Origin of the sequence: Streptomyces sp. JJ66 (assembly GCF_019303495.1) — a bacterium.
Classification (GTDB): Bacteria; Actinomycetota; Actinomycetes; order Streptomycetales; family Streptomycetaceae; genus Streptomyces.
This window is the reverse complement of the sequence record NZ_JAEVFI010000003.1, coordinates 1-115,343: the sequence shown is the minus strand read 5'-3', so window position 1 is coordinate 115,343 and position 115,343 is coordinate 1. Positions and strand designations below refer to the sequence as shown.

General features: G+C 72.6%; 97 protein-coding genes, 4 pseudogenes and 1 riboswitch. Of the genes and pseudogenes, 81 read left to right on the top strand and 20 right to left on the bottom strand.

Features of this window, described 5'->3' with window-relative positions; all coding sequences use genetic code 11:
- Positions 1–73 precede the first annotated feature (73 nt).
- From JJV70_RS04035 to mutM, 4 genes are all read left to right on the top strand, one after another.
- A complete protein-coding gene (locus tag JJV70_RS04035) occupies positions 74–637 on the top strand; it encodes a DUF177 domain-containing protein (RefSeq protein ID WP_219046287.1) in 564 nt (187 codons plus the stop codon).
- A 2-nt stretch (positions 638–639) separates the two neighbouring features.
- Complete coding sequence (rpmF, locus tag JJV70_RS04030) at positions 640–813, top strand: 50S ribosomal protein L32 (protein WP_219046286.1); 174 nt, start codon at positions 640–642, stop codon at positions 811–813.
- A gap of 19 nt (positions 814–832) precedes the next feature.
- Positions 833–1,654, top strand: coding sequence for a ribonuclease III (gene rnc, locus JJV70_RS04025; protein WP_219046285.1), 822 nt, complete (start codon positions 833–835; stop codon positions 1,652–1,654).
- A 65-nt stretch (positions 1,655–1,719) separates the two neighbouring features.
- Positions 1,720–2,592, top strand: coding sequence for a bifunctional DNA-formamidopyrimidine glycosylase/DNA-(apurinic or apyrimidinic site) lyase (mutM, locus tag JJV70_RS04020; protein ID WP_219046284.1), 873 nt, complete (start codon positions 1,720–1,722; stop codon positions 2,590–2,592).
- A 96-nt stretch (positions 2,593–2,688) separates the two neighbouring features.
- Here mutM and JJV70_RS04015 read toward each other — a convergent pair whose 3' ends face one another.
- Complete coding sequence (locus tag JJV70_RS04015) at positions 2,689–3,666, bottom strand: CAP domain-containing protein (RefSeq protein ID WP_219046283.1); 978 nt, start codon at positions 3,664–3,666, stop codon at positions 2,689–2,691.
- A gap of 247 nt (positions 3,667–3,913) precedes the next feature.
- Between JJV70_RS04015 and JJV70_RS04010 the strand changes: the two genes are divergently transcribed.
- From JJV70_RS04010 to ftsY, 5 genes are all read left to right on the top strand, one after another.
- Positions 3,914–4,177: an acylphosphatase gene (locus tag JJV70_RS04010; RefSeq protein WP_257573345.1), complete on the top strand. Its 264-nt coding sequence runs from the start codon at positions 3,914–3,916 to the stop codon at positions 4,175–4,177.
- A gap of 328 nt (positions 4,178–4,505) precedes the next feature.
- Complete coding sequence (locus JJV70_RS04005) at positions 4,506–4,712, top strand: hypothetical protein (protein ID WP_219046281.1); 207 nt, start codon at positions 4,506–4,508, stop codon at positions 4,710–4,712.
- A gap of 346 nt (positions 4,713–5,058) precedes the next feature.
- Complete coding sequence (smc, locus tag JJV70_RS04000) at positions 5,059–8,619, top strand: chromosome segregation protein SMC (protein WP_219046280.1); 3,561 nt, start codon at positions 5,059–5,061, stop codon at positions 8,617–8,619.
- Between the two features lie 225 nt (positions 8,620–8,844).
- The gene (locus JJV70_RS03995) at positions 8,845–10,266 is read left to right on the top strand and encodes a sugar porter family MFS transporter (protein WP_308294669.1); all 1,422 of its coding nucleotides are present in this window, start codon (positions 8,845–8,847) and stop codon (positions 10,264–10,266) included.
- A 119-nt stretch (positions 10,267–10,385) separates the two neighbouring features.
- A complete protein-coding gene (gene ftsY / locus JJV70_RS03990) occupies positions 10,386–11,612 on the top strand; it encodes a signal recognition particle-docking protein FtsY (RefSeq protein ID WP_219046279.1) in 1,227 nt (408 codons plus the stop codon).
- A 241-nt stretch (positions 11,613–11,853) separates the two neighbouring features.
- Here ftsY and JJV70_RS03985 read toward each other — a convergent pair whose 3' ends face one another.
- On the bottom strand, positions 11,854–12,537 hold the full coding sequence (locus tag JJV70_RS03985) for a bifunctional DNA primase/polymerase (RefSeq protein WP_219046278.1): 684 nt from the start codon (positions 12,535–12,537) through the stop codon (positions 11,854–11,856).
- 311 nt (positions 12,538–12,848) lie between these two features.
- Between JJV70_RS03985 and JJV70_RS03980 the strand changes: the two genes are divergently transcribed.
- The 5 genes from JJV70_RS03980 (at position 12,849) to ffh (ending at position 20,516) form a co-directional block, all read left to right on the top strand.
- Positions 12,849–14,354 (top strand): hypothetical protein, encoded by a 1,506-nt coding sequence (locus tag JJV70_RS03980; RefSeq protein ID WP_219046277.1) that lies wholly within the window; start codon positions 12,849–12,851, stop codon positions 14,352–14,354.
- Positions 14,355–14,639: 285 nt separating this feature from the next.
- Entirely contained in the window at positions 14,640–15,926 is a 1,287-nt protein-coding gene (locus JJV70_RS03975) for an ammonium transporter (protein ID WP_219046276.1), read from the top strand.
- Positions 15,923–16,261 (top strand): P-II family nitrogen regulator, encoded by a 339-nt coding sequence (locus tag JJV70_RS03970; RefSeq protein ID WP_219046275.1) that lies wholly within the window; start codon positions 15,923–15,925, stop codon positions 16,259–16,261. Before JJV70_RS03975 ends, JJV70_RS03970 begins: the two co-directional genes overlap by 4 nt.
- A 104-nt stretch (positions 16,262–16,365) precedes the next feature.
- Entirely contained in the window at positions 16,366–18,813 is a 2,448-nt protein-coding gene (locus JJV70_RS03965; RefSeq protein WP_219046274.1) for a [protein-PII] uridylyltransferase, read from the top strand.
- A 131-nt stretch (positions 18,814–18,944) separates the two neighbouring features.
- Positions 18,945–20,516, top strand: a complete 1,572-nt coding sequence (gene ffh, locus JJV70_RS03960) for a signal recognition particle protein (RefSeq protein WP_219046273.1) — start codon at positions 18,945–18,947, stop codon at positions 20,514–20,516.
- A 146-nt stretch (positions 20,517–20,662) separates the two neighbouring features.
- Here ffh and JJV70_RS03955 read toward each other — a convergent pair whose 3' ends face one another.
- The gene (locus JJV70_RS03955; RefSeq protein WP_219046272.1) at positions 20,663–21,487 is read right to left on the bottom strand and encodes an SAM-dependent methyltransferase; all 825 of its coding nucleotides are present in this window, start codon (positions 21,485–21,487) and stop codon (positions 20,663–20,665) included.
- Between the two features lie 291 nt (positions 21,488–21,778).
- On the opposite strand from JJV70_RS03955, the gene proS reads away from it, so the two are divergent.
- The 17 genes and pseudogenes from proS to JJV70_RS03870 all read left to right on the top strand — a co-directional run bounded on the left by proS (position 21,779) and on the right by JJV70_RS03870 (position 36,476).
- Complete coding sequence (gene proS / locus JJV70_RS03950) at positions 21,779–23,194, top strand: proline--tRNA ligase (RefSeq protein WP_219046271.1); 1,416 nt, start codon at positions 21,779–21,781, stop codon at positions 23,192–23,194.
- A gap of 229 nt (positions 23,195–23,423) precedes the next feature.
- Positions 23,424–24,014, top strand: coding sequence for a hypothetical protein (locus tag JJV70_RS03945; protein ID WP_219046270.1), 591 nt, complete (start codon positions 23,424–23,426; stop codon positions 24,012–24,014).
- Between the two features lie 351 nt (positions 24,015–24,365).
- Complete coding sequence (rpsP, locus tag JJV70_RS03940) at positions 24,366–24,806, top strand: 30S ribosomal protein S16 (protein ID WP_219046269.1); 441 nt, start codon at positions 24,366–24,368, stop codon at positions 24,804–24,806.
- Positions 24,807–24,808: 2 nt separating this feature from the next.
- Entirely contained in the window at positions 24,809–25,048 is a 240-nt protein-coding gene (locus JJV70_RS03935; RefSeq protein ID WP_219046268.1) for an RNA-binding protein, read from the top strand.
- 132 nt (positions 25,049–25,180) lie between these two features.
- Positions 25,181–25,840, top strand: coding sequence for a ribosome maturation factor RimM (rimM, locus tag JJV70_RS03930; RefSeq protein WP_219046267.1), 660 nt, complete (start codon positions 25,181–25,183; stop codon positions 25,838–25,840).
- Positions 25,837–26,661 carry a tRNA (guanosine(37)-N1)-methyltransferase TrmD gene (trmD, locus tag JJV70_RS03925; protein WP_219046266.1) on the top strand — a complete coding sequence of 275 codons (825 nt, stop codon included), beginning with the start codon at positions 25,837–25,839 and terminating at the stop codon, positions 26,659–26,661. Before rimM ends, trmD begins: the two co-directional genes overlap by 4 nt.
- Before the next feature lie 129 nt (positions 26,662–26,790).
- On the top strand, positions 26,791–27,141 hold the full coding sequence (gene rplS, locus JJV70_RS03920; RefSeq protein WP_219046265.1) for a 50S ribosomal protein L19: 351 nt from the start codon (positions 26,791–26,793) through the stop codon (positions 27,139–27,141).
- A gap of 150 nt (positions 27,142–27,291) precedes the next feature.
- Positions 27,292–27,993 carry a signal peptidase I gene (gene lepB / locus JJV70_RS03915; protein ID WP_219046264.1) on the top strand — a complete coding sequence of 234 codons (702 nt, stop codon included), beginning with the start codon at positions 27,292–27,294 and terminating at the stop codon, positions 27,991–27,993.
- A pseudogene (gene lepB / locus JJV70_RS03910) lies at positions 27,986–28,693 on the top strand (signal peptidase I); the annotation flags it as partial. The gene lepB (JJV70_RS03915) and the pseudogene lepB (JJV70_RS03910), both read left to right, overlap by 8 nt.
- Before the next feature lie 283 nt (positions 28,694–28,976).
- Positions 28,977–29,954, top strand: coding sequence for a signal peptidase I (gene lepB / locus JJV70_RS03905; protein ID WP_308294673.1), 978 nt, complete (start codon positions 28,977–28,979; stop codon positions 29,952–29,954).
- A gap of 269 nt (positions 29,955–30,223) precedes the next feature.
- Positions 30,224–30,967, top strand: a complete 744-nt coding sequence (lepB, locus tag JJV70_RS03900; RefSeq protein WP_219046262.1) for a signal peptidase I — start codon at positions 30,224–30,226, stop codon at positions 30,965–30,967.
- Positions 30,968–31,006: 39 nt separating this feature from the next.
- Positions 31,007–31,330: a DUF2469 domain-containing protein gene (locus JJV70_RS03895; protein WP_219046261.1), complete on the top strand. Its 324-nt coding sequence runs from the start codon at positions 31,007–31,009 to the stop codon at positions 31,328–31,330.
- A gap of 144 nt (positions 31,331–31,474) precedes the next feature.
- Entirely contained in the window at positions 31,475–31,849 is a 375-nt protein-coding gene (locus JJV70_RS03890) for a YraN family protein (protein WP_219046260.1), read from the top strand.
- Between the two features lies 1 nt (position 31,850).
- Positions 31,851–33,470, top strand: coding sequence for a YifB family Mg chelatase-like AAA ATPase (locus JJV70_RS03885; protein WP_219046259.1), 1,620 nt, complete (start codon positions 31,851–31,853; stop codon positions 33,468–33,470).
- Entirely contained in the window at positions 33,467–34,717 is a 1,251-nt protein-coding gene (dprA, locus tag JJV70_RS03880; RefSeq protein ID WP_219046258.1) for a DNA-processing protein DprA, read from the top strand. The genes JJV70_RS03885 and dprA overlap by 4 nt, the downstream gene beginning before the upstream one ends.
- 283 nt (positions 34,718–35,000) lie before the next feature.
- Positions 35,001–35,843, top strand: coding sequence for an RNA polymerase sigma factor WhiG (gene whiG, locus JJV70_RS03875; RefSeq protein WP_219046257.1), 843 nt, complete (start codon positions 35,001–35,003; stop codon positions 35,841–35,843).
- A gap of 93 nt (positions 35,844–35,936) precedes the next feature.
- Positions 35,937–36,476 carry a TetR/AcrR family transcriptional regulator gene (locus tag JJV70_RS03870; protein WP_219046313.1) on the top strand — a complete coding sequence of 180 codons (540 nt, stop codon included), beginning with the start codon at positions 35,937–35,939 and terminating at the stop codon, positions 36,474–36,476.
- A 141-nt stretch (positions 36,477–36,617) separates the two neighbouring features.
- Here the strand turns inward: JJV70_RS03870 and JJV70_RS03865 are convergent, their stop codons facing one another.
- Entirely contained in the window at positions 36,618–37,256 is a 639-nt protein-coding gene (locus JJV70_RS03865; protein WP_257573319.1) for a murein hydrolase activator EnvC, read from the bottom strand.
- Between the two features lie 317 nt (positions 37,257–37,573).
- On the opposite strand from JJV70_RS03865, the gene rpsB reads away from it, so the two are divergent.
- The 9 genes from rpsB to JJV70_RS03820 all read left to right on the top strand — a co-directional run bounded on the left by rpsB (position 37,574) and on the right by JJV70_RS03820 (position 47,877).
- Positions 37,574–38,485 carry a 30S ribosomal protein S2 gene (gene rpsB, locus JJV70_RS03860; protein WP_219046256.1) on the top strand — a complete coding sequence of 304 codons (912 nt, stop codon included), beginning with the start codon at positions 37,574–37,576 and terminating at the stop codon, positions 38,483–38,485.
- Between the two features lie 166 nt (positions 38,486–38,651).
- Positions 38,652–39,488 (top strand): translation elongation factor Ts, encoded by an 837-nt coding sequence (gene tsf / locus JJV70_RS03855; RefSeq protein ID WP_219046255.1) that lies wholly within the window; start codon positions 38,652–38,654, stop codon positions 39,486–39,488.
- A gap of 182 nt (positions 39,489–39,670) precedes the next feature.
- The gene (pyrH, locus tag JJV70_RS03850; protein WP_219046254.1) at positions 39,671–40,420 is read left to right on the top strand and encodes a UMP kinase; all 750 of its coding nucleotides are present in this window, start codon (positions 39,671–39,673) and stop codon (positions 40,418–40,420) included.
- Between the two features lie 127 nt (positions 40,421–40,547).
- A complete protein-coding gene (gene frr, locus JJV70_RS03845) occupies positions 40,548–41,105 on the top strand; it encodes a ribosome recycling factor (protein ID WP_219046253.1) in 558 nt (185 codons plus the stop codon).
- A gap of 86 nt (positions 41,106–41,191) precedes the next feature.
- Positions 41,192–42,316 carry a phosphatidate cytidylyltransferase gene (locus JJV70_RS03840; protein WP_374227241.1) on the top strand — a complete coding sequence of 375 codons (1,125 nt, stop codon included), beginning with the start codon at positions 41,192–41,194 and terminating at the stop codon, positions 42,314–42,316.
- A 256-nt stretch (positions 42,317–42,572) separates the two neighbouring features.
- On the top strand, positions 42,573–43,679 hold the full coding sequence (gene rlmN / locus JJV70_RS03835) for a 23S rRNA (adenine(2503)-C(2))-methyltransferase RlmN (protein ID WP_219046251.1): 1,107 nt from the start codon (positions 42,573–42,575) through the stop codon (positions 43,677–43,679).
- Positions 43,680–43,816: 137 nt separating this feature from the next.
- Positions 43,817–43,935, top strand: a riboswitch (TPP riboswitch).
- A gap of 37 nt (positions 43,936–43,972) precedes the next feature.
- The gene (locus JJV70_RS03830; protein ID WP_219046250.1) at positions 43,973–45,064 is read left to right on the top strand and encodes a thiamine ABC transporter substrate binding subunit; all 1,092 of its coding nucleotides are present in this window, start codon (positions 43,973–43,975) and stop codon (positions 45,062–45,064) included.
- Between the two features lie 158 nt (positions 45,065–45,222).
- A complete protein-coding gene (locus tag JJV70_RS03825; RefSeq protein WP_219046249.1) occupies positions 45,223–46,836 on the top strand; it encodes an iron ABC transporter permease in 1,614 nt (537 codons plus the stop codon).
- Positions 46,837–47,877: an ABC transporter ATP-binding protein gene (locus tag JJV70_RS03820; protein ID WP_219046248.1), complete on the top strand. Its 1,041-nt coding sequence runs from the start codon at positions 46,837–46,839 to the stop codon at positions 47,875–47,877.
- A 46-nt stretch (positions 47,878–47,923) separates the two neighbouring features.
- On the opposite strand, the gene JJV70_RS03815 is transcribed toward JJV70_RS03820, so the two are convergent.
- Positions 47,924–49,087 carry a hypothetical protein gene (locus JJV70_RS03815; RefSeq protein ID WP_219046247.1) on the bottom strand — a complete coding sequence of 388 codons (1,164 nt, stop codon included), beginning with the start codon at positions 49,085–49,087 and terminating at the stop codon, positions 47,924–47,926.
- Entirely contained in the window at positions 49,069–49,908 is an 840-nt protein-coding gene (locus JJV70_RS03810; RefSeq protein WP_219046246.1) for an ABC transporter ATP-binding protein, read from the bottom strand. The genes JJV70_RS03815 and JJV70_RS03810 overlap by 19 nt, the downstream gene beginning before the upstream one ends.
- Before the next feature lie 143 nt (positions 49,909–50,051).
- Between JJV70_RS03810 and JJV70_RS03805 the strand changes: the two genes are divergently transcribed.
- A complete protein-coding gene (locus JJV70_RS03805; RefSeq protein ID WP_219046245.1) occupies positions 50,052–51,485 on the top strand; it encodes a gamma-aminobutyraldehyde dehydrogenase in 1,434 nt (477 codons plus the stop codon).
- Positions 51,486–51,622: 137 nt separating this feature from the next.
- Here JJV70_RS03805 and JJV70_RS03800 read toward each other — a convergent pair whose 3' ends face one another.
- Positions 51,623–52,699 (bottom strand): adenosine deaminase, encoded by a 1,077-nt coding sequence (locus JJV70_RS03800; protein WP_257573318.1) that lies wholly within the window; start codon positions 52,697–52,699, stop codon positions 51,623–51,625.
- Positions 52,700–52,811: 112 nt separating this feature from the next.
- Between JJV70_RS03800 and JJV70_RS03795 the strand changes: the two genes are divergently transcribed.
- On the top strand, positions 52,812–53,636 hold the full coding sequence (locus JJV70_RS03795) for a DUF4190 domain-containing protein (RefSeq protein WP_219046243.1): 825 nt from the start codon (positions 52,812–52,814) through the stop codon (positions 53,634–53,636).
- A 411-nt stretch (positions 53,637–54,047) separates the two neighbouring features.
- On the opposite strand, the gene gabT is transcribed toward JJV70_RS03795, so the two are convergent.
- On the bottom strand, positions 54,048–55,418 hold the full coding sequence (gene gabT, locus JJV70_RS03790; protein ID WP_219046242.1) for a 4-aminobutyrate--2-oxoglutarate transaminase: 1,371 nt from the start codon (positions 55,416–55,418) through the stop codon (positions 54,048–54,050).
- A gap of 300 nt (positions 55,419–55,718) precedes the next feature.
- Here gabT and JJV70_RS03785 point away from each other — a divergent pair, with 300 nt between their 5' ends.
- The 4 genes from JJV70_RS03785 (at position 55,719) to JJV70_RS03770 (ending at position 64,184) form a co-directional block, all read left to right on the top strand.
- Positions 55,719–58,358, top strand: coding sequence for an ATP/GTP-binding protein (locus JJV70_RS03785; RefSeq protein ID WP_257573317.1), 2,640 nt, complete (start codon positions 55,719–55,721; stop codon positions 58,356–58,358).
- 121 nt (positions 58,359–58,479) lie between these two features.
- Positions 58,480–60,096: a PucR family transcriptional regulator gene (locus JJV70_RS03780; protein WP_219046241.1), complete on the top strand. Its 1,617-nt coding sequence runs from the start codon at positions 58,480–58,482 to the stop codon at positions 60,094–60,096.
- Positions 60,097–60,505: 409 nt separating this feature from the next.
- The gene (locus JJV70_RS03775; RefSeq protein ID WP_219046240.1) at positions 60,506–61,960 is read left to right on the top strand and encodes an aldehyde dehydrogenase family protein; all 1,455 of its coding nucleotides are present in this window, start codon (positions 60,506–60,508) and stop codon (positions 61,958–61,960) included.
- Positions 61,961–62,252: 292 nt separating this feature from the next.
- Positions 62,253–64,184: an acyl-CoA dehydrogenase family protein gene (locus JJV70_RS03770; RefSeq protein WP_219046239.1), complete on the top strand. Its 1,932-nt coding sequence runs from the start codon at positions 62,253–62,255 to the stop codon at positions 64,182–64,184.
- 17 nt (positions 64,185–64,201) lie between these two features.
- Here JJV70_RS03770 and JJV70_RS03765 read toward each other — a convergent pair whose 3' ends face one another.
- Positions 64,202–64,393: a DUF397 domain-containing protein gene (locus JJV70_RS03765; RefSeq protein ID WP_219046238.1), complete on the bottom strand. Its 192-nt coding sequence runs from the start codon at positions 64,391–64,393 to the stop codon at positions 64,202–64,204.
- A gap of 26 nt (positions 64,394–64,419) precedes the next feature.
- A complete protein-coding gene (locus JJV70_RS03760; protein ID WP_257573316.1) occupies positions 64,420–65,274 on the bottom strand; it encodes a helix-turn-helix transcriptional regulator in 855 nt (284 codons plus the stop codon).
- A 195-nt stretch (positions 65,275–65,469) separates the two neighbouring features.
- On the opposite strand from JJV70_RS03760, the gene JJV70_RS03755 reads away from it, so the two are divergent.
- Positions 65,470–65,679 carry a hypothetical protein gene (locus JJV70_RS03755; protein WP_219046236.1) on the top strand — a complete coding sequence of 70 codons (210 nt, stop codon included), beginning with the start codon at positions 65,470–65,472 and terminating at the stop codon, positions 65,677–65,679.
- A gap of 565 nt (positions 65,680–66,244) precedes the next feature.
- On the opposite strand, the gene JJV70_RS03750 is transcribed toward JJV70_RS03755, so the two are convergent.
- Positions 66,245–66,448 (bottom strand): cold-shock protein, encoded by a 204-nt coding sequence (locus tag JJV70_RS03750; RefSeq protein WP_219046235.1) that lies wholly within the window; start codon positions 66,446–66,448, stop codon positions 66,245–66,247.
- A gap of 299 nt (positions 66,449–66,747) precedes the next feature.
- Between JJV70_RS03750 and dxr the strand changes: the two genes are divergently transcribed.
- The 6 genes from dxr to JJV70_RS03720 all read left to right on the top strand — a co-directional run bounded on the left by dxr (position 66,748) and on the right by JJV70_RS03720 (position 73,087).
- Positions 66,748–68,010: a 1-deoxy-D-xylulose-5-phosphate reductoisomerase gene (dxr, locus tag JJV70_RS03745; protein ID WP_219046234.1), complete on the top strand. Its 1,263-nt coding sequence runs from the start codon at positions 66,748–66,750 to the stop codon at positions 68,008–68,010.
- Positions 68,007–69,311: an RIP metalloprotease gene (locus JJV70_RS03740; protein ID WP_219046233.1), complete on the top strand. Its 1,305-nt coding sequence runs from the start codon at positions 68,007–68,009 to the stop codon at positions 69,309–69,311. Before dxr ends, JJV70_RS03740 begins: the two co-directional genes overlap by 4 nt.
- Before the next feature lie 167 nt (positions 69,312–69,478).
- Complete coding sequence (ispG, locus tag JJV70_RS03735; RefSeq protein ID WP_219046232.1) at positions 69,479–70,633, top strand: flavodoxin-dependent (E)-4-hydroxy-3-methylbut-2-enyl-diphosphate synthase; 1,155 nt, start codon at positions 69,479–69,481, stop codon at positions 70,631–70,633.
- Between the two features lie 210 nt (positions 70,634–70,843).
- Positions 70,844–71,689 carry a GNAT family N-acetyltransferase gene (locus JJV70_RS03730; RefSeq protein WP_219046231.1) on the top strand — a complete coding sequence of 282 codons (846 nt, stop codon included), beginning with the start codon at positions 70,844–70,846 and terminating at the stop codon, positions 71,687–71,689.
- 178 nt (positions 71,690–71,867) lie between these two features.
- Positions 71,868–72,503, top strand: coding sequence for a TetR family transcriptional regulator (locus JJV70_RS23140; protein WP_219046230.1), 636 nt, complete (start codon positions 71,868–71,870; stop codon positions 72,501–72,503).
- Between the two features lie 32 nt (positions 72,504–72,535).
- Positions 72,536–73,087 carry a GNAT family N-acetyltransferase gene (locus tag JJV70_RS03720; RefSeq protein WP_219046229.1) on the top strand — a complete coding sequence of 184 codons (552 nt, stop codon included), beginning with the start codon at positions 72,536–72,538 and terminating at the stop codon, positions 73,085–73,087.
- A 13-nt stretch (positions 73,088–73,100) separates the two neighbouring features.
- On the opposite strand, the gene JJV70_RS03715 is transcribed toward JJV70_RS03720, so the two are convergent.
- From JJV70_RS03715 to JJV70_RS03705, 3 genes are all read right to left on the bottom strand, one after another.
- Positions 73,101–74,057: an aminoglycoside phosphotransferase family protein gene (locus JJV70_RS03715; protein WP_219046228.1), complete on the bottom strand. Its 957-nt coding sequence runs from the start codon at positions 74,055–74,057 to the stop codon at positions 73,101–73,103.
- 101 nt (positions 74,058–74,158) lie between these two features.
- Entirely contained in the window at positions 74,159–74,683 is a 525-nt protein-coding gene (locus tag JJV70_RS03710) for a ferritin-like domain-containing protein (RefSeq protein ID WP_219046310.1), read from the bottom strand.
- A 67-nt stretch (positions 74,684–74,750) separates the two neighbouring features.
- Entirely contained in the window at positions 74,751–75,236 is a 486-nt protein-coding gene (locus JJV70_RS03705) for a hypothetical protein (RefSeq protein WP_308294668.1), read from the bottom strand.
- Positions 75,237–75,534: 298 nt separating this feature from the next.
- On the opposite strand from JJV70_RS03705, the gene rimP reads away from it, so the two are divergent.
- The 8 genes from rimP (at position 75,535) to JJV70_RS03665 (ending at position 83,953) form a co-directional block, all read left to right on the top strand.
- Entirely contained in the window at positions 75,535–76,068 is a 534-nt protein-coding gene (gene rimP, locus JJV70_RS03700) for a ribosome maturation factor RimP (protein WP_219046226.1), read from the top strand.
- Between the two features lie 2 nt (positions 76,069–76,070).
- Positions 76,071–77,084 carry a transcription termination factor NusA gene (gene nusA / locus JJV70_RS03695; protein ID WP_219046225.1) on the top strand — a complete coding sequence of 338 codons (1,014 nt, stop codon included), beginning with the start codon at positions 76,071–76,073 and terminating at the stop codon, positions 77,082–77,084.
- 151 nt (positions 77,085–77,235) lie between these two features.
- A complete protein-coding gene (locus JJV70_RS03690; RefSeq protein WP_219046224.1) occupies positions 77,236–77,523 on the top strand; it encodes a YlxR family protein in 288 nt (95 codons plus the stop codon).
- A gap of 161 nt (positions 77,524–77,684) precedes the next feature.
- On the top strand, positions 77,685–80,708 hold the full coding sequence (gene infB, locus JJV70_RS03685; protein ID WP_219046223.1) for a translation initiation factor IF-2: 3,024 nt from the start codon (positions 77,685–77,687) through the stop codon (positions 80,706–80,708).
- A gap of 273 nt (positions 80,709–80,981) precedes the next feature.
- Positions 80,982–81,278: a DUF503 domain-containing protein gene (locus JJV70_RS03680; RefSeq protein ID WP_219046222.1), complete on the top strand. Its 297-nt coding sequence runs from the start codon at positions 80,982–80,984 to the stop codon at positions 81,276–81,278.
- Positions 81,279–81,363: 85 nt separating this feature from the next.
- Positions 81,364–81,867, top strand: coding sequence for a 30S ribosome-binding factor RbfA (gene rbfA / locus JJV70_RS03675; RefSeq protein WP_219046221.1), 504 nt, complete (start codon positions 81,364–81,366; stop codon positions 81,865–81,867).
- 2 nt (positions 81,868–81,869) lie between these two features.
- On the top strand, positions 81,870–82,802 hold the full coding sequence (truB, locus tag JJV70_RS03670; protein WP_308294667.1) for a tRNA pseudouridine(55) synthase TruB: 933 nt from the start codon (positions 81,870–81,872) through the stop codon (positions 82,800–82,802).
- 197 nt (positions 82,803–82,999) lie between these two features.
- Positions 83,000–83,953, top strand: coding sequence for a bifunctional riboflavin kinase/FAD synthetase (locus JJV70_RS03665; protein ID WP_219046220.1), 954 nt, complete (start codon positions 83,000–83,002; stop codon positions 83,951–83,953).
- 125 nt (positions 83,954–84,078) lie between these two features.
- On the opposite strand, the gene JJV70_RS23135 is transcribed toward JJV70_RS03665, so the two are convergent.
- Entirely contained in the window at positions 84,079–86,880 is a 2,802-nt protein-coding gene (locus tag JJV70_RS23135) for an SCO5717 family growth-regulating ATPase (RefSeq protein WP_219046219.1), read from the bottom strand.
- A 224-nt stretch (positions 86,881–87,104) separates the two neighbouring features.
- On the opposite strand from JJV70_RS23135, the gene JJV70_RS03655 reads away from it, so the two are divergent.
- A complete protein-coding gene (locus JJV70_RS03655) occupies positions 87,105–87,791 on the top strand; it encodes a hypothetical protein (RefSeq protein WP_219046218.1) in 687 nt (228 codons plus the stop codon).
- Positions 87,792–87,906: 115 nt separating this feature from the next.
- On the opposite strand, the gene JJV70_RS03650 is transcribed toward JJV70_RS03655, so the two are convergent.
- A complete protein-coding gene (locus JJV70_RS03650) occupies positions 87,907–88,608 on the bottom strand; it encodes a hypothetical protein (RefSeq protein WP_219046217.1) in 702 nt (233 codons plus the stop codon).
- Positions 88,605–89,819, bottom strand: a complete 1,215-nt coding sequence (gene eccE, locus JJV70_RS03645) for a type VII secretion protein EccE (RefSeq protein ID WP_308294666.1) — start codon at positions 89,817–89,819, stop codon at positions 88,605–88,607. Before eccE ends, JJV70_RS03650 begins: the two co-directional genes overlap by 4 nt.
- A 393-nt stretch (positions 89,820–90,212) precedes the next feature.
- Here eccE and eccB point away from each other — a divergent pair, with 393 nt between their 5' ends.
- From eccB to JJV70_RS03605, 8 genes are all read left to right on the top strand, one after another.
- Positions 90,213–91,724, top strand: coding sequence for a type VII secretion protein EccB (gene eccB, locus JJV70_RS03640; protein WP_219046215.1), 1,512 nt, complete (start codon positions 90,213–90,215; stop codon positions 91,722–91,724).
- Positions 91,724–93,016, top strand: coding sequence for a type VII secretion-associated serine protease mycosin (gene mycP / locus JJV70_RS03635; RefSeq protein ID WP_219046214.1), 1,293 nt, complete (start codon positions 91,724–91,726; stop codon positions 93,014–93,016). The genes eccB and mycP overlap by 1 nt, the downstream gene beginning before the upstream one ends.
- A gap of 44 nt (positions 93,017–93,060) precedes the next feature.
- The gene (locus JJV70_RS03630; protein WP_219046213.1) at positions 93,061–93,294 is read left to right on the top strand and encodes a DUF397 domain-containing protein; all 234 of its coding nucleotides are present in this window, start codon (positions 93,061–93,063) and stop codon (positions 93,292–93,294) included.
- Between the two features lie 114 nt (positions 93,295–93,408).
- Positions 93,409–93,843 (top strand): hypothetical protein, encoded by a 435-nt coding sequence (locus tag JJV70_RS03625; protein ID WP_219046212.1) that lies wholly within the window; start codon positions 93,409–93,411, stop codon positions 93,841–93,843.
- Positions 93,844–93,864: 21 nt separating this feature from the next.
- Positions 93,865–95,487 (top strand): hypothetical protein, encoded by a 1,623-nt coding sequence (locus tag JJV70_RS03620; protein ID WP_219046211.1) that lies wholly within the window; start codon positions 93,865–93,867, stop codon positions 95,485–95,487.
- A 202-nt stretch (positions 95,488–95,689) separates the two neighbouring features.
- The gene (locus JJV70_RS03615; protein WP_257573325.1) at positions 95,690–96,802 is read left to right on the top strand and encodes a S8 family serine peptidase; all 1,113 of its coding nucleotides are present in this window, start codon (positions 95,690–95,692) and stop codon (positions 96,800–96,802) included.
- A 78-nt stretch (positions 96,803–96,880) separates the two neighbouring features.
- Entirely contained in the window at positions 96,881–97,210 is a 330-nt protein-coding gene (locus tag JJV70_RS03610; protein ID WP_219046209.1) for a WXG100 family type VII secretion target, read from the top strand.
- Positions 97,211–97,248: 38 nt separating this feature from the next.
- Positions 97,249–97,539, top strand: coding sequence for a WXG100 family type VII secretion target (locus JJV70_RS03605; RefSeq protein ID WP_219046208.1), 291 nt, complete (start codon positions 97,249–97,251; stop codon positions 97,537–97,539).
- A gap of 222 nt (positions 97,540–97,761) precedes the next feature.
- Here the strand turns inward: JJV70_RS03605 and eccCa are convergent, their stop codons facing one another.
- Positions 97,762–101,733 (bottom strand): type VII secretion protein EccCa, encoded by a 3,972-nt coding sequence (gene eccCa / locus JJV70_RS03600; protein ID WP_219046207.1) that lies wholly within the window; start codon positions 101,731–101,733, stop codon positions 97,762–97,764.
- A 192-nt stretch (positions 101,734–101,925) separates the two neighbouring features.
- On the opposite strand from eccCa, the gene eccD reads away from it, so the two are divergent.
- The 6 genes from eccD (at position 101,926) to JJV70_RS03570 (ending at position 109,138) form a co-directional block, all read left to right on the top strand.
- On the top strand, positions 101,926–103,401 hold the full coding sequence (gene eccD, locus JJV70_RS03595) for a type VII secretion integral membrane protein EccD (protein WP_219046206.1): 1,476 nt from the start codon (positions 101,926–101,928) through the stop codon (positions 103,399–103,401).
- Between the two features lie 240 nt (positions 103,402–103,641).
- The gene (rpsO, locus tag JJV70_RS03590) at positions 103,642–103,935 is read left to right on the top strand and encodes a 30S ribosomal protein S15 (RefSeq protein ID WP_219046205.1); all 294 of its coding nucleotides are present in this window, start codon (positions 103,642–103,644) and stop codon (positions 103,933–103,935) included.
- A 287-nt stretch (positions 103,936–104,222) separates the two neighbouring features.
- On the top strand, positions 104,223–106,451 hold the full coding sequence (locus JJV70_RS03585) for a polyribonucleotide nucleotidyltransferase (RefSeq protein ID WP_219046204.1): 2,229 nt from the start codon (positions 104,223–104,225) through the stop codon (positions 106,449–106,451).
- Positions 106,448–107,830 (top strand): pitrilysin family protein, encoded by a 1,383-nt coding sequence (locus tag JJV70_RS03580; RefSeq protein WP_219046203.1) that lies wholly within the window; start codon positions 106,448–106,450, stop codon positions 107,828–107,830. Before JJV70_RS03585 ends, JJV70_RS03580 begins: the two co-directional genes overlap by 4 nt.
- A 37-nt stretch (positions 107,831–107,867) precedes the next feature.
- Complete coding sequence (gene dapB, locus JJV70_RS03575; RefSeq protein ID WP_219046202.1) at positions 107,868–108,623, top strand: 4-hydroxy-tetrahydrodipicolinate reductase; 756 nt, start codon at positions 107,868–107,870, stop codon at positions 108,621–108,623.
- 38 nt (positions 108,624–108,661) lie between these two features.
- The gene (locus JJV70_RS03570) at positions 108,662–109,138 is read left to right on the top strand and encodes a hypothetical protein (RefSeq protein WP_219046201.1); all 477 of its coding nucleotides are present in this window, start codon (positions 108,662–108,664) and stop codon (positions 109,136–109,138) included.
- A 146-nt stretch (positions 109,139–109,284) separates the two neighbouring features.
- Here JJV70_RS03570 and JJV70_RS03565 read toward each other — a convergent pair whose 3' ends face one another.
- A complete protein-coding gene (locus JJV70_RS03565) occupies positions 109,285–109,869 on the bottom strand; it encodes a hypothetical protein (protein WP_219046200.1) in 585 nt (194 codons plus the stop codon).
- A gap of 172 nt (positions 109,870–110,041) precedes the next feature.
- Positions 110,042–110,278 carry a hypothetical protein gene (locus tag JJV70_RS03560; RefSeq protein WP_219046199.1) on the bottom strand — a complete coding sequence of 79 codons (237 nt, stop codon included), beginning with the start codon at positions 110,276–110,278 and terminating at the stop codon, positions 110,042–110,044.
- Between the two features lie 273 nt (positions 110,279–110,551).
- On the opposite strand from JJV70_RS03560, the pseudogene JJV70_RS22425 reads away from it, so the two are divergent.
- The 5 genes and pseudogenes from JJV70_RS22425 to JJV70_RS03545 form a co-directional block, all read left to right on the top strand.
- Positions 110,552–110,794 (top strand): annotated as a pseudogene (locus JJV70_RS22425) (FAD-dependent thymidylate synthase); the annotation flags it as partial.
- Positions 110,795–110,890: 96 nt separating this feature from the next.
- Positions 110,891–111,700 (top strand): annotated as a pseudogene (locus JJV70_RS23130) (HNH endonuclease); the annotation flags it as partial.
- Between the two features lie 3 nt (positions 111,701–111,703).
- A pseudogene (thyX, locus tag JJV70_RS23125) lies at positions 111,704–112,153 on the top strand (FAD-dependent thymidylate synthase); the annotation flags it as partial.
- Between the two features lie 157 nt (positions 112,154–112,310).
- Positions 112,311–113,210: a 4-hydroxy-tetrahydrodipicolinate synthase gene (gene dapA / locus JJV70_RS03550; RefSeq protein WP_219046198.1), complete on the top strand. Its 900-nt coding sequence runs from the start codon at positions 112,311–112,313 to the stop codon at positions 113,208–113,210.
- Between the two features lie 101 nt (positions 113,211–113,311).
- On the top strand, positions 113,312–114,997 hold the full coding sequence (locus JJV70_RS03545) for a ribonuclease J (protein ID WP_219046197.1): 1,686 nt from the start codon (positions 113,312–113,314) through the stop codon (positions 114,995–114,997).
- Positions 114,998–115,343 lie beyond the last annotated feature (346 nt).

Here is a 115,343-nt window from a genome sequence, read left to right as displayed (position 1 = left end):
CCTGAACGCCGCCCTCGACCCCCGCGCCCCGCTCGTGTTCGACACACGTGAGCTGGGCCGGCGTCCGGGTGCCATGAAGCGGCTCTCCCGCACGCTGGAGGCGCCGAAGGATCTCGGCACCGAGGTCATCGGCGTACCGGAGGGCGCGTCGCTGGACGTGGACCTCCGCATGGAGGCGGTCATGGAGGGCGTGCTCGTTACCGGGGACGCCCGTGCGCCGCTGGCGGGGGAGTGCGTAAGGTGTCTGGAGCCGCTGGAGCAGGAATGCGAGGCGGACTTCCAGGAGCTGTTCTCCTACCCCGACGCCGACGACCGGAGCCGTTTCACGGACACCGGTGACGACGCCGAGGACGAGGACGACACGCTTAGCCTTGAGGGAGACCTGTTCGACCTCGAACCCGTGCTGCGGGACGCGGTGGTGCTCTCACTGCCGATGCAGCCCGTGTGCCGGGAGGACTGCCCGGGGCTCTGCCCCCGGTGCGGGTTCCGGCTCGCGGACGATCCCGGCCACCAGCACGACGAGGCCGCCGACATCCGGTGGGCGGCCCTGGAGGGACTCGCCGAGGGCATCCGCCACGGCGGGAAGGACAACGTGAACGGCACCGCTCCCGGTGCCGACGAGAAGCAGGAGAAGTAGCCGTGGCCGTTCCCAAGCGGAAGATGTCGCGCAGCAACACGCGTCACCGCCGGTCGCAGTGGAAGGCTGCGGTCCCGGCCCTGGTGCAGTGCGAGCGCTGCCAGGAGCCGAGGCAGCAGCACATCGCGTGCCCGAGCTGCGGCACCTACAACAAGCGTCAGGTCCTCGAGGTCTGATCGGCGGGTGACAGGCTCCATGTCAGACGCCAGTACGCCCAAGCGGGCCACGGCGGGTCTGGTGGATGCGGCCTCGTCCCACACGCTGCTGGAAGGGCGGCTCGGCTATCAGCTTGAGTCCGCCCTTCTGACGCGTGCGCTGACGCACCGCAGCTTCGCGTACGAGAACGGCGGGCTGCCGACGAACGAGCGCCTGGAGTTCCTGGGCGACTCGGTTCTGGGCCTCGTCGTGACGGACACGCTCTACCGCTCGCACCCGGAGCTGCCCGAGGGCCAGCTCGCCAAGCTGCGGGCGGCCGTCGTCAACTCCCGGGCGCTGGCCGAGGTCGCGCGCGGTCTGGAACTGGGCTCCTTCGTCCGGCTCGGCCGTGGCGAGGAGGGTACCGGCGGCCGGGACAAGGCGTCGATCCTCGCGGACACGCTGGAAGCGGTGATCGGCGCCGTCTACCTGGACCAGGGCCTGGCCGCGGCCGAAGAACTGGTGCACCGGCTGTTCGACCCGCTGATCGAGAAGTCGGCGGGGCTGGGCGCGGGCCTGGACTGGAAGACCAGCCTCCAGGAGCTGACCGCGGCCGAGGGGCTTGGCGTCCCCGAGTACGTGGTCACCGAGTCCGGTCCGGACCACGAGAAGACCTTCACGGCTGCCGCCCGCGTCGGTGGTGTCGCGTACGGCACCGGCACCGGCCGCAGCAAGAAGGAAGCGGAGCAGCAGGCCGCCGAGACGGCCTGGCGCGAGATCCGCGCGTCGGCGGAGGCGGGTTCCGCGGCGCCGCGGCCCGAGCCAGGGCCAGGTGAGGCCGAGGCCGCCCCGGTGCGGGAGAGCGCGGACCGCAGCGTGTAGCGCGCCGCCGGGCAGGGGTGGTTACCTGCCCGGCCGGAGCGGGGAGAAAACCGGGAGGGTCGGCGGTGCCCGAGCTGCCTGAGGTGGAAGTCGTCCGGCGCGGGCTGGACCGCTGGGTCAGTGGGCGGACGGTCGAGGCCGCCACCGTGCTGCACCCGCGCGCGGTGCGCCGTCACCCGGCCGGTGCCGCCGACTTCGCCGCCCGCCTCGTCGGTCACCGCTTCGGTGCCGTCCAGCGGCGCGGCAAGTACCTGTGGCTGCCGCTGGCCGCCGGGGAGGGGGACGAGCCCGGGTTCGCCGTCCTCGCCCACCTGGGCATGAGCGGCCAGCTGCTGGTGCAGCCCGCCACCGCGCCGCACGAACGGCACCTGCGGGTGCGGGTCACGTTCGCGGACGCGGACGCGGGCGAGCTGCGCTACGTTGACCAGCGCACCTTCGGCGGGCTCTCGGTACACCCGGTCACCCCCGACGGCCTGCCCGACGTCATCGCGCACATCGCCCGGGACCCGCTCGACCCGCTGTTCGACGACGACGCCTTCCACACCGCGCTGCGGGGCAAGCGCACCACGCTCAAGCGGGCGCTCCTGGACCAGTCGCTGATCAGCGGTGTCGGCAACATCTACGCGGATGAGGCGCTGTGGCGCGCCCGACTGCACTACGACCGGCCGAGCGCGACGCTGACCCGGCCGCGCACACACGAGCTGCTGGGCCACATCCGCGACGTGATGACGGCCGCCCTCGCGGTGGGGGGCACCAGCTTCGACAGCCTCTACGTGAACGTCAACGGCGAGTCCGGCTACTTCGACCGCTCGCTGGACGCCTACGGGCGCGAGGACGAACCCTGCCGCCGCTGCGGCACCCCGATGCGCCGCCGGGCGTGGATGAACCGCTCCAGCTACTTCTGCCCGCGCTGCCAGCGCCCGCCCCGGCCGCGCTGAGCAGCGCCCTCCCGGACGGCCCTGGGCAGTGTGGCGCGGGGCCGGGGCCGGGGCGGCGTGCGGCCGGGCGGTGCCCGGCCCCGCGCCACACCGCCGTCAGTAGCCGAACGCCTGCGTCCACCACGGGCCGCCGCTGGCGACGTGCGCGCCCACGCCGAGGGTGGTGAAGTCGCAGTTCAGGATGTTCGCGCGGTGGCCGGGGCTGTTCATCCAGGACTCCATGACGGCCTCCGCACTCGCCTGGCCGCGGGCGATGTTCTCGCCGCCCATGTGGTCCACGCCCGCCTCCCGGGCCCGGTCAAAGGGGCTGCGGCCCTCGGGGTCGGTGTGCGAGAAGTAGCCGCGCGCGGCCATGTCCCGGCTGTGGCTGCCCGCGAGCCGCGCGAGGTCCGCGTCCGCGCGCACGGCCTGGCAGCCCGCCTTCGCCCGTTCCTGGTTGACCAGAGCGAGGACCTGCGCCTCGACCTGGGAGTGGGCGCCGCTGTCGCCCGGCGTGCCGGGAGCCTTGCTGGTCGGGGGTGCCGGGGTCGTCGGCTTAGGCGCGGGCCGGGTGGGCTCGGTCGTGCGGGTGGGCGGCGCGGAGGTCTTGGGCGCGGTCTCGCCGTTCTTGCCGCCGGACTCCGCATCCGCGTCGCCGCCGCGCTCCGTCTCCTGGCCGTCCGGGGTTTTCGACGCCTCCGGTGACTTCTTCGCGCCGGGCTCGTCGGACGGGGACGGGGACGGCTTCGCGCTCGGCGTGGTGCGCTGCTCGTCGCGGCTCGCGGCGGCCTCGTCGCGGTCGTCGGCCCCCGTTCCGGCGCCCTGGAAGGGCGTGGCGGTGCCGTCACCGGCCCGGACGGAGGTGGCCGGGTCGTCGTCACCGCCGATGAGGCCGAAGCCGTCCCCGGCGCCGGGGACGAACCCGGAACCCACGGCCACCGTGCCGACGGCCGCTGCCGCCGATATGCCCAGCAGGCCGGTCTTCACCGGGGTACGGCGGCGCTTGCGGTGCGAGACCCGGGCCCGCTCGGCCGTGGGGGACAGCGCGGGGTCGTGCGCGGCGGGAGCGGCGTGTGCGCGTCGGTGGCGGCCCATGTCTCGCTGTCCTCACGTGATCGACGATCGGCGCGGCTCACTCGTTCGAGTGGCGCTTGTTCCGGGGGAATCTACGCCATGGCGCCCGGGGCGGAAGTGCCCCGGCGGGAATTGGGCGGATAGCGTGCGCCACATGAGCACAGAGAGCAACAATGCGACCGACGGTAACCGCGAGACGGGTGGGGCGGCGTCCTCGGAGCCCTCGGCCGCCCGCACTCCCCCTGACCCGGGGGAGGGGGAGGTGCGGATGACGGCGTGGGTGCGCGGCCGGGTACAGGGCGTCGGTTTCCGCTGGTACACCCGGGCGAACGCGCTGCGCATCGGAGGGCTGACCGGTTTCGCGACCAACCTGGGCGACGGCCGGGTCCAGGTCGTCGCCGAGGGGCCGCGCGGCCACTGTGCCGCCCTGCTGGACTGGCTGCGCGGCGAGGACACACCGGGGCAGGTCACCGGCGTCACGGAGATCTGGGACACTGCGCGCGGCGGCTATCCCGGCTTCGAGATCCGGTAACCACCGGGCCCCGGGTGGCCCTCCGGGAACTGGTTGCCAAACGGCGCCTGACGTGCAAGGCTGCGCAGCGAGTGATCCACAGGGGTCCGCGGGATCCGTGGGCCTGTTCCGGCGCACCTCACGCCGTCCGAGCCGGGACACTCGCGCATACGGCGTGTGATCGTGTTGACCGCCGTCACTTTTGGTGAGACGCTTGAAGCCCCGCGCACCTTGGCTGTCTGGCCCTGAAAACCTGTGCAGAGCGGCCGTTCGCGGGTGCTCACATCACATTTTCCCTCACGACCCACCACCGCTGCGGTCGGTCACTCAGTGTGGAGGACCATCCATCATGGCAAAGGCGCTTCTCGGTTACGTCGGCGGCTCCGACCCCCGAGTCCTCGCCGAGATGCGACGGCTTCAGCAGCGCGTTCAGGATCTGGAGTCCGAACTCGTCCGGATGCAGGCCGAGAACGACGCACTGTCCGCCGCCGCTCGTCACGGCGACTCGCTGCTTGACAGCATCGACGTAACCAAGGGCGAGCCCGCTCTCACCTGACCCGTACCCGGGCGGGTGTGCGCGTGGCGCTCACCGAGCGAAGAACCGCGAGGGACGCTTCGGCGTCCCTTCGTCATGTGGAGGCGTCAGGTGAGCGCCTCGTGTGGGATCTGCGGCTGTCCGTCCGGCCCTTCCGCCGTATCCGCCGCCCGCCGCAGAGCCCGGCTGCCCTCTTTGACGGTCCGTGCCATCCTCCCCGGGACCCGGAACGCTTCCGGGACCCGCCGATCGTTCGCTGACTGTCACCGAGTGCGGCGCCTGCTCACTCTGCGCGCTCCCCCTTACCGAGTGATGTGCCCTTCACCTTCAGCGGCGAAACCGTGGCTGCCCGGTAAAGTCACCCGCCGTGCACCTCAAGAGCCTCACCCTGCGCGGATTCAAGTCGTTCGCGTCCGCCACCACGCTGCGCTTCGAGCCCGGCATCACGTGTGTGGTGGGCCCGAACGGCTCCGGGAAGTCCAACGTGGTGGACGCGCTGTCGTGGGTGATGGGGGAGCAGGGCGCGAAGTCACTGCGCGGCGGCAAGATGGAGGACGTCATCTTCGCCGGCACCGCGGGCCCAAGCGGGCGTCCCGCGCTCGGCCGCGCCGAGGTCTCCCTCACGATCGACAACGCCGACGGTGCCTTGCCGATCGAGTACGCCGAGGTCACCATCACGCGGACCATGTTCCGCAACGGCGGCAGCGAGTACCAGATCAACGGCGACACCTGCCGCCTGCTGGACATCCAGGAGCTGCTCTCGGACTCCGGCATCGGCCGCGAGATGCACGTCATCGTCGGGCAGGGCCAGCTCGACGGGGTCCTGCACGCCGACCCCACCGGGCGGCGCGCCTTCATCGAGGAGGCCGCCGGCGTCCTCAAACACCGCAAGCGCAAGGAGAAGGCGCTGCGGAAACTGGACGCGATGCAGGCCAACCTCGCCCGCGTCCAGGACCTCACCGACGAGCTGCGCCGCCAGCTCAAGCCGCTGGGCCGCCAGGCCGCCGCCGCCCGCCGGGCCGCCGTCATCCAGGCCGACCTGCGCGACGCCCGGCTGCGCCTGCTCGCCGACGACCTGGTCACCCTGCACGACGCGCTGCGGGCCGAGATCGCCGACGAGGCGGCCCTGAAGGAGCGCAAGGACGCCGCCGAGGCCGCCCTGCGCGAGGCCCAGCAGCGCGAGGCGCGGCTGGAGGAGCAGGTGCGGCAGCTGACGCCGCGTCTGCACCAGGCCCAGCAGACCTGGTACGAACTCTCCCAGCTGGCCGAGCGGGTGCGCGGCACGATCAGCCTGGCCGACGCCCGGGTCACCAGCGCCCGCGCCGCGCCCCCGGAGGAGCGCCGGGGCCGCGAACCGGAGGACCTGGAGCGCGAGGCCGCCCGCATCCGTGAGCAGGAGGCCGAACTGGAGGCCGCGCTGGAGGCCGCCAGCCGGGCCCTGGAGGACACCGCGGGCCATCGCGCCGAGCTGGAGCGCCGTCTCGCCGACGAGGAACGCCAGCTCAAGGACGCCGCCCGCGAGATCGCCCAGCGCCGCGAACAACTCGCCCGGCTCGGCGGCCAGGTGAGCGCCGCCCGCAGCAAGGCCGCCTCCGCCCAGGCCGAGATCGACCGGCTGACCACCGCCCGCGACGACGCCACCCGCCGGGCCGCCACCACCCAGGCCGAGTACGAGGCGCTGCGCTCGGAGGTGGACGGGCTGGACGAGGGTGACGCCGAACTCGCCGCCCGGCACGACGCCGCCCGCGCCGAACTCGCCGACGCCGAAAACGAGCTGAGCGCCGCCCGGGACGCGCTCGCCGACGCCGAGCGGGAACGCGCCGCCACCGCCGCCCGCCGCGACGCGCTCGCCCTCGGGCTGCGCCGCAAGGACGGCACCGGGATGCTGCTGGACGCCCGCGAGCGGCTCAGTGGCCTGCTCGGCCCGGCCGCCGAACTGCTCACCGTCGAGGCGGGGCACGAACTGCCCGTCGCCGCCGCACTCGGTGCCGCGGCCGACGCCGTGGCCGTCACCGGGCCCGGTGCCGCCGCTGACGCGCTGCGGCTGCTGCGCAAGCAGGACGGCGGCCGCGCGGCTCTCCTGGTCGGCGGCGCCCCGGACCCCGGCCCGGACGGGGGCTCGGGTGAACTGGACGCCGTCTGTCTGGTGCGCGGACCGCAGGAGCTGCTGCCCGCCGTGCGGCGGCTGCTGCACCGCATTGTCGTCGTGGACACCCTGGAGGACGCCGAGGACCTGGTGCGCCGCCGCCCGGAGCTGACCGCCGTCACCGCGGATGGCGACCTGCTCGGCGCTCACTTCGCGCACGGCGGCTCGGCCGGAGCGCCCAGTGCGCTGGAGGCTCAGGCGGCCGTGGACGAGGCCGGTGCCGCGCTGGAACGGCTGGACGCGCGCTGCGCGGAGCTGGCCGGTGACCGGGAGCGGGCGCGGGAGCGGCGGCGTGCCTGCGCGGCCACGGTGGAGGAGCTGGGCCGCGCGCGCAGCACGGCCGACCGGGAGAAGTCGGCCGTCGCCGCCCAGCTCGGCCGCCTCGCCGGGCAGGCCCGGGGCGCGGCGGAGGAGGCCGAGCGGTGCGAGCGCGCCGTCGCGCAGGCCGGTCAAGCCCTCGCCCAGGCCACCGAGCACGCCGCCGAACTCACCGAACGGCTCGCCGTCGCCGAGGAGGCCGCCGACGCGCTGGAGGAACCCGACACTGCGGCCCGGGACCGGCTGGCGGCCGACGGCGCCAACGCCCGGCAGACCGAGATGGAGGCCCGGCTCCAGGTCCGCACCCACGAGGAGCGGGTCAAGGCGCTGGCCGGGCGGGCCGACGGCCTGGACCGCGCCGCCCGCGCCGAACGCGAGACCCGCGCCCGCGCCGAGCGGCGCCGGGCCCGCCTGCGCCACGAGGCCGAGGTCGCCGCGGCCGTGGCCGCCGGGGCGCGGCAGCTGCTCGCGCACGTGGAGGTCTCCCTCGCCCGCGCCGAGCAGGAGCGGGCGGGCGCCGAGCGGGCCCGCGCCGAGTGGGACCGCGAGCTGAGCGCCGAGCGCGCCCGGGGCCGCGACCTGAAGGGGGAGCTGGACAAGCTGACCGACTCCGTGCACCGTGGCGAGGTCCTCGGCGCCGAGAAGCGCCTGCGCATCGAAGCGCTCCAGGGCCGCGCGCTGGAGGAACTGGGCGTCGAGCCGGACGTTCTCGTCGCCGAGTACGGGCCCGGCCAGCCGGTGCCGCCCTCACCGCCCGCCGAGGGCGAGGAACTGCCCGAGGACCCCGGGCATCCGCGCAACCAGCCGGTGCCCTTCGACCGCGCCGAGCAGGAGAAGCGCCTTCGGGCCGCCGAACGCGCCTACCAGAAGCTGGGCAAGATCAACCCGCTGGCGCTGGAGGAGTTCGCCGCGCTGGAGGAGCGCCACCAGTTCCTCAGCGAACAGCTGGACGACCTGAAGAAGACACGCGCCGATCTGCTCCAGGTCGTCCGGGACGTGGACGAGCGGGTGCGGCAGGTGTTCACCGAGGCGTTCCACGACACCGCCCGCGAGTTCGAAGGCGTCTTCTCCCGGCTCTTCCCCGGCGGCGACGGGCGGCTGGTGCTTACCGACCCCGACGACATGCTGACCACCGGCGTGGACGTCGAGGCCCGGCCGCCGGGCAAGAAGGTCAAGCGGCTGTCGCTGCTGTCGGGCGGGGAGCGCTCGCTGACGGCGGTGGCGCTGCTGGTGTCGATCTTCAAGGCCCGGCCCAGCCCGTTCTATGTCATGGACGAGGTGGAGGCCGCGCTGGACGACACCAACCTCCAGCGGCTGATCCGGATCATGAAGGAGCTGCAAGAGAGCTCCCAGCTCGTCGTGATCACCCACCAGAAGCGCACGATGGAGGTCGCCGACGCGCTCTACGGCGTCTCCATGCAGGGCGACGGCATCTCGAAGGTCATCAGCCAGCGCCTGAGCTGAGCGACCTGCCGAGGCGGAAGCTTCCTTCCTTCACTTGGTGAACGCGTGTGAGTTTTCCGTGGGCCTCGTGAGGTTCACCTCGGGGTATTGACTTCGACACTTGAAGGAATAGTCTCTGCGAGGTCGCTCTTTCGTTCCTCCGGCGGCGCGCGGTCATGCTGCGTCACCGGGAGAGGCGACGCTTCCCCATGCCCGGCACCGTGGCCGGGCCCCGCAGGAGACACCGTGACCAGCACCGAGCAGGTGACACCGGGCGCGACCGAACGGCCGCCACGCCTCACCTTCGTCATCTTCATCGCCGCGTCCGCCGCCATGGGCGGCTTCCTCTTCGGCTACGACAGCGCCGTCATCAACGGGGCCGTCGAAGGCATCCGGGGCAGGTTCGAGGTGGGCGGGACCACCCTCGGGGCCGTCATCGCGATCGCCCTGCTCGGCGCGGCCCTCGGCGCCATGATCGCCGGACGGCTCGCCGACCGGCTCGGACGGCCGCGCGTCATGCAGTTCGCCGCGCTCCTCTTCGCGCTCAGCGCCGTCGGCTCCATGCTCCCCTTCGCCCTGTGGGACCTGGCCATCTGGCGCGTCCTCGGCGGCGTCGCCATCGGCATGGCCTCCGTGATCGCGCCCGCCTACATCGCCGAGGTCGCCCCCGCCGCCTACCGCGGCCGCCTCGCCTCCTTCCAGCAGGCCGCGATCGTGCTCGGCATCGCCACGTCGCAGCTGGTCAACTTCGGACTGCTGAACCTGGCCGACGGCGACCAGCGCGGGCCGCTGCTCGGCCTGGAGGCCTGGCAGATCATGCTGGGCGTCGAAGTGCTCCCCGCGCTCGTCTACGGCCTGCTCGCCCTGCGCATCCCCGAGTCGCCGCGCTACCTGGTGGCGCAGGGCCGCACCGAGGACGCCAAGGCCGTCCTCGCCCAGGTCGAGCCCGCCCGCACCGACGTGGACGCCGAGGTCTCCCGCATCGCCACGCAGATGCGCCGCGAACACAAGCCGAGCCTGAAGGACCTCACCAGCGGCCGGTTCGGCCTGCTGCCCATCGTCTGGATCGGCATCGGCCTGTCCGTCTTCCAGCAGCTCGTCGGCATCAACGTGATCTTCTACTACAGCTCCTCGCTGTGGCAGTCCGTCGGCATCGACCCGACCAGCTCGTTCTTCTACTCCTTCACGACGTCCATCATCAACATCGTGGGCACCGTGATCGCGATGGTCCTCATCGACCGGGTCGGCCGCAAGCCGCTCGCGCTCACCGGCTCCGTCGGCATGGCGATCTCGCTCGGCCTGGCCGCCTGGGCGTTCTCGTTCAAACAGGGCGCGGGTGACGACGTGCGGCTCCCCGACCTCCAGGGCACCGTCGCGCTGATCGCCGCGCACTCCTTCGTGCTGTTCTTCGCGCTCTCCTGGGGCGTCGTGGTGTGGGTGCTGCTCGGCGAGATGTTCCCGAACCGCATGCGGGCGGCCGCCCTCGGTGTCGCCGCCGGAGCCCAGTGGATCACCAACTGGCTGATCACCGCCAGCTTCCCCTCGCTGGCCGAGTGGAACCTGTCGGGCTCCTACATGATCTACACCGCCTTCGCCGTGCTCTCCGTCCCGTTCCTGCTCAAGTGGGTGCCGGAGACGAAGGGCAAGGCGTTGGAGGAGATGGGCTGACCGACCCCGCTGCCCACTCCCCAGCGCTGCCCCGGCTCACCTGAGCCGGGGCAGCGCCGTGCCCGGCCCGGCCGATGGCCGATACTGGTCGGGCCGCGACTCACGACCCTAGGAACCCCATGGAAATCGTCATCCTCCTCGTCGTCATCGCCGTGGTCGCCCTCGGCGCCATCAGCGGGCTGGTGGTCAGCGGACGCCGGAAGAAGGAGGTACCGCCGCCGGAACCGGGCGCGCCGACGATCACCGCGCCGCCCGCCGAGCCGCACGTGGGCGAGGAAGCCGACGGCACGCCCGAGGCGCCCGGCCGCACCATCGACGAGGTGGGGCTTCCCGGTGCCACCGAGGCCCCGCCCGCCCCCGGGGAACCGGCCGTCATCGGGGAACCGGCCCCCGCCGCGCCCGGGATCGAGACCCCCGAGCCCGCCGCGGGCCGCCTGGTGCGGCTGCGCGCCCGGCTCTCCCGCTCCCAGACCACCCTGGGCAAGGGGCTGCTCTCGCTGCTCTCCCGCGACCACCTGGACGAGGACACCTGGGAGGAGATCGAGGACACCCTGTTGACCGCCGACGTCGGCGTCGCCCCCACCCAGGAGCTGGTGGAGCGGCTGCGCGAGCGCGTCCGCGTCCTGGGCACCCGCACCCCCGATGAGCTGCGCACGCTGCTGCGGGAGGAACTGCTGACGCTCGTCGGCACCGACCTGGACCGCTCCGTGCACACCGAGACTTCCGGCGCCGTGGACCGGCCCGGCGTCGTCCTGGTCGTCGGTGTCAACGGCACCGGCAAGACCACCACCACCGGCAAGCTGGCCCGCGTGCTGGTCGCCGACGGCAAGTCCGTCGTCCTGGGCGCCGCCGACACCTTCCGCGCCGCCGCCTCCGACCAGCTCCAGACCTGGGGCGAGCGCGTCGGTGCCCGCACCGTGCGCGGCCCGGAGGCCGGTGACCCCGCCTCCGTCGCCTTCGACGCCGTCAAGGAGGGCACGGCCGAAGGCGCCGACGTGGTGCTCATCGACACCGCCGGGCGCCTGCACACCAAGACCGGGCTCATGGACGAGCTGGGCAAGGTCAAGCGCGTGGTGGAGAAGCAGGGCCCGGTCGACGAGGTACTGCTGGTCCTGGACGCCACCACCGGCCAGAACGGCCTGGTGCAGGCCCGTGTCTTCGCCGAGGTCGTCAACATCACCGGCATCGTGCTCACCAAGCTCGACGGCACCGCCAAGGGCGGCATTGTCATCGCCGTCCAGCGCGAACTGGGCGTCCCGGTCAAGCTGATCGGCCTCGGCGAGGGCCCCGACGACCTCGCCCCCTTCGAACCCGAAGCCTTCGTCGACGCCCTCCTCGGCGACTGACGCCCCAGGCCCCGCCCCGGCCCTCAGGCCCGTGCCGCGATCTCTTCCTCCCGTGGGCCGGGGCCGGCCTGGCCCCGGCTGTCCCTTCGCCGCGACAGCCGGTCGCACGGCGGCGCGGCTCGGCGGGGAGGGGCTCGCAGGTCGCCCCCAGCGGTGCGGCCTGGCAGTCCGGTGGCCCGGGGCACGGGGACGGCAGCACCCGGTTGCGGGGGTGGGGAAGGGCAGGCGTACCGCGCAGCGGTCAGCCGCGCGGGCGGGCCAGCGCCGCGAGCGTGCCGAGCAGCAGCCGCGCCTGCGGCAGCCGCCCCCCGGCGGCGTCCAGCGTCGGCGGCCGCAGCCACCGCACCGGCCCGAGCCCGCCGAAGTCCGACGGCGGCGCGGTGATGTGCTCGCCGCGCCCCAGGCAGCGCAGGTCCAGCCCGGAGTCGTCCCATCCCATGCGGTAGAGCAGCCCCGGCAACTCGGTGGCCGCGCCCGGCGCCACCAGGAACCAGGCCCGCCCGTGCGGCGCGACGGCGACCGGACCCACCGGCAGCCCCATGCGTTCCAGCCGCACCAGGGCCCGGCGCCCGGCCTCCTCCGCCACGTCCAGCACGTCGAAAAAACGCCCGGTGGGCAGCAGCAGGGCGGCACCCGGCACCTGGCTCCAGACCTCACCCGCCTCGCGCAGCGTCGCCCCGGCGGGGACCTCCAGCGTGGCGTCCAGCGGGTGCGCACCCGGCGCCGGGCACGCGGACACGCCACAGGAGCACTGGGCGCCGCCCGCGCCGCGCAGCGCCCGTGTGCCGGGGACGACGGCCCAGCCCCACAGGCCGGTGTACTCCGCCACCGCCGTGCTCGCGGTGTTGCGGCCGTACCGCCCACCGCGCCGTGCGGTCAGCCGCAGCTCCCGGAACTCCCGGATGCCGCCCATCGTGAAGCCCATGCCCCCTCCAACGGGTCCGCCGGGCCGATGGTTACGCCGCCCACAGGTCCGGGTACGCAGCGCGATCAACGGTGCGAGCGCCGCACCGCGTCACCCGTGCGGGTGGTGATTGCCGCATGCCCAGTGATAGCGGAACCCGGCGCCGGTAGCTTCTGGCGAAGGGGTGGCGAATGGTGGCGATTTCGCGAAGAGCCTCGCCGTGCTCGTGATCACCGCATTACTTTCGGTGCACACGGCAGCGTGCGGACCAGCGGCGCCGCGTATGACGGGGGCATGACTCGGCGTCGCGTACGAGAAACAGGGGGCCTCAGGTGGGCGGCAACGGAAGCAGTGGCGGTACCGCCGACAAGCGCCCGAACGAGCAACTGGGCTCGTGGTTCGCGCGCAGCGGCTGGTCGAAGGGAGAGCTGGCCCGCCAGGTGAACCGCCGGGCGCGGGAGATGGGCGCGCACCACGTGAGCACCGACACCTCCCGGGTGCGGCGCTGGCTGGACGGGGAGCAGCCCCGCGAGCCGATCCCGCGCATTCTCTCGGAGCTGTTCTCCGGCCGCTTCGGCTGTGTCGTCGCCGTGGAGGACTTGGGCCTGCGCCAGGCCCGGCCCACGGCGGGGACCTCGGGCGTTGACCTGCCGTGGGCCGGGCCGCAGACGGTCGCACTGATCAGCGAGTTCTCCCGCAGCGACCTGATGCTGGGGCGCCGCGGCTACCTGGGCACCTCGCTGGCCGTGTCCGCCGGGCCAGCGCTCATCGAGCCCATGCAGCGCTGGCTGGTGCCCACCCCGGGTGGCCCGGGGGCGTCCGGGGTGCTCGCTGCCCTGCCCGGCCGCGGCGGTGAGCGGCGCCCGCCGGGCCTGTCCGCGCCGGAGCTGCGGCTGCTGGAGGACACCACCGAGATGTTCCGCGCCTGGGACGCCCAGTGCGGTGGCGGCCTGCGGCGCAAGGCGGTCGTCGGGCAGCTGCACGAGGTCACCGACCTGCTCCAGGAGACGCCCGCGCCCGACGTGCGCCGCCGCCTGTTCTCCGTCACCGCGCAGCTGTCGGAGCTGGCGGGGTGGATGAGCTACGACGTCGGCATCCAGCCCACCGCCCAGAAGTACTTCATCCTCGCCCTGCACGCCGCCAAGGAGGCCGGGGACCGCCCCTTCGGCTCGTACGTGCTGTCCCAGATGGCCCGCCAGATGATCCACCTCGGCCGCCCGGACGACGCGCTGGAACTGCTGCACCTCGCGCAGTACGGCAGCCGTGACGGCGCCACGCCACGCACCCAGGCGATGCTCTTCGCCATGGAGGCGCGCGCTTACGCCAACCTGGGCCAGCCCAAGCAGTGCCACCGCGCGGTGAAGCTCGCCGCCGAGAGCTTCGGCGAGATCGACCCGGCCCACGACGCCGACCCGGACTGGATCTCCTTCTTCTCCGAGGCCGAACTGAACGCGGAGAACGCGCACTCCTACCGGGACCTGGCCTATGTCGCCGGACGCAGCCACACCTACGCCAGCCTCGCCCAGGAGCCGATGGAGACGGCGGTCCGGCTGTTCGGCGAGGAGTGCCGCGGCGAGCAGGGTCACCACCGCAGCTACGCGCTGAACCTCGTCGGCCTGGCCACCGTGCACCTGCTGCGGCAGGAGCCGGAGCAGTGCGCGGACTGCGCCGGGCGTGCGATCGACGTCGCCAAGCGGCTGCGCTCGGAGCGGGTGAACACGCGCATCCGCAAGACCGTCGCCAGCGCGCACCGGGAGTACGGGGACGTCGCCGAGGTGGTCGCCCTCGCCGACCGCCTGCCCTACGAGCTGCCCGCCGCGGAGGCCACCGCCGTCTGACCGGGGCGGCGAGGGGGGCCCGGAGACCCGGAATGCGCCCGGACCGCGCGCGGCGCGCGGATTGGTGACGAACGCGGGGCACCCGAGGCCGCCGGGCCACCGCCCAGCAGGGCACGGCCGCGCACCGTGCCGCCCGGCCGTTCATCCGCGCGTAACACACCGGACGCACTCGTCACGGCCCCGAAACAACGCGGGGCATCACCGGAAACGGGGCTTTTGGAGCCTGGTGCGCATCCCCAGCCCCAGATCCGCCCCCACGGGTCGTGAAACGAGGAGACGTCCACATTGAACGGCGCGGATACCGCATTCGTCCTGATCAGCGCAGCGCTGGTCATGTTGATGACCCCAGGACTGGCGTTCTTCTACGGTGGCATGGTCCGGGTCAAGAGCGCACTCAACATGCTCATGATGAGCTTCATCGCGCTCGGCATCGTCAGCGTGCTGTACGTCCTGTTCGGCTACTCACTGGCCTTCGGCAGCGACACCGCCGGACTGATCGGCAGCCTGGAACACGTCGGCCTCTCCGGCATCGGCGTTGACACCCTGACCGGCGGTGACGAGGGCATCCCCGTGTTCGCCTTCGTCCTGTTCCAGATGATGTTCGCCGTCATCACCCCGGCCCTGATGAGCGGTGCGCTCGCCGACCGGGTGAAGTTCAGCGCCTGGGCGGTGTTCATCACGGTGTGGGTCAGCGTCGTCTACTTCCCGGTCGCGCACTGGGTGTGGGCCGAGGGCGGCTGGCTGTTCGACATGGGCGTCATCGACTTCGCCGGCGGCACCGCCGTCCACATCAACGCCGGCATCGGCGCGCTGGCCGCCGTCCTGGTCGTCGGCAAGCGGATCGGGTTCCGCAAGGAGCCGATGCGTCCGCACAGCCTGCCGCTGGTGCTGCTCGGTGCCGCGCTGCTGTGGTTCGGCTGGTTCGGCTTCAACGCCGGCTCGGCGCTCGCCGCCGACGGCACGGCCGCGAACATGGCGCTCAACACCCAGGTCGCCACGGCCACCGCGATCCTCGGCTGGCTGCTGTACGAGCGGATCAAGCACGGCGCGTTCACCACGCTGGGCGCGGCCTCCGGCGCCATCGCCGGTCTGGTCGCCATCACCCCGGCCGGGGCGTCCGTCAACGCCCTCGGCGCCATCGCGATCGGTCTCGTCGCCGGTGTGGCCTGCTCCTGGGCGGTGAGCTGGAAATTCAAGCTGGGCTACGACGACTCCCTCGACGTCGTCGGCGTCCACCTCGTCGGCGGGCTCATCGGCACCCTGATGGTCGGCTTCCTGGCCACCGAGGGCGCTGGCCTGACCCAGTTCGGCAAGCAGGCGCTGGGCGCGTTCGCGGTGATGGCGTTCACCTTCGTGGTCACCTGGGTGCTCGCCAAGCTGGTGGACGTCACGATGGGGCTGCGCGCCAGCGAGGACGACGAGATCGCCGGTGTGGACCAGGCGTTCCACGCGGAGACGGCGTACGACTTCAGCCAGGTCGGCACCTCCTCCGCCCGCGCCACGGCCGCCCCGGCGACGGCCGCCGCCCCGTCCGCCACCACCGCCACCGAGAGCAAGAAGGTTGACGCATGAAGCTGATCACCGCCGTCATCAAGCCCCACCGGCTGGACGAGGTCAAGGACGCCCTGCAGGCGTTCGGTGTGCACGGCCTGACGGTCACCGAGGCCAGCGGCTACGGGCGGCAGCGCGGCCACACCGAGGTCTACCGGGGCGCGGAGTACACCGTGGACCTGGTGCCGAAGATCCGCATCGAGGTGCTGGTCGACGACGACGATGCCGAGCAGCTGGTGGAAATCGTCGTCAAGGCGTCGCGCACCGGAAAGATCGGCGACGGCAAGGTGTGGACGGTCCCGGTCGAGGAGGCCGTGCGCGTCCGCACCGGCGAGCGCGGCCCCGACGCGCTCTGAGGCCCCGGGGCGGGGGCGCCGTGGCGGCGGGAGAAGCTCCCGCCGCCACGGCAGGTGACGCAAGGACCCAGCAGGGCACGAACACCAACGACGGGAACGCAGGCATGAGCGTGCAGGGCGAGACCACCTCCGACGAGGGCTACGCCGCCTCCCGGCTGCGGCTGCTGCGGGGCGCCGAGCCGGGCCCGGCACGCCGCACGGCGCTGGCCACGCTCACCGACACCTGGCTCACCCACCTGCTCGCCCAGGCCACCCCCGGCCACCCGCCCGCCGGTATCGCGCTCGTCGCCGTCGGCGGATACGGACGCCGCGAGCTGTCCCCGCGCAGCGACCTGGACGTGCTGCTCCTGCACGACGGCACCCTGGACCCGGCCGACCTCGCCAAACTCGCCGACGGCATCTGGTACCCCGTATGGGACCAGGGCCTGGCCCTGGACCACTCCGTCCGCACCCCGGCCGAGGCCCGCAAGACCGCCGCGGACGACCTCAAGGTGCAGCTCGGCCTGCTGGACGCCCGCCACCTCGCCGGGGACGCCGCGCTCACCGCCGTCCTGCGCACCGAACTGCTCGGCCAGTGGCGCGCCCACGCCCCGCGCCGGCTGCCCGAACTGCGCGAACTGGGCCAGGAGCGCGCCGAGCGGCACGGCGAACTGCAATACCTGCTCGAACCCGACCTCAAAGAGGCCCGCGGCGGCCTGCGCGACGCCACCGCCCTGCGCGCCGTGGCCGCCTCCTGGCTGGCCGACGCCCCCCGCGAGGGCCTGTCCGCCGCCCGCGCCACCCTGCTGGACGTGCGCGACGCCCTGCACCTGAGCACCGGCCGCGCCACCGACCGGCTCGTCCTGCACGACCAGGACCAGGTAGCCGTCGAACTCGGCATGCACGGCGCGGACGCCGTGCTGCGCCAGGTCTACGAAGCCGCCCGCACCCTCACCTACGCCCAGGACGTCACCTGGCGCGAGGTGCACCGCGTCCTGCGCGCCCGCACCGCCGGGCACCGCCTGCGCGCACTGGTCGGCGCCCGCACCCCCCGGGGCGCAGCGTCGCGCACCCCGCTCGCCGAGGGCGTGGTCGAGCAGGACGGCGAGGTGGTACTCGCCCGCACCGCCCGCCCCGACCGCGACCCGTGCCTGGTGCTGCGCGCGGCGGCCGCGGCCGCCCAGGCCGGGCTGCCCCTCGCGCTCGCCACCGCACGCCGCCTCGCCCGGGACGCCGCGCCGCTGCCGGTGCCCTGGCCCGCCGAGGCCCGCGAACTGCTGGTCACCCTGCTCGGGGCCGGTCCGCCCATGGTGCCGGTGTGGGAGGCGCTGGAGGCCGAGGGCCTGGTCACCGCGCTGCTGCCCGACTGGGAGCGGGTGCGCTGCCGCCCGCAGCGCAACGCCGTGCACCGCTGGACGGTGGACCGGCACCTGATCGAGGCGGCCGTACAAGCCGCCGCGCTCACCCGGCGCGTGCAGCGGCCCGACCTGCTGCTGGTCGGCGCGCTCCTGCACGACATCGGCAAGGGCTGGCCGGGCGACCACTCGATCGTGGGGGAGACCATCGCGCGCGACATGGCCGCCCGCATCGGCTTCGACCCCAAGGACGCCGCCGTGCTCGGCGCGCTCGTCCGCCACCACCTGCTGCTGATCGACACCGCCACCCGCCGCGACCTGGACGACCCGGCCACCGTCACCGCCGTCGCCCAGGCCCTCGGTGACCCGCGCACACTGGAGCTGCTGCACGCCCTGACCGAGGCCGACGCCCGCGCCACCGGGCCCGCCGCCTGGTCCGCCTGGCGTGACCGGCTGGTCACCGACCTCACCCGGCGCACCGCCGCCGCCCTCACCGGCGGCACGCTCCCGCCGCCGTCCCGCGACGCGCCCGCCGAGCTGGACGCGGACGCCGAACGGCTGGCGGTGGAGGCGTCCCGCACCCAGGGTCCGGTGCTCGCCCTGCACGCGCGGCCGGAGGGGCCCGCTGGCCCCGGAGCGGAGGGCGGTGCGCCCATCGGCGTCGAGCTGCTGGTCGCGCTGCCGGAACACCCCCGGGCCCTGTCGGCCGCCGCCGGGGTGCTGGCGCTGCACCGGCTGACCGTGCGCTCCGCGGACCTCACCGCCGCCGATCCCGCAGGCGCCGGGCCGGTGCTGCTGCTGCGCTGGCGCGTCGCGGCCGAGTACGGCTCCCTGCCCCACCCCGACCGGCTGCGAGCTGACCTGCGGCGCGCGCTGGAGGGCACCTTGGACGTGGCCGCCAAGCTGGCCGAGCGCGAGAAGGCGTACCGTGGCAGGCGGCGTGCCGCCCCGGCGCCGCCGCCCCGCGTCACCGTCGCCCCGGACGGCTCGCAGCGGGCGACGGTCATCGAGGTGCGCGCCCAGGACGCCTCCGGCCTGCTGCACCGCATCGGCCGTGGGCTGGAGGAGGCGGGCGTCACCGTGCGCAGCGCGCACGTCAGCACGCTGGGCGCCAACGCCGTCGACGCCTTCTACGTCACCGCCTCCGACGGCACGCCGCTGCCCGGTCCGGACGCCGCCGGGCTGGCCCGCGCGCTCCAGCACGCACTGGGCGGCTGACCGCCACCCCCGGCGTACGGATACCCTTGGTCGGTGCGTGCCGCGACGCCCGGGCTGGGCACCGCCCCAGCCAGGACACCGCGGTACGTCCCGACCGCCGGCACCGATGTACGTGAGGATTCGCGACCGCTGTGTTCGACACTCTCTCCGATCGCCTCGCAGCAACCTTCAAGAACCTCAGGGGCAAGGGCCGCCTGAGCGAGGCGGACATCGACGCCACGGCGCGCGAAATCCGCATCGCCCTGCTGGAGGCCGACGTCGCGCTGCCCGTCGTGCGGGCGTTCATCAAGCAGGTCAAGGAGCGGGCGCAGGGCGCCGAGGTCTCCAAGGCGCTGAACCCCGCCCAGCAGGTCATCAAGATCGTCAACGACGAGCTGGTGGGCATCCTCGGCGGCCAGACCCGGCAGCTGCGCTTCGCCAAGCACCCGCCCACGGTGATCATGCTCGCCGGTCTCCAGGGCGCCGGCAAGACGACGCTCGCCGGCAAGCTCGGCCGGTGGCTTCAGGGCAAGGGCCATACGCCACTGCTGGTGGCCTGTGACCTCCAGCGCCCCAACGCCGTCGGCCAGCTCACCGTCGTCGCCGAGCGCGCCGGCGTCGGCATCTACGCCCCGGAGCCGGGCAACGGCGTCGGCGACCCGGTGCGGGTGGCCAAGGACTCGATCGAGTACGCCAAGACCAAGCAGCACGATGTCGTCATCGTCGACACCGCCGGCCGCCTGGGCATCGACCAGGAGATGATGCGGCAGGCCGCGGACATCCGCGACGCGGTCCGTCCCGACGAGGTGCTCTTCGTCGTGGACGCGATGATCGGTCAGGACGCCGTGCACACGGCCGAGGCGTTCCGCGACGGCGTCGGCTTCGACGGCGTCGTGCTGTCCAAGCTCGACGGTGACGCCCGCGGTGGTGCGGCGCTGTCCATCGCCCACGTCACCGGGCGCAAGATCATGTTCGCCTCCAACGGCGAGAAGGTTGACGACTTCGACGCCTTCCACCCCGACCGGATGGCCTCGCGCATCCTCGGCATGGGCGACGTCCTCAGCCTCATCGAGAAGGCCGAGCAGACCTTCAGCCAGCAAGAGGCCGAGCAGCTGGCCGCCAAGCTGGCCAAGGGCCCCAAGGAGTTCACCCTCGACGACTTCCTGGCCCAGATGGAGCAGGTCAGGAAGATGGGCTCCATCTCCAAGCTGCTCGGCATGATGCCGGGGATGGGCCAGATCAAGGACCAGATCAACAACCTCGACGAGCGCGACGTGGACCGCACGGCGGCCATCATCAAGTCGATGACGCCCGGCGAGCGCCACGACCCCACGATCATCAACGGCTCCCGCCGCGCCCGCATCGCCCGCGGTTCCGGCGTGGACGTCAGCGCGGTGAAGTCCCTGGTCGAGCGGTTCTTCGAGGCACGCAAGATGATGTCGCGGATGGCCCAGGGCGGCGGCATGCCGGGGATGCCCGGCATGCCGGGGATGCCGGGCATGGGGGGCGGCGGTGCGAAGAAGAAGGGCAAGCAGCCCAAGAAGGCCAAGGGCAAGCGCCAGTCCGGCAACCCGATGAAGCGCCGCCAGGAGGAGCAGGCCGCCGCCGCACGCCGCGACGGCGACGGCGACGGCCCCAACGCCTTTGGGCTCCCCGGCGCGGGGCAGTCGCCGGAGGACTTCGAACTCCCGAAGGAGTTCAAGGACCTGCTGCCCCCGAAGTAGACCGCCGGGCACCGGACGGGCTGCCCCCGCTCAGCGGTAGCCCGTCCGGTGGCGGCCGAAGGGACGGCGACGCCGCTTTGGGGCGGGTTCCGGCAAAGAAGCGGAACAGGGTTTCCACTCCTGAGGTGCGGGCGCCCGCCCGCACCTCACACGCGGGCGATCACGTACCGGAACAGGTTCGGCAGCCACACCGTGCCGTCGGCCCGCACGTGCGGATACAGCGCCTCGCTCAGCTCCTTGCGCACCTGCACCTCGTCCGTCGCCCGCACCGCCGCCGCGTAGAAGCCCGTGGACAGCAGCCCGCGCACCGCGCTGTCCAGGTCCGCGTAGCCGAACGGGCACGACACCCGGCCCGAGCCGTCGGGCCGCAGTCCGGCCTGCCGGGCCAGGTTCTCCAGATCGTCCCGCCCGCGCGGCTGCCAGCACGCCCCGTGGTGCGGCGGCTGGGCCAGCCGGGCCGCCACCCGCAGCGCCGGCGCGGCCGCGCACCGCTCGGCCGGGCCCCAGTCGGCCAGGACGACGGCACTGCCCCGCTCCGCGTGCCGGGCCGCGACCGCCAGCGTGGCCGCCCGGGGCCGCGCGTCAAACGCGGTGACCAGGTTGTACGGCCCGCCCCCGGCCTGACCGGCGTGCCCGCCCCGCCCCGCGTCCGGTACGAGGGCCGTCGGGCCGCCGTGCGCCAGCCGCACGGTGTGGGGCCGCCCGCCCCGCTGCGGCTCGCCCAGCAGCCGGGCCCGCGCCAGGGCGAGGCGGTCCGCATCGGTGTCCACGCCCGTCACCTGGGCTCCACGGCCCGCCGCCAGCAGCAGGGCCAGGCCGGAGCCGCAGTTCAGGCCGAGCAGCCGGGTGTGCGCCCCCACCTCCAGCCGGTCGTAGACCGCCTCGTAGAGCGGGACGAGCATCCGCTCCTGGATCTCCGCCCAGTCACGGGCTGCGCGAGGAAGGTGCTGAGGCATGAACGTAGCTGTCATCACAGGCGCCCCTATCCGGTCCGCGTCCGTCTTCGGCTTCTGGTGCTGCTGGCTGTGCCGGGTGGTTCCTGCCGGGCGCTGAGCCCGCTCCCCGAGTGGGCCGCTCCTGCCCCCGCCGGAGCCGCGTTCCTCACGCCAGGGAACTACCGCTTGCCCGCCGCGTCCAGTGGAGGAGGCAGACGGAAGCACCAGATCTCACCGCGCCCAGAAGACGCCCGCGGCGCGGTGAGACAAGGCGGTGCGGGGGTATCGATTCACGCTTGGGCGCCGGGCCGCCGTAACATGCCCGCCATGGCAAAGGCTCCCGTACTCACGCCCCAGGCGGACGACTTCCCGCGCTGGTACCAGGACCTGATCAGCAAGGCCGAACTGGCCGACAACGGGCCGGTGCGCGGCACCATGGTCGTGCGACCGTACGGGTACGGGCTCTGGGAGCGCATGCAGCAGGAGATGGACGCCCGGATCAAGGCCGCGGGCGCCCAGAACGCCTACTTTCCGCTGTTCATCCCGCAGTCCTACCTGACGCGGGAGGCCGAGCACGTCGAGGGCTTCGCCCCGGAGCTGGCGGTGGTCACCCACGGCGGCGGCAAGGAGCTGGAGGAGCCGGTCGTCGTCCGGCCCACCTCCGAGACGATCATCAACGAGTACTTCTCCAAGTGGGTGCAGAGCTACCGTGACCTGCCGCTGCTGATCAATCAGTGGGCGAACGTGGTGCGCTGGGAGATGCGTCCGCGCGTTTTCCTCCGAACGAGTGAGTTCCTGTGGCAGGAGGGCCACACCGCGCACGCCACCTACGAGGACGCGCGCGACTACGCCGCCCGCATCCACCGCGAGGTCTACGCCGACTTCATGGCGAACGTCCTCGGCATCGACGTCGTGCTGGGCCGGAAGACGCCCAAGGAGCGCTTCGCCGGAGCGATCAACACGCTCACGCTCGAAGCCATGATGCGTGACGGCAAAGCCCTGCAGATGGGCACCAGCCACGAGCTGGGCCAGAACTTCGCCCGCGCCTTCGACACCCAGTACCTGTCCCGGGACGGCGACCGCCAGCTGGTGTGGCAGACCTCCTGGGGCACCTCGACCCGCATGGTCGGCGGCCTGATCATGACGCACGGCGACGACAACGGCCTGCGGGTTCCGCCCCGGCTGGCGCATGTGCAGGCCGTGGTGCTGGCCATCAAGGGCGACGACGCCGTGCTGGCCAAGGTCCGCGAGGTCGGCGACAAGCTGGCCGCGGCGGGCGTGCGCGTCGAGGTTGACGACCGCACCGACACCCCCTTCGGCCGCCGCGCCGTGGACTGGGAGCTCAAGGGCGTCCCGGTCCGCGTCGAGATCGGCCCGCGCGACCTGGAGAGCGGCACCGCCATGCTCGCCCGCCGCATCCCCGGCGGCAAGGAGCCGGTGCGGCTGGAGGCGCTGCCCGAACTGCTGCCAAAGGTGCTGGAGGACGACCAGGCGCAGCTGCTGCGGGAGTCCCGCGAGCGGCGCGAGGCGAAGACAGCCGACGTCCGCACGATCGAGGAGGCCGCCGAGGCCGCCACCTCCGGAGGCTGGGCCCGCCTGCCGTGGGCCGACCTCGGTCCGCAGGGCGAGGCCAGGCTCGCCGAGCAGGCCGTGACCGTACGCTGCCTGGTGGGCGAGGACGGCTCGGTGCCGGAGTCCGACGACGCCCCGGGGACCCTCGCGATCGTCGGCCGCGCGTACTGACGCACTGCCGTGCGCCGGTAGCCGGGGCATGGTTCCGTGCGGGTGCGGGCAGGGCACGTGCCCGCACCCCCGGGCGCTGTGGTATCGCGTGATGCGGCCTCCGGGTGAGCCCGTCTCCGCAGGTGGCCGGCGGGGCGGGGGCCGGGGCCGGAACTGACTGGTACGTGCAAAATATTTCGAATGGCCCCGGAATCGGAACACTCGGCCTGGTCCGCTCGTTGTTCACGACGTGAGCACGACACCACCAGTTCTCGCCGCCGAGCTGGCAACCGCGTGGGCTGACATCCAGCGCCACCACGCGGAGCTGCCAGACCTGGCCGCGCCTGAATCGCTGATCGGGGAGTCCTCGTCCGCCTGCGGCGCGGAGCTCTCCTTCGAACGCCTGCTCCACGAGGCCGTCCACGGAGTCGCCGCCGCGCGTGGCATCCGGGACACCTCACGCGCGGGCCGCTACCACAACCGCCGTTTCCTGACGATCGCCGAGGAGATGGGCCTGGAGCATGCCGAGGAACCGCATCCGAGCAGCGGTTTCTCGCTCGTCACGCTGACGCCGCAGGCGCGCAAGCGCTACCGCGCCACGGCCGAACGGCTGCAGCGTGCCCTTCGCGCCCACTCGGCGGCCACCCGCACCGACACCGGCCATTCCTTCCGGGGCCCGGCCGCCCGCCACGGCTCGTCCGGCGGCGGGGTGCGGGTCAAGGCCGTCTGCGCATGCGGGCGCAACGTCCGCGTCGTGCCCTCGGTGCTCGCGCAGGCGCCGATCATGTGCGGAGCCTGCGGCAAGCAGTTCCGCATCCCCGAGGTGATGGCCGTGAGCTGACGCCGGACTGCGCAGGCACCCGAAAACGGCGGACCCCCCTCGCCTGCCGTTTCCCCGCCACCCGTCGTACCGCCCCCACCTTCACCCGCACGAGCGACGCCATCGCTCGCCCGCCGGCCAGGCCCGGCGGGCGGGCGGTGTGCTCGTGCACGGGTTCCGAAACCGGGTTGTCCCCGCGCGCCTTCCCGCGTCCGCCGCCCTCGCCAGCGTGTGGCAGAATGGACCGCTGAACTCGGCAGCCGCGCGGACCCTCTCTCCTGCGGCTGACGCGTCCACCGGGCATCCCGCTCCCACTACCCCACGTGGCGCCGCGTCGAGCCCACCACGTCAAGACCAGGAGACACCACACCCGTGGCAGTCAAGATCAAGCTGAAGCGTCTGGGCAAGATCCGTTCGCCTCACTACCGCATCATCGTCGCCGACTCCCGCACCCGCCGGGACGGCCGGGCCATCGAGGAGATCGGTCTGTACCACCCGGTGCAGAACCCCTCCCGCATCGAGGTTGACAGCGACCGCGTCCAGTACTGGCTGGGTGTCGGCGCGCAGCCGACCGAGCCCGTCATGGCGATCCTCAAGGTCACCGGTGACTGGCAGAAGTTCAAGGGCCTGCCCGCCCCCGAGCCGATGAAGGTCCCGGAGCCGAAGGCCGACCGCAAGGCGCTGTTCGAGGCCGCCGCCAAGGAGTCCGGCGACGAGCCCAAGGGTGAGGCGATCACCCCGAAGGCGAAGAAGGCCGACAAGGGTGCCGAGACCGGGGCCGAGGCCCCGGCCGCCGAGTCCACCGGGGCCTGAGCATGCTGGAAGAGGCCCTCGAACACTTGGTCAAGGGCATCGTCGAGCATCCCGACGAGGTGCAGGTGGCCTCGCGCAACCTGCGCCGCGGGCGCGTGCTGGAGGTACGGGTTCACCCCGACGACCTCGGCAAGGTGATCGGCCGCAACGGCCGCACCGCCCGCTCCCTGCGCACCGTCGTGGGGGCGCTCGGTGGCCGCGGCATCCGCGTCGACCTGGTCGACGTTGACGCCGTCCACTGAGCGACAACACAGCACCGGCACGGGCCGGGAACGGCCTCGCCGTTCCCGGCCCGTGTGCGATCGCCCCCACCTCCACCGGACCGTCACCGCCGGACCCGACCACCACCACCCGGGGAACGAAGGAAACAGCACGTGCAGCTGGTAGTCGCGCGGATCGGCCGCGCCCACGGCATCAAGGGCGAGGTTACCGTCGAGGTGCGCACCGACGAGCCGGAACTGCGGCTCGCACCCGGCGCGGTGCTGGCCACCGAGCCCGCCCACGCCGGTCCGCTGACCATCGAGCACGGGCGGGTACACAGCGGCCGCCTGCTGCTGCGCTTCGAGGGCGTGGCCGACCGCTCCGCCGCCGAGGCGCTGCGCAACACCCTGCTCGTCGCCGAGGTGGACCCGGACGAACGTCCCGAGGACCCCGAGGAGTTCTACGACCATCAGCTCATCGACCTGGACGTCGTCACCCGCGACGGCACCCACGTCGGCCGCGTCAGCGAGGTCGCGCACCTGCCCGCGCAGGACCTCCTGGTCGTAGGGCGACCCGAGGGCGGCGAGGTGCTGATCCCGTTCGTCACCGAGATCGTCCCCGAGATCGACCTGACCGGGCAGCGGGCCGTCATCGACCCCCCACCCGGTCTCCTGGGCGACCTGGAAGACGACGAGGGCGCACCCGCGCCCGAGGGCCAGCCCGGCGCCGGGGGCCGCGCCGCGGGCGACGACACGGGCGGCCACCAGGGCACCGACGGCCACGGCGGCAGCGAGGGCGGCGGCAGCGAGGGCGGCGGGAACGGCGCGCGATGAGGCTCGACGTCATCACGATCTTCCCCGAGTACCTGGAGCCGCTGAACGTCTCCCTCGTCGGCAAGGCCCGCGCCCGTGGCCAGCTCGATGTCGGCGTCCACGACCTGCGTGCCTGGACGCACGACCGGCACCACACCGTCGATGACACCCCCTACGGCGGCGGCCCCGGCATGGTGATGAAGCCCGAACCGTGGGGCGAGGCCCTGGACGCGGTGATCGACGCGGGCCGGGACGCCGGACAGGCGCAGCCGCCGGTCATCATCGTGCCCACCCCCAGCGGACGCCCCTTCACCCAGGAACAGGCCGCCGACCTGTCCGCGCGGCCATGGCTGGTGTTCACCCCGGCCCGGTACGAGGGCATCGACCGCCGCGTCATCGAGGAGTACAGCGCGCGGTACGAGGTGCGCGAGCTGTCCATCGGGGACTATGTCCTCGCCGGCGGTGAGGCGCCGGTGCTGGTCATGGCCGAGGCCATCGTCCGGCTGCTGCCCGGCGTGCTCGGCAACGCCGAGTCCCACCGCGACGACTCCTTCGCGGCCGGTGCCATGGCCGACCTGCTGGAAGGACCCGTCTACACCAAGCCGCCCGCCTGGCGCGACCGCACGGTGCCCGGCGTACTCGTCGGCGGCCACCACGGGAAGATCGCCCGCTGGCGCCGGGACCAGGCGCTCGCCCGCACCGCCGCCCACCGCCCCGACCTGATCCGGCGCTGCGACCCGGCCACCCTCGACCAGCACGACCTGCGCACCCTGGCCGAGCTGGGCTGGACCCTGACCGACGAGGGCCGATTTGGGCGGGCCGCACCGCGCGTGGAAGAATGAGCGGCTGGCTCACGGCCGGACGGGCGACCCTGCCACAGGGGGACCGACGCCCGCCCCGCCGGGCCACCCGAACCAGCCACCACCATTTCCGCCGTTGACCTGTGGCACCGGCGAGGAAAGCAGACGAATATGTCCCAGCTTCTCGACAGCGTTGACGCGGCGTCGCTGCGCAGCGACATCCCGGCGTTCCGCCCGGGCGACACCGTTGACGTCCACGTCCGCGTCATCGAGGGCAACCGCTCCCGGGTCCAGCAGTTCAAGGGCGTGGTCATCCGCCGCCAGGGCTCCGGCCTGCGCGAGACCTTCACGGTCCGCAAGGTGAGCTACGGCGTGGGCGTGGAGCGGACGTTCCCGGTGCACACCCCGATCGTGGAGAAGATCGACGTCGTCACCCGCGGCCAGGTGCGCCGCGCCAAGCTGTACTACCTGCGCGAGCTGCGCGGCAAGGCGGCGAAGATCAAGGAGAAGCGCGAGAACTGACCAGCCTCGCGCTGACTGGTTTTCCAGGCGTTCCCGGCGGCCGGGCCCATCCCCTCGCGGATGCGGCCCGGCCGCCGTGTCGTTGCCGCCGGTTAGGCTCAGCGGCAGCCCCGCGCTCCGCCCCTGTTCGCAGCCTCCAGAAAGCGGCCCATGACCGACATCTCCCGCACCACGGCAGCCCGCCGCGCCGCACTGCGCACCGGCCGCTACCTGCGGGCCCGCGGGCGGCGGACGGCGCTGTGGGCGGGCGCGGTCGTCATCGCCCTGGCTCTGGTCAGCGTCTTCGTGGTGCAGCCGTACGTCGTCGCCAGCGGCTCCATGGAGAACACACTGCGCGCCGGGGACCGGGTGCTGGTCAACAAACTCGCCTACCGTTTCGGCAACGAACCGCGGCGCGGAGACGTTGTGGTATTTGACGGAACAGGTACGTTCGCCCCCCAGGGCAAGAGGGAGAATCCGCTCACGCGCTTCCTGCGCACCACGGGGGCGGCCTTGGGGGTGACCGACCCGCCGGGCAGCGACTACGTCAAACGTGTGGTCGGCATCGGCGGAGACCGGGTCACCTGCTGCGACGAGCAGGGGAGGATCGAGGTGAACGGGAGGCCGCTGGCCGAGGAGTACCTGCACCCCGAGGGCGGCGCCCAGCGCGCCTCGTCCGTCGACTTCGACACCATCGTGCCCGAGGGCAGGCTGTGGGTGATGGGCGACCACCGCGCCGTCTCCAGCGACTCCCGCGACCACCTGGGCAGCCCCGGCGGCGGCACCGTCGCCACCGGGGACGTCATCGGCCGGGTCGAGTGGACCGGCTGGCCGCCCGCTCGCTGGACGGTGCTGCGGAACGGCCATGGGTAGGCGTGGCCGCCCGCGCTCGGCGGGTCGCTCAGCCATCCGCTCAGCGACCCGCCCGGCCGGGCACAGCCGCCCGGCTGGCAGGGCGCTGGCGGGGGAGGGCCGGGCGGCCCGGCGCCGGGCCGCCCGCCGCGTCCGCCGCCGCCGGCGGCTGTCGGCCACCAAGGAGATCCCCCTCCTAGTCGGCGTCGCCCTCCTCATCGCACTGGTGCTGAAGACGTTCCTCGTCCAGGCCTTCGTCATCCCCTCCGGTTCCATGGAACAGACCATCCGTATCGACGACCGGGTGCTGGTGGACAAGCTCACCCCCTGGTTCGGCGCCGAGCCCGCCCGCGGTGACGTGATCGTCTTCGAGGACCCGGGCGGCTGGCTGGAAGATGAGCAAGCGCCCGGCTTCGGGGACGACCCGCCGGTCATCAAACAGGGGAAGGAACTGCTGACGTTCATCGGCCTGCTGCCCTCCGCGGACGAGCAGGATTTGATCAAACGCGTCGTCGGCGTCGGCGGCGACCGCGTGGTCTGCTGCGACCCGGACGGCCGGGTCACCGTCAACGGCACCCCGCTTGACGAGCCCTACCTGCATCCCGACAGCAAGCCGTCCGACATCACCTTCGACGTGAGCGTGCCCCCCGGCAGGCTCTTCGTCATGGGCGACCACCGGTCCAACTCCGCCGACTCCCGCTTCCACCTCGACGACCCCGGAGAAGGCACCATCCCGGAGGATCTGGTGGTGGGCGAGGCCGTGGTCATCGCCTGGCCCGTGTCGCACTGGGCGCGCCTGGGCGAGCCGGACACGTACGCTTCAGTACCGGAGGCGGGTGCTCCGGCGACCAACGCCGTAGCGCACGCCACCGCGGCAGACGAACAGACCGAACAATTCCGGCCCGCCCCGACCCCTGCGGAACTCACGCTCGTTATCGGAGTGGCAGGCTCGCTCTGGGCGAAGGGCGGGCGGCGGTACGGCGTGAGGAGAGAGCGTGGGGGACGTGGCGGTCGGCGCCCGGTCCGGGTCCGGTGGAGACGAGCCGGAGAGGCGGCCCGAGCAGCACGGCGAACGGGCCGCGGACCCGGCCAGCGAGCGCGGCGCGGGAGCCACCGGCGCGCAGGCGGCAGGACCCCCCGGGCACCCCGGCATTCCTGAGGCCCGGGGCGACGAGGGAACGGATCTCGCGAACGGCGGCGGCGGGGAGGGCGATGGCGGCGAGGGTGGCGCCTCCCGCCCGCGCGGCGGCAAGCAGCGTTCCTTCTGGAAGGAGCTGCCGCTGCTCATCGGCATCGCCCTGGTCCTCGCCCTGGGGATCAAAACCTTCCTGTTGCAGGCGTTCTCCATCCCCTCCGACTCGATGCAGAACACCCTGCAGCGCGGCGACCGGGTGCTGGTGGACAAGCTGACACCCTGGTTCGGTGCCGAACCCGAACGCGGCGAGGTCGTCGTCTTCAACGACCCCGGCGGCTGGCTCGACTTCCCGCCGCCGGAGCCCAACGCGTTCCAGCAGGCCCTCAGCTGGGTCGGCCTGATGCCCTCGGCCGACCAGCAGAACCTCATCAAGCGCGTGGTCGGCGTGGAGGGCGACACCGTCGAGTGCCGCCGCGACGGCCAGGTCACGGTCAACGGTGAGCCGCTGGACGAGTCCGCCTACCTCTACCCCGGCAACACGCCGTGCGGAGACCGCCCCTTCGGGCCGCTGGAGGTACCCGAAGGCCACCTGTGGGTGCTGGGCGACCACCGCCAGAACTCCCAGGACTCCCGCTACCACCCCAACGGCCCCGGCGGCGGTGCCGTGCCCGTCGAGGACGTCGTCGGCCGCGCCGTCGTGATCGCCTGGCCCATTGACCGGTGGGGCACCCTGGCGGTCCCCGAGACCTACGACCAGCTCGCCGCTGCCGCCCCGGCCGCCCTCGGCCTCCTGGGCACCGTCCCCTTCGCCCTCTGGCGCCGCCGACGGCTGTCCGACGCCGCCTGAGCCCGGGCCCGTGCGGTCGCCCGGCGCTGTCCGGGTACGGCGGCGTTCCGCACGCGGACGGGTTTGCTGGTGCCGCCGTCCGCCCATGCTGCTGTGCGCGGGCCCGTCCGCTGGAGGGTGACGGCCACGCGGGCGCCGTACGGCCTCCTGCGGCGCGGCCTCCCGTGGCGCCGGGCGGCGGGCCCGCGGGGCTGACCCGGCGCCCTCCCGCCGGTAGGGTGCGCCCCGGGACAGGACCACAGCGACGGGACCAGACCAGGGAGCACCGGTTGAGCACGACGGCGACGAGGAGGCAGGCCACCGCCCGGTCCGCCGCACGCCACAGCCCGGGCAGCGTCCTGTCCTCCGTCGCCGTGGCCCTCGGCTCCGTGCTGTTCGCCGGCGCCTTCGTATGGGCCGCGCTCCTCTACCGCCCGTACGCCGTGCCGACGGACTCGATGGCGCCCACGATCGCCGCCGGTGAACGCGTGCTCGCCGAACGCGTCGATGGTGACGCGGTGCGCCGTGGGGACGTCGTCGTCTTCGAGGACCCGACGTGGGGCGACCTGCCGATGGTCAAGCGCGTCATCGGCGTCGGGGGCGACACGGTCGCCTGCTGCGACGCCGACGGCCGCCTCACCGTGAACGGCACGCCGGTACCCGAGCCGTACCTGTCCGGCTCCGGCCCCGCCTCCGGCACCGGCTTCACCGCCCAGGTGCCGAAGGGCTCGCTGTTCCTCCTGGGCGACAGCCGGTGGAACTCGGTCGACTCCCGCAACCACCTCGCCGGTGACACCCAGGGCGCCGTCCCGCGCTCGGCGGTCCGTGCCCGCGTGGACGCCACGGCCTGGCCCCTGGAACAAGCCGGGCTCATCCAGCGGCCCGCGGGCTTCGCCCAGCTGCCCGGCGGCGTCTCCGAACCCGGCCCGCTGCCGCTCCAGCTGGCGGCCGTCGCCGTGGGTGCCCTGCTGATCCTGGGCGGTGCCGCCTATGGTCCCGTCGCGCGGCGCGCCGGACGGGGCCAGCGGCGCTGACGCACAATGGGGGAACGCACGGCTGAAGGGGAACACGCCATGAGCGCCGAGGACCTCGAAAAGTACGAGACCGAGATGGAGCTCAAGCTCTACCGGGAGTACCGGGACGTCGTCGGCCTGTTCAAGTACGTGATCGAGACCGAGCGGCGCTTCTACCTCACCAACGACTACGAGATGCAGGTGCACTCGGTGCAGGGCGAGGTGTTCTTCGAGGTGTCCATGGCGGATGCCTGGGTGTGGGACATGTACCGTCCGGCCCGCTTCGTCAAGCAGGTACGCGTGCTCACCTTCAAGGACGTGAACATCGAGGAGCTCAACAAGAGCGACCTCAGCCTCCCCGAAGACTCCGGCTTCAGCGGCTGACCCGCACCCCGCCACCCACACGCACCACACCGTCACCCACCCGAGTGGCCCGGTTATCCACAACCAGGCGGTTGTCCACGGTTTCTCCCCAAGATCCACTTCTTGTTCCCCGAGCCGCGAGAGTCGGGCGCGGAGGTGGACGTGATGAACGCACGGGAAGCACTCGGCCGCTACGGGGAGGACTTGGCGGCCCGCCGGCTGCGCGAGGCCGGAATGGCCGTCCTGGAACGCAACTGGCGGTGCCGGGACGGAGAGATCGACATCGTGGCCCGGCAGGGCGACGCGCTGGTGATCTGCGAGGTGAAGACGCGCAGCGAGAGCCGCTACGAACACCCGATGGCCGCCGTGACACCGCGCAAGGCCGCCCGGCTGCGCCGCCTGGCCGCCCGCTGGCTCAGCGAGCGCTGGATGGTGCGCTACGGCAGGCCGCCCACCGGGGGCGTGCGGATCGACGTCGTCGGCGTGCTGCTGCCCCGGCGCGGCGCACCCCTCGTGCAGCACGTGCGGGGGGTGGCCTGACATGGGATTCGCCCGCACCTGCTCCGTCGCGCTGGTCGGCGTCGAAGGCGTGCTCGTGGAGGTCCAGGCCGACCTCGAACCCGGCGTCGCCACGTTCACCCTGATCGGCCTGCCGGACAAGTCGCTGTCGGAAAGCCGGGACCGGGTCCGCGCTGCCGTGGTGAACTCCGGCGTCGACTGGCCGCAGATGAAACTCACCGTGGGCCTGAGCCCCGCCGCCGTACCCAAGGGCGGCTCCGGGTTCGACCTGGCTGTGGCCTGTGCCGTCCTGGGCGCCACGGAACGCATCGACATGCGCCGCCTCGCCGGCGTCATGCTGATCGGCGAACTGGGCCTGGACGGCCGCGTGCGTCCGGTGCGCGGCGTCCTGCCCGCCGTGCTGGCCGCCGCCGACGCCGGATACCGCCAGGTGGTGGTGCCCGAACAGGCCGTCTCCGAAGCCCGCCTGGTGCCCGACATGGCGGTGCTGGGCGTCCGCAGCCTGCGCCAGCTCATCGCCGTCCTCGCCGACGAACCGGTCCCCGACGAAGAAGGGACCCGTGAAGACGGCGTGCCCGACCTCGGGCTGGCCGGACTCGCCGTCCCCGGAGCCGGGCTCGGCACCGGTCCGCCCGCCCTCACCCGCCCGGTTGACCTCGCCGAAGTCGCCGGCCAGGCTGCCGCCCGCCGAGCCCTGGAGATCGCCGCAGCCGGACGCCACCACCTGTTCCTCAAGGGACCGCCGGGAGCGGGGAAAACCATGCTCGCCGAACGACTGCCCGGCCTGCTGCCCGAGCTCACGCCCACCGAGTCCCTGGAGGTGACGGCCGTGCACTCCGTCGCCGGTGTGCTGCCGCCCGGCCAGCCCCTGGTCAACCGACCCCCGTACTGCGCACCCCACCACTCCGCGAGCATGGCCGCCCTCGTCGGCGGCGGCACCGGCCAACCCCGCCCCGGAGCCGTCTCCCTCGCCCACCACGGCGTGCTCTTCCTGGATGAAGCCGCTGAATGCAGCGCCCGCGTGCTGGACGCACTGCGGCAACCCCTGGAATCGGGACACATCACCGTTGCCCGCGCCCAGGGCATGCTCCGGCTGCCCGCCCGCATCCTGCTCACCCTCGCCGCGAACCCCTGCCCCTGCGGACGCCACGGCACGCTCGCCGGTGGCTGCGAGTGCCGCCCGGCCGCCATCCGCCGCTACCGCTCCCGCCTGTCGGGCCCCCTGCTGGACCGCGTGGACCTGCGTGTATCGGTCGAGCCCGTCGCCCGCGCCGAACTCATGGCCGTCGGGCGAAACACTGAGCCTCCCGAGAACACCGCTACCGTCGCCGCCCGGGTACTGGCCGCCCGCGAACGCGCCGCCGCCCGGTACGCGGACATGCCGTGGCGCACCAACAGCGAAGTCCCCGGGCACGAACTGCGCACCCGCTGGCAGGTCGCCCCCGGAGCCCTGCAGCGGGCCGAGTCCGACATGGAGCGCGGTCTGCTCACCGCCCGCGGCCTGGACCGCGTGCTGCGCGTCGCCTGGACCGTCGCCGACCTCGCCGGCCACCCGCGTCCCACCGCCGGCGACGTCGACTGTGCTCTGCATCTGCGCACCGGCGTCCACCGTGGCACCCCCCTGGCGGGAGCTACCAGGTGAGCGGCCCGGAACCGCAGCCCACGCCCACGCCCACCGGCGCACCACCGGCCGGACCGGGCAGCGAAGCCACCGAAGGAACATCCGCCAGAGCGGACGATGGGTGCTCCTTCGGCGGCACCGCCACGGCCGAGCGACTGGCGCGGGTGGCGCTGAGCCGGACGCTCGAACCCGGGGACGAAGCCGCCGGCGGCTGGCTCACCCGCTACGGCCCGGAGGAAACCGTGCGGGCCCTGGCAGCGGACACCCCGCTCCCCGGCGTCAGCCCACAGCGCTGGACCGGGCTGCGGCTGCGAGCGGCCGCAGCCCGCCCCGAAGCCGACCTGGCCACCGTCGCCGCACTCGGCGGCCGCTTCGTGTGCCCAGGCGACCGGGACTGGCCGGTCCAGCTCGATGACCTCCAAGCCGCCCGCCCCGTGGGCCTGTGGCTGCGCGGCGCCGGGTCCCTGCGGCTGGCGGCGCTGCGGTCCGTCGCCGTCGTCGGTGCCCGGGCCTGCACCGACTACGGCTCCCACGTCGCCTCCGTCCTCGGCGCCGACCTGGCCGAGCGCGGCTGGACGGTGGTCTCCGGCGCCGCGTACGGGGTGGACGGCGCGGCACACCGGGGCGCCCTCGCCGTCACGGGGGCCACCGTCGGAGTGCTCGCCTGCGGCGTTGACGTCGCCTACCCACCGGGCAACGGCCGCCTGATCGACCGCATCGCGAGCCAGGGCCTGCTCCTCGCCGAGCTGGCACCCGGTGAACACCCCACCCGCCCCCGGTTCGTGCTGCGCAACCGGGTCATCGCCGCCCTCACCCGCGGCACCGTGGTCGTCGAGGCACAACTGCGCAGCGGCTCCCTGGTCACCGCCCGCTGGGCGGAGAAGCTGGGACGCCAGACGATGGGCGTGCCAGGCGCCGTGACGTCCAGTTGCTCCTCCGGGGTGCACCGACTGCTGCGCGGCGGAGCACACGTGGTGACCAGCGCCGCCGAGGTGATCGAGCTCATCGGGGCCATCGGAGAACTCGCCCCCGAACCCACCGGTCCGGTACTGCCGCGTGACCTGCTGCACCCGGCCGCCGCCCGGGTGCTGGAAGCCCTCCCAGCGCGGGAGGCGGTCACCATCGCCTGGCTCGCCCGGGCCTCTGGCACCTCCCCGGAGCAGACCAGCGCCCGGCTCGGCGAGCTGCGCTCCCTCGGCTACGTCCACCGCACAGGAGGGCGCTGGCAATTGACACCGGCGCGCCGACGCCACCCCAACAGGCGATGAAACGGTGCTTGACCTGGGGCGACTGAGTGAAAGGGTGAACCCATGGCGGCTGAATGGCGGATACCGCAGACGCGGCGCGACACCGGCGAGCGAGCGCGCCGTACCACGCGGGTGCGGACCGAAGAACGTATCTGCGCATTCCAGAACCGCCACGCATCGCCCATCGCGTTCGCGTGATCACGCTACGCTCGCAAAGTTCTCCTTCTCCTGTCGCTCTCCCCGCTCCCCGCCCGTATCGCCACGCGTCCGGCACGCGCTCACAGCAGAACGGCTCCAGGTAGGCATGCACCACCACACCTCCGGGACCCCCCGCACGGTCACGGCGCCGCGCGCCGCGGCCGAGGCGCGGGGGAACCTCGCCGCTCCCAGCTCCCTGGAGCAGCTGTGGCGCTCCTACAAGGACACCGGGGACGGACGGCTGCGAGAGCAGCTGATCCTGCACTACTCGCCGCTGGTCAAGTACGTGGCCGGGCGCGTCAGCGTCGGCCTGCCCGCCAACGTCGAGCAGGCCGATTTCGTCTCTTCCGGGGTCTTCGGCCTGATCGACGCGATCGAGAAATTCGACCCCGACAGGTCCATCAAGTTCGAGACCTACGCCATCAGCCGCATCCGCGGTGCGATGATCGACGAGCTGCGGGCACTGGACTGGATTCCCCGCTCGGTCCGGCAGAAGTTCCGCGCGGTCGAGCGCTCCTACGCCACCCTTGAGGCCGCACTGCGCCGCACCCCGACCGAGAGCGAGGTCGCCGCCGAGATGGGCGTCCCCGTCGAAGAGCTGCACGCCGTCTTCAGCCAGCACTCGCTGGCCAACGTCGTCGCACTGGAGGAGCTGCTCAACGTCGGCGGCGAGAGCGGTAACCGGCTCAGCCTCATGGACACCCTTGAGGACACCGCCGCCGACAACCCCGTGGAGGTGGCCGAGGACCGTGAACTGCGCCGCCTGCTCGCCCGCGCCGTCAACGCGCTTCCCGAACGTGAGAAGACCGTGGTGACGCTCTACTACTACGAGGGTCTCACCCTTGCGGAGATCGGCGAGGTACTCGGTGTCACCGAGAGCCGGATCAGCCAGATCCACACCAAATCCGTGCTGCTCCTGCGCGCCAAGCTGGCCGAAGTGGGCCGCTGAATCGTCCCTCCGCCCCCTGACGTGGTCCACACCAGGGCCTATCGTGGGGGCGTGCCCAGGATTCGAGCGGCCACCGTGGCCGAGCACCGGACCATGCAGCGCGACGCCCTGCTGGAGGCGGCGCGCACCCTGCTGTCCGAGGGCGGCACCGAGGCGCTGACCTTCCCGGCCCTCGCCGAACGCACCGGCCTGGCCCGCTCCTCGGTCTACGAGTATTTCCGCTCCCGCGCCGCCGTGGTCGAGGAGCTGTGCGCGGTTGACTTCCCGGTCTGGGCCGCCGAGGTGGAGACCGCCATGGCTGGCGCATCCACCCCCGAGGCGAAGATCGAGGCGTACATCCGCCGCCAGCTTGCCCTTGTCGGCGACCGGCGGCACCGCGCCGTGGTGGCCATCTCGGCCAGCGAACTGGACGCCAGCGCCCGCGAGAAGATCCGCGCCGCACACGGCGCCCTCATCGCCATGATCGTCGAGGCCATCGAAGCGCTGGGCCACCCCGCACCCCGACTCGCGGCGATGCTGCTGCAAGGAGTCGTCGACGCCGCGGTCCGCCGCGTCGAACTGGGCGCCGCCGAGGACCCCACCGCCATCACGGAAGCCGCCGTAACCCTCTCCCTCCACGGCCTCACCCCGTAGGGCCTCCCCCCGCCCCCTCCCCCCACCCCTCCCCGCCTCCCGCCCCGGTCGTCTCCTCCTCGGTGGCGCGTGTCGGCTCGTCGGCTGCCCACGGGGTGGCAGCCCACCGGGGCAGCCCCGGGGTACCGCGCGTCGCGCCGGTTACCTCACCCCACCTTCGCGCGGGACCGGGACGCCGGTGAGCGGCAGGAGTACCGACGGCCCCGTGCTCAGCAGCGACAGCGGGTCCTGGTACGCCTCCCCGACGCGCAGGCCCCAGTGGAGGCAGGCGCGTGGGGCGCAGTGCGAACCGGCGGCGGCCAGGGTGCCCAGGGTGTCGCCGGGGACCACGCGGTCGCCCGGGGTCACCGAGGGGCGCAGTGGCTCGTACGTCACCCGGCGGCCGGGCGCGGAGCCGTCAGGCTCGACCGAGACCACGCCGCGCCCCGCGACCGTCCCGGCGAAGACGACGCGGCCGCCGCTCACCGAGCGCACCGGCTGCCCCGCGCGACCGAGCAAGTCCACCCCGCGGTGGCCCGGCGCCCAGCGCACCGGGGGCGGTGCGAACCCTTCGGCGACAAACGCCCCGGTCAGCGGCCAGACGGGCGCCGGGCCGGGATCGGGTGCCCCGGTTCGCGGCACGGCCGCCGAAGGGGCGACCGGCGTTCCGGAAGGTGCCCCCGGTGGGGACGCCCGCGCCGTCGCAGGCGGCAGCCCGGGTGGCGGGACGACCGGTGGCGGAGCCGGCGTCGAAGCGAGCGGCATGACGAGCAGCAGCAGTGCGGTCAGCGAGATCGGCATGGACTTAGCGTGCCGGGCCGGGAGATAACGTGCTGGAGCCTGTGGATTACTCGCCGGTTGTGGACAACGGCGTGTGTCGCTCGCCGTGGGCGCGGTCCCGTACACTTCTGTCGGCGACCCGGGTCACCGGGTTGACTTCGCACGCCCCGCCATCCCGCCGGAGCCTCCGTCGGGCGGCCGCGTATCTCGGTCCTGACCAACCGCCTCCCACCTCGCGTGGACGTCGGCGGGCCGTCAGGCAGGACGCGTCCGGGGCGTCAGGGGCGCCGGCCGCCGGCCGTCGCCGACAACCGAGTACCACACCGAGGAGAACGGCCATGGCCGTCGTCACGATGCGGGAGCTGCTGGAGAGCGGCGTCCACTTCGGGCACCAGACCCGCCGCTGGAACCCGAAGATGAAGCGCTTCATCTTCACCGAGCGCAACGGCATCTACATCATCGACCTGCTCCAGTCGCTGTCGTACATCGACCGCGCCTACGAGTTCGTCAAGGAGACGGTCGCCCACGGCGGCACCGTCATGTTCGTCGGCACCAAGAAGCAGGCCCAGGAGGCCATCGCCGAGCAGGCCACGCGCGTGGGCATGCCCTACGTCAACCAGCGCTGGCTCGGCGGCATGCTGACCAACTTCTCCACCGTGCACAAGCGGCTGCAGCGCCTGAAGGAGCTGGAGCAGATCGACTTTGAGGACGTGGCCGCCTCCGGCCTCACCAAGAAGGAGCTGCTCGTCCTCTCCCGCGAGAAGGCCAAGCTGGAGAAGACCCTCGGCGGTATCCGCGACATGCAGAAGGTGCCCAGCGCCGTCTGGATCGTGGACACCAAGAAGGAGCACATCGCCGTCGGCGAGGCGCGCAAGCTCAACATCCCGGTCGTCGCGATCCTGGACACCAACTGCGACCCGGACGAGGTTGACTACAAGATCCCGGGCAACGACGACGCGATCCGCTCCGTCACCCTGCTCACCCGCGTGATCGCCGACGCCGTCGCCGAGGGCCTCATCGCCCGTTCCGGTGCGGCCGAGGGCAAGGGCGGCGCGGAGCAGAAGTCCGCCGAGCCGCTGCCGGAGTGGGAGCGCGACCTGCTGGAGGGTGGCGAGAAGGCCGCCGAGGCGAAGGCTGAGGGCGAGACCGAGGCCAAGGCTGAGGACAAGGTCGAGGCCAAGGCTGAGGACAAGGCCGAGGGCCAGCCCGCCGAGCAGGCGCAGACCGAGGCCCCGGCCGAGCAGGCCTGACGCCCCAGTCCCAGCGCGAGCAGCGCACCGGCCGCACGGCGGGGCGGCACCCTCCGCGCCCGCCCCGCCGTGCGGCCGCACCCACTTCGATCGACCCCGATCGACGCACTCCGCTCGACCCGGGGCCGACACCACCTCATCGACATTCCGGGAAGAGATTCACCCCATGGCGAACTACACCGCCGCTGACGTCAAGAAGCTCCGGGAGCTCACCGGCGCCGGCATGATGGACTGCAAGAAGGCCCTCGACGAGGGCGAGGGCAACGTCGACAAGGCTGTCGAGATCCTGCGCGTCAAGGGCCAGAAGGGTGTCGCCAAGCGCGAGTCCCGCACCGCCGAGAACGGCGCGGTCACCGCCCTCATCGCCGACGACAAGACCTCCGGCGTGCTGGTCGAGCTGAAGTGCGAGACGGACTTCGTCGCCAAGGGCGACAAGTTCCAGGCCGCCATCACCGTGATCGCCGAGCACATCGCGGCCACCTCCCCGGCCGACACCGCCGCGCTGCTCGCCTCGGAGATCGAGAGCGGCAAGAGCGTCCAGGCGTACGTGGACGAGAAGAACGCCGAGCTCGGCGAGAAGATCGTCCTGGACCGCTTCGCTCACTTCACCGGCGGCTTCGTGGCCACCTACCTGCACCGCACCAACCCCGACCTGCCGCCGCAGGTGGGCGTGCTGGTGCAGCTGGACCAGGAGAACGCCGAGGTCGCCAAGGACGTCGCGCAGCACATCGCCGCGTTCGGCCCGAAGTACATCTCCCGCGACGACGTTCCGGCCGAGACGGTGGAGAACGAGCGCCGTGTCGCCGAGGCCACGGCCAAGGAGGAGGGCAAGCCGGAGGCCGCCCTGCCGAAGATCGTCGAGGGGCGGGTGAACGGCTTCTTCAAGGAGAACTGCCTCCTGGACCAGCCGTTCGCGAAGGACAACAAGAAGTCTGTCCAGAAGGTGCTGGACGAGGCCGGCGTCACGCTGCGGAGCTTCGCGCGGTTCCGCGTCGGAGCCTGAGCCAGGTGACGTGAGGGGCCCGGCCGCGCGCCGGACGGGCCCCAGCCGTCCGGCCGCCGGATAGGGTCGGGCACACGGCAGCTTTGTGAGAGCCGCACCGAGGAGGCCATTGCCGCAGGGAACCGCCGTTCCGGGGCAATGGCCTTTCTCGTGTGGGGCCGTAGGTGCACGAGGAGATCTTCATGAGCAGGACCGAAACCGACCCAGACGTTCCCCGCCGTTTTCTGCTGAAGCTCTCCGGTGAAGCCTTCTCGGGTGGCGGCGGTCTCGGCGTCGATCCCGACATTGTGCACAAGATCGCCCGCGAGATCGCGTCCGTGGTGCGGGACGGTGCGCAGATCGCCGTCGTCCTCGGCGGCGGCAACTTCTTCCGCGGTGCCGAACTCCAGCAGCGCGGCATGGACCGGGCCCGCTCGGACTACATGGGCATGCTCGGCACCGTCATGAACTGCCTGGCCCTTCAGGACTTCCTGGAGAAGGAGGGCATCGACTCGCGGGTGCAGACCGCGATCACCATGGGCCAGGTCGCTGAGCCGTACATCCCGCTGCGCGCCATCCGCCACCTGGAGAAGGGCCGTGTGGTGATCTTCGGCGCGGGCATGGGCATGCCCTACTTCTCCACCGACACCACCGCCGCTCAGCGGGCCCTGGAGATCCACGCCGAGGCGATGCTCATGGGTAAGAACGGCGTCGACGGCGTCTACGACTCCGATCCGGCCAAGAACCGCGACGCGGTGAAGTTCGACGCGCTGACCTACGACGAGGTCATCGCCCGCGACCTGAAGGTCGCCGACATGACCGCGATCACCCTGTGCCGCGACAACAAACTTCCGATCCTTGTCTTCGAACTGCTCGCCGAGGGGAATATCGCGCGGGCCGTCCAGGGTGAGAAGATCGGGACGCTGGTCAGCAGCCAGAGCAACCGCGGGTGAGGCCAGCGCGGGCCGCCGGCGCACTGCGGGCGTCCCCGGGCAGCCCACCCAGGGCAGCTCGGGGCAACCCTGGCCAGCCCAGGACAACAACGCTTATTCCGCTCATTCATCGAACCAGGAGCACGTGGTGATCGAAGAGACCCTCCTCGAAGCCGAGGAGAAGATGGAGAAGGCGGTCGTGGTGGCCAAGGAGGACTTCGCCGCGATCCGCACCGGACGTGCGCACCCGGCGATGTTCAACAAGATCGTGGCCGACTACTACGGCGCGCTGACGCCGATCAACCAGCTGGCGTCGTTCTCGGTGCCCGAACCGCGCATGGCCGTGGTCACGCCGTTCGACAAGAGCGCGCTGCGCAACATCGAGCAGGCCATCCGCGACTCCGACCTCGGCGTCAACCCGTCGAACGACGGGCACATCATCCGGGTGGTCTTCCCGGAGCTGACCGAGGACCGGCGCAAGCAGTACATCAAGGTCGCCAAGGGCAAGGCCGAGGACGCCAAGGTCTCCATCCGCTCCGTGCGCCGCAAGGCCAAGGAGGCCATCGACAAGGCGGTCAAGGACGGCGACATCGGTGAGGACGAGGGGCGCCGCGGCGAGAAGGACCTCGACGACACCACCTCCAAGTACGTCGCCCAGGTCGATGAGCTGCTCAAGCACAAGGAATCCGAACTGATGGAGGTCTGACGGCGACCGCACGCGTGCGGGGCGCGTGGCGTCACCGGATGCACGCGTTTACGGGTACCGGGTTCCACACAGAGGCTGCATTTTCAGTGAACGACTCACCCTGGGGTGCCGCGGGTGCCACCCCGCCGGCGTCTCCGCCGACCGGATACGCCTTCCAGCCCGGTCCGGGGCACCGTCCGTCGGCGGGTCCCGCCCACGACGTCGGCGATACGGCGCAGACTCGGCCTATGCCCATCGTGTCCGACGCCAGCGGCGGCGACCAGGAGGAGCCTGGTGACCGCCGCGGCCCCGGGCCGGGCGGCCAGGTGGGCGGTGGCCCACCGTTCCCGCCCGGTGACCCCGGCCCCGGCGCCTCACCGGCCACGCCCGTGCCCGCCTCCCCGCCGGGGCACCAGAAGCGGGCCGGGCGCGATCTGCGCGCGGCGATAGGGGTCGGTGTCGGCCTGGGCGCCGTCATCCTCGCCTCCCTCTTCCTCGTCAAGGACGTCTTCGTCGCCGTCATCGTGGCGGCGGTGGTGGTGGGTCTGTGGGAGCTGACCACGCGCCTGTCCGAACGCCGCGCTATCCGTGCCCCGCTGTCGCCGCTGGCCGCCGGTGGCGCGGTCATGGTCGTGGCCGGGTATGCGCGCGGTGCCGAGGCCGCCTGGACGGTCATGGCGCTGACCTGCCTCGCGGTGCTGCTGTGGCGGATGACGCAGAGCCCGCACAACTACCTCAAGGACGTCACGGCCGGGGTTTTCGCCGTGTTCTACGTCCCCTTCCTCGCCACCTTCGTCGCCCTGATGCTGGCCGCCGAGGACGGCTCGCTGCGCGTGTTCACCTTCCTGCTGCTGACGGTGGTCAGCGACACCGGCGCGTACGCGGTCGGCTGGCGCTACGGCAAGCGCAAGCTCGCGCCGCGCATCAGTCCGGGCAAGACCCGTGAGGGTCTGCTCGGCGCGATCGGCTTCGCCATGGCCGCCGGCGCGCTGTGCATGCAGTTCCTCATCGACGGCGGTGCCTGGTGGCAGGGCCTGATCCTGGGCCTGGCCGTCGCGGTCAGCGCCACCCTGGGTGACCTGGGCGAGTCCATGATCAAGCGGGACCTGGGCATCAAGGACATGGGCAACCTCCTCCCCGGCCACGGCGGCATCATGGACCGCCTCGACTCCCTCCTCCCCACCGCCCCCGTCGTCTGGCTGCTGCTGGTGCTGTTCACCGGCACCGGCTGAGCTCGCCAGCCAGGCCCGCCCCTGGCTGCCCGCACCGGCCTTCGCACCGCATGCCGTGGAGGCCGTAGGCGTGCGCCCAGGGCGAGCAGGCCACCGCCCGCCGGGAACCGCGTCGCGTGCAGGGCAGCCGGGGTGCTTCCGGCGGGCTGGCCCAGGCCGCCCGGAAGGTGCCCAGGCTGACGCCAAGCCGGGGGTGACCGAGGCCCTACCCGGCTGACCAGGGCTGGGCGGAACGATCTGCCACACTGGGGGCATTATGCCTGCGCCTGGAGAACTGACGTTTGTCGCGCCGCGGGGGGCCACGAAGCCGCCGCGGCACCTTGCCGATCTCGATCCCGCCCAGCGCAAGGAGGCGGTGGTCGGGGCGGGGGAGAAGCCGTTCCGGGCGAAGCAGCTCTCGCGGCACTACTTCGGCCGGTTCGCGCACGACCCGGCCGAGTGGACGGACATCCCCGCCGCCGCGCGCGAGAAGCTGGCGGCCGAACTGCTGCCCGAGCTGATGAGCGTGGTGCGGCACATCGCGTGCGACGACGGCGCGACGCGCAAAACGCTGTGGCGGCTGCACGACGGGACGCTGGTGGAGTCGGTGCTGATGCGCTACCCCGACCGCGTCACCATGTGCGTCTCCTCCCAGGCCGGGTGCGGCATGAACTGCCCGTTCTGTGCCACCGGGCAGGCCGGACTCGATCGCAACCTGTCCACTGCCGAGATCGTGCACCAGATCGTGGACGGCATGCGGGCGCTGCGGGACGGAGAGGTGCCCGGCGGGCCCGCGCGGCTGTCGAACATCGTGTTCATGGGCATGGGCGAGCCACTGGCCAACTACCGCCGGGTCGTGGGCGCGATCCGGCGGCTGACCGACCCGGCGCCGGACGGGGTGGGGCTGAGCCAGCGCGGCATCACCGTCTCCACGGTCGGTCTGGTGCCGGCGATGCACCGCCTCGCGGACGAGGGTTTCACGTGCCGCCTCGCGGTCTCCCTGCACGCGCCGGACGACGAGCTGCGCGACACCCTGGTGCCGGTCAACACCCGCTGGAAGGTGCGCGAGGTGCTGGACGCGGCGTGGGAGTACGCGGCGGCCTCCGGGCGGCGCGTGTCCATCGAGTACGCGCTCATCCGGGACATCAACGACCAGGGGTGGCGCGCCGACCTGCTGGGACGCCTGCTCAAGGGCAAGCGGGTGCACGTCAACCTCATCCCGCTCAACCCGACGCCGGGGTCGAAGTGGACGGCGTCGCGGCCCGAGGACGAGCGCGAGTTCGTGCGCACTCTGGAGCTGCACGGCGTGCCGGTGACGGTGCGCGACACCCGGGGTCAGGAGATCGACGGCGCCTGCGGGCAGCTCGCGGCGGGGGAGCGCTGAGCCCACCCCGGGGCGGGCGCCGAGCGGGCGGGAGGGGAGCTTGTCCGGGGCGGGCCGGTGCGCACGCGCTCAGCGGCGCCCGTGAGACCGCACGCCGGGCCGCATGGCGGCGCTGGTATCGTCCGAACATACGAATCACCATCCGACAGGGGAGCGCGCAGCGCTGAGAGTGCGGTACCAGCCGTGAGGACCGGGACCGCAGACCCTCGAACCTCGCCCGGGTCATGCCGGGTAGGAAGTTCGGAAGCCGCCTCTCGACGCTGCCCCGCGCCCGTATTGCGAAGGCAGCACCGATGACTCGCACCACCACACTGCGCGGTCTCCTGACCGCCGCGCTCGGCACCGCCCTGCTCGCGGGCTGCGGCGGCTCCGGCGACGGCGAGGACGGCGGCGACGCCGCCGGGCCGGAGAGTAAGACGGTGACCCTGGTGACACACCAGTCGTTCCTGGTGTCCGACGACGTGCTGGAGCAGTTCACCGAGGAGACCGGGTACCGCGTGGAGGTGCTGGGGAGCGCCGATGCCGGAGTGGTGGTCAACAAGGCGATCCTGAGCGCGGGCAACCCCGAGGGCGACGTGCTGTTCGGCGTGGACAACACCATGCTCTCCAAGGCGCTGGACGCCGGCATCTTCACGCCGTACGAGGCCAAGGGCCTGGACCGGGTGCCGCAGGACGTCCAGCCGGACTCCGGGCAGCACCGGGTGACGCCGGTGGACACCGGTCAGGTGTGCGTCAACTACGACCGCGCCTACTTCGAGGACCAGGGCGTCGAGCCGCCGCGGACGCTGGAGGACCTCACCGAGCCGCGGTACAAGGACCTGCTGGTGGTGCAGAACCCGGCCACCTCCTCGCCGGGGCTGGCGTTCCTCCTGGCCACCGTCGGCGCCTTCGGCGAGTCGGGCTGGCAGGACTACTGGAAGGACCTCAAGGCCAACGGCGTCCTCCAGGCCGAGGGCTGGGAGCAGGCGTACAACGACCACTTCAGCGGCTCGGCCGCCGGCCGGGACGGCGACCGGCCGCTCGTCGTCTCCTACGCCTCCAGCCCCCCGGCCGAGGTGTACTACGGCACCGAGAAGAACCCCGGGCAGGCCCCGACGGGCGTGGCCACCGGCACGTGCTTCCAGCAGACGGAGTTCGCCGGGCTGCTCGACGGCGCGGCCAACCCCGAGGGCGGCAAGGCGCTGCTGGACTTCCTGCTCAGCCGCACCTTCCAGGAGGACATCCCGCTCAGCATGTTCGTCCACCCGGTCCGCGAGGACGCCGAACTGCCCGAGGTGTTCACCCGGTACGGCGCCGAGAGCAAGGACCCGCACCAGGTGGCGCCCGAGAAGATCGACGCGGGCCGGGAGCAGTGGATCGAGCAGTGGTCCTCCCTGATGCGCTGACCCGGCGCGCCGCCCGCCGCCCGGCCGCGAGCCCGCCGCCCGGCCCCGCAGGGCCACCGCCTGCCCACCCACCGCCTGCCGGACGCCCGCGCGCCGGGGGACCAGCCGCCTCCGCGCGGGCGGCGGCGTGGCGGGGGCGGGCGGTGCGGCTGGGACTGATGGCCGTGCCCATGGCGTTCTTCGCGGTGTTCTTCGCCTACCCCGTGGCCGCCATCGTCGCGCGCGGCCTGCGCCCGGACGGCCACTGGGACCTCACCCACGCCCGCGAGGTGCTCACCGATCCGGTGACCGCGCAGGTCGTCGGCTTCACCGTCGGCCAGGCGGCGGCCTCCACAGCGCTGACGCTGGTGCTCGCGCTGCCCGGCGCCTACGTCTTCGCCCGCTTCGACTTCCCCGGCAAGCGGCTGCTGCGCGCGGTGGTTACCGTGCCGTTCGTGCTGCCCACCGTCGTCGTCGGCTCGGCGTTCCTGGCGCTGCTCGGGCGCGGCGGGCTGCTGGAGCAGGCGTGGGGCCTGCGCCTTGACACCTCGCTGTGGGCGATCCTGCTCGCGCACGTGTTCTTCAACTACGCCGTCGTGCTGCGCACCGTCGGCGGACTGTGGGCCCAGCTCGACCCCGGGCAGGAAGAGGCCGCGCGCATGCTCGGGGCGTCCCGGCTGGCCGCGTGGCGCACGGTCACGCTGCCCGCGCTGGCGCCCGCCGTCGCCGCCGCCGCGCTCATGGTGTTCCTGTTCACCTTCACCTCCTTCGGCGTTATCCAGGTGCTCGGCGGCGCCCGCTTCGCCACGCTGGAAGTCGAGATCTACCGGCAGACCGCCCACTTCCTCAACCTGCCCACCGCCGCCGTCCTCACCTGCCTGCAGTTCGCCGCCGTCACCGCGCTGCTGGCCGTGCACGCCTGGACGGTGCGGCGCCGGGAATCCGCGCTGCGCCTGGTGGACGCCGCCCGCACCGCCCGCCGCCCGCGCGGCGCCGGTCAGTGGACGCTGCTGGGGTCGCAGCTGGCGCTCATCGCGGTGCTGCTCCTGCTGCCGCTGGCCGTGCTCGTGGAGCGCTCACTGGCCGGGCCCGACGGCTACGGGCTCACCTTCTACCGGGCGCTGGCCGCCGCCCCCGACATCGCCTCCGGGTTCACCGTGCCGCCGCTGCACGCCGTCGGCAACTCGCTGCGGTACGCGGCCGTGGCCACCACCATCGCCGTCACCGTCGGCGCCCTGGCGGCCGCCGCGCTCACCCGGCGCGCCGGGAGGCTGGTGCGCGGCTTCGACGCGCTGCTGATGCTGCCGCTGGGCACCTCGGCGGTCACCGTCGGCTTCGGCTTCCTCATCGCCCTGGACGAGCCGCCGCTGGACCTGCGGTCGTCCTGGCTGCTGGTGCCGCTCGCCCAGGCGCTGGTGGGCGTGCCGTTCGTCGTCCGCACCATGCTGCCGGTGCTGCGCGCGGTGGACGAACGGCTGCGGGAGGCCGCCGCGGTGCTCGGTGCCTCGCCGCTGCGCGTCTGGCGCGAGGTGGACCTGCCGCTGGTGCGCCGCGCGCTCGCCGTCGCCGCCGGGTTCGCCTTCGCCGTCTCGCTGGGCGAGTTCGGCGCGACGGTGTTCATCGCACGCGGTGGCGAGCCGACGCTGCCCGTCGCCGTCACCCAGTTCCTCGGCCGCGCCGGTGAGCTGAACTACGGCCAGGCGATGGCGCTCAGCACCCTCTTGATGCTGGTGTGCGCGGTCAGTCTGCTGGCGCTGGAACGCGTGCGCCCCCACAGTTCGGGAGAGTTCTAGATGGCAGCCCTGTACGTGCGCGCGCTGACCGTCCGCTTCGGCGGTCACACCGCGCTCGACGGCGTCAACCTGACCGTCGCCGAAGGCGAGACGGTGTGCGTGCTCGGCCCTAGCGGCAGCGGCAAGTCCACCCTGCTGCGCGCGGTCGCCGGGCTCCAGCCAGCCGACGCCGGACAGGTGTGCCTGGGCGGGCGGGACGTGGCCCAGGTGCCCGCGCACCAGCGCGGCGTGGGCCTGATGTTCCAGGACCACCAGCTGTTCCCGCAGCGCGACGTGGCCGGGAACGTCGCCTTCGGCCTGCGCATGCGCCGCACCCCGAAGGCGTGCACGACGGCACGGGTCGCCCAGCTGCTGGAGCTGGTCGGGCTGCCCGGGGCCGGGCGGCGCGCGGTGGGTTCGCTCTCCGGCGGGGAACAGCAGCGCGTCGCGCTCGCCCGGGCGCTGGCCCCCGAACCCGGCCTGCTGATGCTCGACGAACCGCTCGGCCAGCTCGACCGGGGGCTGCGCGAACGCCTCGTGGTCGAGCTGCGCGAACTGTTCGACCGGCTCGGGACGACCGTGCTCGCCGTCACCCACGACCAGGGCGAGGCGTTCGCGCTCGCCGACCGTGTGGTGATCATGCACGGTGGGCGCGTCGCGCAGAGCGGCACGCCGGTTCAGGTGTGGGAGCGCCCCGCGACGCCGTTCGTCGCCCGCTTCCTGGGCTTCGGCAACGTGGTGCCCGGTACCGCGCGGGGCGCGGTGGCCGACACCGCGTGGGGCCCGGTACCGCTGCCCCCGGGCACGCCGCCGGGCCCGTGCACGGTGCTCGTGCGGCCCGGCGGGGTACGGCTCCAGGCGGCGACAAGCGCCGGCGGCGACGGGCTCACCGGCACCGTCGCCGCCCGCACCTTCCGCGGCGATCACGTGGTGGTGCTGCTCGACGCGGACCACGGACCCCGCATCGAGGCCGCCAGCACACTGCGCGCGGCCCCGGCGGTGGGGGAGAGGGTGGGCGTCGGCTTCGACGCGGCCGACGTGGTCCGCCTCCCCGCCGGCTGACGCCCGCCCCGAGCCCAGCGGATCGGCAGACCGGCGGCCCGGCAGCTCAGCGGCCCAGCGGCAGCGCGGCCAGCACCGCCACCCCCCACGTCACCGGCGCCAGCAGGGCCAGCACCGCCCCGGCGCGCAGCACGGCCGCCCGCCGCATCAGCTCCCGCGTCGCGCCCAGCTGCGCCAGCGCCGCCCGGGCCGGAGCCAGCATGCCGCGCGCAGCGGCGAGGGCCGTCAGCACGCCCGTCACCGCGCAGGCCAGCACCACCGCGACGCCCAGCACCGTCAGCGGCCCGAACGGACGGCCAGGCCCGTAGAGGTGGACGGCGGCGATGACACCGCACGCCGTGGCGCACAGCACCCCCAGCGGCGGCCCGAGGCAGGGCGCCTCCTCCTGAAGCACCCGCCCGGCCAGCAGCCGCACCGCGCCCGGCCGGAACGCCGCCAGCAGCCGCCCGGCCAGCTGGGTCAGCCCCGGCCCGGCCAGCACCAGCCCGACGGCGGTCAGCAGCCAGCCGGCGACGACACCCGGACCCGGGCCCGCCCCCGCGCCCGGCAGCGGCACCGGGGTGCCGTCCACCCTGGCGGCGTACGTCTCCAGCGCGATGCCGAGGCCGACGAGCGCGGTGCCGTAGGAGAGAGAGGCGGGCACGGGCGGCGGCGGCCCGGCGCGGTCCAGCGCCACGGGCTGGGGCCGTGCCGAGCGGTGCCCAGCGGTCCGGTGCAGGGCCAGCGCGCAGGCCGCCGCCGTCACCATGGGCACCACCAGCAGCAGGGTGAGCGCGGCGGCCACCGGCACCGGACGCCCAGCCGCCACCAGCTCCCCGGCCCCCGCCGACGGCACCCCGGGCACGTCCCCGCGCAGGTGCAGGTACACCAGCAGGGCCAGCGCACTGCCCAGCAGCGTGCACACGGCGGCCTGCACCGCGGCCAGCACCGGCAGCCCGGCTGAGCCGAGCCCCACCACCTCCAGCGCGGCCCGGGTGCGCGGCCCGGGGTCCGTGCGGGCAACGATCACCGCCAGCTGCACGGTGGCGGCCAGCGGCACCAGACACCACAGCAGCCGGGGCAGCGCCGCCCCGCTCACCCCGGGATGGGCCACGGCGTAGCTCAGCGCGCACAGCAGCAGGAAACCGACCCCGGCCGCCGCGGCGACCACCAGCAGGCGCGGCAGCTGGGCCAGCGGCCGCGCGCCGCGCATCAGACGGAGAGCGAGCACGCGGCACCGTCCTCACGGTGGGGGGTGGCGGACCGGGCCGACGCGGCACCCGGCGGCACGGGGCGGCCGTCGAGCAGGGTCAGGGTGCGGTCGGCCAGCGCGTGCCCGGGCCTCGCGGCGCCGTCCTCGGCGGCGTCCTCGGTAGCGTCCGCGCGCAGCACGGCGGCGTCCAGGCTGGCCAGTACGACGGTGACGCCGTGGGTGCGGGCAGCGGTGGTCAGCGCGCGCAGCACCTGGGCGCGGTCGGCGGAGTGCAGCGGCGCGTCCGGCTCGTCGGCGAACAGGACCTGCGGCCGGTGCACCAGCGCCCGGGCCACCGCCACCCGCTGCCGCTCGGACTGCGGCAGCGCGGCGGGCCGCTTGCGCGCGCACGCGGCGACGTCCAGCCGCTCCAGCCACTCCAGTGCGGTGCGCCGCGCCTCCCGGGAGGAGGCACCGGCCAGCAGCAGCGGCAGCGCGGCGTTCTCCCACGCGGTCAGTTCCGGGACGAGGGCGGGCTCGGTGCCGACCCAGCCGAACCGGTCCCGGCGCAGCCGCTCACGGTCGCGCGGGGGCAGGGTGTGGACGGCGAGCCCGGCGAACGTCACTTCGCCCTTCTCGGGCAGCAGGGAGCCGTTCAGGCAGCGCAGCAGCGTCGTCTTCCCCGAGCCGCGCGGCCCGGTGACGGTGAGGATCTCGCCCTCGGCGACGCTCAGCGAGACGCCGCGCAGCGCGCTGGACCCGCCGTAGGCGTAACACAGCCCCGCGGCGGCCAGCAGCGGGGCGCCGGCGGGCGGCGGGGCGGCGGCCTCGGGGCGCTCGGAGGTGTCAGGGGAAGCCATTCCTGCACGGTACGGAGGAAGGTGCCTTCCGGTGGCGGTGCCGGGCGCGGGCACGGCCGAGGTTGCTCCACCCGGGTGTTGCGGGCATCGCGGTTAGGGTGGGAATCTCACCCATCGGACAACGTGAGCGGGAGGGTGTTGACGTGACCACCGAGCTGCGTCGGCTGCGCAACTACATCGACGGCGAGTTCCGGGACGCCGCTGACGGGCGGACCACCGAGGTGGTGGACCCGACGACGGGTGAGCCCTACGCGCTCGCCGCGCTCTCGTCCGCCGCCGACGTGGACGCCGCCATGGCCGCCGCCGAAGCGGCGTTCCCCGCCTGGCGCGACGCCACCCCCGGCACCCGGCAGCTGGCGCTGCTGAAGATCGCCGACGCCCTGCAGGAGCGCGCGGACGAACTCCTGGCCGTCGAGTGCCAGGACACCGGCAAGCCGCTGGAGCTGACCCGGCAGGAAGAGCTGCCGATGATGCTCGACCAGATCCGGTTCTTCGCGGGCGCCGCCCGCATGCTGGAGGGCAAGTCGGCGGGCGAGTACATGGAGGGCATGACGTCCTTCGTGCGCCGCGAGCCCGTCGGCGTCTGTGCCCAGGTGGCGCCGTGGAACTACCCGATGATGATGGCCGTGTGGAAGTTCGCCCCGGCCATCGCGGCGGGCAACACCGTCGTGCTGAAGCCCTCGGACACCACACCGGCCTCCGCCGTCTTCCTCGCCGAGGTCATCGGCTCGATCCTGCCCCGGGGCGTCTTCAACGTCGTCTGCGGCGACCGGGACACCGGCCGCCTCATGGTCGAGCACGCCACCCCGGCCATGGCCTCCATCACCGGCTCGGTACGGGCGGGCATGGAGGTGGCCGCCAGCGCCGCCAGGGACGTCAAGCGCGTCCACCTGGAGCTGGGCGGCAAGGCGCCCGTCGTCGTCTTCGGCGACGCCGACATCCCCGCCGCCGTCGAGGGCATCCGCGACGCCGGGTTCTTCAACGCCGGGCAGGACTGCACCGCCGCCACCCGCGTGCTGGTCCACGACAGTGTCCACGACGAGTTCGTCTCCGCGCTCGCCAAGGCCGCCGCCGAGGTCAAGACCGGCGACGTGACGGACGAGGACTGCTTCTTCGGGCCCCTGAACAACTCCGTCCACCTGGAGAAGGTGCAGGGCTTCATCGACCGCCTCCCGGCCCACGCCAAGGTGGAGACCGGCGGCGAACGCGTCGGCGACCAGGGCTACTTCTTCGCCCCCACGGTCGTCTCCGGCCTGAAGCAGGACGACGAGATCATCCAGAACGAGGTCTTCGGCCCGGTCATCACCGTGCAGCGCTTCACCGAGGACGAGCAGGCCGTGCGGTGGGCCAACGGCGTCGAGTACGCGCTGGCGTCCTCGGTGTGGACCACCGACCACGGCCGGGCCATGCGGCTGTCGAAGGCGCTGGACTTCGGCTGCGTATGGATCAACACGCACATCCCGCTCGTCGCGGAGATGCCGCACGGCGGGTTCAAGAAGTCCGGCTACGGCAAGGACCTGTCGGCCTACGGCTTCGACGACTACACCCGCGTCAAGCACGTGATGACGGCGTTGTAAGCGGCGATCCGCGCGGTGGGGCCGGGACGGAGCGCGCACTGTGCCCCGGCCCCACCGTGTTCCCGGCCGGGGTCCGCCCCTGGCTGGCCCGGCCCGCGCTCGGCGCTCGCAGGATTGACGGGGGAAGCCCAGGCGCGTTACGGCGTGGGCAGCGACGCGCCGCGCGAGGCGAGGTACGCGGCCAGATACGCGTCGATCTCCGCTGCCAGGGCCGCCTTCGCGGGCGCGTCCAGAAAGGCCGCCTCCACGGCGTTCTTCGCCAGCCCGGCCAGCCCCGTGGCGTCCAGGCCCAGCAGCCGCGCCGCGATCGCGTACTCGGTGTTCAGGTCGGTGCCGAACATCGGCGGATCGTCGCTGTTGATCGTCACCAGGACACCGGCGTCCACCATCTGCCGCACCGGGTGCTCGTCCAGCACCGGCACCGCGCGGGTGGCGATGTTCGACGTCGGGCACACCTCCAGCGGGATGCGCCGCTCCGCCAGGTGCTCCAGCAGGCGCGGGTCCCGGGGCGCGCTGGTGCCGTGGCCGATGCGCTCGGCCCGCAGGTGGGTGAGGGCGTCCCAGATCGTCTGCGGCCCCGTTGTCTCGCCCGCGTGCGGCACGCTGCGCAGCCCGCACGCGATCGCCCGGTCGAAGTAGGGCTTGAACTGCGGCCGGGGGACGCCGATCTCCGGGCCGCCGAGCCCGAAGGCCACCAGACCCTCCGGGCGCAGGTCGCAGGCCAGGCGTGCCGTCTCCTCGGCCGACTCCAAGCCCGCCTCGCCGGGGATGTCGAAGCACCACCGCAGGGTCACGCCCAGTTCGCTCGCGGCAGCCTTGCGCGCGTCCTCGATGGCCTCCATGAACGCCACCTCGGGGATGCCGCGCCGGGTGGAGCTGAACGGGGTGACGGTGAGCTCCGCGTAGCGGATGTTCTGGCCCGCCATCTCGCGCGCGATCTCGTAGGTCAGCAGCCGCACATCCTCGGCGTCCCGGATGAGGTCCACCACGGAGAGGTAGATCTCAATGAAGTGGGCGAAGTCGCGGAAGGTGAAGAACTCGGCGAGCGCCCGCTCGTCCGCGGGGACCTTCGCGTCCGGGTGGCGGGCCGCGAGTTCGGCGACGATGCGCGGCGAGGCGGAGCCCACGTGGTGGACGTGCAGCTCCGCCTTGGGCAGCCCGGCGATGAAGCCGGACAGCTCGGGCGGGACGGTCAGGTCGGTGGGCTGGGACAAGGGGAAACCTCCGGGGTGGCGCGGCCCTCGTGGCCGCCAGCCATCGTAGGCGGCGGCCGTGGTCACGACGCATACGATGAGGTGAGGAACGCGAAGGGGAGGGGACTGGCCCATGCCGGAGGACACAGCGGACGGACTCGGGGCGAGGAGCGCCCACGACGGCCAGGCGGGCGACGTCGCGGGTACGGACGGAACGCGGCACGTGCGGAACGCGACGGGCACCCCGGGGGAGTCGCCGGAGCAGCGTGCGCCGCAGGACGCCGCCGCGCGCTCCCCGCTCCCCGCACAGCACACGCTCACCGCGCCGGTGCACGCCCCCAGCTCACCGCCCGGGCCACCACAGCAGCCGCCGTCCCTCACCAAGGGCGGCTCGGCGGTACCCCCGGTACCGCCCGCCCCCTCACCGCCGCCCGCTGCCCCCGGCCCCCGGCCCGGCGCGTGGTACGCGCCCGGGCCGCCGCCGGGCGGTCCCGGCGGCGGCTACGGATACGGGTATGGCCATCCGGGCACCGCGTACGCCCCGCCGCCCCACGGCTACGGCGGCCATCCGGCGCCGGCTTGGCCGCTGCCCGCCCCGCCGCCCACGAGCGGCATCTGCACCGCCGCCATGGTGGTGGGCATCGTCGGGATGGCGCTGACGCTCACGATGGGGGGTGCTTTCCTCGGCATCATCTGCTGCCCGGTCGCCATCATCCTGGGCGTCGTCGCGCGTAAGCGCATCAACCGGGGCGAGGCGCACGGCTCGGGGCAGGCCACGACCGGGCTGATCCTGGGCATCGTCGGCACCGTGCTCGCGGCGCTGTTCGCCACCTTGCTCATCCTCATGCTGTCCGGCGCCTGGCTCCCGGAGGAACCGGAGTACGGCGACGAGTACAGCGAACCCGGCAGCTCCGCCAGCTATGACGCCGCCGCCCCGCCCCTCCCCGGCGTCCGCTGACGGAACCGGCGCTCTTCCCCGCCGGTTAACGGCCGCACCCGGACGCCGCCCCCTACGCGCGAACGGCCGCCCGGGAACAGGGGGGAGCATTCCCGGACGGCCGTGCTGGGACCGGTCACCGCGCGCCCCGGGGGGTATGGGGCGGGCGGCGGTCCGATCACAGAGGCGCACGCGGGTGCGTGCGACCGGGCCGCGCGGCAGCGGCCGTGCGCCCGGTGGTGCCCGCACTCCCGTGCGGGCGAGGTGGTGCGTCCATCCCTCCCCGACCGTACGGCACGGCCGGGGAGGAGGGGAGGCCGCTGACCGAACGGCCATCGGCTCCCCACATCTCCTTCACCACCGGCAGCGGCGGCTAACGCGGCCCGCTGCCGCTGCCAGTGGCCGGGGCCGCGCGGGCGGCTCCGGCGCGGCTCAGGCCAGCTCGGCGAAGGCGCTCTCCAGGACGTCCAGGCCCTCGTTCAGCAGGTCCTCACCGATGACCAGCGGCGGCAGGAAGCGCACCACGTTGCCGTAGGTGCCGGTGGTCAGGATGAGCAGACCGGCCTGGTGACAGGCCCTGGCCAGCTTCGCCGTCAGCTCGGCGTCCGGCTCCTTGGTGCCGGGCTTGACCAGCTCGATGGCGATCATCGCACCACGGCCGCGGATGTCACCGATGGCCGGCTGGTTCTCGGCGATCTTGGCCAGCCGCGGCTTCATGACCTCCTCGATGCGCTTGGCCCGGGCACACAGGTCCAGCTCGCGCATCGTCTCGATGGCGCCCAGCGCGGCCGCGCAGGCCACCGGGTTGCCGCCGTAAGTGCCGCCGAGACCGCCGGAGTGCGCGGCGTCCATGATCTCCGCGCGCCCGGTCACGGCCGCCAGCGGCAGCCCCCCGGCGATGCCCTTCGCGGTGGTGATCAGGTCCGGGACCAGGCCCTCGTCCTCGGAGGCGAACCACTGGCCGGTACGGCAGAAGCCCGCCTGGATCTCGTCCGCGACGAAGACGATGCCGTGGTCCCTGGCGAACTGCGCGATGCGCGGCAGGAAGCCCTTGGCGGGCTCGATGAAACCGCCCTCGCCCAGCACCGGCTCGATCACGATCGCGGCGACGTTCTCGGCCCCGACCTGCTTGCTGATCTGGTCGATGGCCTGCGCAGCGGCCTCCTCGGCGCAGTTCTCCGGACCGGTAGGCCAGCGGTAGGGGTAGGCGACCGGGACGCGGTACACCTCGGGCGCGAACGGGCCGAAGCCGTGCTTGTACGGCATGTTCTTCGACGTCAGCGCCATCGTCAGGTTGGTGCGGCCGTGGTAACCGTGGTCGAAGACGACCACGGCCTGGCGCTTGGTGTAGGCGCGGGCGATCTTCACCGCGTTCTCCACCGCCTCCGCGCCGGAGTTGAACAGCGCGGACTTCTTGGCGTGATCGCCCGGCGTCAGCTCGGCCAGCGCCTCGGCGACGGCGATGTACGGCTCGTACGGCGTCACCATGAAGCAGGTGTGGGTGTAGTCGGCCAGCTGCTCGGCAGCGCGGCGCACCACCGCTTCGGCGCTGTTGCCGACCGAGGTGACGGCGATCCCGGAACCGAAGTCGATGAGCGAGTTGCCATCGACGTCCTCGACGACGCCGCCACCGGCCCGCTGGACGTAGACCGGCAGCACGTTACCGACACCGTCCGCCACCGACGCGAGCTTGCGCGCGTGCAGCTCCTGGGACTTCGGCCCCGGGATCGCCGTCACGACGCGGCGCTCCTGCGGCAGCGCCGGACCCCCGGCCTGGGCGGACTGCGGGGTGGTAGAGGTCATCGCGCTCTCCTTGCTGAGGGTGGGAAACCGGAGAAACCGGAAGAACAGGGAAGAAGGTGTGGGCCGCTCCTCGCAGGCTAGGGCCAGCCACCAGGGCGGGACATGCACCGCTGCGTAAAAGTCGGCGGGGCGTGTTGGCCACGGCGGACAGGTCGGCTTGGCCACGGCGGACAGGTCGGCGCGGGGGTCGGCCGACGGCCGGGCGAGGCCGCGTGGGCGGGGCGTGGAAGGTCTAGATTGGGGGCCGCGAACGCAGCGTGCAAGGCACCAACACCCGGGCGGCAGGGGGCGGAACGGCAGATGAGCGCGGACGGCGGCGCGGGCGGCGCCTACGGCGGACAGCACGGCAGCGGACACCCCGGCGGCACCCCCCACCCCGGCGGCCCGCACGACGGCAACCACCCCCACGGCGGTTCAGCCTCCGGCGCCTCCTCCCACAGCGGTGCGTTTCGGGGCGGCCCGGCGCCCGGCGGGGCCTTCCGTGGCGGGCCAGGGGTCTTCGGGGCGGCGCACGGCGAGCGCGGCCGGGAGGTGGACGCCGTACCCCCACCGCCCGCCGCGCCACCCATGCCCCGGCAGGCTCCGGAGGCCACCGCGCCGCTGGTCGCCTGGCTGCGCACGCCGCGCCCCGAGGCGGGCCCCGGCATCTGGCGCTACGGCTACCGCCCGCGTCCAGCCGACGAGCCCGGGGACCTGCCCGAGCGTCAACTCCTGGGCGGCGCAATGCTGGCGGCCGTCTGCCTGCTGCTGGTGGGATCGCTGACGCGGAACGAATACCTGCCGTTCATCGCCTGGGTCTACGCGGCGCTGCCCACCTCCTGGTACGACGGCGGCGGCTCCGCGACCCTGACCCTGCTGCTCTCCTACGCCGTCGAACTGCTGCTCCTGGCGCCCATGGTGTGGCTCGCCGCCCACTTCGGCCGCTGGCGGCAGGTGTGGCGCCGGTACGCGCCCGAGCACCGGCGCCGCCAGGTGGCGCGGGCCGGGCGGCTCCTCGCCGTTCCGCGCCGCTACCGCCGGGCCCTGCTCGCGCTGCTCGCCGCCGTCCTGGTGTGGGTGCTGTGCTTCAGCGACGGGGGCTGGACGTTCTGGCTGGCGCCGCTGGAGTGGGTGACGCCGGAGAGCTGGCGCACGCCTGCCGAGACCACGCCGTACGTCGTCGCCTACAACGTCTACTACGTGCTGTTCACCCTCGCGCTGCTGGCGCTGGCCGCGCGGGCGGGCGGCTGGCGCCGTCTGCTGCGGCGCGAGGGTGCCGGTGCGGCCGGGACCGCTGGGCGGCCGTGGACGCCGATGCCCGAGCGTGACCCGCACGCCCGGCTGGAGGAGTGGCCCGAGCTGCGCGCGGCCGGTCTCACCGACGCCGCCGACCGGCTCACCGGTGACGTGTGCTCCGGCCGGGCCACCGACCTGGACTACGTGCGCATCGAGCAGGTGTGGCGCGGCCTGCGGTCCCGCCCCGACCAGCTGCCCGCCTTCGCCCGCGCTGCACGCGACCGGGGCGCCGCCGCGTTCCTCCACCCCTCCGGCGCGCGCGACCTGCCGGTGCGCACCGCGCGGCACGACCTGCTCACCGGCCAGGTCCGCATCGGCGCCGCGCTGGACGACCGGCGCAACCCCTATCAGCACCGCGCCTGCGCCCTCGCGCTGGACCCGGCACTCCTGGGCACCTCGCTGCTGGCGGTCGGCCCGCCAGGATCGGGCAAGACCGCCCGCGTGGTCCGCCCGGCAGTCGAGGCGCTGTGCCTCCAGGCGCTCGCCGGGCAGGCCGCTGTCGTCGCCGTCGGCACCGCCCGCGCCGCACTCGGCCCCGAGGACGCCTTCGACATCGTCGTCCGCCCGGGCGACCCGCGCTCCACCCACGCCCTCGACCCCTACGGCGGCACCACCGACCCCGACGAGGCCGCCGCCCTCCTCACCGAGGCCCTGCTCGGCCCGGACACCGCCGACCGGCGCCCGGGCGTTGCCCAGGCCACCGGCCGCGCCGCTGCCGCCGCGCTCGCCCAGCTGCTCGGCCCCTACCAGGCCGCCCACGGCCGCTTCCCGCCCCTGCGCGAGCTGCGCGACCTGCTCGACGGCAACCCCGTCGCCGTCGCCGCCCTGCGCGCAGCGCTCGACACCGCCGGGGAGTTCGGCCAGCAGCGGGAACTGGACGCCCGCGCCCGGCACGCCGCCCGCCCCGACGACGCCGCCACCCTGCTCGCCGACCGCGTCGCCGTGCTGCTGCGCCCCGCGTTCGAGGGATTCTTCGGCAGCCCGCCCGCCCCGGCCCGCCCCGGCACCGGCCCGCACCCCTTCTCCCTGCGGACCCTCCAGCATCCGCTGCGGGTGCGGATCGACCTGCCCGAGCGCGGCCACGCCGAGGCCGCGCGCATCCTCGCGCGCATGGTGCTCGCCCAGTTCACCGCCGGGGTCACCGCGCGCGAGGACCGCTCGCTGTTCGCCTGCCTGGTGCTGGACGACGCCGAGCACACCGTCACCCCCGAAGCGGTGCGCGGCCTGCGGCGGCTGCGCTCGGCGAACGCGGGCGCGCTGCTCACCCTGCGCACGCTGGACGACGTGCCGCGGGAGCTGCGCGCGGCGCTGGTGGGCACCGTCGGCTGCAAGGTGGCGCTCTCGGGGGTGACCACCTGGGACGGTGAGGTCTTCGCGCACGCCTGGGGCCAGGAGTGGGTGGAAGCCGAGGACGTCACCCGCAACCCCGATGTCTCCGGCGGCACCCTGCGCCGGGGCGTGCGCGCGGTGCGCACCGCGTTCACCGGCGTGCGCGCCACCACCACCTCCGTCACGGTGCGCCGGGAGCGCCGGGAACGCTGGTCCGCCTCCGACCTGGCCCACCAGGTCCCGCCCGGCCACGCGGTGCTGTCCCTCACCTCGGTCACGGGCGCGGCGAGCCCGCCGCTGCTGGCCCGGCTGGGGGACGGCGAGCCCGTACAGTGAGGAGTAATCGGGGGAGTGCCGCACTACTGTACGGCTAAAATCAGCTTGTCCTGTCCTGATCCTCCCCGTCTCCTCCCCGACAGCCGCAGGCCGCAGCAGGCCGCAGAACGGGTCCGCCGCCATGCAGCCCACGCTCCGCTCGCTCGTCCAGCACTCGGCGCTCAAGCTCACCGTCCTGACCGGCGCCGGTCACCTGGATGCGGCCGTCCGCTGGGCGCAGGTCAGCGAGCTGGAGGACCCGGTTCCGTACCTGGACGGCGGCGAACTGCTGCTCGTCACAGCGATGAAGCTGGACGCCGAGGACCCCCACGCCATGCGGCGCTACGTGCGGCGGCTGACGCGCGCCGGGGTGGTCGGGCTCGGCTTCGCCGCCGGCGTCAACTACGCGCACGTCCCCGACGCCCTGGTCGAGGCCGCCCGCGAGGAGGACTTCCCGCTGCTGGAAGTGCCCCGCCGCACCCCGTTCATCGCCATCACCAAGGCGGTGTCCGCCGCCATCGCCGCCGAGCAGTACCGCTCGGTGACCGCCGGCTTCGAGGCACAGCGTGACCTCACCCGCGCCGCGCTCGCCGCCGAGGGCCCGGCCGCCCTGCTCGGCCGCCTCGCCACCCACGTGCGCGGCTGGGCCGCCCTGTTCGACGTCTCCGGCGCGCTGGTGGCCACGGCCCCTGCCTGGGCCGCGCGCCGCGCCGTGCGGCTCACCGGCGACGTCGAGCGGCTGCGCGACCGTCCCGCCCCGGCCAGCGCCGTGGTCAGCGTGCCCCACCCGGCCGACGGCGGCTCAGCCGACGACCGGGTGGAGCTGCAGTCCATCGGCTCCGGAGGCCGCATCCGCGCCGTGCTCGCCGTCGGCACCAGCGCGCCCCCCGGCACCGCCGAGCGCTACGCCGTCAACTCCGCGATCGCCCTGCTGACGCTGACCACCGAGCGCTCCCGCGCGCTGCGGGAAGCCGAGCAGCGGCTGGGCGGTGCGGTGCTGCGCATGCTGATGGCCAAAGAGGCCGAGCACGCCCGCGCCGTCGCCGGAACGCTGTACGGCGAGCTGCTCGACGCCCCGTTGCGCCTCGCCGTCGCGGAGTCCCCCGGCCCGGCCCACGGCCCCGGTACCGAGGCACTCAGCGCGCTGGCCGACGCCGTGGAGGCGGCCGCCGCGCGCAGCGGCGAGTCCGTGCTGGCGGTGCCCGACGGCCCGCGGCTGGTACTCCTCGCGGCGGACGGCGGCGCCGCCATCGCCGCCTGCGCGGAGCGGGCGCGGAGTACGGGAAGTCCCGGGGGCGCCGGGGAGGACAGTCAGACCGCGCTGGCCGTCGGCGTCTCCGCCCCCACCGGGATCACCGGCGCTGCCACCGCCTTCAAACAGGCCGAACAGGCGCTCTCGGTGGCCCGGCGGCGCGGGGCGAACCTGGTGGAACACGAGGAGATGGCCGCGGGCTCGGTGCTGCCGCTGCTCGCCGACGATGCGGTGCGCGCGTTCGCCGACGGCATGCTGCGTCCGCTGCGTGAGCACGACGCCAGCGGCCGTGGCGACCTGGTGGCCTCCCTGCGGGCCTGGCTGTCCCGGCACGGCCAGTGGGACGCCGCCGCGGCCGACCTCGGCGTCCACCGCCACACCCTGCGCTACCGCATGCGCCGGGTGGAGGAGATCCTCGGCCGCTCCCTGGACGACCCCGACGTCCGCATGGAGCTGTGGCTCGCCCTGAAGGCCACCCACGCCCCTACCCCGCCGGACGCCCGCTGAGACCCCGCGCCGCACGGGGACGGCCCGCGACCGGGGTGGTGTACGCGGTCGGCCTGCTGGCCGTGCTCTGGCCGGATCAGTTTCCGGTCACGTCCCCGGCCCTCAGCGCAGAGTACCGTGGGACCTACCTTCGACAGCGGCCATGGTCCCGGCGTAGTGCGGCCGAGGCCAGGGCGGAGAGGGCGGCGGTGGTGCCCGGAGCGAGACGCTGGGGGACCGCCACGTGCGGCGGCACCCTGACGCGCTGACATGTCTAGATCAGTCACGCAGTCACGGCGCGGGCACCTGCCGAACCGGAGCGACACGCGCGCCCACTACGCCGTCCCGGACAAGACGCCCTGCGGCCCCCTGCCCCTACCGTGGCTCTCACGCACCCGTTCCATGACGACCCGGAAGGCCGGTACTCGCAGTGACCACAGCGACTTCCACGCACCCGTTCTGGCTCGCCGGCCGCGAGGCGACCGGTGACGACACCCTGGACGTGACCTCTCCCTGGGACGGCCGGACCGTCGGCCGGGCCAGCGTCCCCACCGACGCGCAGGTCGAGGAGGCCGTCGCCGCGGCCACCGCCGTCGCCGCCGAGTTCTCCGCCACTCCCGCCCACGTGCGCGCCGCCGCCCTCGACCACGTGGTGCGCCGCCTGGGGGAGCGCTCCGAGGAGATCGCCCGCCTCATCTCCGCCGAGAACGGCAAGCCCATCAAGTGGGCCCGAGGGGAGGTCGCGCGCTGCGTGTCCGTCTTCCGCTGGGCCGCCGACGAGGCCCGCCGCTTCAACGGCGGCGAAGCCCAGCGCCTGGACTCCGACGCGGGCGGCACCGGCCGCCTGGCCCTCACCCGCCGCTTCCCGCACGGCCCCGTCCTGGGCATCGCACCGTTCAACTTCCCGCTGAACCTGTGCGCGCACAAGGTGGCCCCCGCGATCGCCGTCGGCACGCCGATCATCCTCAAGCCCGCCCCCGCCACGCCGCTCTCCGCGCTCGTCCTCGGCGAACTGCTCGCCGAAACCGACCTGCCCGCCGGGTCCTGGTCCGTGCTGCCGGTCGCCAACGACAAGATGCCCGCCCTCGTCCAGGACGAGCGGCTGCCCATCATCTCCTTCACCGGCTCCGAGCCCGTCGGCTTCGCCATCCTCGACTCCGTGCCGCGCAAGCGCGTCACCCTGGAACTCGGCGGCAACGGCGCGGCCATCGTCCTGGGCGACTTCACCGCCGAGGCCGATCTCGACTGGGCCGCCCAGCGCATCGCCACCTTCTCCAACTACCAGGGCGGACAGTCCTGCATCTCCGTCCAGCGCGTCATCGCCGACGCGGCCGTCTACGACCGGCTGGTGCCGAAGGTCGTCGCCGCGGTGGAGGCACTCGGCCTCGGCGACCCCACCGACGACACCACCGACGTCGGCCCGCTCGTCAGCGAGGACGCCGCCCAGCGCGTGGAGTCCTGGGTCAACGAGGCCATCGACGCGGGCGCCCGCCTGCTGACCGGCGGCAAGCGCGACGGCGCCACCTACGCGCCGACCGTCCTGGAGAACGTCCCCGCCGACACCCAGCTCGGCTGCGAGGAGGTCTTCGGCCCCGTCATGAGCTTCACCCGCGTGGAGGGCGAGGAGGCCGCCTTCGCCGCCGCCAACAACTCCAAGTACGGCCTCCAGGCGGGCGTGTTCACCCACGACGTCCAGGCCGCCTTCCGCGCCCACCGCCAGCTGGAGGTCGGCGGCGTCATCGTCGGCGACGTCCCCTCCTACCGCGCGGACCAGATGCCCTACGGCGGCGCCAAGCAGTCCGGTGTCGGCCGCGAGGGCGTCCGCTTCGCGATGGAGGACTACACCTACGAGCGCGTCCTGGTCCTCACCGGCCTGGACCTGTGACGCCCGCGCCGGGGTGCGGTCGTGCCCGCCCCCGGCGCCCCGCTACCGGCCCGCCACCGGTCTCTCCCCCCGGCCCGTGGCGGGCCTTTCCGCCGCCCTCCGCAGCGCCCGCCGACGTCCGTACCCCCACCGTCGGCGCGCCGGGCCGCCCTCGGACGCCGGGGCGGGACACGTCCACGTTCGGCCGCACTTCCCGCGGCACACCTCGCATGAACCCGCCGGATCGGGTACATACGCCTCAGTAGCACCGGCCGGCAGGTGACCGGGACCCGCGACCCGACGAGGTGAGCCGATGTCCGCCGAAACCCCCAGCGCCAGCCCCCGCGACGTCTCCGAGCGCGAGGCGCGCGACGTCGCCGAAGCCGCGCGCGAGCAGGACTGGCACAAGCCCAGCTTCGCCAGGGAACTGTTCCTCGGCCGCTTCCGCCTCGACCTCATCCACCCCCACCCACAGCCCGACGCCGACAGCGTCCGCCGTGGCGAGGAATTCCTCGCCGCCCTGCGCGAGTTCTGCGAGACGAAGGTTGACAGCGGCCTCATCGAACGTGAGGCCCGCATCCCCGACGACGTCGTGGGCGGCCTGCGCGCGCTCGGCGCGCTCGGCATGAAGATCGAGACCCAGTACGGCGGCCTGGGCCTGAGCCAGCTCTACTACAACAAGGCGCTGGCCCTCGCCGGTTCGGCCAGCCCCGCCATAGGAGCACTGCTCTCCGCCCACCAGTCGATCGGCGTGCCGCAGCCGCTGAAGGCGTTCGGTACCCAGGAGCAGCGCGACCGCTTCCTGCCGCGCTGTGCCACCACCGACATCTCCGCCTTCCTGCTCACCGAGCCCGACGTCGGCTCCGACCCCGCCCGCCTGGCCACCACGGCCACGCCCGACGGCGACGAGTACGTCCTCGACGGCGTCAAACTCTGGACCACCAACGGCGTCATCGCCGACCTCCTCGTCGTCATGGCCCGCGTCCCGAAGACCGACGGCCACCGGGGCGGCCTCAGCGCCTTCGTCGTGGAAGCCGACGCCCCCGGCATCACGGTGGAACACCGTAACCAGTTCATGGGCCTGCGCGGCATCGAGAACGGCGTCACCCGCTTCCACCAGGTGCGCGTCCCGGCCGCCAACCTCATCGGCGCGGAGGGCGCGGGCCTGAAGATCGCGCTCACCACGCTCAACACCGGACGCCTGTCGCTGCCCGCGCTGTGCGTCGGCGCGGGCAAGTGGTGCCTGAAAACCGCCCGCGAGTGGTCGGCCGCCCGCGTCCAGTGGGGCAAACCCGTGGCGCGGCACGAGGCGGTCGGCGCGAAGATGTCCTTCATCGCCGCCACCACGTTCGCCCTCGAAGCCGTCCTCGACCTCTCCTCCCAGATGGCCGACGAGGACCTGGGCGACATCCGCATCGAAGCCGCCCTCGCCAAGCTCTACGGCTCCGAGATGGCCTGGCTCATGGCCGACGAACTCGTCCAGATCCGCGGCGGACGCGGCTACGAGACGGCCGACTCCCTCGCCGCCCGTGGCGAACGCGGCGTCCCCGCCGAGCAGATGCTGCGCGACCTGCGGATCAACCGCATCTTCGAAGGCTCCACCGAGATCATGCACCTCCTGATCGCCCGCGAGGCAGTGGACGCCCACCTGAAAGTCGCCGGCGACCTCATCGACCCGGAGAAGACCCTGGCCGACAAAGCCAAGGCAGGCGCCCGGGCCGGCGGCTTCTACGCCCGCTGGCTCCCCAAGCTCCTCACCGGTCCCGGCCAGCTCCCCGCCGCCTACCGGGAGTTCGGCCCCCTCGGGGAACACCTGCGCTACGTCGAACGCCACGCCCGCCAGCTCGCCCGCGCCACCTTCTACGCCATGTCCCGCTGGCAGGGGAAGATGGAGACCAAGCAGGGCTTCCTCGCCCGCGTCGTGGACATCGGCGCCGAACTCTTCGCGATGAGCGCCGCCTGCGTCCGCGCCGAAAAGTTCTCCCGGGACGGCGACCACGGCCGCGAGGCGTACCAACTGGCCGACGCCTTCTGCCACCAGTCCCGGCTACGCGTGGAGGAACTCTTCACCCGCCTGTGGAGCAACACCGACGACCTCGACCGCAAGGTCGTCCACGGCATCCTGAACGACGCCTACACCTGGCTGGAGGAAGGCATCATCGACCCCTCCACAGCAGGCCCCTGGATCGCCGCCACCACCCCCGGCCCCACCACCCACACAGACGTCCACCGCCCGATCCGGTGAACCCTAGCTCTTCCGACCTATCGGTGCGCGCTGAGCCCACCCTCGCGTACTCCAACCACGAAGGCGTCCCAGCCGGTCATAGGGAAGGCGAGCACGGCACCGTCCGGCACTTTGGAGTCTCGCACGGCGGCTCGGCGGTCCTTGCGCCTGGCTTGCACGCAGTTGTTGTTCCCCCCGCTGTAGGAGGACGTGATCCAGTCGGGGTCCACAAGGTTTGTCTCAACGGGGGGTGTTGTCACGGAGATTCCTTCTTCAGCCGGTGGATCAGACGCAACGATGCTTCTCGGGAGAGAGCATCAGCGACGATACAACGGAATGCCATGTTGTAGCGTTCGACCTCCGCACGCTCCTCGATGTAGAGGGCGTTGGTCAGGTTTTCTACCAACGCCACGTCGTGGTCGTGGCTTTCGGGGAAGCGCAGGACCGCGAAGGCGCCGCTCAACCCGGGGTGCGGACCTGCTGAGCTGGGGATGACCTGGAGCGTGATGTTAGACAGCGCGGAGAGGTCCAGCAGTCTGTGCAACTGTTCCCGCATGACATGCGGCTTGCCCGTGATCTCCGTGCGCAGCGCTGTCTCTTCCATGACAGCCCACACGGTGAGCGGATCAGGCTGGGTGAGCACGGCCTGTCGGGCTTGCCGGACCTCTACGAGACGGTTGACCTCGCCTGGTGTCTCCGTCATGTTGATGGCTGAGATCACCTCACGGGCGTACCCGGCCGTTTGAAAGAGACCGGGCACAAGGCCGGACTCGTAGGTCTGCATGGTCTCGGCATCGGCCTCCAGGCTGATGAAGTCTGCGTAGGCCGGGGTCAGTACATCGTTGTAACGCTGCCACCAGCCTTTGCGACTGCCGTCGCGCGCCAGGGCCAGGAGAGCCTTGCGCTTCAGCGGGTCTTGCATCTCGTAGAGGTCCAGCAGTGCTTCTACGTCGCTGACTCGGGCAGCGGTCTGGCCCGTCTCCATGCGAGACACCTTGGCGTTATGCCACCCGAAACGCTGTGCCACGGCCTCAGTCGTGTATCTCAAGCTTTCGCGCATGGCGCGCAGTTCAGCGCCCAACCGCCTCCTGCGCACCGTGGGACCAGCCATGGGTGTCCTTCCCGAAGTTCAATGTGGGGTGCGGTCGCCGGTGTCCAGTCGGCGTACAGCGGACCAGTACAGCAGACGGTGCCGCCTTGGCATATGCCAGTAATGCAGAACTGCGTGTATCGCTTGCAGATCTGCATGATGCACTGTCAGGCTAGTGCTGCGTACACAGTTCGTTACGCACTGCGACGGAAGGGTATGCCCATGCACGTAACGCCGAGGCAGCAGGACGTTCGGTACGACCCGGTGCGGGAACGTGGTGTCGTACCGCTGACGTTGCACCGGGACGACGGCACTTCCACGGACGTGGAACTCATCCTCGAACCGGGTCAGGTGGAGCTCCAGTGGGCGCAACTGGACCGGCTGCTTCACCGCAGGGAGCAGTACCTCAGTGGCGAGCTGCGGTGACCGTCCCGGAGTTGCCGCGTCGTGAACGCCCGTGCGTCGTACTGGAACTCGACGCTGAGGTGCCGGGGGAGCGGCTGACGGGGAAAGCGTGTGTCGGCTGCGGTACGCGGACGGCGGTGCTCGCGTACGTGGGCTGGGCGCGGGTGGCGACGGCGCATCCCGACCGCCACCTGTCGTGTCCGGTGAGTGCCTGCCCGGATTGCGCCCCCGGCTTCCGGGGCGCGGGGTGAGCCGGTGGCGCGACGAGATCCGCGTGCTCGTGGTCACTGGGCTCGCGGCCGTCGGTGTCGTTGCCCTCGGGTGTGCTGTGTGGAACCTGGGTGGCGGGTGAGGTAAGGGCCGTGGGCACGCGGGGGTCGCACGGGGTAGGTGCCTGCGCCGGGCGACGGCGTGGTCGCCGAGGGCAACGCGGACCGCCGCAGAGGGGTCGGGCGCTTGCTCCGGGCGGGGGATGGACCGGCCAGGAAACGGGATGGGGCCCGTTCTCCCGGTGATCGGGAGGACGGGCCCCATCCGTGCGTACGCCAGTGGCGTCAGGCGTGAGGTGTCACGCGGGTCAGGCGCTTCAGGCGGGGAGGATGTTCTCCGCCTGCGGGCCCTTCTGGCCCTGGGTGACGTCGAAGGTCACCTTCTGGCCCTCGTGCAGCTCACGGAAGCCCTGAGTGGCGATGTTGCTGTAGTGGGCGAAGACGTCGGCGCCGCCGCCGTCCTGCGCGATGAAGCCGAAGCCCTTTTCCGAGTTGAACCACTTCACGGTGCCGGTGGCCATATCGTTCTCCCTCGTGGGTGCGTGTTGCCGGATGCGCGAGTGCGCATCGCTGAGCCGCCGCATTGAGCCCATCCGGAGAAGACCGGTAAAACAAATGCGCCTGTGGGTTACATCCCAGCAGACGCATGCGAAGTTCATGGGTACCAAAACTGCAACTGGGGACAACGCTAACACAGACTTCGCCCCCGGGGGAGGGAACGGCGTCAGTGTGTCGCGGCAGCGGCCGGGGACGCCGGGGCCGCCCGGCAGCCGTGCGGGGCGGGGTCCCCCGTAGCGCGGTCAGCGGACACAATGGGGGCATGACGGAGATGCTCGCTGACCCGCAGGTCAGCTACCCCGTGGGGGACGGTACGGACGAGGGCCCGCGGGACGTGGTGATCCTCGGTTCGACGGGGTCGATCGGAACGCAGGCCATCGACGTGGTGCTGGCCAACCCGGAGCGCTTCCGGGTGACGGGCCTGTCGGCGAACGGCGGCCGGGTCGGGCTGCTCGCGGGGCAGGCGCACCGCCTGCAGGTGCGTACCGTGGCGATCGCGCAGGCGGACAAGGCTCCTGAGCTGCGGCAGGCGTTGCGCGCGGAGTACGGCGTCGGCGAGCCGGTGCCCGAGGTGCTGGCCGGTGCGGACGCGGCGGCGGAGCTGGCGGCGTCCCCCTGCCACACCGTGCTCAACGGCATCACCGGTTCCATCGGTCTGCGTCCCACCCTCGCCGCGCTGAAGGCCGGACGTCTGCTGGCGCTGGCCAACAAGGAGTCGCTGATCGTGGGCGGCCCGCTGGTGAAGGCGCTGGCCCGGCCGGGGCAGATCATCCCGGTGGACTCCGAGCACTCCGCGCTGTTCCAGGCCCTGATGGGCGGGACGCGGCCCGAGGTGCGCAAGCTGCTCGTCACCGCGTCCGGCGGACCGTTCCGCGGCCGTACCCGGGCGGAGCTGGCACACGTCACGCCGAAGGAGGCGCTGGCCCATCCGACGTGGGCGATGGGCCCGGTCATCACCGTCAACTCCGCGACGCTCGTCAACAAGGGGCTGGAGGTCATCGAGGCCCACCTGCTGTACGACGTGCCCTTCGAGCGCATCCAGGTCGTCGTCCATCCGCAGTCGGCGATCCACTCGATGGTGGAGTTCACCGACGGCTCCACGCTCGCCCAGTGTGGGCCGCCGGACATGCGGCTGCCGATCGCGCTGGCGCTGGGCTGGCCCGCCCGGGTACCGGACGCCGGTCCCGTCTTCGACTGGACGAAGGCCATGAGCTGGGACTTCTACCCGCTGGACGAGCAGGCTTTCCCGGCCGTGCCGCTGGCCGCGCACGTCGGTGCGCTCGGGGGGACCGCCCCGGCCGTCTACAACGCGGCGAACGAGGAGTGCGTCGGGGCCTTCCTCGCGGGCAGGCTGCCGTTCCCCGCAATCATGGATACGGTGGCCGCTGTGGTCGAGGAACACGGTCGTCCGCCGGGCACGGGCCTGACGCTGGACGCCGTACTCGACGCGGAGAGGTGGGCGCGGGCACGGGCCCGCGAACTGGCGGCACAGCACCGGACCACGACAGCGGAGGCCCGCGCATGACGGCTTTCATGACCATCCTGGGGATAGTCGTCTTCGTCTTCGGCCTGCTGTTCTCCATCGCCTGGCACGAACTGGGCCACCTGAGCACCGCGAAGATGTTCGGCATCCGCGTGCCGCAGTACATGGTGGGGTTCGGCCCGACGCTCTTCTCCCGGCGCCGGGGCGAGACCGAGTACGGCATCAAGGCCATCCCGCTTGGCGGCTACATCCGCATGATCGGCATGTTCCCGCCCGGTGACGACGGCCAGGTGCGCCAGCGTTCCACCTCACCGTTCCGCGGCATGATCGAGGACGCCCGCGCCGCCGCCTACGAGGAACTGCGGCCCGGCGATGAGAAGCGGCTGTTCTACACCCGCAAGCCGTGGAAGCGGATCATCGTCATGTTCGCCGGTCCGTTCATGAACCTGATCCTCGCGGTGGCGATCTTCCTCGGCGTGCTGATGACGTTCGGCATGAACACCACGACGACGACGGTCAGCAGCGTCTCGGAGTGCGTCGTCGCCGCGGACGCCCGCACGGACACGTGTCCTAAGGACGCCCCGCCCACCCCGGCCAACGCGGCGGGGCTGCGGGCCGGGGACCAGATCGTCGCCTTCGACGGCACCGAGATCGACCAGTGGGACACCCTGCAGCAGCGCATCCGTGACGCCGAGGGCACGGTGACGCTCACCGTCCTGCGGGACGGCGAACGCCTCACGCTGACGGCCGAGCCGATCCAGAACACCGTCACCAAGATCGACGACCAGGGCAACTACGTCGCCGACGAGTACGTGCAGGCCAGCTTCCTCGGCTTCGCGCCCGCCACCGGCGTGGTGCGGCACAGCTTCCCGCAGGCCGTGGACCGCATGGGCGACATGATGACCGACGGCTTCCAGGCGCTCCTCGCGGTGCCGTCGAAGATCCCGGGGCTGTGGGAGGCGGCGTTCAACGGCGGCGAACGCGCGCAGGACTCACCGGTCGGCGTCGTCGGCGCGGCCCGCGTGAGCGGCGACATCTTCGCGCTGGAAATCCCGGCGACCCAGCGGGTGGCGGTCATGCTGCTGCTGGTGGCCGCGTTCAACCTGTCGCTGTTCCTGTTCAACATGCTGCCGCTGCTGCCGCTGGACGGCGGTCACGTCGCCGGCGCGCTGTGGGAGTCGGTACGGCGGTTCTTCGCCAAACTGCTGCGGCGGCCGGACCCGGGGCCGTTCGACGTGGCCAAGCTCATGCCTGTCGCCTATGTGGTGGCCGGGGTGTTCATCTGCTTCACGCTGCTCGTCCTCGTCGCGGACGTGGTCAACCCGGTGCGGCTTACGAACTAGCGGCGGCGCGCTCTGGCGCACACCGGGCGCATCGCGGGTGCGCCCGGTGCCTCGCCTTTTAGCCGGGGCACCGGGCGCGGTGTGCTCAGGTGCGGTGGAGTGCCGTAATCTCGGGGCTGGAGCCTGCCGTTCTCGGCACCGTGTACCACACCTTGGGGTTGCGCCAGATGACAGCGATCGCGCTGGGAATGCCGTCCGTACCGATCAAGCTCGCGGAGCGGCGCAAGAGCCGCCCGATCCAGGTCGGCACCGTGTCCGTCGGCGGGGACGCGCCCGTGTCCGTGCAGTCGATGACCACCACCCGCACCTCCGACATCGGCGCCACGCTCCAGCAGATCGCCGAGCTGACGGCCTCGGGCTGCCAGATCGTGCGCGTCGCCTGCCCCACCCAGGACGACGCCGACGCGCTGGCCACCATCGCCCGCAAGTCGCAGATCCCGGTCATCGCCGACATCCACTTCCAGCCCAAGTACGTCTTCGCCGCGATCGACGCCGGCTGTGCGGCGGTGCGCGTGAACCCCGGCAACATCAAGCAGTTCGACGACAAGGTGAAGGAGATCGCGCGCGCCGCGTCGCAGTCGGGCACGCCCATCCGCATCGGCGTCAACGCCGGTTCGCTGGACAAGCGCCTGCTGCGCAAGCACGGCAAGGCCACCCCGGAGGCGCTGGTGGAGTCGGCGCTGTGGGAGTGCTCGCTGTTCGAGGAGCACGGCTTCCGCGACATCAAGATCTCCGTCAAGCACAACGACCCGGTGGTCATGGTGAACGCCTACCGGCTGCTGGCCGAGCGGTGTGACTACCCGCTGCACCTGGGCGTCACCGAGGCCGGGCCCGCCTTCCAGGGCACGATCAAGTCCGCCGTCGCCTTCGGCGCGCTGCTCAGTGAGGGCATCGGCGACACCATCCGCGTCTCGCTGTCCGCACCGCCGGCGGAAGAGGTCAAGGTCGGCATCCAGATCCTTGAGTCCCTGGGCCTGCGCGAGCGCGGCCTGGAGATCGTCTCCTGCCCCTCCTGCGGCCGCGCCCAGGTGGACGTCTACAAGCTGGCCGAAGAGGTGACGGCGGGCCTGACCGGCATGGACGTCCCGCTGCGCGTCGCCGTCATGGGCTGCGTCGTCAACGGCCCCGGGGAGGCGCGCGAGGCGGACCTCGGCGTCGCCTCCGGCAACGGCAAGGGGCAGATCTTCGTCAAGGGCGAGGTCATCAAGACGGTGCCGGAGTCGAAGATCGTCGAGACGCTGATCGAGGAGGCGATGAAGATCGCCGAGCAGCTGCAGGACGCGGGCGAGCCGTCCGGCGAGCCGCAGGTGACGGTGGCCTGAGGCGCCCGCCGCCCAGCGGCAGCCGGGGGGAGTGAGGACCGCGACAAAGCCCCCCGGGGCTCTGGAGCGCAAGGCACCCGGTTTCCGCGAGCGGGGCTCGCCGCGGGTGCGTATCTCGCAGGGGTACAGTGCGGAGAATCGCCCCGTGAGGGATCGTTTCCCCGGCCCCGCCCCCGGCAGGGCCCCGCACCGTGAGGCACCTCTTCGCACGTGTTGACGACGACTTCGACCCGGCCCCTGACGCCGGAGGACCTGGACGAGGCGCTGGCCGTGCTGAACCGGGAGCCCGTCGCCAACGCCTTCGTCACGGCACGAGTCCGTGCCTCCGGTCTTGACCCGTGGCGGCTCGGCGGCGAGATGTGGGGCTGGTACAGCGGCGGACGGCTGACCTCGCTGTGCTACGCGGGGGCGAACCTGGTCCCGGTGTGCGCCGGACCCGAGGCCCTCGCGGCGTTCGCGGAGCGAGCGCGCAGGCAGGGGCGCCGGTGCTCCTCGATCGTCGGCCCGGACGCGGCCACCGCCGAGTTGTGGCGGTGCCTGGAGCCGCACTGGGGCCCGGCCCGCGCGGTCAGGGCACGGCAGCCGCTGATGGTGGCCGACGCGCCGTCCGCGAGCATCGCCCCGGACCCGCGGGTGCGACGCGTGCGCAAGGAAGAGCTGGAGTCGGTGCTCCCGGCGTGCGTGGCGATGTTCACCGAGGAGGTCGGCGTCTCCCCGCTCGCGGGTGACGGCGGGCTGGTCTACCAGGCGCGGGTCGCGGAGCTGGTCGGGTCCGGACGGGCGTTCGCGCGATTCGAGGACGGCAAGGTGGTGTTCAAGGCGGAGATCGGCGCCGTCACCACCGAGGCGTGCCAGATTCAGGGCGTGTGGGTGGCCCCGGAGCGGCGCGGGGAACGCCTGTCGGTGCACGGCATGGCGGCCGTGCTGCGGTACGCGCTGGCGGAGTTCGCCCCGGTCGTCAGCCTCTACGTCAACGACTTCAACACCGCGGCCCGGGCCGCGTACCGCCGCGTCGGCTTCCGCGAGGTGGGCGCGTTCATGAGCGTGCTGTTCTGAGGCCGCCGCGGTTGGGTCTGCCCGCCGTGAGCCGGGTGTGCTGGCCCATACCGCCTGGGCAGCTGCTTGAGCCAGCCTGCCGAGGGCGGAGGCAGGCTCCCGCTGCCCGCGCCGGGGCGTCCTGTCCCGGTTATCCCCGGTACCGTTGAGTTCCGTTGACCCACGGGGAGGTGACGCGGTGCCCGCCGGCGAGCGCGAGACCGCGCCCAAGCGCACCGGGCGCAGGCCCGGCGCCACCGTGAGCCGTCAGGCCATCCTCCAGGCCGCGCGGACGCGCTTCGCCGAGCAGGGGTACGGCGGTGCGTCCCTCCGCGCCATCGCGCAGGACGCCGGTGTGGACGCGGCGCTGGTGCACCACTTCTTCGGCTCCAAGGAAGGGCTGTTCGCCGCGTCGATGCAGGAGACACTGCACCCTCGCACCGTCGTCGCCGGGGTGCTCGACGGCGGCGCGGGCGGCGCGGGGGAGCGGCTGCTGCGCGCGTTCCTCCGCCTGTGGGAGGGAGAGGAGACGTCCCAGCAGATGCGCGGCATCCTGCGCTCGGCCGTCCCCCACGAGGCCGCCGCCCGGATGCTGCGGGAATTCATCACCGGGGAGGTCCTGACCCCGGTGGCCGAGGCGCTGGGCGGGGACGCGCCCCGGGTGCGGGCCTCGCTCGTCGCTTCGCAGCTCGTCGGGCTGGCGATGACGCGGTACCTCGTCCGTGTCGAACCGCTGGCGGCGATGACCCGCGACGAGGTCGTGGCCGCCGTCGCGCCGACCGTGCAGGGCTACCTCACCGGCCCGCTGGGCGCATGGCCACCCGCGAGCGGCTGAACCGGCCCGCCCCGCCGACGTACGCTCTGACCATGGCAGACGTGGTGGTGCAAGCGCTGGATCTGGCGGCACGGGTAGATGAGGCACTGGCGGTCCAGGCGCTCGCGTTCGGGCTCAGCGAAGACGAGGTCGCCATCCGCCGCCCGATCGTGCTGCGCCACCTGACGGCTCCGGGCGCCCGCGCGCTGGGCGCCCTGACGCCTGCCGGACACCTGGTCGGCTTCATCTACGGCCTGCCCAACGACCGGGGCCAGTGGTGGTCGACCGTCGTCGAGCCCTATCTGCGCCGGGCCGGACACGACGCCTGGCTGGACGGCGCGTTCACCATCACCGAACTGCACGTCCACCCCGGCTACCAGCGGCACGGCATCGGCGCCCGGCTCATCACCACCCTCACCGACGCGGCGGCCGAGCCCCGCTCGATCCTCTCCGCCGTGGACACCGACAGCCCCGCCCGCGCCCTCTACCACCGCCTGGGCTACCGCGACCTCGCCCGCGGCGTCCTCTTCCCCAGCGCCCCCAGCCCCTACGCCGTCATGGGCGCGCCCCTGCCGCTGCGCCGCCTGCACGCGGCGGCGGGGTAGGCGGACCACACCACTACAGCCAGCCCGCGAACTCCAGGAGCAGTTCGCCGTCCTGGCGGTCGCCGCGCAGCAGGTGCCGCACGCCGGACTCCACCGCCCGGTACAGCGTCCAGCCGCGCAGCCGGTCGGCGTCCACGTCCAGGGAGTCGGCCAGCTTGTGCACCCGGCGCCGGGTGGCGGCGGGCGCGCCGGGCGAGGCGACCAGGTCGTGCAGCCGGTCCCTCGCCAGCCGGGCCAGGTCGAACGCCGGTTCCCCCACGAGCGGTTCGGGGCCGACGGCCAGCCAGGGGGCACGCTCGGCGTCCGAGGCCAGCACCGCGCCCTGCCGGAAGTCCCCGTGCAGCAGCACGCCCGGGCCGCCGCCGTCCCCGGCCAGCAGCTCCTCGCGGGCCAGCAGCGCGGCGTCCACCAGGGGACGCACCGCCTCCGGGGCCCGCCCCAGCACACCGTCCACCTCGACGGCGGTGTGCCCCGCGACCGTGGGGAAGCGGCACCCCTCGCCGGGCGGCACCCACAGCCGCCGCACCGCGGACGCCGCTTCCAGCATCGCCTTCGCCTCCGGCAGCGAACGCAGCGACATCTCCCCGTGCAGCCGCTCCAGCAGCAGCGCTCCCGCACCGGGGTCCGCGCGCAGCAGCCGTACCGCGCCCAGCCCGCCCCACCGGGCCAGCGCCGCCGCCTCCGCCTCGGCCTGCGCGGCCGGTTCCGGGCGCGCGGTGGTGGGATCACCGGGTCTGAGCCGTGCCCCGGGTCCGCACAGCTTCAGCACGGCCGGGCTGCCGTCGGCCTGCCGGACCAGCAGCACCAGGCTGGTCCGGCCGCCCGGCAGCGCCGGACGCTCGGCCGTCAGCTCCCACCGCGTCAGCAGCTCCCGCGTCAGCGCGTCGAGCCCGGTGAGCCACGGGTGGTCCGGGCCGCCCAGGAAGTTGACCAGGCGCTGTGGCGGTTCCGGATGCGGGGCGGAAGCCATGTGCTGCGCGGTGCCTTTCCTCGGGTGCGTGTCGTTCGGTGCGTCCCACCGGGCGGGCCCGGCGCCGGGGCGACGCCGGGTGCCGCGTCGGTACGCCGGTGCTAGTGGTCTCCGGCGGCGCCCGTGGTGTCGGAGCCGTCGGCCGCCTCGGCGTCCTGCGCGTCGGCTACCGGCGCGGGCGCATCCGGGTGCTCGGCGAGCCCAGGGAAGGCTACGCCGCCGCCGCGCCAGCGTGCCGACCGGAGTGCCGCTTCGCGCAGCGCGCCCGCCGCCTCCTGCCGCACCGCCCCCGTCGCCGCCCGCACCAGGTCGGCGTACACACCCGCCACCCGGTCCTCCAGCTCAGCCGCGAACCGGGCCGCCGCCACGGCATCCGGGACGGGGTAGGGCAGGGCGTAACCGGCCCTGGCCGCCCGGGGCGTGGCGCCCAGGTCCCGTACGCGCCGCGCCAGCACCTCGCGGCGCGCCCGGTGCGCGGCGTACGCGTCCCGGGCCGCCTGCCGCCGGTCGTCCCCGACCCGCGCGCCGATCACTCCGTAGCCGTACACGGCGGCGTGCTCGGCGGCCAGCGCCGCCTGCGCCGCCGTCAGCTCGGCGCCCCGCCTCGCCCCGTCCGTATCCTCCACGGCCCCCACGGCCCCCACCTGGGTTGCTTCGGGCAGCACCTGGAACACCACCTGGAAAGCCCCCGTCCTATGCCTCGCCCAGCAGGTACGCGTGCACCTCGCCCGCCGCCGCCACCGACGCCAGCAGCCGGGCCAGCTCCGGCGGCGCGCCGGTCAGCGCCCGGCCACGGGCCCGCGCGGTCTCGCGCTCGGCGGCGGCCAGCTCCTTCAGTGCGGCGTCCTCGTCCCCGGGCACCGGAGCCGGGCGCGCTGTCCGCGCGTCCGCGCCGCTCGCGCGGGGGCCGCCGAAGGCGTCCAGGTGCCGGGCCACGTGGCCGCGCATCGGCGCCAGCCGCTCGGACAGCGCCGGGTGCGCCGCGATGGTCGCCCGGTAGCGCTCCAGCAGCGCCGCGCTCTGCCCGGCCGCCTCCCGCCGCAGCGCCCGGCCGCGCTCGGCGTCCCGCCGCTCGGTCCGCTTCCGCTCGGTCTCGCCGCTGCACCCGGCCAGCGCCACGGCCAGCGCACCGGCCGCCAGCACGCCACGTCTGCGCGGCCGCCCGGGCGGAATCGACACCACGTACACCCCACAGGCAGACAGTCGGCTGAATCGGCTGAAGGAGCGGTGCCAGAACAGGTGATCACCGCCCGGTGAGCGTACCCGGCGTCCTTCCGCGCCCCGCCCGGCCTCCCCACGGCCGCCCGCAGCGGCACCCGACCGGACGGGCCTGGTCCACCCGAGCGGCGGCACGGGAGCGTGCGGGTCGGTGACGTTGGTGGGAGGCGCTAGGCTGTCCCCGGTCACGCCGGGACGTGCGCGGCGACGCCGTCTTTACCGCCCGGACAACAGCAGACGCGGCCGAGGAGTCACCCGGATGAGCACCACCCAGAACGACCGGCTGCGCGGGCTGCTGGAACCGCTCGTCACCGAGCGCGGGCTGGACCTGGAAGAGCTGACCGTCACCCCCGCCGGCAAGCGCCGCGTGCTCAAGGTCGTCGTGGACTCCGACGACGGCGTGGAGCTGGACGCCTGCGCCGAACTGAGCCGCGCCTGCTCCGCGGTGCTGGACGAGCACGACGCGATGGGCGCCGCGCCCTACGTGCTGGAGGTGACCTCCCCCGGAGCCGACCGGCCGCTGACCGAGCCGCGGCACTACCGCCGTGCCGTGGGCCGCCTGCTGGCGCTGCGGCTGCACGAGGGCGGTGACCTCACCGCCCGTCTGCTGGCCGTGGACGACGCCGGGCTCGATCTGGAGGTCCCCGGCGTGAAGGGCCGCAAGCCGACCGCGCACCGGGTGGAGTTCGGCGAGATCGCCCGGGCCAGAGTCGAGATCGAGTTCAGCCGCCCGGGCAAGAAGAGCGACAGCAGCGGCGCCGCCGCGCGCGACGAGAACGACGAGGAGGCGTAGCCGTGGACATCGACATGAGTGCCCTGCGGGGACTCGTACGGGAGAAGGAGATCTCCTTCGACCTGCTGGTCGAGGCGATCGAGGCCGCGCTCCTCATCGCCTACCACCGCACCGAGGGCAGCCGCCGCACCGCCCGCGTCGAGCTGGACCGCCACAGCGGCCACGTGACGGTGTGGGCCACCGAGGACCCGGCCGACCTGCCCGAGGGCGCCGAGCCGCGCGAGTTCGACGACACCCCGAGTGGTTTCGGCCGCATCGCCGCCACGACGGCCAAGCAGGTCATCCTCCAGCGCCTGCGGGACGCCGAGGAGGAGCTGACCTTCGGCGAGTACGCGGGCCGGGAGGGCGACATCGTCACCGGCGTCGTGCAGCAGGGCAAGGACCCGAAGAACGTGCTGGTGGACATCGGCAAGATGGAAGCCATCCTGCCGCCGCAGGAGCAGGTGCCCGGTGAGGACTACCGGCACGGCACCCGGCTGCGCTCCTACGTGGTGCGGGTCGCCAAGGGGGTGCGCGGCGCGTCCGTCACCCTCTCGCGCACCCACCCGAACCTGGTGCGCAAGCTGTTCGCGCTGGAGGTGCCGGAGATCGCCGACGGCTCGGTGGAGATCGCCGCCGTCGCCCGGGAGGCCGGTCACCGCACGAAGATCGCCGTGCGCTCCACCCGGTCCGGGCTCAACGCCAAGGGCGCGTGCATCGGGCCGATGGGGGGCCGGGTGCGCAACGTCATGGCCGAGCTGAACGGCGAGAAGATCGACATCGTCGACTGGTCGGACGACCCGGCCGAGCTGGTGGCCAACGCCCTGTCCCCGGCGCGGGTGAGCAAGGTGGACGTTGTCGATGAGGACGCCCGCTCCGCCCGCGTCACCGTGCCCGACTACCAGCTGTCGCTGGCGATCGGCAAGGAGGGCCAGAACGCCCGGCTCGCCGCCCGCCTCACCGGCTGGCGCATCGACATCCGGCCGGACACCGCTGACGCAGCCCCGGAGGGTGAGGCCGCAGGGCCCGGAGCGTAGCGGGCCGTACCCCGGGAGAGTGGTGTGCGGCACAGGCACCGGGCGCCCCGGCGGCGCCCGGCACGCCCCGTGCCCGGCGGTCCGCTCGGACGGCGACGCCGTGGTTACCCCCCGCCAGGGGAACCATCACGCAGGGAGGTAGACTTCAACAGTGTCTGGCCGGACGCGAACCCGCGCCTGCCCCGAACGCACCTGCGTGGGGTGCAGGAAACGCTCGGCCAAGGCCGATCTGCTGCGTGTGGTGGTGATCGAGGGCGCATGTGTCCCCGATCTTCGCGGTACGCTGCCCGGCCGGGGTGCGTATGTGCATCCCAGCCTTGCCTGCCTCGACCTGGCGATCCGCCGCCGGGCGTTCGCACGGGCCTTCCGCCGGAAGGGCCGCGCCGGAACGCTCACAGCGGATGCCGTGCGTCGGCGCGTGCAGCAGGCGCAACCGTAAGAAGACCCGTACGTCCGTCAGGCGGACTGCGGGACGAGGTACCTCGCGAGTCGGAAGTAGGTCGAGATTGCGATGAGCACTCGATGAGTACGCGATGAGTACGCCCATGCACAAGTAGCGAAGGTCCGGCGGCGCCCACCCCGGACCGTCTAAGGAGCGAAGTGGCTAAGGTCCGGGTATACGAGCTCGCCAAGGAGCTTGGAGTGGAAAGCAAGGTCGTCATGGCCAAGCTCCAAGAACTCGGCGAATTCGTCCGTTCGGCGTCCTCGACCATCGAGGCGCCGGTCGTGCGCAAGCTGACCGACGCGTTCGGCGCGTCTGGCGGCGGCACGAAGAAGTCGGCGAAACCCGCCGCGAAGCCGGCGGCACCGCAGAAGTCCAGCGCCCCCAAGCCGGGTGCGCCCAAGCCGGGGGCCACCGCCCGTCCGGCTGCCCCCAAGCCGGGCGCCCCGCGCCCGTCCGCGGCCCCCAAGCCGGGCCCGGAGACCCCTCGCCCCGGCGGCGAGGCTCCCAAGCCGGGCCCCGAGGCCCCCAAGCCGGGGCCCGCGGCGCCCAAGGCGCCGGCGCCGAGCCCCGCGGCCTCGGCCCGTCCCGCCGCGCCCAAGCCCAGCCCCTCGCGGCCGGAGTTCACCGCGCCGCCCGCCGGCCAGGCCGGTGGCCAGGCCAGCGGCCAGGCTGGCCCCAAGCCCGGCGCGCGTCCGGGCGCCCCGAAGCCGGGTGCGCCCCGTCCCGCGGCGCCCGGCGCCAAGTCCGGCGGCCGTTCATCCGGCCCGCGTCCGGGCAACAACCCCTTCACCTCGGGCGGTAACACGGGCATGGCCCGTCCGCAGGCCCCGCGGCCCGGCGGCGCTCCCAAGCCCGGCGGCCGCCCCGGCGGTCCCGGTGGCCCCAGCGGCCAGGGAGGCCCGCGTCCGCAGGCTCCCGGCGGCGGCCGTCCCTCGCCGGGCAACATGCCCCGTCCGCAGGCCGCCGGTGGTGGCCCGCGTCCCGGCGGTGGTCCCGGCGGCCCGCGTCCGAACCCGGGCATGATGCCGCAGCGTCCTGCCGCAGGGCCGCGTCCCGGCCCGGGACGCGGTGGTCCCGGCGGCCGTCCCGGCGGTCCCGGCGGCCGCCCCGGTGGCGGCGGCCGTCCCGGTGGCGGCGGCGGTTTCGCCGGACGTCCCGGGGGTGGCGGTGGCTTCGCCGGCCGTCCCGGTGGCGGCGGTGGTGGCCGTCCCGGTTTCGGCGGACGCCCCGGCGGTCCCGGCGGCCGTGGCGGCACCCAGGGTGCGTTCGGCCGTCCCGGCGGTCCGGCGCGTCGTGGCCGCAAGTCGAAGCGGCAGCGGCGCCAGGAGTACGAGCAGATGCAGGCGCCGTCCATCGGCGGCGTGATGCTGCCGCGCGGCAAGGGCGAGACGGTTCGCCTGTCGCGTGGTGCCTCCCTCACGGACTTCGCGGAGAAGATCAACGCCAACCCGGCGTCGCTCGTCCAGGTGATGTTCAACCTGGGTGAGATGGTCACCGCCACGCAGTCGGTGCCGGACGAAACGCTCACGCTCCTCGGCGAGGAGATGAACTACGTCGTCCAGATCGTCAGCCCGGAGGAGGAGGACCGCGAGCTGCTGGAGTCCTTCGACATCGAGTTCGGCGAGGACGAGGGCGGCGAGGAAGCGCTCGTCTCCCGTCCGCCGGTGGTGACCGTCATGGGTCACGTTGACCACGGTAAGACCCGCCTGCTCGACGCGATCCGCAAGACGAACGTCATCGAGGGCGAAGCCGGCGGCATCACCCAGCACATCGGTGCCTACCAGGCGGCGACGGAGGTCAACGGCGAGGAGCGCCGCATCACCTTCATCGACACCCCCGGTCACGAGGCGTTCACCGCCATGCGGGCCCGTGGTGCGAAGTCCACGGACATCGCCATCCTGGTCGTCGCCGCCAACGACGGCGTGATGCCGCAGACGATCGAGGCGCTGAACCACGCCAAGGCGGCCGACGTGCCGATCGTCGTCGCGGTCAACAAGATCGACGTCGAGGGCGCCGACCCGACCAAGGTGCGCGGCCAGCTCACCGAGTACGGGCTGGTGGCCGAGGAGTACGGCGGCGACACCATGTTCGTCGACATCTCCGCCAAGCAGGGCCTGCACATCGACAGCCTGCTGGAGGCCGTCGTCCTCACCGCGGACGCCTCCCTCGACCTGCGCGCCAACCCGGAGCAGTACGCCCAGGGCATCGCCATCGAGGCCCACCTCGACCGCGGCCGCGGTGCCGTGGCCACGGTGCTGGTCCAGCGCGGCACCCTGCGGGTGGGCGAGACGATGGTCGTCGGCGACGCCTACGGCCGCGTGCGCGCCATGCTCGACGACAAGGGCAACAACATCACCGAAGCCGGGCCCTCCATGCCCGCGCTCGTGCTGGGCCTGACCAACGTCCCCGGAGCGGGCGACAACTTCCTGGTGGTGGACGAGGACCGCACGGCCCGCCAGATCGCCGAGAAGCGCGCTGCCCGTGAGCGCAACGCCGCCTTCGCCAAGCGCACCCGCAGGGTCTCCCTGGAGGACCTGGACAAGGTGCTCAAGGCGGGCGAGGTCGAGCAGCTCAACCTCATCATCAAGGGCGACGCGTCCGGTTCGGTCGAGGCCCTGGAGTCCTCGCTGCTCCAGCTCGACGTCGGCGAGGAGGTCGATATCCGGGTGCTGCACCGAGGCGTCGGCGCGGTCACCGAGTCGGACATCAACCTCGCCTCCGGCTCCGACGCCATCGTCATCGGCTTCAACGTCCGCGCCGAAGGCCGCGCGACGCAGATGGCCGAGCGCGAGGGCGTGGACGTCCGGTACTACTCGGTCATCTACCAGGCGATCGAGGAGATCGAGGCAGCCCTCAAGGGCATGCTCAAGCCGGAGTACGAAGAGGTCGAGCTGGGCACGGCGGAGATCCGTGAGATCTTCCGCAGCTCCAAGCTGGGCAACATCGCCGGTGTCCTCATCCGCTCCGGCGAGGTCAAGCGCAACACCAAGGCCCGCCTGCTGCGCGACGGCAAGGTCGTCGCGGAGAACCTCAACATCGTGGGTCTGCGCCGGTTCAAGGACGACGTCACCGAGATCCGCGAGGGCTTCGAGGGCGGTATCAACCTCGGCAGCTACAACGACATCAAGGTGGACGACATCATCGCCACCTACGAGATGCGCGAGAAGCCGCGGGTCTGACCCGGATTAGCGGTGCGCTGACGCGGGCGGCCTGGCGCCGCCCGCGTCAGCTCGCCGTAGCGGCATCGGCCCGGGGCGGGTGCGCCGAGCAGCACGCTCGGCGTGGTCCGTCCCGGGCTCGCCGCTGTCCCCGGCCCGGCGTTTGAAGATCCGTTTAATACGTCGAGGCGGGGTCTCGGGTACGTGTACGGTTTCAGGTGTTCCACACGGACCGCCTGGCCCCTTGCCGGACCAGCGGATGAGGCCTCACGGGTCGGCTTTGACCCGCACCGCATGTATGTAGGGACGCTGTCCTTCGACCTGCTGCTCGGCGACGTGCGTTCGCTGAAGCAGAAGCGTTCAGTCGTCCGCCCGATCGTCGCCGAGCTGCAGCGCAAGCACGCCGTCAGCGTCGCGGAGGTGGGCGAACAGGACCTGTTGCGCCGCGCCCGCCTCGGGCTCGCCGTCGTCTCGGGCGACGCGGCCCACGCCGTCGATGTGCTCGACCACTGCGAGCGCCTGGTCGCCGCCCGCCCCGAGGTGGAGCTGCTGTCCGTGCGACGGCGCTTCCACGGCGAGGACGACGACTGACCCACCCCGCCGCCGCGCGCGCCGCACCCGCGGCCGCCCGGCGGCCCACCCTTCGACCCATGACCGGAACGGAAAGAGTGATCACATGACCGACACCGCGCGGGCCCGCAAGCTGGCTGACCGCATCCGGGTGGTCGTCGCCGAGACCCTGCAGCGACGGATCAAGGACCCGCGGCTCGGCTATGTCACGATCACCGACACCCGCGTCACCGGTGACCTGCGGGAAGCGACCGTCTTCTACACCGTCTACGGAGACGACGACGAGCGCACCGCCTCCGCCGCCGCACTGGAGTCCGCCAAGGGCGTACTGCGCTCGGAGGTCGGACGCCAGACCGGAGTGCGCTTCACCCCGAGCCTGACCTTCGTCCCCGACGCCCTCCCGGAGAACGCCCGCACCATCGACGACCTGCTGGCCCGGGCCAAGGAGTCCGACGCCCAGGTGCGGGCGGGCGCCTCTGGCGCCTCCTACGCGGGCGAGGCGGACCCGTACCGCAAGCCCGGCGCTGACGCTGATGACCCAGCTGACCCCGCTGACCCAGCTGACCCAGCTGACCCCGATGACGCCAGCGAAGACGGCGAGGACGCCTGACCGTGCCCCCCGGCCCACCGACCCCGCAGCCCTCCGGCGGCGCGCGCCCCGCGCCGCCGGACGGGCTCGTCATCGTCGACAAGCCCACCGGCTTCACCTCCCACGACGTCGTCGCCAAGATGCGCGGCATCGCCCGCACCCGCCGCGTCGGGCACGCCGGGACGCTCGACCCCATGGCCACCGGCGTGCTCGTGCTCGGCCTGGGCAAGGCCACCCGCCTGCTCGGCCACCTCGCGCTCACCGAGAAGGAGTACGTCGCCACCATCCGCCTCGGCCAGAGCACCGTGACCGACGACGCCGAGGGCGAGATCACCGCCGTCACCCCGGCTCACGGTCTCGCGCGCGAGGCGATCGACGCCGCCGTGGCGCGGCAGACCGGTGCCATCCAGCAGGTGCCGTCCAAGGTCAGCGCCGTGAAAGTGGACGGCAAGCGCTCCTACGCCCGCGTCCGCCAGGGCGAGGAGGTGGAGCTCGCGGCCCGTCCCGTCACCGTCTCCTCCTTCACCGTGCACCGCGTCGGCCAGGAGCAGGCCGAGGACGGCACAGCGGTGACGGACCTGCTGGTCTCCCTCGTCTGCTCGTCCGGCACCTACGTGCGCGCCATCGCCCGCGACATCGGCGCCGACCTCGGCACCGGTGGCCACCTCACCGCGCTGCGCCGCACCCGCGTCGGCCCCTACGCCGTCACCGCGGCCCGCACGCTGGACCAGCTGCAGGGGTCACTGGAGGTGCTGCCGCTAGCCGAGGCTGTCAGCCAGGCGTTCCCGCGCTGGAACGTCGGCGAGCGGCAGGCCCGCCTCATTGGCAACGGCGTCCAGCTCGACATGCCTCAGCTGCCTCCTGGCCCCGTGGCCGTCTTCGGCCCCGGCGAGCGGTTCCTCGCGCTGGTGGAGGAACGAGGGGGACGGGCCAAGAGCCTCGCCGTCTTCGTCTGAGCCCGCGCCGGTCCGCCCGCGCCGCTCCGCCCGGGACGCGGCTGGCCCGGTCCCGCTGGTCGCTTGCGTCGCTGGGTCGCTTGCGCCGTGCCCGGGCGGCGGGCCGCCGGGGCCGCATGGCACCCTTGGACCGAACGGTAACCCTTACCCATCGACCCATCACATGCGGCATCGGCGTGTGGCGAGGAGCGGGCACAGTGCAGCGCTGGCGTGGTTTGGCGGACATCCCCGAGGACTGGGGGCGCAGCGTCGTCACCATCGGCTCGTACGACGGTGTCCACCGCGGACACCAGCTGATCATCGGCAGGACGGTGCGGCGCGCCCGGGAGCTGGGCGTCCCGGCCGTCGTCGTCACCTTCGACCCCCACCCGCGCGAGGTGATCCGCCCCGGCAGCCATCCGCCGCTGCTGGCGCCGCACCACCGCCGGGCGGACCTCATGGCCGAGCTGGGCGTGGACGCGGTGCTCGTCCTGCCCTTCACCCCCGAATTCTCCCAGCTGCCGCCCGCCGAGTTCGTCGTCAAGGTGCTGGTGGACCGGCTGCACGCCCGCAGCGTCGTCGAGGGCCCCACCTTCCGCTTCGGCCACCGCGCCGCCGGAGATGTGGAACTGCTCACCGAACTGGGCCGGACCTACGACTACGACGTCGAAGTGGTGGACCTCTTCGCGCGCGGCGAGGCGGGCGGCGGCGAGCCGTTCTCCTCCAGCCTGGCCCGCCGCCTGGTCACCGACGGCGACGTCGCGGGCGCCGCCGAGGTACTGGGGCGGCCGCACCGGGTGGAGGGCGTCGTCGTCCGCGGGGCCCAGCGCGGCCGCGAACTGGGCTACCCCACGGCCAACGTCGAGACGCTGCCCTACACCGCGATCCCGGCCGACGGCGTCTACGCGGGCTGGCTCGTCGCCCTGGGCGAGTCGATGCCCGCGGCCATCTCGGTGGGCACCAACCCCCAGTTCGACGGTACCGACCGCACCGTGGAGGCGTACGCCATCGACCGCGTCGGGCTGGAGCTGTACGGCTGCCACGTCGGTGTTGACTTCCTGGCCTACCTGCGCGGCCAGGAGACGTTTCCCACCCTCGACGCGTTCCTGGCGCGCATGGCGGACGACGTCGAGCGTGCCCGGCGGCTCACGGCCCAGGAGGTGCGGGGCTGAGGCCGACCGTGCGCGGGGGCTGAGCCCGCACGCCGCGCGGAGAGCGGCGCACACCCGAAGGGGGGCACAGCCAGCGTGGCCGTGCCCCCTTCCGTGTGCGGGATGTCCCTCCCGTGCCGGTGCCGCTACTGTTGTGGCCAGCCCTGCCCCTGCCCCGGGGCCGGGTAGCCGGGCTGGCCCCCGTAACCGGGCTGCGGCGGCTGGCCGCCCCCGGGAGCCGGACCCTGCGGCGGCTGGCCCCAGCCCCCGGGCTGCCCCGGGTAGCCGCCCTGACCCGGCATGGGCGGCGCGACCTGCGGCGGCGGCTGGTTCGACCCGTCCTGCGTCCACAGGCCCTGCGACTGCTGGTGCCGCGTGATGTCCTCGGCGATCAGCGCGGCGAGGTTGAAGTACGCCTCGCGGGTGCGCGGCCGCATCAGGTCCAGGTCCAGCTCCGCGCCGGCCGACAGGTGCTCGTCGAACGGCACTACGACGACCTCACGGCAGCGCGTCTTGAAGTGCGCCACGATGTCCTCGACGCGGATCATCTTGCCCGTCTCCCGGACCCCGGAGATGACGGTGAGACTGCGCTGCACCAGCTCCCCGTAGCCGTGCGCCGCGAGCCAGTCCAGCGTGGTGCTCGCGCTGCTCGCGCCGTCCACCGAGGGCGTGGAGATGACGATGAGCTGGTCCGCCAGGTCCAGCACGCCGCGCATCGCCGAGTACAGCAGGCCGGTGCCCGAGTCGGTGAGGATGATCGGGTACTGCTGCCCCAGGACGTCGATGACGCGGCGGTAGTCCTCGTCGTTGAACGTCGTGGAGACGGCCGGGTCCACGTCGTTGGCGAGGATCTCCAGACCGGAGGGCGCCTGCGAGGTGAACCGGCGGATGTCCATGTAGCTGGTCAGATGCGGGATCGCGGTGACCAGGTCGCGGATCGTCGCGCCCGTCTCCCGGCGCACGCGGCGGCCCAGCGTGCCCGCGTCCGGGTTGGCGTCGATCGCGATGACCTTGTCCTGCCGCTCGGTGGCGAGCGTGGCCCCGAGCGCGGTGGTGGTCGTCGTCTTCCCGACGCCGCCCTTGAGGCTGATGACCGCGATCCGGTAGCAGGAGAGGACCGGCGTGCGGATCAGCTCCAGCTTGCGCTGCCGCTCCGCCTCTTCCTTGCGTGCGCCCAGGCGGAACCGCGTACTCGGCTTGCCGCTGCTTTGCGGGCGCGGCTTGCGCTTCTGGTTCAGCAGGCGGTCGGAGCTCAGCTCCACGGACGCCGTGTAGCCCAGCGAGCCGGGCTGGGCGTGGGGCTGGCGCGGGTCCGGCCAGGCGTGACCCGCGCGCGGGTCAGTCTGCTGCGCTGGTGGCTGGCCAGGTGGGTGGGCGTGGTGCTGCGCCGGGGGCGGGGCTGGGTGGGCGGCAGGCGGTGCCTGGGGGTGGGGCTGCGGGGAATGGTGCGGGCCGGGAAGGTGCGGGGGCTGCTCGGCGGGCGCAGGCTGGTGCGGCCCTGGCGCCTGCGGAGGCTGGGCCTGCGGCTGCTGCCCGGGATGTGCGTGCGGCCCCGGAGACTGCGGCTGCGGTACGGGCGCATGCTGCCCGGCGCCCGGCTGCGGAAGGCCGGGCTGCGGTGGGGGCTGCTGGCCGGGCGCCCATGGCTGACCGGGCGCCCCGGGGTGGGGCTGCGGGCCCGGCTGAGCCTGGGGGCCGGGTGGGGCCTGGCCGGGGTGGGGGAAGCCGTACCCGCCGGGCTGCTGGGCCTGAGCCCCGGGCGTCTGCTGCTGGCCACCGGGTGCGGCGGGCGGAGGCAGGGGGAAGCCGTAGCCGCCGGAGGGTGCTCCGTCCTGCGATACGGGCGGCTGCGGGACACCTTGCGGGGGCGATTGCGGGGTGGGCTGCGGGAAGCCGTATCCGCCCTGCGGGGGCGGTGTTATGCCGTCACCGGTGCGCGGGTAGCCGTATCCCCCGGGCGCCGGGGCGGGCGGGGCCGAGGGCGCGGGCGGGGCGGCGGGCTGGAACTGCGGCGGCAGCGGGGGCAGCGCTCCCGGGCCGTCGGCCAAAGGAGCGGGCGGCGCCTCGCTCCAGGGCCGTCCGGGAGGCGGCGCGTCCTGCGGCCCCGGGGAACCATCGGCGCGGTCGGCACCGTCCTGGGAGGTGGCTGACGCCGCGTCGGACGCGTCATCAGCGGTGGCCGCCGCCGTGTCGGTGACCTCGACGGCTTCCTCGGCCCCGGGCACCGCGTCCCCGGCCGCGTCCGGGTCGGCACCGGTGTCGGCCGGAGCAGCGGGCATGCCGTCGGCAGGTGAGGTGCCATCGGCACCGTGCGCGGTCTCGGCAGGCGGAGTGGGCTCCGGGGTGGCACCGGCGACGGGCTGGGCCTCGGGCGCGGGGGCGGGCGGGGCGTCGGCGGTGGTGCTGGCGCCGGCCGGCTCGTCCGGCTGCGAGGGCTCCGCGGACCGTTCCCGGGCCTGCTCCGGCCCCGTGCCCTCCGCCTGGCGGGCCTTCTGGGCGTCCCGCTCGGCGAACTCACGGCGCAGGGCCGCCGCCGAGATGCGCATCGTCTTCCCGCTCAGCTCCTCTTCCTCCGCCTCCGGGGCCAAGGGCGCCGAAGGCGTCACGGGAGGCGTGGGCGGGGGCGGTACGGGGGCCGGGGGAGTGGCGCCCGGCGTTTCCGGGGCCGACTGCGGCGCCGACGGGGCGGTGGGCGTCACCGGAGGCGCGGGCGCCTGCGGCGGTGGAGGCGGCGTCTGGGGGACGGGCGCCGGATGCGACGGCGTCTCGTACCCGGGCGGAGGCGGCGGCACCTGTCCGTACGCGGGGGCCGCGGATCCGCCGTTCTCGGTGTACCAAGCGGGCGGCGTGTAGTCGATGGTGAACTCGCCCGTGGTCTCCAGCTCGGTTTCAGGCTCCTCGCCGGGGGTGATCCCGTCGCCGTGGATCTCGTCCCGGTCGCTGTTCACAGTGCTGCCTCCCGCTGATCTGGTCACTCACCCGGTTCCCCGGTACCCCCGGCTGTGGGCGCCTCCCCGGCCCGTGAGCCGTACGACCCCCCAGCCTAGACGCCGTACCCGGTGCCGCGGCAGGCCGGTCCGCATCGTTACCCCGCAGCGGGGCGGCCCGTTGGACCGGGCATATTGGACGTGTCGAACCCGACCGTCCGCGTCACCCACCGGAGTACCACATCGTGACTGTTACCGTCCGCCGTCTCGCCGCCGCCGGTCTGAGCGCCGCCCTCTTCGCCGGCCTCAGCGGCTGCGGGAGCGCGGAGAACGAGGAATCCCCGGAAGACCGTGCCGCCGCGCTGATCAACCAGGTCAACGCGGCGATGAAGAAGACGAGTTTTCACTCGACCGGGACCACCACCGCCTTCGCCGACAGCAAGCAGGAGACCACCTACGACCCCAAGAAGGGCCTGCGCACCGTCGCCTCCGGAAGCGTCCCCGGGGAGATGTACTGCAAGGACGGACGCAACTACCTCAGCGCCGGGCTGCTCGCCGCCTCCCTGGAGCAGCGGGGCCAATCCGTCGATGTTCCCGAGGAGTTGGCGGACGTCTACGTCTACACCGACACCGGCCAGGACTGCTCCGCCCTGTTCGCCATCGCCGAGTCCGGAAAACTCGCGCCGGAGAAGGACACCGAGGTCAGCGGCAAGCCCGCCACCGCCATCGAGGTCACCGCGCAGGGCACCTCCGACACCTACTACGTCGCCGCCTCCGGCACGCCCTACCTGCTGCGCCTGGAATCGGAACGCGGAGGCCAGAAGTCCACCACGGCGTTCGGTGACTTCGGCGAGCCCACCGACGTCACCCTGCCGGACGAGTCCGACACGATGCCGCTGGAGGAGTTCCGGAAGGAGACCGGACAGCAGTAGGCGCCCCACACGCCGCGGACACCCACGTCCGCGGCGCGGTGCCCCTCACGCGGCGGGGCGACGCAGCCAGGCGTCGCGCCGGGGGTGACCGCAGCCGGGAAGGCCCGCTGGTGCGTTAGTCCAGGCGGCGGGCGACGCCCAGCAGGCCCGTCTCGGCGTCCGTGGGCTGGATCATGGCGAACTGCCGGTCCTTCGGCGCGCACCACAGCGTCACGCCGTCCCCCAGCGCGGGCAGCGCCCGCACCTCCTGCGGGGACAGCGCCAGGACGCGGCCCAGCTGCTGTGCCTCCTGCGGCGACACCCGCTGGATGCCCGTCAGGGCCGCGCCGCGCAGCAGCCGCGGCGCGACGGGGCTCAGGTATGGCAACAGCGTCAGCACCGACTGCCACGGCCCCGAGCTGACCCGGCCACGCGGCGGTTTCATCCCGCAGTCCCGCACGACGACGACCGGGCTGCCCACCGTCGCGCCCTGCGCTGGCACCCGGCCGACCTCGTGCACGGACATCGCGCCGCGCACGCCCGCCTCGCCGCCCACCGCGTGCAGCAGCGTCGTCCACACCTGCGGGCGACCGGTCTCCACCGCGATCCGCGCGCCCGTCGCGGCCAGGCGCAGCGCGAGGACCTGGGCCGTCCACAGACCGCCGATGAGCACCACGTCGTAAGGGCGCGGGTGGTGAAAACCCAGTACTGCCGGGCCGCCCTGTGCGTCCACACCGGCGACCACGCCGTCGTCGCCCAGCGGCAGGGTCAGCGCGTCCAGCTGGCTGGCGGGCAGCAGGTGCCGCCCCGTGCCGGGGCCACGGAGTCTGGTCGTCATCGCACACCGCCCAGCGGCAGGGAGGCGAGCACGCCGGGCACCTGCTCGTGGTCCAGCCGGGTGAGGGCGACACCGGCACCCCGTGCCGCCTGCTCCACCTGTTGCCGCAGCGCCGCCAGTTCGGCCTCGCCACAGGCGGTGACGCGTACGTGCCCGGTGATGGCCACCGCCTCATGCGGGCCGCGCGCCAGGGTCAGGCTCAGCGTCGTCGCCAGTGCCGGAAGCGCCGACAGGGCCGCCGCCACCTCCGGCAACGGGCTGCCGCCGGAGCCCAGTTCGGGCCAGCGTCCGATCCCGTACACCGTGTGCCAGCGGTCGTCGCACCGCCAGGCACGCGCCGACTCCGCGGTCCGGCGCACCGGGGTGGCGTCCGGCTGGCCAGCCTGCGCCGTCACCAGCGGGTCCGCCGCCGCCGACGTCGCCAGCGCCGCGACCAGCTCGTCCTCCGTCAGCACCGTGGTGCGGAACCCCGCCCCGGTCAGGCGGCTGGCCACCTGGTCGGCCACACGGGCCAGGGCACGCTGGGCCCCGTCCACGCCGCCACCGCGCGCGTCCACCGCCTCCCGGCACCGCTCCGGGTCCAGCTTCAGCGCCACCCACGTCAACCGCGCCGCTGGCACCCCCGTCTCGCGCTGCAACGGGCCGTAGCTCAGCGCCGCCACCGCCTGCGGCGGCAACGTCGGCGCGGGCGCGGGCTGGGTGTGCTGCACCACCTGCGCGGACTCCAGCCGGATGCCGTCCACCTCCAGCGCGTCATACACCGGTCCCAGCGGCAGCGGGTGCTCGCCGCGCCCGCCGCGCAGCGCCGCGTCCCGCCGCTCGACGCGCACCACGGCGGTCAGGAACGTCTCGTCCCCCACCACCCCGATGCGGCGCCCGTCCCGGTGCGCGTACTCGTGGCAGCGCAGTCGCGGCGCGCACTCCACCACCGGCACGAGTCCGGCGGACACGTCGCGCTCCAGCACCGGCGCGGCGGCCCTGCGACGGCGGCGCAGCGCGAGCGCACCCCCGAGCCACTCCGGCAGCGGGCGTCCGCCCCAGCGGGTCAGCGCGACCAGGACCAGGAAGAACGCGACGACACTGGCGGGCACGAGCAGCCGCTCGTGAACCACCCAGGCGGCCAGCACCAGACCCGCAGCCACCTGAAGCGCCACCAGCTGCCGCACCCGTACCGGACCGAACCGGCCCATGACCGGCTCCCGCGCCAGCACAGCGGGCCCGCCTCCCTGAAGCCCGCGCGCGCTTCCCTGACGGCCCCGCCTCCGGGGGGCCGGACGGCGACCCGTCGCGCCGGACGCCGATGCCGCACCCGCACGCCGACCGCCCGGCGCCCTCCGGCGCCCCGGCGCGCCGCTCCCCACGGTTGCCCGGGACTGGGTGGCACTGCGCCCCATCCCTCTACGCCCCCTTGTGTCCGTCTTCGCCCGCACAGTGGGGGCGGCCTGGCCGGAGCTCACCCTACCGAAGTACGCGTGCCCAGCCCACGGCAGGCATAGTAGGGCCCGACCGAACAGGGAGCGCCCGCGAGGGCTAGCCTTGAGGGCCTTAGGGGCCTTAAGGGCGCTGACTTGGGGGAGCCGGTCAGCGGGGAGGAGCGAGCGCACATGGCATCCAGGCGGGACGAACTCAACGCCTACACCTTCGCGAAGAAGCGTACGGTCGCCTCGTTCCTCCAGCCGACCCCCACCGGAACCGAAGAAGGCGCCCCGCGCCCGCTGCGCGGCTTCCTGCCCGGCCTGATCGTCGGCGCCGTCATCCTCGCCGGCTTCGGCGCCTGGGGGATGTTCAAGCCGAAAGCCCCGGGAAACTGGGACGCCCCCGGCAAGCACGTCATCATCGGCAGCGAATCCACCACCCGGTACGTGGTGCTGAAGACCGGCGACCGCAAACAGCTCCACCCCGTACTCAACTTCGCCTCCGCCCGCCTCCTCCTCGACGGCGCCGGCACGGACATCGTGGAAGTGGACGAGAAGGTCCTCGACAGCGGCAAGGTCCCCATCGGCCCCACCCTCGGCATCCCCTACGCCCCCGACCGCCTCCCCAGCGGCCAGGAAGCCGGGAAGGCCAAGCGCTGGGCGGTGTGCGAACAGCCCGGCGCGGCGGCCGGTTCCGTCCAGCAGGCCACGTTCGTCCTCGCCGAGCGTGACGCGCACCGGGTTGACGGCGCGGGCCGCCTCACCGGCGGCGAGGTCATGTACGTCCAGAGCGCCCAGAGCGACACGCTCTACCTCATCGACGGCTCCGGCACCAAGTACGAGATCAGGACGGAGGAACGCGAGCTGCTGCTGCGCTCGCTCGTGGGCGGTGACAGCAAGCCGCAGCAGGTCAGCGACCAGTGGCTGGGCACCTTCGACGACGGCACCCCGATCGCGTTCCCCGACCTCCCCGGCACCATCGGCGCCCCGGCTGGCGTCCCGGGCCTGGAGGAGTCGGCCAACCGGATCGGCATGGTGCTGCGCGCCCCCACCGGGTCCGGGCCGCAGCACTACGTGGTCCTGGCCCAACAGGTCGTGCCCGTCACCGACTTCACCGCCCGCCTGCTCCTGGACCGCCCCGGCTCGCTGGACCTCGGCCAAAACGGCAAGGCACAAGACGTCGCCGCCCAGTCCTTCACCGCCGCGCCCGCCGCGCAGAGCCCCACCGCGGACCACCACTGGCCGCGGCTGCGGGCCCAGCAGGTCAACCGGGCTTCCGACGCCACCGTGTGCAGTGTGCTGCGCACCGTGAAGGGTGACGGCTCGAAGACCCTGTCCACGTGGACGTCAGACGCCTACCCGGTCCCCATCTCCGACGGCACCACCAGCGCCTACGTCACCCCCGGCTCCGGGCTGCTGTTCCGCCAGTTCCAGGGCAGCAACACCAAGACCGGCGGCACGTTCCTGGTCACCGACACCGGCCTGCGGTACGCGGTGCAGTCGAACTCCGACAGCAGCGCCGAGCAGCAACCCGCCGGAGACGACGCGGAAGACAGCCCCGCGAACGACGTCAACCAGGCCCAGATCCGGCTCGGCTACGAAGACGTCGCGCCCGTGCCCGTACCGGCCGACTGGGCGCAGTTCCTGCCCACCGGCCCGCGCCTGGACACCACCAGTGCCAAGCAGCCACAGGGAGCGTGATGAGGCGTTTGGCAACGCTCCTGGCCGCCGCCCTCGCCGCGGCCCTGCTCACCGCGCCCGCTTCGGCGGCCCCGCGCGTGCTTTCTTCCACCCCGGCCGCGGACGCCGCCCCGCTCACCCTGAGCGCCGGAGCCAGCTGCGAATATCCCGCCGACCCCTACCAGGGCCGCCCCTGGTTCCTCCAGCGCGTGCAGCTGGACCAGCTGTGGGCGCAGAGCAAGGGCGAGGGCGTCCGCGTCGCCGTCATCGACACCGGCGTGGACGCGGATCATCCGCAGCTGGCGGACGCCGTGGACGTCGGCAGCGGCGCCGACCTGATCCCCAAGGACAAGCGGCGCGAGCGCGAACCCACCGGCCCCACCGCCGACCTCGTCGGACACGGCACCAAGGTCGCGGGCATCATCGCCGCCCGGCCCGCCGACAACACCGGCTTCGTCGGCATCGCCCCCGAAGCCACGATCATCCCGATCCGGCAGAACAACGACCAGGGTGCCGGTGACACCACCACCCTGGCCCAGGCGATCCGCCACGCCATCGACGAGGGCGCCGACGTCATCAACATCTCCCAGGACACCACCCAGCCGCTCGCCGCCGACCACCCGCTGAAAGCCGCCATCGACCAGGCTCTGGCCCAGGAGATCGTCGTCGTGGCCTCCGCGGGCAACGACGGCGCGGACGGCAAGGTGAAGAACACCTACCCGGCCTCCTTCCCCGGCGTCCTGGCTGTGGCCGCCTCCGACCGCAACAACGAACGCGCCCTGTTCTCCCAGCGCGGGGAGTTCGTCGGCATCGCGGCGCCCGGCGTCGATCTCGTCTCCACCGTGCCCGGCGGCGGCCACTGCGCCGACAACGGCACCAGCTTCGCCGCGCCCTTCGTCGCCGGAGTCGCCGCCCTGCTCCGCGCGGAACACCCCGAGTGGAAACAGCACCAGATCGTCGCCCAGATCCAGCAGACCGCCGAGCGCGCCATCAGCGGCCGCGACCGCCACGTCGGCTGGGGTGTCGTGGACCCCGTGCGCGCCCTCACCCAGGACGACCGGCCCATCGACGAACCCGTGGCCCGCGAGGGCGTCGAGCAGGCGCCCGTGCCGGAACCGGCCCCGCTCCAGCTCGGCGAGTCCTACGCCGAGCGCAACGAGCGCCTGGGCACCTACGTGTTCCTCACCGGCGCGGTCCTGGTCACCAGCGTCGCCGGTACCACCGTCGTGCTGCGCGACCGCCGTCGCCGCACCGCCGCCGTGGCCTCACCCGATCGGGAACACCCCGCCCCCACCAGCCCGTACAGCCCGTAGGCTGAACCTAAAGCCGACCCAACTAACCCCGAAGGGACCCCCTCATGGCGACCGAACGCGAGAAGGAAGAGCTCTACGCTCTCGACATCTCCGGCGTCGAATGGCTCAGCGCGCCCGACAGCCCCGAGGAGGAGCGCGTCGAGATCGCCCACCTCCCCGGCGGCGGCGTCGCCATGCGCAACTCGGCCGACCCGGACACGGTGCTGCGCTACACGGCCGCCGAGTGGCACGCCTTCGTCCTCGGTGCTCGCGACGGAGAGTTCGACCTCAAGCACTGACCGGGGAACCACCGCCACCGCAGGGGCCGTCCTTACCCCTCGGTTGGCGGTGTCCGTGCCACTGGCTAGAGTGAGCACATCACGTAAACGGGGAAGCGCAGGGGGGAACTTGCCATGGGTCACGACCCCTATGGCGTGCCGATGGGGGCGACGAGCGACTTCAAGCGTGCCGCCGAGACGCTGACGGAGTTCAAGAAGCGCGTTGACGGCATCCTGGACCGCCTGGGCGAGTCCGAGGCCGCCAACAGCCGCCTCAGCAGCCGCGAGGTGCCCAAGGCCTCATACGGTACGGGCTTCGCCGAGGCCGAGGATCTGGCACTGCAGTACGAGAAGGTCCACACTCACCTCACCAACCTCTCCAAGACCTTCGGCGACCAGATCGAAGCCATGGGCATCGCCGTACTCGGCGCCGACATCGGCTTCGACAACCTTGAGGACGACCTCAAGCGCCGGTTCTGGAACATCCATCAGAACACCGCCCAGCACAGCGCGGACGGGGAGCAGGGCGAGGCATCGACACCCAACGGAACGAAGTCCGAGAGTCTCTAGCGGGCAGGGGAGGGAATAACCGTGAGTGAGGAGTACACCGACGAGGAAGCCGTCGAGTTCTTCACCAACTACATCGACACGCGGAGGTTTGTCCAACAGTTCCCCTTCGTCCCCGGCGGCCCGTCGCTCGGTCAGACGGACTGGGAGAACCGTCGGCTCAACGACATGCTCGACATGATCGACGGGGCTAACGCCAGCGACCTCCAGACTGTCGGCGACGCCTTGAAGAACGCCGCCGACTCGATCCGGGACATCGGTGAGGAGATCACCAAGTATTCCGGGGACGTCGAGTGGGAGGGCCAGTCCGCCGAAGCCTTCAAGACCTGGGCACTGGACCTCGGCAAGAACACCGAGAAGCTGGCCACGTACACCGACTACGCCGGTACCCAGATGCAGGTAGCCGCAGAGGGCCTGTCCTCGGTCAAGAGCAGCATGCCGCCACGCGACCCAGAGCCGGGGCCGGGCCTGCCTCTGGACGCGGTGCCGGCCCCGGCCCAGGTCGAGGGCAACGAGAAGTTTGAGGCGGCCCAGAAGAAGGAAGCGGACCGCCAAGAGGCCATCAACCAGATGAACCGCCTCAGCTCCTACTACAAGGTCACCCGAGACCTGATGGCCGCCCAGGAAGAACCCACTTTCGGCTCTATTCCAGACGTGGGCGTGCCGGATCCGCCAAAAAAATCCCCTGGTGCTGGTCAGCCCACAGCGCCGGTCGGCGGCCATGAGCAACAACTTGCGGCGGCAGCCCCGGCGTCTTCGCCGAATACTGGTCACCCACCGAGTTCTGCCAACTTTGCGCCTTCCACTTTCTCTGGTTCAGCAGGACAGGTCCCCGCGGTACAGCAACTAGCAACCTTCGGTGTCAGCCAGCCTGTACACACTGACCTGAACAGCGTCGCCTTGTCCGCTACACCATCGACGGAGGGAACTGTTAGGTCGCCAGGTGCCAGCAGCAGTCCAGCGGTATCCTCTCCAGCTAACGCACTGGCTTCGCCAGTGGTGCCACTCACGAGTCAGCGAACTACGTCGCAAGGAATCACGCGTTCCAAGACCTTGGGCCCCAGAGTGGGCGGTGACCGCTTTCCGGCCAGTCAGTTGGGCGGTTCGGGGAAGAGGCTTCCGTCCTCGGCGGGATACGGACCGAACGCCATGGGGCGTCCACCGCTCTCAGCCTCGCCATCGGGCAGCGGCCGTTCTGACGGCATCTCCGGTGGCCGCCCGCAGGTACAAACGGGAACGCCTGCAGCAGGAGGCCCCCGTGCGCCTCAGGGCACAGTAGTGGGTGGTGAGCGCGCCCCGATGGGACGGGCCCCTATGACTGGAGCGGCACCATCCGCTGGCTCAGGTGTCTCCGGCGGTCGGCCGACTGACCGGCGGCTCGCCACGGAACGGGGTGGCTCTATCGGCGCTCCACAGGCGGACGCTTCTCGAGGCGGACGTCCAACTGCTTTTACGCCAGGAGGAACAGGTCTGGTTCAGGGGGGAGCCGCCAGCGGACGCCAGGGTATGGTCGGTGTGCCGCCGCGGATGGGGTCGAATTCCGCCAAGGAAGAGAACGGAAATCGGTCACGACGGCCTGACTACCTGATCGAAGATGAAAGTACATGGACGCATCAACGTGACGTCGTGCCTCACGTGATCGAGTAGTCAGGATGGAAAGGCGATGACTATAGGGCTGGCCAGTCTGGCAAAAAATTTCGGCGTAAGTAGCAGAGCGCGCTCCCGATGGATTCCGCTTGTGGCAGCGCTCGGAGCCTGGAGTGCTTGCTTTGTTGGAGTAGCCCCTTCCGCCATTGCCGAAGAGGCTCCCACAAAGCAATGGTACCTGGAACCCATGCAAGCCCAAAAAATGTGGGACGTGAGCACGGGGGAGGGGATTACGGTTGCAGTCATCGATTCCGGCGTAAATCCTTCCACTGACGCGCTTGACGGCCAGGTCCTCCCCGGCATCGATAAGTCTCAGACTGGTCGCCCAGGTGACGCTCATCATGATTACCTCGGCCATGGAACAACGATGGCTGAACTCATCGCAGGCACTGGGAAGAACGGCTCGGTTCAAGGTCTAGCCCCCGGGGTGAAGATCTTGCCAATTCGCATTGAAATGAGAGAGGGTGAGCCCGGAAATATTGAATTCGGCAAGAGTTACTCGGCCGATGCCATTCGGGCAGCTGCGGATAGCGAAGCACAGATTATCAATATGTCCTTCGGTAGTGGTCTTGGTGGCGGCGCTTCGACAGCCGAAGCCATCGAGTACGCCGAGAGTAAAGGGAAAATAATGTTCGCGGCGTCAGGGAATGAGCGAGAGGAAGAAGGTGGAGAGGATAATTACAATTTCCCCGCCGGATTTGCGGAAGTGGCATCTGTCGGTGCGTTGAATAGAAGCAACGAGGTAGCTTCTTTCTCTTCCTCAGGTAAAGTGGATCTCACGGCTCCAGGTGTGGATCTGCCAGGATGGTGCAACGAATCGTTCACGGGTTATTGCATTGAGGAGGGCACCAGTCATGCCACCGCGCTCGCCTCTGCCTCGGCGGCGCTGATCTGGGCCGAGCATCCCGACTGGACGGCGAACCAGGTTTTGCGCGTCATGATCGAGACGACGGGTAAGCCGATTGGTAATGGCGGGCGTAAGAGCAAGTATCTCGGCTACGGGGTCATCCGTCCGCGGGAAGTGTTGCTGGAGGGCAAAGGCGACCCCGGCGACCCTGACCAGCATCCGCTCATGAAGGCGAAGGCGGACGACCCCGAGGAATCCTCGGACCCGGGCGAGGAACACGATCCCGAGGAGACCCCGGCGCCGGACGGAGAACTCGACGCCGGCGATGACGGCGCGGCTGACAAGGTGGCCGTGGCGGAACCCGGAAGCGGTGACCGGATGCCCGTCGGCCTGCTGATCGGAGCAGGTGGGGCCGTGGTCGTCGTCGTGGCCGGTGCCATCGTCTTCGCTACTAGGCGCCGCGCCTGAGAACCGAGTGGGCGCCTGGTGGCGTCCCGTCACCAGGAACCATCAAGCACAACCCGCGAGCTCTGAAGGAGGAGCGCAATGGCTGGACAAGGCTTTAAGTCAGAAGAGCAGCAACTCAAAGATCTCATCTCCGAGTGTCAGGGCATGCAGACGACGCTGCAGTCGACGCTCAGCAGGATGAACGCCACGGTGGACTCCGTCGAAAGCGGCTGGAAGGGGTCAGCGTCGGGCGCCTACAACAACTTGCAGAACCAGGCCAACCAGTACGCTCGCAAACTCAACGACAAGCTCCGCTTCATGGAAGAAGCGTTGCAGTTGAGCAAGGACGGCTTCACCGCGAACGAACTGGATCAGATGGAGAACTTCAAGAAGATCCACGGCTCCAGCCCGATCAGCGACTTCATCTGACTCCAACGCCGACGCGCAAGTAGGAACCAGGGGATCACATGACGAACATCGAAGTCAGTTACGGAACCGTCATCAAGGCGTCCGAGGACATCGGCAAGGCAGCGACTGACATCGCTACTGACTTGGAGAACCTGCACAGCAAGGTCATGAAGGTCGTTGCCACGTGGGAGGGTGAGGCTCAGCAAGCCTTCCACGCCAAGCAGACCGGCTGGGAGCAGAACGTGGAAGACCTGAAGAACACGCTTCAGGACATCTCCAAGGCTCTTCTTGGGGCTACTGACGGCTACAGCGGTACAGACCTCAAGGCTGCTCAGCGCTTCCAGAGCTGAGCACCGCTCAACTGCTCTCGTACGAGGGTGGACGCCCGCACGGAGGGGGCGTCCACCCTCGTCGTCGTGTTTGCTGCCGTGAGACGCCGCCTGGTGTAACTGGGTCAGCCGTCTGGGCGCCTCGGTCCGCAGCCTGGCAGCGTGCGGGCTTCCGGAAGGCATGCGAGGGGCGGGACGCTCCACCAGGAGTGTCCCGCCCCTCGCATGCCCGGGCGTACCGGGCTACTGCACCGGCGGTCGCCAGCCCACCTGCACCAGCGGCGTGCCCCGCTTGCGGGAGGCGAAGATGGCGCGGCCGGGGGGCATGCGGCGGGGGCGGACCTTGCCGATGAGGTCACCCTCGGACGGATCACCCGACAGGACGACGCCCTGCGCGCCCAGCTCCTTGAAGCGCTGCATGAACGACTCGAAGAACGCACGCGACCCGCCCGAGGAGTTGCGGGCGATGATGAAGCGCACGCCGATGTCGCGGGCGAACGGCAGGTGTTCGGTGAGCACCGCGAGCGGGTTGCCGTTGGAGGTGGCGACGAGTTCGTAGTCGTCGACGATGATGAAGATGCGCGGCCCGGACCACCAGCTGCGGTCCCGCAGCTGTTGCGGGGTGACGTCGTCCGGCGGGGTGCGCTTTTCCATCAGGTCGGCCATCGCCGACATGTGGCTGTCCATGGAGTTGGCCATCGCGGCGTACACGATCAGGTGCGAGTCGGGGATATCGCCGAGCAGGCCGCGCCGGTAGTCGGTGACGACGATGCGGGCTTCGTCGGGTGTGTAGCGCTCGGTGATCTGCTGGGCGAGCAGCCGAATGAGGGCCGTCTTGCCGGATTCGCTCTCGCCGAGGATGAGGAGGAACGGGTCGGTCTCGAAGTCGAGGTAGACCGGCTCCAGGTTCGTCTCGTCCAGGCCGAAGGCGACGCCGCGCTCGGGGTGTTCGTGGCCCCGGGGCAGCTGGTGGGCGGGGACTTCGCGGGGCAGGAGCCGCACGGCGGGTGCCTCGGCGTAGGGCCACGCTTCCCGTACGCGGGCCACGGTGTGCTCGGTCGCCTCGGAGAGGTTGTCGGCGTCGTTGCCGCCGTCGATGCGCGGCATCGCCGCCATGAAGTGCAGCTTCTGCGGGGTCTGCCCACGGCCCGGTACGCCCGGGGGCACGTTGCGGGCGATCTTGCGGTCGAACTCGGAGTCCATCGGATCGCCCAGGCGCAGTTCCAGGCGGTTCATCAGCTGGTCCTTCAGCGCGGGCCGCAGTTCCATGCTGCGGGAGGCCGCGATGACGACGTGGATGCCGTAGCCCAGGCCGCGGCTGGCGATGTCGGTGACGACCTCCGTCAGCGTGTCGTACTCCTGCTTGAACGCGCCCCAGCCGTCGATGACCAGGAACACGTCACCGAACGGCTGGTCGCTGATCTCGCCCCGGGCCCGCCGGCGCCGGTAGGTGGCCACGGAGTCGATGCTGTGGGTGCGGAAGTACTCCTCGCGCTGGACCAGGACGCCCGCGACCTCGGCCACGGTGCGGCGCACCCGCTCCGGGTCGAGCCGGGAGGCGACACCGCCGACGTGCGGCAGCCCGGCGACGGCCGACATGCCGCCACCGCCGAAGTCCAGCCCGTAGAACTGGACCTCCGCCGGGGTGTGGGTCAGCGCGAAGGACGTCACCAGAGTGCGCAGCAGCGTCGACTTGCCCGACTGCGGCCCGCCGATGAGCAGCATGTGCCCGGCGGCGCCGGAGAAGTCGCAGTACAGCACCTCGCGCCGCTGCTCGAACGGCTTGTCGACGAGGCCGAGGGGCACAACGAGCCGCCCGGTCAGCGTGGCGTCGGGCACCGTCAGCCCGCGGTGCTCCACCGGTGCCAGGCCCGGCAGCAGTTCGTCCAGCGGGGACGCCTTGTCCAGCGGCGGCAGCCACACCTGGTGCGCGGGCGGTCCCTGCCCCTCCAGGCGGCGCACGATCACATCCAGCACGGTGTCGGCCAGCGCGTCGTCCTCGGCCGGTGCCGCGGGTGCCGGGATGGTCGGCTCGGCGGGTTCGGGCCGCGCGTACCGCACGGGCACCCGCGCGGCGGTGAACACGGCTGGACGCCGCTCAACGCTCGGCCCGCCCGCCGGTGTCACCGGCCCGGAGCCGCCCGCGCGGTAGACGCCGGAGACGTAGGCGGCCTTGAACCGGGTCATCTCGTCGGTGCCGAACTTCAGGTAACCCGAACCCGGTACCGAGGGCAGGTGGTAAGCGTCGGGCACGCCGATGGCGGTGCGCGACTCGGCGGCCGAGAAGGTGCGCAGGCCGATGCGGTACGACAGGTAGGTCTCCAGCCCGCGCAGCCGCCCCTCCTCCAGGCGCTGCGAGGCCAGCAGCAGGTGGACGCCCAGCGACCGGCCGATGCGGCCGATCTGGATGAACATGTCGATGAAATCCGGCTTGGCCGTAAGCAGTTCGCTGAACTCGTCGATGACGATGACCAGCGAGGCGATCGGGTCCAGCGGCGCACCGGCGGCGCGGGCCTTCTCGTAGTCGTGGATGTTGGCGTAGTTGCCCGCGTCGCGCAGCATCTCCTGACGCCGGTTGAGTTCGCCACGGATGGAGTCGCCCATGCGGTCCACGAGGGTGAGGTCGTCGGCCAGGTTGGTGATGACGGCGGCGACGTGCGGCATCTGCGACATGCCCGCGAACGTCGCGCCGCCCTTGAAGTCGGCGAGCACGAAGTTCAGCGTCTGCGAGGAGTGCGTCACCGCCAGGCCCAGCACCAGGGTGCGCAGCAGCTCGGACTTGCCGGAGCCGGTGGCGCCCACGCACAGACCGTGCGGCCCCATGCCGTCCTGGGCCGCTTCCTTGAGGTCCAGCATGACGGGCTGGCCGTCCACGCCGACGCCGATCGGCACCCGCAGCCGCTCGCCCTGGGCCCGCGGCCGCCAGGTGCGGGCGACGTCCACGGACGCGGCGTCCCCGAGCGCGAGCAGGTCGGTGAACTCCAGGTTGGCCAGCAGCGGTTCGTCCTCGTCGCCGCCGCCGCTCATCCGCAGCGGCGCCAGCTGCCGGGCCAGCGCCTCGGCGGCGGGCCGGGCCAGGGTGTCCGGCTGCCCCTCGTAGACCACGCCACGGCCGGACTCCAGCCGCAGTTCGCCCGGCCGCACGACGACCGACAGCCCGCCGCGCGGTTCGCGCAGTTCACCGCCCACGACCTCGACGACGGTCACGCCCTGCATGCCCTCGGGCGAGGCGAAGGCGGACGTCGGCGGCACGGCGGCGCCATCCAGGATGAGCACCACGTGCGGCTGTTCCAGCAGCGGCGGGGCCTGCGGGTGGAACCGGGTGCGGCCCTCCAGCCGGGGCCGCAGCAGCTCCTCCAGCTCCACCAGGTCGGCGCTGATCAGCCGGCGGCTGCCAGCGCCGTCCACCTCGCCGTGCTGGGCGTGCGGCAGCCACTTGACCCACTCCCAGCGGTCAGCGGACTCGCGGTCCCCGGCGGCTACCGCCACCACGAGGTCGTCGGGGGAGTGCAGGGCGGCCAGCTGCGCCACCATCGCCCGGGCCGCGCCGTACGCGGAGTCGGCGTGGCCGGAGACCGTCAGGTGGTAGAAGGCGCGCATCGACACCGCCATCGGCAGCCCGTCGAGGGTGCTGTGGGTGGCCAGGAAGCGCTGCATGGCTCCGGCGGTCAGCGGCTCCAGCTCGTCCACGGGCGCGGTGTCAGGGGCTACCAGGGGGGAGGCGAGCCGCTGTTCCCCCAGTCCCACCCTGACCTGGCCGAAGTCGTCGTCGCCCGCACGGCGTTCCCACACCCGGCTGCCCTCGGCGACCAGCGACCACAGCTGTTCGGGCGCGGGGTGCAGGTAGAACTGCGCGTCGCGCTGCCTGGCCGCCGTGGCACGTACGGTCCGCCGCGTCTGCGCCAGGTACTTGAGGTAGTCGCGCCGCAGCTGTGCCATCTGGCCCTGGGTGCCGCGGCGGAAGCGCACGATGGTGAAGACGACCATGGCCACCGTCGAGACGGCCATGATCGAGCCCATGATCCGCATGAACGGGTTGGGCGACATGAAGAAGAACACCACCGAGCCGCCCATGCCCAGCATGGGCACGACCTGCATCAGCACGCCTTCCTGCTGACCGCGCGGCAGCTCCGGCGGCGGCTCCAGGCGCAGCTGCTCACCGGGCACGTCCCCGGGGAGTGCCCGCGGCGGGCGCTTGACGACGATCTGGCTCACGGCGTACCAATCCTCAACGACAGGTCCGGAGGTCCACTGAACCGGCCGTCACGCCCCCGTGGCGCCGGCTCCCCTCCGCGCGAGGGCGATCCTACTTGCCGCCCCTTGCCTGCTTTCAGGTCCATGCCACCGGGCCGGATAGGGTGAGCCTCGCCGCGTGCGCACAGTGATACATCAGTGAGGGGGCTCCCGGTGAGTACGTCAGCAGGTGCGACGGCGCTCGCGCCGACAGCGACCGCCACCGGTTTCTGCCGGGTGACCATCGTCGCGCCCGACAGCCGGATCGATGTGGCCCTGCCCGAGGACATCCCGGTGGCGGACCTCTACCCGGAGATCCTGCGGCTGTCCGCGCAGACGCCCGGTGAGGGGGCCCCGGTCGGCTACCACCTGGTGCGCCGGGACGGGACGGTGCTGGATGGCGGCCGCTCGCTGCTGGCCCAGCGTGTGCTGGACGGCGAGGTGCTGAGCCTGCGCCCGTTCGCGGACTCGCTGCCCCCGGCCGTGTTCGACGACGTCTCCGACGCCGTGGCCACCGCCGTCGCCCGCGACCGCACCCTGTGGACCGACCGGCTGATGCGCGGCGCGGGGCTGACCGGCGGCGTGGTGCTGCTGACGCTGATGGCCGGGGTGCTGTGGTACTCCGACCCGGCTGGCCACGACATGCACAGCCTCGCCGGGGTCATCGCCGGGGTCACCTCCGTGCTGCTCCTCGCCCTGGCCGCCGTGCGCGCCCGGGTGTACGACGACCGCGGCACGGGAACGGCCCTGGGCCTCGCCGCGCTGCCGCACGCCATGATCGCCGGATCGGGCGTGCTGCCGCTGCAGGAGGGGCACGGCGTGGGCCGGCTGCAGTTCCTGCTGGGCTGCGTGGCCGTACTGCTGGCGGCCGCCGTGCTGATCGCGCTGCTGCCGGGCCGTGAGGCACCGTTTGTGGCCGCCGCGTTCGCCGCCGCCATCGGCACGCTCGCCGTGTTCGGCATGATCCTGCTCGACGCCAGCGCGCTGGCTGGTGCCGCCGTGTGCGCGCCGGTGGCCATCGGCATCGTCGGCTTCCTGCCCGGGCTGTCCGCCCGCTTCGCCCGGCTGCCCATCGGCTACGCCCCGCCGCGCCCCGGCCAGGACGTCACCGGCGTCGCCGCCGAGGACCCCTTCGCCCCGGCCGACCCCGGCCCGGTGGACCCCGACCGCATCCTGGGGCAGGTCCGGCGCGGGCACGGCATGCTGCTGGGCCTGGTCGGCGGCTGCTCCGTCGTCGTGGTCGGTGCCGCGGCCGTGCTGGGCTTCGCGCACAACGTGTGGGCGCAGATCCTCGCGCTGGTCACCGGCCTGGCCCTGCTGCTGCGCGCCCGGCTGTTCCGCTACACCTCACAGATCAGCTGCGCGCTGGCCGCCGGGGCCACCGCGATCGCGCTGCTCCTGCTCGCGCTCGCGCTGCACACCCCGCCCAGCCAGGACGGCGGCGGGCTGCGCACCCTGTGGCTGGCCGCCGCTCTGGCCGCCGGTGCCGCCCTGCTCACCGCGATCGGCCTGATCGTCCCGCGCGCGGGCCTCACCCCGTTCTGGGGCCGCCTGCTGGACCTGTTCGACGGCCTGGTGCTGCTGTCCCTGACCCCGCTGGCCCTGGCGGCGCTGGACGTCTACAGCGCCGCCCGCTCGATGACGAGCTGAACCGCCAGCGGCCCGGCCAAAAGGGCCAGCCCGGCCGGTGCGGGCGGGCCACCCGCCTGGTGTAAGCTACGGGCGGCCGTTTGTGTACGCACCCTCCGGAGCGGTCGCTCTGGGGGAGCAGCGCCCAGCGAGCCCCGCCTCCCGAGTCCCGGAAGCTCCCCTGAGACGCAGACCAGGGGCACTCGGCGGCCACCCGCGGTCTTTGGCACCGTAGGGCAGTGAAACCCAGAAGGAGTACGCGTGTCCTCTCTCGACGCCGCGACGAAGAAGCAGATCATCTCCGAGTACGCCACCAAGGAGGGCGACACCGGCTCCCCCGAGGTTCAGGTGGCCCTGCTCACGCAGCGCATCAAGGACCTCACCGAGCACCTGAAGACGCACAAGCACGACCACCACTCGCGCCGGGGTCTGCTGCTGCTGGTCGGCCAGCGCCGCCGCCTGCTGCAGTACCTGGCCAAGAAGGACATCACACGCTTCCGCGCCCTGGTCGACCGCCTCGGCATCCGCCGCGGTGCGGCGGGCGGCGCGCGCTGAGTCGTGACGGAGGGAGCGGTTCCGTAATCGGGGGCCGCTCCCTTCGTCGTACCCCGTGGAGCGCCGGAGCTTTGTAGGCTGGCCCCACAGGTACGCACAGCTACCCACCCGACAACCGAACACCACACGGCGGGGCGCACCCGCTTCCAGCCGGTCCTCGGTAGTGGCCCCCGGACAAGCCCACAGCACGTCCGGGAGCTTCGATCGAAGACCGGCACCCGGGGAGCGCTCCACCGCAGCAGTCCGCGGCGACCCGCGCGGCGGACACGTACGAGGAGACAACCCTGGTGGAGAACGAGACCCACTACGCCGAGGCCGTCATCGACAACGGCGCCTTCGGCACCCGCACCATCCGCTTCGAGACGGGCCGCCTCGCGCGGCAGGCCGCCGGTTCGGCCGTGGCCTACCTGGACGACGACACCATGGTGCTGTCGGCCACCACCGCCTCCAAGCAGCCCAAGGACCAGCTCGACTTCTTCCCCCTCACGGTGGACGTCGAGGAGCGCATGTACTCCGCGGGCAAGATCCCCGGCTCCTTCTTCCGGCGCGAGGGCCGCCCCTCGGAGGACGCGATCCTCACCTGCCGCCTGATCGACCGGCCGCTGCGCCCGTCGTTCAAGAAGGGCCTGCGCAACGAGATCCAGGTCGTCGAGACGATCATGGCCCTCAACCCCGACCACCTCTACGACGTGGTCGCCATCAACGCCGCCTCCTGCTCCACGCAGCTCGCGGGCCTGCCCTTCTCCGGCCCCATCGGCGGCACCCGCGTCGCCCTGATCAAGGGGCAGTGGGTGGCGTTCCCCACGCACACCGAGCTGGAGGACGCCGTCTTCGACATGGTCGTCGCCGGGCGCGTCCTGCCCGACGGTGACGTGGCGATCATGATGGTCGAGGCCGAGGCCACCGAGAAGACCATCGAGCTCGTCCGTGGCGGCGCCAGCGCGCCCACCGAGGAGATCGTGGCCGCCGGTCTGGAAGCCGCCAAGCCCTTTATCAAGGTGCTGTGCAAGGCCCAGTCGGACCTGGCCGCCAAGGCCGCCAAGCCCACCGGCGAGTTCCCCGTGTTCATGGACTACCAGGACGACGTGCTCGACGCCCTGTCCACAGCCGTGCGCGACGAGCTGGCCCAGGCGCTGACGATCGCCGGCAAGCAGGAGCGCGAGAGCGAGCTGGACCGCGTCAAGGCCGTGGCCGCCGAGAAGCTGCTGCCGCAGTTCGAGGGCCGCGAGAAGGAGATCTCCGCCGCCTACCGCTCCCTGACGAAGCAGCTCGTGCGCGAGCGCGTCATCAAGGAGAAGAAGCGCATCGACGGCCGTGGCGTGGCCGAGATCCGCACCCTGGCCGCCGAGGTCGAGGCCATCCCGCGCGTGCATGGCTCCGCCTTGTTCGAGCGCGGCGAGACGCAGATCCTGGGCGTCACCACGCTCAACATGCTGCGCATGGAGCAGCAGCTGGACACCCTCTCCCCGGTGACCCGCAAGCGCTACATGCACAACTACAACTTCCCGCCCTACTCCACCGGTGAGACCGGCCGCGTCGGCTCCCCCAAGCGCCGCGAGATCGGCCACGGGGCGCTGGCCGAGCGGGCCCTCATCCCGGTGCTGCCGGCCCGCGAGGAGTTCCCCTACGCGATCCGGCAGGTCTCCGAGGCGCTGGGCTCCAACGGCTCGACGTCGATGGGCTCGGTGTGCGCCTCCACCATGTCGATGCTCAACGCCGGTGTGCCGCTGAAGGCGCCCGTCGCCGGTATCGCCATGGGCCTGATCTCGCAGGAGATCGAGGGCGAGACGCACTACGTCACCCTCACCGACATCCTCGGCGCCGAGGACGCGTTCGGCGACATGGACTTCAAGGTCGCCGGTACCCGCGAGTTCGTCACCGCGCTGCAGCTCGACACCAAGCTGGACGGCATCCCCGCCTCGGTGCTGGCCGCGGCCCTCAAGCAGGCCCGGGACGCGCGCCTGCACATCCTGGACGTCATGGGCGAGGCCATCGACGTGCCGGACGAGATGTCCCCCAACGCCCCGCGGATCATCACCGTCAAGATCCCCGTGGACAAGATCGGTGAGGTCATCGGCCCGAAGGGCAAGATGATCAACCAGATCCAGGAGGACACCGGCGCCGACATCACCATCGAGGACGACGGCACCATCTACATCGGTGCCGCCGACGGCCCGGCCGCCGAGGCCGCCCGCACCACGATCAACGGCATCGCCAACCCGACGATGCCCGAGGTCGGCGAGCGCTACCTGGGCACCGTGGTGAAGACGACGACGTTCGGCGCGTTCGTCTCCCTGCTCCCCGGCAAGGACGGCCTGCTGCACATCTCGCAGATCCGCAAGCTCGCCGGCGGCAAGCGCGTGGAGAACGTCGAGGACGTGCTCGGCGTGGGCCAGAAGGTCCAGGTCGAGATCGCCGAGATCGACCAGCGCGGCAAGCTCTCCCTCATCCCCGTCCTGGAGGACGAGGAGGGCTCCGGCGAAGGCGGCAAGGCCGAGGCCACGGACGCCCAGTGACGCGTAGCAGCCGCGCGACGGCCCGCCCCTCCCACGTGGAGCGGCGGGCCGTCGCCCGTACCACCACACTCCTGCCCGGCCAGGACGGCACCGGACGCGTCCGGCGCACCGTCCTGCCCGGCGGCCTGCGGGTGGTCACCGAGACGTGGCCGACCGTGCGCTCGGCCACCTTCGGCATCTGGGCGCACGTCGGCTCCCGCGACGAGACCCCGGCGCTGAACGGTGCCACGCACTACCTCGAACACCTGCTGTTCAAGGGCACCGCGCGGCGCAGCGCGCTGGACATCTCCGCCGCGCTGGACGCCGTCGGCGGCGAGATGAACGCGTTCACCGCCAAGGAGTACACCTGCTACTACGCGCGGGTGCTCGACACCGACCTGCCGCTGGCCATCGACGTCGTCTGCGACATGCTCACCGGCTCGCTGATCCGCCCCGAGGACCTGGACGCCGAGCGCGGCGTCATCCTGGAGGAGATCGCGATGACCGAGGACGACCCCGGGGACAGCGTGCACGACGTCTTCGCCCGCACCCTGTTCGGTGACACCCCGCTCGGCCGCCCCATCCTCGGCACCGTCGAGACGGTCGAGGGCCTCACCCGGGACCGCGTCGCCCGCTTCTACCGCAAGCACTACGACCCCACCCGGCTCGTCGTCGCCGCCGCGGGCAACCTCGACCACGCCACCGTCGTGCGTCAGGTCCGCGCCGCGTTCGAGCGGGCCGGGGCGCTCAGCGGCGACGCCGACGCCCAGCCGCTGCCCCCGCGCACCGGCACCCGCCGCGTCACCACCGCCGGCAAGATCGACCTGGTGCGCCGCCGCACCGAGCAGGCCCACGTTGTCCTCGGCATGCCCGGCGTCGCCCGCACCGACGAACGCCGCTGGGCGCTCGGCGTGCTCAACGCGGCCCTCGGCGGCGGCATGAGCAGCCGCCTGTTCCAGGAGATCCGCGAGAAGCGCGGCCTGGCCTACTCGGTGTACTCCCTCACCTCCGGCTACGCCGACTGCGGCATGTTCGGCGTCTACGCGGGCTGCCGCCCCGGCCAGGTGCACGACGTGCTGCGCCTGGCCCGCGACCAGCTCGCCGACGTCGCGGCGAACGGCCTGCCCGAGGAGGAGCTGCGGCGCGCGATCGGCCAGCTGTCCGGCTCCACCGTGCTGGGCCTGGAGGACACTGGCGCCCTGATGCACCGGCTCGGCAAAAGCGAGCTGTGCTGGGGCCGCCAGCTGTCGGTGGACGAGATGCTCGCGCGCATCGCCGCCGTCACCCCCGACGACGTGCGCACCGTCGCCGCTCAGGTGCTGGCCCGCCGCCCCTCGCTCGCCGCGATCGGCCCGTTCACCGACAAGCAGGCCGCCCGCCTGGACGACGCCGTCGCCTGAGCCGCCCCACCCCAGCTGACCAGAAGGAATCCGCACCATGAGCAATCTCCGCGTGGCCGTACTCGGCGCCCAGGGCCGCATGGGCGCCGAAGCCGTCCAGGCCGTGGACGCCGCCGCCGACCTCGACCTGGTGGCCGCCCTCGACCGCGACGACGACCTGACCGCCCTCACCGACGCCCGCGCCCAGGTCGCCGTCGATCTCACCCACCCCGACGCGGTGATGGGCAACGTCGAGTTCTGCGTCCGCCACGGCATCCACGCCGTCGTCGGCACCACCGGCTGGAACGACGAGCGCCTGGCCACCCTGCGCGGCTGGCTCGCCGACGCCCCGGCGACCGGCGTCCTCATCGCGCCCAACTTCGGCCTCGGCGCCGTGCTGACCATGCGCTTCGCGCAGCAGGCCGCGCGGTTCTTCGAGTCCGTCGAGGTGGTCGAACTGCACCACCCGAACAAGGCCGACGCGCCCAGCGGCACCGCCGTGCGCACCGCCCAGCTCATCGCCGACGCCCGCCGGGACGCGGGCTGTGCCCCGCAGCCCGACGCCACCACCACCGCGCTGGACGGCGCCCGGGGCGCGGACGTGGACGGCGTGCCGGTGCACGCCGTGCGGCTGCGCGGACTCGTCGCGCACCAAGAGGTGCTGCTCGGCGGGGAGGGCGAGACGCTCACCATCCGGCACGACTCGCTGCACCGCTCCTCGTTCATGCCCGGCGTGCTGCTCGGCGTGCGCCGCGTGCCCACCGCCCCGGGCCTGACCTACGGCCTGGAGCACTTCCTCGACCTGGACGCCTGAACCAGGCGCCCCGGAACACCCTGCTAGGAGCCCCGGCGATGCGGGCGAAGCTCACTTACTGCGTGCTGGCGGCGGTGCTCGTCGGCTACTTCGTGCTGGCCGGCAGCCGGGGGGTGCTGCTCATCGAGCAGGGCACCCCCGTCACCATCGGCCTCGGCGCCGCCGTGCTGGTGCTGCCGCTGCTCGGCGCCTGGTTCCTGTGGCACAGCACCCGCTTCGCCGTGCTCGCCGGGCGCCTGGCCCGGCAGCTGGACGCCGAGGGCGGGCTGCCGGCCGACGAGCTGGAACGCACCCCCAGCGGCCGCATCGACCGGGCCGGTGCCGACGCCGTCTTCGCCCGCCGCCGCGCCGAGACCGAGGCCCGCCCCGAGGACTGGCGCAGCTGGTTCCGGCTGGCCGTCGCCTACCACGATGCCCGCGACACCCCGCGCGCCCGCAAGGCCATGCAGCGCGCGATCACCTTGCACCGCACCGAACAGCGCGCCCAGCGCGACGCGTCGCAGCCCCCCGCCTGACCCCACCGGGCCTCACCCGGCCCAGTGGCACCGCGCACGAACGGACGGGCCAGGGCGGTGGAGCTGCGACGCTTGCCGCACTCTGCGAGGTCCTGGAGTGCCAGCCCGGGGGTCCTGCGCTGGGAGCCCGGCGCCGACGCGTGAGGTCAGCGGCCCTCGCGGGCCGCCCCCACCCCCGCGACCCGGTGCTCCTGCGCCCAGCTTTCCAGCACGTCGGCCGCCCGTTCGAACGCGCCGGGCTTGGCCAGGAAGTCAGCGCTGTGGTCGGTCACCAGCATGCGCAGGGCCGGGCCGTCGCGCCGCTCGACGCGTACCGCCTGCCCCTGCACCGTCCGCGGCAGCCCCAGCCAGCGCACCGGCTGCTGCACCGTGCGGACGGAGCCGACCTCACGCCAGCTGAGCGTCACCGTCCGCAGCAACTGCACCTGTCGCAGCCCGTGCGCGCTCACCCACACCCCCACGCGCAGCGCCCGCAGGGCCACCGCCAGCACCACCACCGCGCTCACCAGGCACACCAGGGCCCCGGCCAGCGAGCCGACGACGGTGATGATGACGGCGGAGATCAGCAGGTACGCGGTGAGCAGCAGCAGCACGGCGCCGCCGCCCACCCGCCACGGGCCGGGCCGGTACGGGCGGCGCCAGCGGCCCCGGTCGGCGTACGGCAGCGGTTCCTCGGAGATCACCACGGTGGTTCTCAGCTCGTGGTCGGCCGTCAGGAAGGGTAGGGGCACGACGGGTCCTCGCTCGCGGTCCGGGGCGGTGCGCAGGACAGGGTGACGTCCTGTGACCGGTGAGGTTATCGGGCAAACCAGCGAACGGTCATACCAGGGCCCCGGCCCGGCGCGCCCGGCGTACACCGTGCTCCCCGCGGCTATTCCGCGCTCCCCGGGCCGTGCCCGCGCATCAGCGCTCCGCGGCCTCCTGCTGCTGGCCGCGCGGCTCGTCGAGCTGGACCTCGAGCGCGGGCACCGCCAGCAGCATCGCCCCGACGAGCCCGGCTACCACCACCAGCGTCAGCACGACCCGCCCGGCCAGCTCAGAGACGCTGGCGCGGCGGCGCGGGGGCGGGGTGACGTTGCTGCGGAACCGGTCGGCCTCGGCGACGAAGGCGAACGGGACGGGCTCTCCGCGGCGGAACATGGTCTCTGCTCTCCTTTGGCCTGGGTTCTCACGAGTGCGTGTGTGTTGCGTTACCGGAAGTCCGTCCACGTATCCCCCTGGTGCCCGTTTTCCACGGCTTCCTCAAACATCTGGACGAGTAGAACCGGTCTGGGGTTGCCTGCCCGACGCGACGAGAAGCATGCGTGTCACCCGTGCCCGTGGTGTCCGCCGCCGCGCCGTAGGCTGTTCGCCGCCGTCCGACGCACCCCTGGAAGGACCCCCGTGAGCGACGAACCCCGCTTCCGCAGTGACATGACCGTCGAGCTGGTCAAGCACAGCGCGGCCGACACCGACGTGCTGTGGGCCGCTCGCGTGTCCACGGCGGGGGAGCAGTCCCTGGAGGAACTGACCAAGGACCCGGAACGCTCCCGGGGTCTGATCAACTACCTGATGCGGGACCGCCACGGCAGCCCCTTTGAGCACAACTCCATGACGTTCTTCATCAGCGCCCCCCTCTTCGTCTTCCGCGAGTTCCACCGGCACCGGGTCGGCTGGTGCCTGGCGGGGGACTCGGAGGTCACCCTCGTCAGCGAGGCGGGGCACCTGCGGCGCGAGAAGATCTCCGAGCTCTACCAGCAGTGGCACCACGGTGTGGAAGACCGGCTGCCCTGGTCGGCGGGCGGAGTGACATGGCACCGCACGGCAGGCAAGTGGCAGGCTCAGGTGAGCCGTCAGCACACCACCCACCACCTTGGGCTCTTCGACAGCCGCGAGGCGGCGGAGGCCACGGTCTTGGAGTTCCGCGAACAGCATCCGTCCACGCGGCTGCGCAATCTCGGTTCGGTGCGCCGTAACCATGTCCGCTGCTACGACGAGGAGACGCTGCAGGCGCAGCGGGCGCAGATCGCCGACGTCTACGAGTCGGGCGTCAAGCGGCTCATCAAGCTGGCCACGTCCGGCGGGCGGGAACTGCGCTGCTCGGTGGACCACGCGATCCTGACTCCAGGCGGCTGGCGGAAGGCGGGGGAGCTGGCCCCCGGAGACCAGGTCATGGCCACGGGGACCGCGCCGCGCCCCACCGAGCGGCTGGTTCCGCCGAGCCTCCGCCGGGGTATCGGGGTCTGGACGTCGATGCAGCGGGAACGGCTGATCGGCGAGCGCGACACATGCCATCTGTGCGCCGGGGAGTTCCCGCGCGAGGAGCTGGCGCTCGACCACGTCGTACCGGTGGTGGAAGACCTCCGGACGGCACTGGACGAGACGAACCTCGCACCGGCGTGCGAAGCGTGCCATGCGGCGAAAAGCGCCCGCGAGCAGGCCGGTGCCCGGCGGGGAGGAATGATCTCCGTGGCTCGCCCGGAGACCGTCACGGCCGTCGTGGAGGACGGCGAGGAGATGACGTACGACCTTTCGGTGGAAGGTCCCTGGCACAACTTCCTGGCGGACGGCATCGTCGTGCACAACTCCTACAACGAGGAGAGCGGCAGGTACCGGCGGCTGGAGCCGGTGTTCTACGTGCCGGACGCGGAACGCAAACTGGTGCAGCAGGGCCGGCCGGGCAAGTACGAGTTCGTCGCGGGCACCGCGGAGCAGCACACACTGGTGTCCAAGGCCATGACGGACTCCTACCGGCAGGCGTACGCCGCCTACCAGGAGATGCTGGCCGCCGGGGTGGCCCGGGAGGTGGCGCGGGCCACGCTGCCCGTGGGCCTGTACTCCTCGATGTACGCCACCTGCAACGCGCGCTCACTGATGCACTTCCTGGGCCTGCGCACGCAGCACGAACTGGCGAAGGTGCCCTCGTTCCCGCAGCGCGAGATCGAGCTGGTGGGGGAGCGGATGGAGGCCGAGTGGGCCCGGTTGATGCCCCTCACCTACGCCGCGTTCAACGCCAACGGCCGGGTAGCACCGTAACCGCTTGATGTGTCCGGATTGCGGCTTTTAAGGGGGTTCATTTAGGCTGAATCCACGGACCCGGCACTGCCTGAACCCCCGAGCAGACAGTGCCGGGCTCCGCATCGCGGCGCCCCGAGGGAGCGCGCGGCACCGCGCTACGAGTAGCGTGGACCCTATGGCTCCGACCTCCACACCGCAGACGCCCTTCGGGCGGGTCCTCACCGCCATGGTCACGCCGTTCGACGCGGACGGCGCCGTCGACCTGGACGGTGCCCAGCGCCTGGCCACTCACCTGGTCGAGGCGGGCAACGACGGCATCGTCGTCAACGGCACCACCGGCGAGTCGCCGACGACTACCGACGCGGAGAAAGCACAGCTCGTGCGGGCGGTTGTGGAGGCCGTCGGCGACCGGGCGCACGTCGTGGCCGGAGCCAGCACGAACGACACCGCGCACAGCCTGAAGCTGGCCCGCGCCGCGGAGCAGGCCGGAGCCCACGGGCTGCTCGCCGTCACGCCCTACTACAACAAGCCCCCGCAGGAGGGCCTGTACCGGCACTTCACCGCGATCGCGGACAGCACCGGGCTACCCGTGATGCTCTACGACATCCCCGGCCGCTCCGGGGTGCCGATCAACACCGAGACCATCGTCCGGCTGGCCGAGCACCCGCGGATCGTCGCCAACAAGGACGCCAAGGGCGACCTCGGCCGCGCCAGCTGGGCCATCGCCGCCTCCGGGCTGGCCTGGTACTCCGGTGACGACATGCTGAACCTCCCGCTGCTGTCCGTCGGGGCGGTGGGCTTCGTCTCCGTCGTCGGCCACGTCGTCTCCCCCGAGCTGCGGGCCCTGCTCGACGCCTACCTCAGCGGCGATGTCGCCAAGGCGACCGAGATCCACCAGAAGCTGCTGCCCGTCTTCACCGGTATGTTCCGTACCCAGGGCGTGATCACCACCAAGGCCGCCCTGGCCCGCCAGGGACTGCCCGGCGGCCCGCTGCGCCTGCCGCTGGTGGAGCTGACGGACGACGAAACCGAACAGCTCAGGCGCGATCTCGCCGCCGGCGGGGTACAGCTGTAGCACCAGACTTCACAACCGCATACCGAACAACTGAACCGCACGACCAACGCGCGCGCCACGCGCCCCGCCGGGTGCGTGGCGCGCGTGGTGAGGAGAGTTTCTTGAGCCACCCACACCCCGAACTCGGCCCCCCGCCGAAGCTTCCCAAGGGCGGCCTGCGCGTCACCCCGCTCGGCGGCCTGGGCGAGATCGGCCGCAACATGACCGTTTTCGAGTACGGCGGACGGCTGCTGATCGTTGACTGCGGCGTGCTGTTCCCCGAGGAGGAGCAGCCCGGCATCGACCTGATCCTGCCGGACTTCAGCTCCATCCGGGACCGGCTGGACGACATCGACGGCATCGTGCTCACCCACGGCCACGAGGACCACATCGGCGGCGTCCCGTTCCTGCTGCGGGAGAAGCCCGACATCCCGCTGATCGGCTCCAAGCTGACGCTCGCGCTCATCGAGGCCAAGCTCCAGGAGCACCGCATCCGCCCCTACACCCTTCAGGTGCGCGAGGGCGGGCGCGAGCGTATCGGCCCCTTCGACTGCGAGTTCGTCGCCGTCAACCACTCCATCCCGGACGCGCTGGCCGTCGCCATCCGCACCCCCGCGGGCATGGTGGTGCACACCGGCGACTTCAAGATGGACCAGCTGCCGCTCGACGGCCGCCTCACCGACCTGCGGGCCTTCGCCCGGCTCGGTGAGGAGGGCATCGACCTGCTGCTGTCGGACTCCACCAACGCCGAAGTGCCCGGCTTCGTGCCCCCGGAGCGGGACATCTCGCAAGTCCTGCACCAGGTGTTCGCCCGCGCCAGGCGGCGGGTCATTGTGGCGAGCTTCGCCAGTCACGTGCACCGCATCCAGCAGATCCTCGACGCCGCGCACGAGCACGGGCGCCGGGTGGCCTTCGTCGGTCGCTCGATGGTCCGCAACATGGGCATCGCCCGGGACCTGGGCTACCTGAAGGTGCCCGCCGGGCTGGTCGTGGACGTCAAGACGCTGGACGACCTGCCGGACCACGAGGTGGTGCTGGTGTGCACCGGTTCCCAGGGCGAGCCGATGGCGGCCCTGTCCCGCATGGCCAACCGTGACCACCAGATCCGGATCGTCCAGGGTGACACGGTGATCCTGGCGTCCTCCCTCATCCCGGGCAACGAGAACGCGGTGTACCGCGTGATCAACGGGCTCACGCGGTGGGGCGCCAATGTCGTGCACAAGGGCAATGCCAAGGTGCACGTCTCCGGCCACTCCTCGGCCGGCGAGCTGCTGTTCTTCTACAACATCTGCCAGCCGCGCAACCTGATGCCGGTACACGGTGAGTGGCGGCACCTGCGGGCCAACGCGGAGCTGGGCGCGCAGACCGGGGTGCCACGGGACCGCGTGGTCATCGCCGAGGACGGCGTGGTGGTGGACCTCGTCAAGGGCAAGGCCAACATCGTCGGCAAGGTGCAGGCGGGTTACGTCTACGTGGACGGCCTCTCCGTCGGCGACGTCACCGAGGCCGCGCTGAAGGACCGGCGCATCCTGGGCGACGAGGGCATCGTCTCGATCTTCGTCGTGGTGGACAGCACCACGGGGAAGATCGTCGGCGGGCCGCACATCCAGGCCCGCGGCTCCGGCATCGACGACGCGGACTTCTCCACGTTGACACCGAAGCTCGACGAGGCGCTGGCCAAGGCGGCCCAGGACGGCGTTGCCGAGGTGCACCAGCTCCAGCAGCTGGTGCGCCGGACGGCGGGCAAGTGGGTGTCCGACGCCTACCGCCGCCGACCGATGATCCTCCCGGTCGTCGTCGAGGTCTGACCCGCCGTCAGCCTCCCCTGTCGGCACGGGGCGCCAGGATTTGCATCCTGGCGCCCCGCTCCAGTACGTTTACGTCTCCACCTCGCAGGGAAACGCGGACACTGTTGTGTCCACGGGTTCCGGGAGGATGGAAAATCCGACGGAAATCTTCTGATACCGTTGGAACGCGCCGAAAGGCAATAAAGGATTCCGACTCCTTCGAGACGAAATTCAGGGCGGGAAACCGGCCGGAAAGAGTCTGGTAAAGTTGGAGACACCGAAGGGAAGCGCCCGGAGGATGGCCTGGAAGGGTGTCCGAAGGAAGCGTCCGTTCCTTGAGAACTCAACAGTGCACCAAAAGTCAACG

Coding starts and splice junctions, on each gene's coding strand:
- dapA (WP_219046198.1), top strand. CDS start 112,311: ATGGCTCCGACCTCCACACCGCAGACGCCCTTCGGGCGGGTCCTCACC.
- JJV70_RS03965 (WP_219046274.1), top strand. CDS start 16,366: ATGAGCGTGCAGGGCGAGACCACCTCCGACGAGGGCTACGCCGCCTCC.
- JJV70_RS04005 (WP_219046281.1), top strand. CDS start 4,506: ATGGCAAAGGCGCTTCTCGGTTACGTCGGCGGCTCCGACCCCCGAGTC.
- JJV70_RS03935 (WP_219046268.1), top strand. CDS start 24,809: ATGCTGGAAGAGGCCCTCGAACACTTGGTCAAGGGCATCGTCGAGCAT.
- JJV70_RS03870 (WP_219046313.1), top strand. CDS start 35,937: ATGCAGCGCGACGCCCTGCTGGAGGCGGCGCGCACCCTGCTGTCCGAG.
- JJV70_RS03740 (WP_219046233.1), top strand. CDS start 68,007: ATGACGGCTTTCATGACCATCCTGGGGATAGTCGTCTTCGTCTTCGGC.
- JJV70_RS03795 (WP_219046243.1), top strand. CDS start 52,812: ATGCCGGAGGACACAGCGGACGGACTCGGGGCGAGGAGCGCCCACGAC.
- JJV70_RS03720 (WP_219046229.1), top strand. CDS start 72,536: ATGGCAGACGTGGTGGTGCAAGCGCTGGATCTGGCGGCACGGGTAGAT.
- JJV70_RS03770 (WP_219046239.1), top strand. CDS start 62,253: ATGTCCGCCGAAACCCCCAGCGCCAGCCCCCGCGACGTCTCCGAGCGC.
- tsf (WP_219046255.1), top strand. CDS start 38,652: ATGGCGAACTACACCGCCGCTGACGTCAAGAAGCTCCGGGAGCTCACC.
- ftsY (WP_219046279.1), top strand. CDS start 10,386: ATGGAAATCGTCATCCTCCTCGTCGTCATCGCCGTGGTCGCCCTCGGC.
- gabT (WP_219046242.1), bottom strand. CDS start 55,418: ATGACCTCTACCACCCCGCAGTCCGCCCAGGCCGGGGGTCCGGCGCTG.
- JJV70_RS04035 (WP_219046287.1), top strand. CDS start 74: ATGAAGCGGCTCTCCCGCACGCTGGAGGCGCCGAAGGATCTCGGCACC.
- JJV70_RS03895 (WP_219046261.1), top strand. CDS start 31,007: ATGAGCGCCGAGGACCTCGAAAAGTACGAGACCGAGATGGAGCTCAAG.
- JJV70_RS03630 (WP_219046213.1), top strand. CDS start 93,061: ATGGCGACCGAACGCGAGAAGGAAGAGCTCTACGCTCTCGACATCTCC.
- JJV70_RS03955 (WP_219046272.1), bottom strand. CDS start 21,487: ATGACAGCTACGTTCATGCCTCAGCACCTTCCTCGCGCAGCCCGTGAC.
- JJV70_RS03865 (WP_257573319.1), bottom strand. CDS start 37,256: ATGCCGATCTCGCTGACCGCACTGCTGCTGCTCGTCATGCCGCTCGCT.
- JJV70_RS03755 (WP_219046236.1), top strand. CDS start 65,470: ATGCCCATGCACGTAACGCCGAGGCAGCAGGACGTTCGGTACGACCCG.
- rlmN (WP_219046251.1), top strand. CDS start 42,573: ATGCCTGCGCCTGGAGAACTGACGTTTGTCGCGCCGCGGGGGGCCACG.
- JJV70_RS03825 (WP_219046249.1), top strand. CDS start 45,223: ATGGCCGTGCCCATGGCGTTCTTCGCGGTGTTCTTCGCCTACCCCGTG.
- JJV70_RS03560 (WP_219046199.1), bottom strand. CDS start 110,278: ATGTTCCGCCGCGGAGAGCCCGTCCCGTTCGCCTTCGTCGCCGAGGCC.
- JJV70_RS03820 (WP_219046248.1), top strand. CDS start 46,837: ATGGCAGCCCTGTACGTGCGCGCGCTGACCGTCCGCTTCGGCGGTCAC.
- JJV70_RS03810 (WP_219046246.1), bottom strand. CDS start 49,908: ATGGCTTCCCCTGACACCTCCGAGCGCCCCGAGGCCGCCGCCCCGCCG.
- lepB (WP_219046264.1), top strand. CDS start 27,292: ATGACCGACATCTCCCGCACCACGGCAGCCCGCCGCGCCGCACTGCGC.
- JJV70_RS03650 (WP_219046217.1), bottom strand. CDS start 88,608: ATGACGACCAGACTCCGTGGCCCCGGCACGGGGCGGCACCTGCTGCCC.
- JJV70_RS03605 (WP_219046208.1), top strand. CDS start 97,249: ATGACGAACATCGAAGTCAGTTACGGAACCGTCATCAAGGCGTCCGAG.
- rimP (WP_219046226.1), top strand. CDS start 75,535: ATGAGCACCACCCAGAACGACCGGCTGCGCGGGCTGCTGGAACCGCTC.
- JJV70_RS03885 (WP_219046259.1), top strand. CDS start 31,851: ATGGGATTCGCCCGCACCTGCTCCGTCGCGCTGGTCGGCGTCGAAGGC.
- JJV70_RS03610 (WP_219046209.1), top strand. CDS start 96,881: ATGGCTGGACAAGGCTTTAAGTCAGAAGAGCAGCAACTCAAAGATCTC.
- JJV70_RS03760 (WP_257573316.1), bottom strand. CDS start 65,274: ATGGCTGGTCCCACGGTGCGCAGGAGGCGGTTGGGCGCTGAACTGCGC.
- rpsB (WP_219046256.1), top strand. CDS start 37,574: ATGGCCGTCGTCACGATGCGGGAGCTGCTGGAGAGCGGCGTCCACTTC.
- JJV70_RS04015 (WP_219046283.1), bottom strand. CDS start 3,666: ATGGGCCGCCACCGACGCGCACACGCCGCTCCCGCCGCGCACGACCCC.
- whiG (WP_219046257.1), top strand. CDS start 35,001: ATGCACCACCACACCTCCGGGACCCCCCGCACGGTCACGGCGCCGCGC.
- rnc (WP_219046285.1), top strand. CDS start 833: ATGTCAGACGCCAGTACGCCCAAGCGGGCCACGGCGGGTCTGGTGGAT.
- ispG (WP_219046232.1), top strand. CDS start 69,479: ATGACAGCGATCGCGCTGGGAATGCCGTCCGTACCGATCAAGCTCGCG.
- JJV70_RS04010 (WP_257573345.1), top strand. CDS start 3,914: ATGACGGCGTGGGTGCGCGGCCGGGTACAGGGCGTCGGTTTCCGCTGG.
- pyrH (WP_219046254.1), top strand. CDS start 39,671: ATGAGCAGGACCGAAACCGACCCAGACGTTCCCCGCCGTTTTCTGCTG.
- rplS (WP_219046265.1), top strand. CDS start 26,791: ATGTCCCAGCTTCTCGACAGCGTTGACGCGGCGTCGCTGCGCAGCGAC.
- JJV70_RS03615 (WP_257573325.1), top strand. CDS start 95,690: ATGTGGGACGTGAGCACGGGGGAGGGGATTACGGTTGCAGTCATCGAT.
- dxr (WP_219046234.1), top strand. CDS start 66,748: ATGACGGAGATGCTCGCTGACCCGCAGGTCAGCTACCCCGTGGGGGAC.
- JJV70_RS03985 (WP_219046278.1), bottom strand. CDS start 12,537: ATGGGCTTCACGATGGGCGGCATCCGGGAGTTCCGGGAGCTGCGGCTG.
- mycP (WP_219046214.1), top strand. CDS start 91,724: ATGAGGCGTTTGGCAACGCTCCTGGCCGCCGCCCTCGCCGCGGCCCTG.
- rbfA (WP_219046221.1), top strand. CDS start 81,364: ATGACCGACACCGCGCGGGCCCGCAAGCTGGCTGACCGCATCCGGGTG.
- proS (WP_219046271.1), top strand. CDS start 21,779: ATGGCAAAGGCTCCCGTACTCACGCCCCAGGCGGACGACTTCCCGCGC.
- JJV70_RS03715 (WP_219046228.1), bottom strand. CDS start 74,057: ATGGCTTCCGCCCCGCATCCGGAACCGCCACAGCGCCTGGTCAACTTC.
- JJV70_RS03750 (WP_219046235.1), bottom strand. CDS start 66,448: ATGGCCACCGGCACCGTGAAGTGGTTCAACTCGGAAAAGGGCTTCGGC.
- JJV70_RS03780 (WP_219046241.1), top strand. CDS start 58,480: ATGCAGCCCACGCTCCGCTCGCTCGTCCAGCACTCGGCGCTCAAGCTC.
- JJV70_RS03830 (WP_219046250.1), top strand. CDS start 43,973: ATGACTCGCACCACCACACTGCGCGGTCTCCTGACCGCCGCGCTCGGC.
- JJV70_RS03625 (WP_219046212.1), top strand. CDS start 93,409: ATGGGTCACGACCCCTATGGCGTGCCGATGGGGGCGACGAGCGACTTC.
- JJV70_RS03890 (WP_219046260.1), top strand. CDS start 31,475: ATGAACGCACGGGAAGCACTCGGCCGCTACGGGGAGGACTTGGCGGCC.
- eccB (WP_219046215.1), top strand. CDS start 90,213: ATGGCATCCAGGCGGGACGAACTCAACGCCTACACCTTCGCGAAGAAG.
- dapB (WP_219046202.1), top strand. CDS start 107,868: ATGAGCAATCTCCGCGTGGCCGTACTCGGCGCCCAGGGCCGCATGGGC.
- JJV70_RS03970 (WP_219046275.1), top strand. CDS start 15,923: ATGAAGCTGATCACCGCCGTCATCAAGCCCCACCGGCTGGACGAGGTC.
- JJV70_RS03785 (WP_257573317.1), top strand. CDS start 55,719: ATGAGCGCGGACGGCGGCGCGGGCGGCGCCTACGGCGGACAGCACGGC.
- JJV70_RS03680 (WP_219046222.1), top strand. CDS start 80,982: ATGTATGTAGGGACGCTGTCCTTCGACCTGCTGCTCGGCGACGTGCGT.
- JJV70_RS03570 (WP_219046201.1), top strand. CDS start 108,662: ATGCGGGCGAAGCTCACTTACTGCGTGCTGGCGGCGGTGCTCGTCGGC.
- trmD (WP_219046266.1), top strand. CDS start 25,837: ATGAGGCTCGACGTCATCACGATCTTCCCCGAGTACCTGGAGCCGCTG.